The sequence below is a fragment of the Streptomyces hebeiensis genome (assembly GCF_052983195.1).
Map to the genome: position 1 here is coordinate 6,317,025 of NZ_CM129812.1, position 115,343 is coordinate 6,432,367.

Below are 115,343 nucleotides of genomic sequence, written 5' to 3' on the forward strand. Positions count from 1 at the left end.
CATCGCGCCAGTGGCCCCAGCGAGACCACCGCCCTGGCCGGGATGGCTCAGTCCATCGGCTACCTCGTCGCAGCGGCCGGGCCCCTTCTTCTCGGCATCCTCCACGACACCACGAACAGCTGGACTGGTGCTCTCATCCTCCTCATCGCGTTGAGCCTGGTCATGGCCGCGGCCGGTTACGGTGCTGGACGCGACCGCCACGTTCACGTGTCGACGGTCGCCAGGCATCATCGGCGTCAGTAACCACGCTGGTGACCGCGCTCCACACCTCTGCTCAGAAGCCGGGTTTCGGACAGCCCACGCAGCACCGGTGCCATGCACCATCCACTACCTGTTGAGGAACTCGCCAGCTCCTGCCTGATCACGCTGCGGGTGTTCGACCAGCTGCATAGCTGGTCACCGCCGCTGATCCCGACCCGGTGGACTACTCCACCGGGTCGGGATCAGCGGCGCATCCGATCTGGACGTGCTGACACCAGGCATCGCGGCAATGCCGTTCGGCTGACATGCCGGGAGTCCGAGAAGGGCGCGGTCTGGCTGTACATGTCGCGCACGTGAGGTTCCCCGCGAGGGCCGAAACGCGCGAGCGGGCCAGGCAGTTGGCCGACGGGAAAGAGACCCGCCACGGGACTCACCTACTGCGGTCCGTAGATCACCACGGTGTTGCCCCATGGGTCCCGGGCTACGGACCGAATCTCATGCGGACCGTGCTCGAGCAGAGGGTCGCACCACAGCGCTGCGGGTCCACCACGACTGTCGATCCGGGCCTGATGTGGTTCACGCAACGCTCTCCCCGAGGTGGAGGAAGCCGCCTCGATACCACGTCACCGGCCTGCCATCACCTGTCCGGGCGTCGTGTACTCGGCCGATGAGGATTACGTGGTCTCCTCCGGGTACTGCTTCCTCCAGCTCGCAGCGGATGACCGCGGCGGCATCGGGCAGTATCGGATGACCATTTTCGTCGGGTTCGAAGCTCCCGTGTGCGAACTTGTCCTCGCCCTTCGTGGCGAACTTCATCGCCAACTTCGCATGTCCGGGCGTCACGATGTTCACCACGAACTGCTCAGCCGCGACGAAGGCAGGGAAGCAGTCCGCCCCTTGGTCCAGACAAACGAGAATGAGTGGCGGGTCAAGCGACAAGGCCGCGAAGGAACTCGCGGTGAATCCGTGCGGCGTGCCGCCGGCGCCTCGGGTCGTCACGATCGTTACGCCTGAGGGGAACTGAGCCAGTGCCGAGCGGAAGGCGGCCACGTCCAGACCCTGGACTTGATTAGCCATTCGACACCTCCCGGGCAGTGTGCGCGGCGACCGAAGTCGCTCCCAGGGCGACGTGCTGCTCGGAACTGCCGAAGGCATCGAAGCCCACTCGCTCCGCCAGCGGCACCTCCTCGATCAGCTCCCGATAGCGGCGCTCAAGCGTGAGCCCGACCGGGGTGTCCCCCTCAGCCATGAGGATGAAGTCCATGACGACCCTCTCATCGAATGTTAATCCTCGATAACATATAAGGTGGTTCGATCCGGGTCAAGAAGCCGCCGACGAGCCAAATTGTGTTAGGCGTCTGTAACAACGAGCGGGTAGGCCGGGAAGGAGTAATCACACGTGGGCGAGTCGCGGGCGTCCGGGCTCGTCGAGATCGCGGACGCCTCGGGAGCGGCATGCCTATGCGCTCCTGCCGCTATGCGCCACGGAGCGGCACGGTGCTGCCAAGCCGCGGTGACTGGAGTCCTACTAGCTAGTAGTGCTTGGTCATGTGCGGTCTGGGATGGCGTGTCTTTTTGATTGGTCGTGTCGTTGACCGGGTGTGCTGGGTGGGGAGTTGGCTGCGGTCCGGTGTGATCTGGAGGACTTCGCGGCGGAGATGTTCGAGCCGTTCGCGCGGGTGGATCAGCGACGGTGGGGTGTGGTCTATCTGCGGGGTCTGCTGCTGGACGGCGGGCGTAAGTCGGTGGAGCCGATGGCCGCCCGCCTGGGCGAGGACGGGAACCGTCAGGCCCTGGCCCACTTCGTCACTTCCAGTCCGTGGGATGCAGCGCATGTGCGGGCCCGGTTGGCCTGGCGCATGGAGCCGGTCATCAAGCCCACCGCGCTGATCATCGATGACACCGGGTTCCTCAAGGACGGGGACGCGTCCGCGTGCGTGACCCGGCAGTACACCGGCACAGCGGGCAAAGTCACCAACTGCCAGGCCGGCGTCTCTCTGCACCTGGCTTCCCACGGTGCCTCGGCGGCGGTGAACTGGCGTCTGTTCCTGCCCGGGAGCTGGGACCCCGCCTCGCCGAAGGCAGATCCGGCCAAAGTGGCCCGCCGTGCCAGGTGCGCCATCCCCGCCGAGGTGGGCCATGTCGAGAAGTGGCAGCTGGCCCTCGACATGATCGACGAGACGCGGTCCTGGGGCATCGAAGTACCCCAGGTCATCACCGACGGCGGCTACGGGGACACCGCCGCCTTCCGGCTCGGCCTGGAAGAACGCGGTCTCGACTATGTGGTGGGCATCTCGACCACGACCACGGCGCACCCCGGGGATGCACAGCCGTGCACCCCGGCCTACCCCGGCCTGGGCCGACGGCCGGTCCCGGCCTACCCCGAGCGAGCACAGACCGTGAAGAGCCTGGTCATCGCGGCCGGGAAACGCGCCGCGCGGCCGGTGCAGTGGCGGGAGGGATCGAGGCCGGGCAGTGGCCGCAGCGGGCGCAAGCGCATGTACTCGCGCTTCGTGGCCCTGCGGGTCCGGCCTGCCGGACGGGAGATCCGCAAGGCCACGGCTGGCACCGGGCTCCCGGTCCGCTGGCTGCTGGCCGAATGGCCCGCCGACCAGGACGAGCCCGTGCAGTTCTGGCTCTCCAACCTGCCCGAGACCACTCCGCTGCCCGTCCTCGTGCGCACCGCGAAGCTCCGCTGGCGCATCGAGAACGACTACCGCGAGATGAAGCAGACCCTGGGCCTGGCCCACTTCGAAGGCCGGACATGGCCAGGCTGGCACCACCACGTCACCCTCGTCTCGGTCGCCCACGCCTTCTGCACCCTGCAGCGACTGAGCCGATCCCCAAAAGAGACGGCGTCGGCCTGAGCCTCTACCAAGTCGTTCGCGAGCTGCAATTACTCCTCGCGATCTGGACCGGCGCCTGCCCCACCTGTCACCGCGACATGCCACACCCCGCACCAACATGACCAAGCACTACTAGTGTGATGCGGCAGAAATCCTGATGGTTAGTAAGTACCCTGTTGGCATGTCGCATTCGGGGCCTTCTGCTGTGGCGGTCACGTTGTCCGAGGCTGAGCGCGCCGAGTTGGTGCGCCGGACGAAGATGCCGCACCGGCGCTCGGCCGAGAAGGCCCGCATCATCCTGGCGTGTGCTGACGGCATGTCGAACGCGGGTGTCGCGCGGCTCGTCGGTGTCCAGGCCAAGACGGTCGGCAAGTGGCGTCGTGCTTTCGCCGCAGAGCGGATGGCGGGGCTTGAGGACGCCGGCTGGGTCGGCCGGCCGAAGGCCGATCTGATCCTCGACGATGCTGAGCGCAGGCAGCTGCAGCAGTGGGCCCGGCAGGCGAAGACCGCCCAGTTCCTCGCGTTACGGGCCAAGATCGTGCTGCGCTGCGCGGAGGGCGGGACGAACCAGCAGGCCGCGGCCGACCTCGGTATCGACAGGTCAACCGTGGACCGCTGGCGGGCCCGGTTCATCGCGAAACGCCTCGATGGCCTGCAGGACGAGCCGCGCTCGGGCCGGCCGCCTTCGATCCTCCTCGACCAGGTCGAGGAGGTCGTCGTGGCCACCCTGGAGTCGCTCCCGGGCCGGGACACGCACTGGTCACGGGCCTCGATGGCCCAGCGCACCGGCCTGTCGAAGTCGACGATCGGGCGGATCTGGAAGCGGTTCGACCTCAAGCCTCACCTGCAGGACTCCTTCAAGCTGTCCACCGATCCGCAGTTCGTCGCCAAGGTCGTCGACGTTGTCGGCCTGTACCACCACCCGCCCGAGAAGGCGGTCGTGCTCTGCGTGGACGAGAAGAGCCAGATCCAGGCGCTGGACCGCTCCCAGCCAGTGCTGCCGATGATGCCGGGCATGCCCGAACGCCGCACCCACGACTACCTGCGGCACGGCATCACCAGCCTGTTCGCAGCCTTCAACATCGCCGACGGCACCGTCATATCGGCACTTCACCGCCGCCACCGGGCGATCGAGTTCAAGAAGTTCCTGATCCGGATCGACAAGGCGGTGCCCGCCGGGCTCGACGTGCACCTCGTCTGTGACAACTACGCCACCCACAACACTGCCGAGATCAGGACGTGGCTCGGCAAACACCCCCGCTTCCACGTCCATTTCACCCCCACCGGCTCCTCCTGGATGAACCAGGTCGAGCGGTGGTTCGGCCTGCTGACCGACAAGCTCATCCGCCGCGGCGTCCACACCTCCGTGAAGGCACTGGAGAACGACATCACCGCGTGGATCGACACCTGGAACGAGAAACCGCGCCCCTTCACCTGGACCAAGACAGCCGACGAGATCCTCAAATCCCTCGCCGACTACCTCACCAAGGTCGGAACCACCGCCCCGAAAACAGAGCAGAACTAACCATCAGGATTTCTGGCGCATCACACTAGTGCCGCGACCGGCAAGGTTTGCCCCGTCGTGACGTGTCGCCCGTTTGCTGCGCCGGGCGGCATCGGACGGCCAGAATTGATCACGTGGCTGAACGTGTGCAGGTCCGGGAGATCGATTGAGGCGCCCTCCCTCGCGCAGCGTTCCGAGGTCGACGGGGGGCGAAGCCGAACTCGGAGGTCAGGTCTCTCACGGTGTTCTTGGCGTCGGCGTCGTCGCCGGCGAGGAACAGCACCTGCCGCCCCGCCTCGTGGCGGGGATCGGGTGCGATGAACTGCGCGTAGAGGGCGTTGAACGCCTTGACCACGCGTGCGCCGGGAAGCAGGGAGGCCACGTATTCGCTTCCGGTGAGGTCGCCCAGGTCGGCGATCTCCGGGTTCGGGGGAAGGGAGGCGAACTGGTTGGTAGCGTCGATGACGACGGTATTGTCCAGGCGGGGGAGCCCGGCGACGGCGTCAGGGGTCTGCGGCCAGCGGACCGCCAGCACGACGAGGTCCGCGGTGGCGGCCTCCGCAGGGGTCGCGGCTGCCGCGAGCGCGCCGAGGTCTTTGACCAGTGGGGCCAGGGAGGCCGGCCCTCGGCTGTTGCTGAGCACGACCTCGTGGCCGTGACGGATCGCGTGCCGGGCGATGGCCTGAGCGACTGCTCCGGCTCCGAGCATTCCGATCTTCATCAGGCGGCCCCGTGTCCGGAGTCGGCCGTCCGCGGTGTGGTGAGCAAGACGGTTCCGCTCTTGGCCGGGCGGCGGGCGTGCTCGACGGCCGCCTTGAAGTCGGCGAGGTCGTAGCTGGCCGCGACTTCAAGCAGGTCCGGCGTGTTCTGCGCCAGGTCCTGGGCAAAGGCGACGTCCTGGGCCCTCTCCTTGGGGGTGCGGCTCATCCAGCGCAGTATCGACACCCCCCGCACCGTCAGCGCCCGCGCCACGAGGGGAAGCGCCTCCAACGGTGTCGTGCCGGAACCCAGCCGCCCGTAGGAGATCAGGGTGCCGGGACCTGTCCCCGAGTGGTGGACACCTCTGAGCCCGGCCCCGGTAGGGGCCGGGTAGGAGGCATCTTTTATGGTGATGAAGGTCTACTCGCCCGAGTTCAAGGCGGACGCCGTCGCGCTGTACCTGTCGGACCCGGGCCACACCTTCGAGGGCGTCGGCAAGGACCTGGGGATCAGCCGGGAGACGCTGCGCAACTGGGTACGGACCGAACGGGCCCGACACGGCGGGGGCAGCACGACGAGTACGAGCACGGAGAAGAACACGGTGGATTCCCCGCCGACGGCCGAAGAGCTTCAGGCCGAGAACGAGGCCCTGCGCCGTGAGCTGGCGACGGTGCGCAAGGAGAACCAGAAACTGGCCACCGAGCGTGACATCCTACGCAAGGCCACGAAGTTTTTCGCACAAGAGATGACCTGGTGACCAACCGCTTCCAGTTCGTCGAGGACCACCACCGCGCCTGGGGCGTGAAGCGGTTGTGTCACGTGCTGGAGGTCGCCCGCTCCAGCTTCTACAAATGGCGGGCCGGCCGTCAGGCCCGCGCCGCGCGCGAGCGGGGCGGACGCCGCGCTCGCCGAGCGGATCAGGGCCGTGCACGCCGAATGGGACGGCACCTACGGTCGCCCGCGGATCACCGCCGAGCTGCGCGACCAGGGCGAGCACGTGAACCACAAGCGTGTCGGACGGGTCATGCGCAAGTACGGCATCGCCGGGCTGCGGCTGCGCAAGCGCCAGGTCACCACCGTGCCCGAACCGTCCGCGACGCCGGTGCCGGACCTCTTCCGGCGCGACTTCACCGCCACCGCCCCGAACACCAAGTACGTCGGCGACATCACGTACTTGCCGGTGGGCGACGGCCAGTTCCTGTATCTGGCGACGGTGATCGACTGCTTCTCGCGCCGCCTGGTGGGCTGGTCGATCGCCGACCACATGCGCACCTCGCTGGTCGCCGACGCGCTCCAGGCAGCCGCCGCGACCCGCGGCAGCCTGGCCGGAGCCGTCTTCCACAGCGATCACGGAGTGCAATACACCTCCCGCCAATTCGGCGATGTATGCGCTGAGTTGGGGGTGCGACAGTCCATGGGTGCGGTCGGCACGAGCGCGGACAATGCGCTCGCCGAGAGCTTCAACGCGGCCCTCAAACGCGAGACGCTCCGCGGCGCCCGCCGCTTCGACGGGGCCCGCGCCTGCCGCCTGGCCGTCTTCCGCTGGACCACCCGCTACAACACCCGCCGACGACACTCAGCGAACGGACAGCAGGCACCGATCGCCTACGAGCAACGGTCAGCTACCCTGACACTCGCCGCATAACAACACGAACAGGTGTCCACTCCTCCGGGACAAGGCCCGCCGCCGTCGGCGAGCAGTTCGGCGAGGTCCTGGGTCATGGCACCGCCGATGCTGTCGAGGACCACGTGGACGCCCCGCTCGCCGGCATGCCGGCGGACATCAACGCACCCCTTGCCGCTGCCGGCGAACTCCAGCGCGACCTCCAGCGGGAACTGACCTACGACGGACTGCGCGCCGCCGAGGCCAAGGGCGCGACGGGCGGACACCGCCCCGCCGTCCCAGCCGACAAGACGCCGGCGTGCGCGCCACGTACCTGGAGGGCCGCTCCATCGCGAACAGTGGGCGCGGATCGAGCCGTTGCTCCCGTCCCGGACGCCTATGCGGGGCCGCTGGCGGGATCGCCCGTAGGTGATCGACGCGATCGCCTCAAGTTCCCGACCGGAACGCGGCGGGTGCATCTGCCGGAGAAGTGCGGCGACTGGCGAGGCGACCCGCTACGACAAGACAGTCGCCATCTGCCTGGCCGGGCTCCACATCGCAGGCGTCCCCCTCTGGTCCGCCCGATGATCCGAACGAAACCGCCTGGCCGCTCGGCAGGACTCGCTGTCGCCCCGCATGAGAAGACGCACTCGACCGTCGGTGCAGAACGGTTGCGCCAGACGCTTTCGCCGCAGGCCGAGGCTCGGAGCCACCTGAGCCGCCTGCTGATTTCGGGGCACCGACCTCTGAGGCGGTTATTTACCGACGGCGGCAAGGCTGTCGCGTCCAACGGAGTGCTCGGCAACCCGCGCGGCATGTCCTCTGAGCTGGGCTTTGCCTGCCTGAACGGCGTCGCCATCCCGCTCACGACGCACGCAACGATCCGTTATCGGCAACTCACGTAAGCTTCGTACATGACTGGCTCACCTTCTCCTCGTACTGCATCTCCGCGCGCGACACGTCGGCAGGTGCTGATCAAGGTCGCCGGCGAGCTGTTCAACGAGCGTGCCTTCGATGCGGTCACCACGGAGATGATCGGCTCCCGCGCCGGCGTGACCGGCCCCGCCCTCTACCGGCACTTCCCCAGCAAGCAGGCGTTGCTCATCGCCGTGCTTGAGGATCCGTTGAACGAGCTGCTGGAGAACGCGCGCAGGACGGCAGCCGAGATCTCGGATCCACGCCAGGCACTCGAAGCGATGATCGACTACCACGTCAGACGCACTCTCGACAACGTGCCGTCCACGCTGGTGTTCCTGAAGAACGAACACAATGTCCCCGACGACGAACGCCATCGCATGCGACGCATGATGCGCCTGTACGCCGAGGAGTGGAGCGGCCTGCTCACACGGCTGCGGCCCGATCTGTCGGACGCCCAGACCCGCGTCCTGACCCACGCCGTCTTCTCGATGATCAACGCCGTCCCGCAATTCAACAGCGGACTCGACCCCGAGACCGTAGCAACCACCATCCGCACCGCCGCCATCAACGCACTGCTCATCCCAGCGGACACCATCTGACACGAGAGCGCGGGTGTGCGGTCGCTCTCGATGGGTGCCGTGCTCGGTATCAGCGCCGCCATGGCGACCACCTCCCAGGTGTGGTCGTGGCCGCGCAGGCTTGTGACGACCCGCCTTTCGAAGTTCCGCGAGAAGAATGGCGTGTAGGCGGGGCCATAGACCGTCCTCGGTCCAGTCCCGCAGACGCCGTCAGCACGCCACCCCGGCTGCGGCCGATCGTCTCGGTCGGCACGTCCGCCCAGGTCACGCCCATGCGCAGAACATAGACGATCCCGCGCAGAGCCGAACGGTCGTCCGCCGGCAGTCGGCCGGGACACCGACGCCGCGACGGTGGAGGCGACAGCAACGGAGCGGCACCAGCCCACAGATCATCAGGCACAAGATCATCCGACACCTGCGGAACTCTGCCGCCCACCGGCCCGACTGCCAAGTCCCCGACTCGGACTCACGTTTCAGGAGCGGTCGCAGCCCCAGGTGCGCGGTGGAACGTGCCAGGGCGCGCGGCAACGTGTGGTCAACGCCTATGCGGCGCAGCCGTTTCCACTGGCTCAGCTAGCAAGATCGCACCCTCGTCGACGTCGGTACGCCCCGCGTGGTCGGCGGTGCATGCTCAGTCCGTCCCTCTTTGTTACCAGTAACTAACGGTGTATGCCTCCTGTTGGAGCCTTGACCAGGGATGGGCAATCTTCTACGTTATTGATGATTAACATTTCGAGCGGAAGGGTTGTCATGGACTTCATCCTCATGACTGAGGGAGACACCCCGGTCGGGCTCACGCATGAGCACCGCTATCGGGAGCTGATCGAGGAGGTGCTGCTGGCGGAGCGGGTGGGCTTCGATGCCTTCGGCAGTTCCGAGCAGCACGTCGCCCTGGGTACGGCCTCGGTCTCGGCTCCGGAGGTGCTCTACCCCTACCTGATGGCCCTCACGAGCCGAATCCGCTTCATCCACCTCGTGACGCTGCTGCCGACCCGGATGAACCACGCCCTGCGCGTCGCGGAACGCGTCGCCACCGAGGACATCCTCTCCAACGGCCGCGTTGAACTGGGCACCGGCCGCGGTAACACCACACTCGCGCTGCGCGCGTTCGAGGTCGACCCCTCGGAGAACAAGGCCCAATGGCGCGAAGGCATCGAGCTGATCCGTCGCGCCTTCCTGGACGACGTGTTCTCCTACGTGGGCGACCACTACAAGATCCCGCCCCGCAGCCTCGTCCCCAAGCCCCTGCAGGGCCCCTACCCGCCCATCTCGGCCGCCGCCGGCAGCCCGGGCTCCGTCGAGACCGCCGCCTCCATGGGTATCGGCGCCATCATGGGCGGCCTCTACCTCGGCTACGACCTCGTCGAGAACATGGTCAAGCTCTATGACAAGACCCTCGCCGCCACGGACCACCCCTACCCGATCACCCCGCGCAAGATGGTCGCCGTCGCCGGTGGTATGCACTGCGCCGAGACCACCGCACAGGCCCGCACCGAAGCAAAGCCCCTGTTCGAGATGGCCAAGCTCTCCACCGACGCCTACGAACGCCTCTCCAAGCTGTCGAAGGACTACGCCTACATGGGCGCCGTCAAGGACATCGACTTCAACGACGAGGAGTACATGTTCGAACGCTCCCAGGGCTTCATGGTCGGCGACCCCGACCACTGCGCCGAACACGTCCAGCGCTACGCCGACATGGGCGTCGACGCACTCGTCCTGCGAGTCGACAGCCTCCCCCACCACCAGCTCATGCGCTCCATCGAACTCTTCGGCAAGTACGTCATCCCCCGCTTCAAGAACCCCCGCAACGTGGTCCGCTCAGCCGACGACGTCCTCGCCGACATCCGCGCCGCACGCCCCGCCCACGAAGAAGCACTCCGCCAATACCACGCCAACCACACCAAGGGGACTGCGTGATGACCCACGACGTGGACTCCTTGTCCTTCGAGCCGTTGACCCCGACGTCGTATCTGGATCGTGCCGCGGCGGCGCACGGAGACCGGGTCGCGGTGGTGGATGGGCAGTCCCGGTGGACCTATGCGGCGCTGCGTGACCGGTGTCAGCGGTTGGCAGGTGGGTTGGCACCGCTGGCCGAAGGCCGCCCGGTGGCGGTGCTGTCGCCGAACACCCATGTGTCGTTGGAGGTGCATTTCGGGGTGCCGTGGGCGGGGGCGCCGCTGGTCGCGGTGAACACGCGGCTCGCAGTAGACGACGTTGCCTACATCCTGGAGCACTCCAAGGCCGCCGTGCTGATCCATGACCCGTCGTTCGACGGGTTGGTGGACGAGGTCCTCACCCGGCTGGACGCTCCGCCACACCGGATCCGGTCGGGGCGGGAGTACGAGGATCTACTGGCTGATTCGGAGCCGCTGCACCTGACCCCGGCCGATGAGCGGTCTCTGCTGTCGATCAACTACACCTCCGGGACCACAGGTCGCCCCAAGGGCGTGATGTACCACCACCGGGGGGCGTTCCTGCAGGCCGTGGCCATGGTGGGGCACACGGGACTGACGCCGTCGAGCGTGTACCTGTGGACGCTGCCGATGTTCCACTGCAACGGATGGACGTTCCCATGGGCGGTGACCGCAGCGGCCGCGACGCATGTCTGCCTGCCGAAGGCGGACCCGGCGGAGATCTGGCGACTACTCCGGGAAGAGGGTGTCACGCACCTCAATGGGGCGCCGACGGTGCTGTCGATGATCGCCGATGCCAATGAGGCCGCGCCGCTGGACCGCAAGGTGCGCATCGCGACTGGTGGGGCGCCGCCGTCACCGGCAATCCTGCGTCGGACGTCGGAGCTTGGGTTCGAGGTCACACACCTGTACGGGCTGACCGAGACCTACGGCCCGGCGATGCTGTGCGACTGGCGCCCGGAGTGGAACGACCGCGACGCCGACGCGAAAGCGCGGCTCAAGTCGCGCCAGGGCGTCGGGAACATGATCTCGTGCGTGCCGCGGGTGATCGCGAACGATGGCACCGACGTTCCTGCTGACGGTGTCACCACGGGACAGATCGCATTGCGCGGCAACAACCTCATGCTCGGCTACCTCGACGACCTGGAGGCCACCCTGGCAGCGGTGCCGGACGGGTGGTTCCGGACCGGTGACATCGGCGTCGTGCACGCTGACGGGTACGTTGAACTGCGTGACCGCTCGAAGGACGTGATTATCTCCGGGGGAGAGAACATCGCATCAGTCGAGGTGGAGCAGGCGATCGAGGATCATCCAGCGGTGTTGGAGGCTGCGGTGATCGCCGTTCCGGACGAGCGCTGGGGTGAAGTCCCCGCCGCCTATGTGCGCTTGAAGGACGGTGCCACGGCCACTGAGGCGGAGATCATCGAGCATGTGAAGGGCAGATTGGCGCGGTTCAAGGTGCCGAAAACGGTCACGTTTACAGAGCTTCCGAAGACTTCCACGGGGAAGATCCAGAAGTTCGTGTTGCGTGAGCATGCCTGGGCCGGGAGCGAAAAACGCATCCGGTGAAGCGACAGCAGCGACGGCGGTCGACCAGGTCGCTTCATGGGGCGAGGGCGCATCGGGTGAGTCAAGCGCAGTGGATCTGTCCAGCATGACGCAGGCGCCTGTGGCACCGCATGGGTGGATATCTGAACGCTGACAGCGACCCCGGCTGAAGCCGTGAAGCCGCATCTACCGAAGTCCGGTCAGCGCGGGGGCCGTTGGGAGAGTCATCGCAGGGTGGTCAACGGAATTCTTTTCCGGCAGCACACCGGGGTACCGTGGCGGAATCTGCCTGCGCGTTTCGGTCGGTGGAAGACCGCGCGGGAGCGCGTAAGAAACCCCCGCGGCTCCCGGGGAAAAGACACACGCCCCCGCAGCACCGCCCCGATGAGGGCCCGGGACGCTCACGGGGCGGCCTGACCTGCAAGATCCAGCTTGCCGGTGAGGGCGGACGCCGCCCACTTGCCTTGCTGATCACCCCAGGTCAGTGGGGCGACGCTCCGCAGCTCGTCCCCGCACGGGGACCTCGTGCGACGCACACGTGCGGCCGGGAGTGCGCCCCATCGCTTCGCGGGAACCGGATGCGCGCCACCGGCCGTCGTTCAGGCCCGGGTGTAGCCGCCGTCGGCGAAGAGTTCGGCGCCGGTGACGAACGACGAGGCGTCCGAGGCCAGGAAGAGGGCGGCCTCGGCGATTTCCTCGGCGTCGGCCAGCCGCCCCAGTGGCACGGTGGCCTCGGCGAACTGATCGGCGGCCGACCCTGCGGCGCCCAGCAGGCCAGGGGTCCGCGTGGGACCCGGGCTGAGCACGTTGACCCGGAATCGGCGCTCCCGTGACTGCCGTGCCCAGTTGTGCACGAGATTGCTCACCGCCGCCTTCGAGGCGCTGTAGACCTCGAGCTGCTCATTGGGCCGCACGCTGTTTGCTCGAGCCGACGACCACGATGGAGGCGTTCTCCGCCAGCAGCGGGAGCGCCTTCTGAACGGTGAAGAGTGTGCCCTTGACGTTGACGGCGAGCGTCAGGTCGACGTTCACCTCGGTGTGGGCTCCGAGCGCGGCGTCCGCGGCGATTCCCGCGTTGGCCACCAGCACGTCGATGCGTCCGGCCTCCTCGCGGACTCGCGCGTAGAGCGCGTCCAGGTCGGCCAGGTTAGACGTCGGATCGTACGCCGGTGGCCGCGGGGCCCATCTCCTTGACTGCTGCCTCGAGGCGGCCGATGTCCCGGCCGGTCACGAAGACCCGTGCGCCCTCCCGGACGAAGCGGTGGGCGATGGCCAGCCCGATCCCGCTGGTCCCTCCGGTGATCACGGCCACCTTCTCCTGCAGTACGCCTGGCATGTCGAACCCCTTCAGTTCTGGAATAGATCGTCCATAACGTAAGCGGTAATGGACGATCGAGTCAAGAATGGATAGAGTGCGACCATGCCGAGACCACGCGCATTCGACGAACGCCAAGTCCTGGAGCGGGCCCGGGAACAGTTCTGGGCGACCGGCTATGCGGGAACCCGGATGGACGACATCGCCCAGGCGACTGGCCTCGGCAAGGGCAGCCTGTACGGCGCGTTCGGCGACAAGGGCAAGCTGTTCCACCGTGTATTCGGCGACTGGTGCGCCGCAGTCGTTGAGGTGGCCGAAGGGCGGCTGGCAGGTGGCCCGGACGCAGAGGCCTTGGCCCGGCTGTCGGGATACGTGCACCTGATGGCGGAGAACGCCGCCTCAGACACCGAGCGCCGCGGGTGCCTGTTGGCCAAGGGCGCGGCGGAACTGGCCCAGCACGATCCGACGGTCGCCGGACGGTCGGCCGAGACCATGACGGCACTGCTGACCCTGCTGCGGGCGGAGATCAGCGCCGCCCAGCGCCACGGCGACATCGATAGCGCTGCGGATCCGGAGCGGCTGGCGGCACTGCTGCTGACGGTGGTCCGCGGTATCGAGGCGGTAGGCAAGGCCGGCCTGGACCCGGAGACGCTGCGGAACATCGCAGACACCGCACTGGCGGTCCTGCCCATGCCCGAGGGGCAGAAACAGAAACGCTCCGCAACCCGGCGCAGTCCGGCCCGCGAGAACTGACGTGGTGCCGTAGGGCGTGTTTCGAAAGTGCTGGTCACAGCCATCCGTTGATGGCCGCGACCAGCACGGTCGCCTCATAGCGGACGGCGAGCTTGTCATACCTCGTCGCCACCGCGCGGTGGCGCTTGAGGCGATTGATTCCGCACTTCACCGCGTGGCGCTCTTTGTAGTCGGCAGCGTCGAACTGCGGTGGCCGGCCACCGCGGGAATCGCGCTTCTTGCGGTTGGCGGTCTGGTCGCGCTTCTCCGGGATCGTGCAGCGGATGCCGCGCTTGCGCAGGTGGGCGCGGTTCGCGCGGGAGCCGTACGCCTTGTCGGCGCGAACCTTGTCCGGCCGGGTACGCGGACGGCCCGGCCCGAGCCGAGGCACCCGGATACGGCCCAGGACCACCTGGAACTGCGGGGAGTCACCGCGCTGTCCGGCCGTGATCACCAGCGACATCGGCTTCTGGGCCTGCTTGACCGCCAGGTGCAACTTGGTGGTCAGCCCACCCCGGGAGCGTCCGAGACCGTCGTCGTCCGGCTCGGTGAACAGACCACCGGGCGGCTCGATCCGCAGATCCCCTTTTTGCGGGCACCGGCCGCATGCTGGTGGGCGCGGGCGATGGTGGAGTCCACCGAGACGTCCCAGGTGATCAGTCCTTCGGCATCGGCCCGGGCCTGCAGTTGCCCGAAGATGCGGTGCCAGGTGCCGTCCCGCTGCCAACGGCGGAACAGTCCGTACACCGTCCCCCATGGGCCGTACCGCTTGGGCACGTCCCGCCACGGAGCACCGGCGCGGGTGCGCCAGCGTATGCCGTCTGTCAGCTGCCGCTTGGTGTGTACCGGCAGTCGTCCGGACTTCTTTCCAACAGGGAGCAGGGGCTCCAGCTTCGCCCACTGCGCATTCGTCAGATCGTGCCTCTCCATGAGGTGGATCTTGACACATCAAGATCCACTTCTGAAAAACGCCCAAAGTCGCACAACCAGCCGCGTCCGCGGTTTGACAATCGCACAGGGAGGTTCCTGAAACGCGAGATCCACCAGAGCTATAGGACTCCATGTCTTCTGAGGAGTCAGTTGTCCCACCTCGGGGATGAGTCAATGACCGTTGTGGTCTCTCCTCTTCCGACGGGCAGATGGCTGCCTTCGAAGCTGTACTTGGACTCAGTCAGGGGGTCAGCACCTCTACCAAGCGGGGGTTGCCCCCATTACCTGCCGTGCCTCCACCGCGTAGCGTGATCGTCGTTCCCAGTTCTGTTCGAATCGATGGAGGAATAGCGACAATGAGGTACAGGCTTCGTCGGCGGGGTGGTCGGCAAGGGAAGCGCCTCGTGGCCCTGGCGACGGCCACCGCGGCGCTTGTTTCGGGGATGACGGTGTCGGGAAGTGGGCCGGCCGTCGCGCACGCAGTGGTGGAGCCGTCCGTTCGCAGTGCCACCGCGTCACTGCGAAGTGACCTCAAGAAATATCTGGACGCTCAGGGCGCCAAGGACCATTTCTCAGCGGTCTCCCTTCGGGTGACCTATGCCGATCAGCGACCTGATATCTCGGTTGATGCGGGGACGTTCCGCTACGGCGCTGGTCGACCGGTGAACAGCACGGCGCTGTGGCAGATAGGCAGCAACACCAAGGCGTTCACGTCCGTGCTGCTGCTTCAACTGGAGGCCGAAGGAAAACTGTCCATACGGGACAAGCTGGGAAAGTGGCTTCCCCAGTATCCGGCGTGGCGCGATGTCACCATCGAGCAACTGCTGTCGATGACCAGCGGCATCCCCAACTACACCGAGCAGAATGCGTTCCTGAAGGATTTCGACGCCCATCCGTCCACGCGCTTCACGCTGGAGCGCCTGATGTCCTATGTGGAGGGCCAGCCGCTGGGTCCCGCGACGTACGAGTACTCGAATACGAACTACCTCCTCGCGCAGATGATTGTCGAACGAGCGTCGCACGATACGTACGATGAGCAGCTCGCTGAGCGCATCATCGAACCTCTCGGAATGAACGACACCTGCCTCCCCCCGGACTGCCCTCCGGGTACGGCCTCGCGCATGCCGACGCCGTACTCCACCCATTCCGACCTGCCGAAGCATCTCAACAAGTCGGTTCCTCCGCTCGCCCTGTCCTGGGCGCAAGGGGCGGGTGGCCTGGTGAGTTCACTGAGGGACATGACGGCTTGGGACAGGGCGCTGTACAGCGGTCGACTGCTGCCCCCAGCGCAGCAGCGCGAGCTGGAGTCCCTGGTCTCGATGAAGACGAGTAAGCCCATCAAGAACGTCACGGCCGACGATCCCTTCGGTTTCGGGCTCGGTCTCGTGAAGATCGTCCATCCTGTGGCCGGGACGGTCTGGTTCTATGAGGGGGCCACTTATGGAAACCGGGTGCTGCACATGTACTTCCCGAAGACTGGCATGATCATCGCCCTTACTGTCAACAGCGCCGTTGGCGAGGGGGACACGCTGCCCGACCTCGCCGGTACCGTCTACAAGACTCTTTCGGCGCAGAAGGCACAGGCTTTCCCCCGGCATCAGTAGCCCCGGAGCCAGCTGCGTGACTTCCAGGTAGCTGCACTGCGAGGTCTGAGCTCCCTCTTCCTGAGCTTGGCCTTTAACGTCGCAGGTCACTCGGCCTGCTGAGGCCCCGGGAATCGGCAGGCCGTGATGCGGCCGTTCTTCGCGGTGGCGACGAGGTACGACAAGCTCGCCGTCCGCTATGAGGCGACCGTGCTGGTCGCGGCCATCAACGAATGGCTGTGACCAGCACTTTCGCAACACGCCCTAGTTCGGCTTGGAGCGCACGTGGTTCGCGATCGCCGCGTCATCGTTCGCGCCGTACATCTCGTCGATCAGCGTTGCGAACGAGCGCACGACGGCATTGCGCTTCATCTTGCCGTTCGCGGTCCGCTCTCCGTGCTCGACCCGCAGGGGCCGCGGCAGGATGCGAAAGTCCTTCAACTGCTCTACGCGGGCGAGGTCTGCATTGACCCGATCCACCTCCGCTCGCAGGCGTTCGGCCAGCGCTTCTGCCGACTGCGCGTCCACAGTTGTGCTCGGCTCGAACAGAACGGTGAGGTACTTGCGGGCGTCACCGACGACGATGGCTTCGTTGATCAGCGAGCTTTCCCTCAGCCGGGTTTCAATGGGCTGAGGATTGATCGTCTTGCCGCCGCGAGTGATGATCACATCCTTTTTGCGGCCGATGAGCCGGATGTCGCCCTGGGGTGTGCGCTCCATCAGGTCACCGGTGCAGAACCAGTCATCCTGGAAAACAGCCTCGGTCTCCGCAGCGTTGCGCCAGTATCCGTCGAAGAGCAGCGGCGCGCGGAGCAGCATTTCACCATCGTCCGCGACCTTCACCTGGAAGCGCGGGTCCGGAAACTCCTTGCCGATGCAGCCTGGTCGAGGGAACGGCTGACTGAAGTGCGCGATGGGAGTGCCGGCGGTCTCGGTGAGGCCGTAACACTCGCGAAGGTCGAGCCCCCAGATCTGCCAAATCGCGAGGACGCTCTCGGGCATCGCGGCAGATGCGGTGTAGGCGATCCGGACGCGATCCATTCCGACGGTTGCCCGTAACGGCAGAAACACTCCGCGAAAGGCGGCAGCGTACGCGATCCGCAGCAATAGTGAGGGCCGGTGACGAGACCAGCGGAGCTCGGCCACCTTGCGGCCCACCCGCATCGCGGCGTCATAGGCGTAGCGGCGGAGTCGCGGCCAGGATGCCGGCCGTGCGATCAGTTCGCCGGCAATCTTCTCGTAGAAGCGCGGCGGCCAGAGCGCCACGGTCGGCCGTACCGCGCGCAGGACATCCTCGTAGTCAGGGATGCCGCAGTAGGTGACCACCAGCCGTGAGAGCAGCGGCGTGAAAACCGAAACCACCGCCGGCGCCACGTGGGCCAGTGGCAGGAAGCCCACCACATCGTGATCGTGGCTGATCAGCTGTGGGTAGAGTCCGATGACGGTCTGCATTGAGTGCTGGAGAGTGCGGTGCGAGTGGGTGACGCCTTTCGGTGCTCCCGTGGACCCCGACGTGTAGAAGAGCACGGCGGCATCGTCGAGAGAGCCCGCAGAAACCAGTTCGGACAGGCGAGCCGGGCCGTCGGGATACCGTGCTCCTTCTTCCCGCAGCGTCTCCCACCCTGTCCCCTTGATCGTCCGGGGCAGCGCCGGCGGGGCGTCGTCGATTCCGACCACGAGCCGCAGCTTCGGTGTACGCGCGGCGATCCCCGCTAATGTGGTGAGGTCTGTCGTTGTCTCGCCGACGAAGGCGACCGCCTCGCTGTGCACGAGGAGTTGCTCGATCTCGGCGGGCGAGTTGGTCGGATATACGCCGATCACGATCCCGCCGACACTCTGCACGGCCAGAGCGGCGAACACCCACTCCGGGCGGGCGCTGCTCAGCACCGCGACGCGATCACCGTGCTTCACACCTTGTGCGGCGAGACCGAGTGCCAGATCGCGCACCTGGACCGCGTACGACCGCCACGTGACCGCCTGTGCAGCACCATCACGCCAGTAGCGCAGCGCGACGGTGTCAGGTTCTCGGCTCGCGCGATCGAGCAGCAGCCCCGGTAGCGTCCGGGTCGGTTGGAAACTGGTCAGATCCATGAGACGGCCTCTCTTACAGAGCTGACAAGCCCGGGCCCGATGAGATTCATGCCGCACTTTCCCCAAGAGGGAGAAAGCCGCCTCTGTACCAGGTCACCGGCTTGCTGTTGCCTGTCCGGCGTCGTGCGCCCGACCGATGAGGATCACGTGATCTCCGCCGGGCACGGCCTGCTCCAGTTCGCACCGGATGACCGTCGCTGCATCGGACAGCAGCGGATGACCTGCCTCATCGAATTCGAATTTGCCGTAGTCGAATTTATTCTCACCCTTTGTCGCGAGAGACAAGGAAGCGAAGGAACTCGCAGTGAACCCGTGCGGTGTTCCTTCATCGCTTCGTGTCGTTGTAATCGTCATTCCTGAAGGGAACCGGGACAATGTCGAACGAAAGGCAGCCGGGTCCAGTCCTTGAAATTGATCAACGGTTGTACTCCTCGCGGGCAGCTCGGGCGGCAGGGTCAAGGAAGACCGTGCGCGCGTCGGCAACCGTGACGCGGAGCTTTTCCTCGTCTGGCCAACCGGCAGTCTCCGAGCAAAGAGCCCGCTTGAGCGCTGCGAACACGGCCGGCGGCGCCGCTGCTGCCTTGCGCGCATCCGCCAGCGCGGTCGGGAGCAGGTCGTCCTGGTTGACCACCTGGTCGACGATGCCTATCGCGTTCGCATCGAACGCATCGATGGGCTCTCCGCCCAGCAAGAGCCGCCGGGCTGCGCGGTCACCAAGGATTTCACGCACGTGAGCGATTCCCTTTACGGCCGGCAGCATTCCGTGCTTGATCTCGGGGAAGACAAAACGCGCTGTAGTCGACGAGTACACCACGTCAGCGAACAGCGCCATCTCGATACCGCCACCCACGCACCAGCCGTTGACCGCGCACACCAGCGGCCGGGGATAGTTCTCCAGTGCGCAGAGCAGCGCGTGGAACGACTTCATCCGCCCGGCCATCGCATCGGCGTTGAAGTCGACGGCTTCCTTCATGTCGCCACCCGCGCAGAAGAAGCGCTCGCCGGCACCCGTCAGAACCAGCGCGGGGGCATCAGGGCCCTTGGCGAGGGTCTCCAGCTTCGCCGTCAGGTCGCTGATGAGCGAGTCACTGAGCGCGTTTGCGGGCGGGTGGTTCAGAGTGATGACAACCACGCCGTCCGCTTCGTCGGAGGCGTGGACAGCGCTGAGCGCTATGTCGTTCGAACCTGCGGTCATGCTCGTCTCCGGTTAGTTCGCCGGGGCGCCGGCCATGCGGGCGGAGGGGAAGTCCACAGGGCGCTTTTCCCGGAAGGCCTGGCGCGCTTCGGCGTAGTCGGCGCCGGCGAAGTCGATGATCTCGAGCGCCGAGGACAGTTCGTGCTGGGGTACCGCGTGGGTGAGCCAGGCGTTGAGTGCGCGCTTGGTGAAACGGAGAGCCTGCTGGGGACCACGCGCCAGCTGGGATGCGACCTCGAGAGCACGGGGCAGTACCTGCTCACGGGGAACGGACAGACTCACAAGCCCGATCCGCTCGGCTTCGGCACCGGTCAGCTTCTCGGAGGTGAGTACGTAGTACTTGGTCTTGGCCATGCCGACGAGCAGTGGCCAGATGAGTGCGGCGTGGTCGCCGGCCGTCACACCGACCTTGGTGTGGCCCTCGATCAGCACCGCGTCGTCCGCGGCGATGCTGATGTCGGCAAGGAGCGCGGTCGACAGGCCGTAGCCGACCGCGGGACCGTTGATCGCGGAGATGATCGGCTTCTCGATGCGCAGGACGGTGGCAACCCGCTTGCGCTCCGTCTCCAGCATCGCGAGCGTCTGCTCAGGCGTGGGATCGGGTTGCGCCACGTCCATCCCGGTACAGAAGGCCTTGCCGGCTCCGGTGACAACCACGACGCGAGTCTGATCGTCGCGCTCGACGTCGGCCCAGATCTGGTTCATCTCCTCGAACATGGGCATGGTGAGCGAGTTGTACCGCTCGGGCCGATTGATCGTGATGAGGAGGACACCATCGTCGCGGCGTTCGACGAGGACGTCGCCAGTGCCGTGCTTGTAGAGGTCACTCATCGCGCGGTCTCCTTGGTGCGGTTGGCGTGGTGGTGGGGGAGGCTGCCGACTCGCAGGACGAGTGCGTCGACGCCCATGTCGGCGTAGCGCTGGACGTGTTCGGCGCAGTGGTCGGGGTCGGCGACCATGTGGCCCTGGGAGCGTTCGAACAGGAAGGCGCCGCGGAAGCGGTGCTCGTGCGTGAGCCCGACCGGGGTGTCCCCCTCGGTCGTGAGGATGAAGTCCATGACGGCCCTTCCGCCGAAATGTTATTCGTCGATAACGTAAGGCGTAGCTCAACCCTGGTCAAGGTCGCGCTAGAGTCCAAGTAGCGTTATGTGCTGGTAACAATGAGGACTGCTCGGGCCTGCCCTTCAGGAGGAGTGACCACACGTGAGCGAGTTGCGGATTGAGCGTTTGACCTCGCCCGACATCGCGAATGCCATCGCGAGCGGTATGCGTACGGCGGTCCTTCCCATGGGAGCCACAGAGCAGCACGGCGCCCACCTGCCGCTGTCGGTCGACAGCGATCACGCCGACCGCCTGGGCGTCCTTGTCGCCGAGCGGCTTGGTGACGCGCTCGTGCTGCCGACGGTGCGGATCGGCTGCTCCGCGCACCACCTCGGCTTTGCCGGAACGCTCTCACTGCGGCCCGAAACGCTTGAGGCGATCGTCGCCGACTGCTGCACAAGCCTTGCCGCGCACGGCTTCCAACGTGTGCTGATCTTCTCGGCGCACATCGGCAACTATCCGTTGCTCAGTGAGATCGAGGCGAACCTCGCCCCACGGCTCCCTGCCGGCCTGGACATCATCGCGTTCGCCGACTCGGCGGCGGTCCTCCAGGCATGGCGCGACGCGGCTCAACGCGTCGCCGGCCTCGCCGACCATGTCGGAGGTCATGCCGATATCGCCGAAAGCTCGATCATGCTCGCCGTTCAACCGGACGTCGTGAGGAACGATCGCGCTACCGCGGGCTTCACCGGGGCAATGAACGACGAACTGCTCACCCGCGTATTCACCGACGGTGTCAAGGCGGTCGCGTCCAACGGAGTCCTCGGCAATCCGCGCGGCATGTCCTCCGAGCTGGGATTTGCCTGTCTGAACGCCGTCGCCGACCTGCTCGCGACGCACGCGACAACACGTTATCGGCCACTTACCCAAAGGCTGTCCCGTAACTGACATCGGCAGTCCACGCGACGGTCTGCGGCCGGACGCACCGCGCCGGCGCTGTGGGTGAGTGACTGCGTAATCGACGGGATCGAGGGCCTGTCGGTGCGGGAGGTGTCAGGTGGTTACGCAGAGCGGTGGTGCCCGGTGTCTCAGGCGTCGTGGGTCCCCGGCGCGCCGTATCGGGCGAGCATGGTCAGCACCGCTTGGTCGACCGCGTTGGTGATGGCGGAGTCGTCAGGCTCCCAGCGTGCGAGCAGCATTCGCGGCCAGAACACATAGTTGGAGATCATCCCGAGGAATTGGGTCGCCGCCATCTCCGCATCGTCAAGCCGGGCCGTACCAGCGGCGCTCTCCGCTGCCAGATAGCGGCGAACCGATTCGAAGTAGGGCAGTTTGCCGAGCTTGAACTGGGTCTCGCCGAGCTCGGGGAAGCGCGGTACCTCGGCGATGACGATGCGGAAGAGGGCGGCCATGCCGGGCTGGGTGAGAAGGGCAACGTATCGGCGTCCGATGGCCTCAAGCCCCGCGCGGAGGTTCCCCGGCTCGGGGAGCGGTGCCTCCCCGTCGTCGACCTTCCAGTATTCGGTGACGATCGCCTCGAACAGGGCCGCCTTGGTGGTGAACTGCTTGAAAAGAGTCGCCCTCGACACTCCGGCCGCCTCCGCGATGCGGGCCAGTGAGGTGCCGTCGTAGCCGGAGTCGAGGAACAGCTCCGTCGCCGCCTCGATGATGGACGTTCGCTTCTGCGCTGCCACGCGCCGGTGGTATTCCGAAGGCTGTGCCGTCATGACCTCCAGTATGCCCCTCACTGCGAGGTGAGTCGCTTGACTCACCTCTACTCCCACTCCTACTCTGAGTGAGGAGGTGAGTCACTCGGCTCACCACTGTGCAAGCCTGGAAGGAAGCATCATGGGACGCTTTGAGGGCCAGACCGTCATGGTCACCGGTGGCAGCGGGGGCATGGGGAGCAGTCATGTGCACGGCTACCACGCGGAGGGGGCGAACGTCGTCATCGCCGGCCGCGCCGACGACGCCGGCCGCGATCTCGCTGCTCAGCTCGGTCATCGGGCTCTGTCCGTTCACCTGGATGTCGCCAGCGAGGACGACTGGGCGGCGGCGGTGCGAGAAGTCGAGGGCCACTTCGGGCCGATCGCCATCCTGGTGAACAACGCGGGCGTCCAGAACCCGGCGGCCCCTATCGAGCACACCGAACTCCGCGCCTGGGAGCACACCTTCAGCGTCAATGTCACCGGCCAGTTCCTCGGCATCAGGGCCGTGGCGCCGTCGATGCGCAGGGGCGGTGGCGGAACCATCGTCAACATCGCCTCGACCGTGGCCCACGTCGGCACCGCCTTCTACGCCCCCTACACCGCCAGCAAGTGGGCCGTGCGCGGGCTGACCAAGACGGCCGCGCTGGAGCTGGGGCGGGACAACATTCGCGTCAACTCCATCCACCCCGGCGTTGTCTCCACACCGTTGATCAACGAACCCACCGTCGCGGGCCAGCCGGCCATCGCCGACTTGTACTCGCCCGATCCCTTCGCCATCCCCCGCCTCGCCGAACCCTCTGACATCACCCGCCTGTTGCTCTTCATCACCTCCCAGGACGCGTCTTTCGCCACGGGCTCGGAATTCGTCCTGGACGGGGGCCTGCTGCTCGGACCCGCACTCCAACCCGAATCCGGCATCGCGGCTTGAGCCGGTATCGCGGTACGGGGTGTGCGGTCGCTGGCGTTCCATCTGACGATGCGCCGGCTTTTCCCGGCTCTTCGGCATCTCGAAGTCCGCGGCCGACCGCGTCATCGACCACCTCGGCCCCCGGCTCGCGCTCCAAGGCATAGAAGTGGCGGACGGCGTGGAAGCCATGCTCCCGGGACGGCTCCCACACGCGAGCACCGTCGGTGCTGCCCTCGCACGAGGCGGCGCCGCCATCGACGCGATCTTCGTGTAGCCGCATCCGGCCGGCGGGGCCTGTGGAGCGTGGCTCGTGGCCCGCCGCGGCCCCAAAGTCCCGGAGAAGTCCCAGAGATGCCGCCGCACCCTTCCCTGTCCCGCTGAGTAGCAGGTCGGACGGGGTGCGGCGGCTTCCGCCGGTCAGATGTCCCGGAAGATCTCGATCTGCGCGCCCACCGAGTTGAGCCGTTCCGCCAGGTCCTCGTAACCGCGGTTGATCACATAGACGTTGCGCAGCACGGACGTGCCCTCCGCCGCCATCATCGCGAGCAGTACCACCACGGCCGGCCGCAGCGCGGGCGGGCACATCATTTCCGCCGCGCGCCACCGCGTCGGGCCTTCCACCAGGACCCGGTGCGGATCCAGGAGCTGGAGCCGGCCGCCGAGGCGGCCGAGGTCCGTCAGGTAGATGGCCCGGTTGTCGTAGACCCAGTCGTGGATCAGCGTCTGCCCCTGCGCGACCGCGGCGATGGCCGCGAAGAACGGCACGTTGTCGATGTTCAGGCCGGGGAACGGCATCGGGTGGATCTTGTCGATCGGCGCCTCCAGCTTGGACGGCCGTACGGTGAGGTCCACCAGCCGGGTACGGCCGTTGTCCGCCGCGTACTCGGTGCTGCGGTCGTGGTCGAGCCCCATCTCCTCCAGTACCGCCAGCTCGATCTCCAGGAACTCGATCGGCACCCGACGGATGGTCAGCTGGGATTCGGTGACCACGGCGGCGGCGATCAGGCTCATCGCCTCGACCGGGTCCTCGGAGGGGGAGTAGTCCACGTCCACGTCGATGTTCGGCAGGCCGTGGACGGTGAGCGTGGTCGTCCCGATGCCCTCGACCCGTACGCCCAGCGCCTCCAGGAAGAAGCACAGGTCCTGGACCATGTAGTTGGACGAGGCGTTGCGGATGACGGTCGCGCCGTCGTGGCGGGCTGCGGCCAGCAGGGCGTTCTCGGTCACGGTGTCGCCGCGCTCGGTCAGCACGATGGGGCGGCCCGGGGTGACCGAGCGGTCCACCTGGGCGTGGTACAGGCCCTCCGTCGCGGCGATGTCCAGGCCGAACCGGCGCAGCGCGATCATGTGCGGCTCGATCGTGCGCGTACCGAGGTCGCAGCCGCCGGCGTAGGGCAGCCGGAAGGAGTCCATCCGGTGCAGCAGCGGACCGAGGAACATGATGATGGAGCGGGTACGGCGGGCCGCCTCCGCGTCGATCGCCTCCATGTCCAGCTCGGCGGGCGGCACGATCTCCAGGTCCACCCCGTCGTTGATCCAGCGGGTGCGCACGCCGATGGAGTTCAGCACCTCCAGCAGGCGGAAGACCTCCTCGATGCGGGCCACCCGGCGGAGCACCGTACGGCCCTTGTTGAGCAGCGAACCGCACAGCAGCGCCACGCACGCGTTCTTGCTCGTCTTGACGTCGATGGAGCCGGAGAGCCGGCGGCCGCCGACGACCCGCAGATGCATCGGGCCCGCGTAACCGAGGGACACGATCTCGCTGTCGAGCGCCTCACCGATGCGCGCGATCATCTCAAGGCTGATGTTCTGGTTGCCGCGTTCGATGCGGTTCACCGCGCTCTGGCTGGTGGCCAGGGCCTCGGCGAGTTGGCTCTGTGTCCAGCCCCGATGCTGTCGGGCGTCGCGGATGAGCTTGCCGATACGTACGAGGTAGTCGTCTGCCATGGAGGCAGGTTAACTCACATGTGAGATACGTGCCGTGCTGGGGGGCCGTCGGGGTGACGGGCACTCAGGCCCCACGCTGCGCGTCCGGCCGGGAGTTCGGCAACCGTTGCGCGGCCATGCGAGTGAGGGTCGAGGGGGGAGGGGCGGGTGAGGGATGAGGGGCGGGAGGGGCTCCGCCGTCAGGTGGGGCGCCGGTCGGGCTCGCGCGCGCCGATGTGTCAGGGCCCGGGGCGTCAGTGCCCGGGTGTCCGGGTTTCCAGGTGCCCGGTGCCCGGTGCCCGGTGCCCGGTGCCCGGTGTCCGGCGCTCGGCGTCCCGGCGCCTCGGCGTCCGATGGGCGGCTCCGGTGCGGGATCGGCTTGCCCGCACATGACCGCGCGGCGGTCATGTACTAGGGTTATCTCGACATCGAGATATCTGCCGAAGGCGTACCGCGGAGCCGCCAACAGGTAAGGGTTGCCTAACTGAGCCTTACCTTAGCGCATCGGCGTGTCGTCGTGGCGGCAGCATGGCGGTAGTACGCGCACATTGATGAAGGAGACTGTCGTGTCGGCGAACAGCTTCGACGCCCGCAGCACGCTGCGCGTGGGCGACGAGTCGTACGAGATCTTCAGGCTGGACAAGGTCGAGGGCTCCGCGCGCCTCCCGTACAGCCTGAAGGTGCTGCTGGAGAACCTGCTCCGTACCGAGGACGGCGCGAACATCACCGCCGACCACATCCGCGCGCTCGGCGGCTGGGACTCCCAGGCCCAGCCGAGCCAGGAGATCCAGTTCACGCCGGCCCGCGTGATCATGCAGGACTTCACCGGCGTGCCCTGTGTCGTGGACCTCGCGACGATGCGCGAGGCTGTCAAGGAGCTGGGCGGCGACCCGGCGAAGATCAACCCGCTGGCCCCGGCCGAGCTGGTCATCGACCACTCCGTCATCGCCGACAAGTTCGGCACGAAGGACGCCTTCGGGCAGAACGTCGAGCTGGAGTACGGCCGCAACCGCGAGCGCTACCAGTTCCTGCGCTGGGGCCAGACCGCCTTCGACGAGTTCAAGGTCGTTCCGCCCGGCACCGGCATCGTCCACCAGGTGAACATCGAGCACCTGGCCCGTACGGTCATGGTCCGGGGCGGCCAGGCGTACCCGGACACCCTCGTCGGCACCGACTCGCACACCACCATGGTCAACGGCCTCGGCGTGCTCGGCTGGGGCGTCGGCGGCATCGAGGCCGAGGCCGCGATGCTCGGCCAGCCCGTCTCGATGCTCATCCCGCGCGTCGTCGGCTTCAAGCTGACCGGCGAGCTCCCCGCCGGCACCACCGCCACCGACCTGGTCCTCACGATCACCGAGATGCTGCGCAAGCACGGCGTCGTCGGCAAGTTCGTGGAGTTCTACGGCGAGGGCGTCGCCGCCACCTCCCTCGCCAACCGCGCCACCATCGGCAACATGTCGCCGGAGTTCGGCTCCACCGCCGCGATCTTCCCGATCGACGGCGAGACGCTCAAGTACCTGCGCCTGACCGGCCGCAGCGACCAGCAGGTCGCGCTCGTCGAGGCGTACGCCAAGGAGCAGGGCCTCTGGCTCGACCCGGCCGCCGAGCCCGACTTCTCCGAGAAGCTGGAGCTCGACCTCGCCACGGTCGTCCCCTCCATCGCCGGCCCGAAGCGTCCGCAGGACCGGATCGTCCTGGCCGAGGCCAAGGAGCAGTTCGAGCGCGACGTACGCAACTACGTCACCGAGGACGAGGAGGCGGGCAAGGAGTCCTTCCCGGCCTCCGACGCCCCGGCCTTCACCGACGGCGCGCCCACCCGCCCGACCCTCGTCACCGCCCCCGACGGTTCGACGTACGAGATCGACCACGGCGCCGTCACCGTCGCCGCGATCACCTCCTGCACCAACACCTCGAACCCGTACGTGATGGTCGCCGCCGCGCTGGTGGCCAAGAAGGCGGTCGAGAAGGGCCTGACCCGCAAGCCGTGGGTCAAGACCACGCTCGCCCCGGGCTCCAAGGTCGTCACCGACTACTTCGACAAGGCGGGCCTCACGCCGTACCTGGACAAGGTCGGTTTCAACCTCGTCGGCTACGGCTGCACCACCTGCATCGGCAACTCCGGCCCGCTGCCGGAGGAGGTCTCCAAGGCCGTCAACGACAACGACCTGGCCGTCACCTCCGTCCTCTCCGGCAACCGCAACTTCGAGGGCCGGATCAACCCCGACGTCAAGATGAACTACCTGGCGTCCCCGCCGCTGGTCGTCGCGTACGCCATCGCGGGCTCCATGCGGGTGGACATCACGAGGGACGCCCTGGGCGTCGACCAGGACGGCGCGCCGGTCTACCTGAAGGACATCTGGCCCACCGAGGCCGAGGTCAACGACGTCGTGGCCAACGCCATCGGCGAGGACATGTTCAACAAGTCCTACCAGGACGTCTTCGCGGGCGACGCCCAGTGGCAGGCGCTGTCGATCCCGACCGGCAACACCTTCGAGTGGGACGCGCAGTCCACCTACGTCCGAAAGCCCCCCTACTTCGAGGGCATGACGATGGACCCGGCCCCGGTCGAGGACATCGCGGGCGCCCGCGTCCTCGCCAAGCTGGGCGACTCGGTCACCACCGACCACATCTCCCCGGCCGGTGCGATCAAGGCCGACACGCCGGCCGGCAAGTACCTCACCGAGCACGGCGTCGAGCGCCGCGACTTCAACTCGTACGGCTCCCGCCGGGGCAACCACGAGGTGATGATCCGCGGTACGTTCGCCAACATCCGTCTGCGCAACCAGATCGCGCCGGGCACCGAGGGCGGCTACACCCGCGACTTCACCGTCGAGGGCGGCCCGGTCTCCTTCATCTACGACGCCTCCCAGAACTACCAGGCCGCCGGCACCCCGCTGGTCGTCCTGGCGGGCAAGGAGTACGGCTCCGGCTCGTCCCGCGACTGGGCCGCGAAGGGCACCGCGCTGCTCGGCGTCAAGGCCGTCGTCGCCGAGTCCTACGAGCGCATCCACCGCTCGAACCTGATCGGCATGGGCGTCCTGCCCCTCCAGTACCCGGAGGGCGCCTCGGCCCAGGCCCTGGGTCTGACCGGCGAGGAGACCTTCTCCATCACCGGCGTCACGGCCCTGAACGACGGCACCACCCCGCGCACGGTCAAGGTCACCACGGACACGGGCGTCGAGTTCGACGCGGTCGTCCGCATCGACACCCCGGGCGAGGCGGACTACTACCGCAACGGCGGCATCATGCAGTACGTGCTGCGCCAACTTGTCGGTTGATGAGCTGATCGGCTCGGATGTCGGAGGATCTGGTCGCTGACCCGCTGCCAACGGCCGTCGCACCAGAGTCTCGCACAAGCGCCCCGTCAGGCTTCGGCCTGGCGGGGCGCTCGTCGCCCTGATAGCTCCTGTGGCACGGGAAGATCGTCTGGCCATCCTCCGGCGGCTGGGCGATGACGAACAGGACCTCGTGGTCGGAGTCGATGCCGATCCGGCCGAACTCGAAGGCCGGGAACTGGGGCCCGAGGCAGGGGCGGAGCCGGTCCTCGAGCTCGTGTGCCTCGGTTCCGCGCGGTACTCCGGGAGCGCTGTTCTTCTGTGCGCCGATGACCAGGAGCGCGCAGCCGTGGAAGTGTCGGGCCGCTTCGCCCGGACGCCGATTCGCTGCGCCCAGGAGGAACTTCGCGATCTTGGCCGTGGTCGCCTTGCTGTTCATGTCGAGAGGGCCCTTGACCTCGAGGTACGCCACCACTAGTGCCCCTCCCGGCAACGTTTGCCCCGTCGCGACCGCCCGGCACGCGCGCTCGCCGCGTTGGCCAAAAGCCCAGGTAGCTCCGCTACATGGACTTCTGACCGCCTTGCGATCACACGCACCGGACGCCGCTCCTTGACGGGCAAACCTTGCCGGTCGCGGCACTAGCTAACGAGCTCGTGCACGGTAAGCGGTGAGGCGTCGAGGATGGCGGCCGGGCTCGATGTTCAGCTCTGCCGTGTCGCCGTTAGGTCCGCGGTCTGCTGGTGGGACAGCAGGCCGGCGACGGCCTGGATGGTGTCGCTCATGTGCTCGCGGCGGCCGAGGTGGCGGGCCAGGGCCCGCCAGTTCTTCAGATGGGCGATGCCGTGCTCCACACGGATACGACGTGAGGAGTGCGCCTTGCGCTGCCGCTCGTGCATCTCCTCGTACCAGTCCGGGGCGTTCTTCTTGAACTTGCGGTGCGGTGGCGTCACCACCCTGCCGCCGGTCTGGGCTCCCAGGCCCTGGTAGCCGGCATCGGCGAGAATCTCCACCGCCGGCCCGCCGACCAGGAGCCTGACCAGCCCTAACTGGCGGGCGTGGGTGATGTCGGCGCAGCTCGCGGGCCGTGCCGGGCTGCACCACAGCACACGCCCCTCGCCGTCCGTGACCACCATGGACTTGACGGCGTTCTGCTTGTTCTTGCCCGAAATGAACTTGTCGCGGTCCTTGCGTCCGGCGGCTGGCCGACGAACCCGGATCTCGGTGCCGTCAATGATGCCGGTCGCCCCACTCGCGCCGAGGTGGTCAACGGCATCGGCCAGAGACCGCAGCCGCACGTCGGGGCTGACGGTGCAGCCTCGCTCAGCGAGCAGAGGCCGTACCTCACCGATGGCCCTGGTGATGGTGGAGCGGTCCACGCCGAACCAGCAGGCCAGCACGTCGTGGGTGACCCCGTGCCGAAGATGGACGAGCGTGGCCAGGAGCCGGTCGACGAACACCAGCCGGTGCTTCGCGCCTGCGCCCACGGTCCGATTCCGCGGCCGGGAGGTGAGCCGTGCCTGGTGACGCTCATGCCACAACGCGCCTATTTCAGCTACGAGTTCAGAATTCACGTCAGCCGACAGGCCCGTGATCCTGCGGTCGCTGATGATCGCTGCACGAGATGCGTTCCCCACCACATGGCCATGATCGACGATCAGGTGCCCGACGTCTCACCGCTTACCGTGCACGAGCTCGTTAGCCAAAGGAGATGATCTCTAACGTGTCACCAGAGGCAGGCCGGCTGCAGTAGCCGCCACCATGCGCGTGAGTGTCGGGCGGAACGGTGGGAACGCTCCCGCGATGTCCGGCTCGCGCGCGTACAGTTCACGCAGTGCCTCGGGCGGGCGGGTAATGGGAAACAGCTTCGCCACGAAAGCGCTGGCTGTCATCACCAGCGCTGCACCATCGGCAGGAGTCAATTCCGGGCAGGCGGCGGAGATGCGTTGGCCGATCGCCCAGTAGGTGTCGATGGCCCACCTTTTGAAGGTCTTCAGTACCTCCACGGACACGTTGTGCTCAAGCATCGTCTCCGCGTGCGTGGTCAAATCGCAGTAGAGCGGCCGGTCCACGAAGGCATCCGCGAGAACGCCCGCCGTCGCCTCGGTCCCACTCACTTCCTGCAACCGGGCACTTACCGCGCTCGCCCACTCGGAGCCCGCGCTCATCATCAAGTGCAGGTAGATCTCCTCACGCGTGCCGAAGTAGCGCAGCACGTTGGACTTGGCGAGTCCGACCGCGGTGGCGATGTCCTGCAGGCTGACCCTGGCCACGCCGGAACGCTCGGCGAGCTCCCGAGCGGCGGTGAGGATGGCTTCGCGGCGCTGGTCCTTCTGATCAGGGCGTCGAGCCCGCTGGAATGGCGCTGACATGACCGTTCATCCTAGTCCAGATCTAACAGAACACCCATCTCTTGTTAAGAGATGGGTGTTCTGTTAATGTCCCGGCATCCGACGACCCCATCGTGCTCCGGGAGTGAAAGACCATCTCCGCCACCTCGACCAACCTCAGTCAGACCATTGACGACTTCGTTGCCGCCTTCAACGAGCCGAGCCCCGATCTCGACATGGTCATGTCCTTCTTCGCCGACGACGCCGTGTACCTGCCCGGCCACCTCCCGGAGCGACGTGGCATCGCGGCGATCCGCAAAGAGTTCGAGCCGCACTTCGCCGGGCGCTACGGCGCCATGCACTTCGCCGTGTACGACAAGATCATCGACGAGCCGAACCGCCGCGCCACGATCCGCTGGGCCTGCCGGCTCGACATGAGCGGAGAGTCCGGCCGGCATGTGCCGCTTCCACTGCGCCTGTTCGCCCGTGCACGCTACGGCGGCCGCATGCAATGGCACGGCGTGGACGTGTTCCACTTCGACACCGCAGGACGTATCAGCGGCAAGTTCACCTACGCCATGTTCCGGTTGCCGCTGTGGGAACGAGGCTGACAGGGCTCCCCGACGGTCCGAACCACCCGAGACGACCCCACGCGCCCATGCCCGTCGTACCTCGCCTGGGGAAAGCTCGGGCCCGCGCGCACTTATACGGAAACGAAATGACACTTCTCAAGTCATGGCGGCCCCTGCTCGCCTTCGTGGTCACCGGCGGACTCCTGGTGTCGCTCTGCTACTTGGCGCTGCGGCCAGAACATCTCCTGGCCGTACCCGAGGGGACCGCCTCCGGGTCGCTCACCATGCGGCCCTGCGACTACGACACCGAAGCCGGAACCGTCGACGCTGACTGCGGCACACTTGCCGTTCCGGAAAATCGGCGCGACCCCAAGTCGGAGCTGATAGCACTTCCGGTCACCCGCGTCCGGGCTACTTCCGCTGACCCCGCCGAACCGATCTTCCGACTGGGCGGCGGCCCCGGAAGAACGAACATGGACTTCCCGCAGGCAAGCCGGCTCACCGGCAGACACGATGTGGTCCTGGTCGGCTACCGGGGCATCGATGGATCGCGCCGTCTGGACTGCCCCGAGGTCACCTCGGTCATGCAGTCCGCCGACGGAATCGCGGGATCAAAGACACTGCCTGCCACGACCAAAGCGTTCGAACTGTGTGCGGACCGCCTCACCGACGACGGGATCGACCTCACCGGTTACTCCGCCCTCCAGCGGGTGGAGGACCTGGAAGCGGCGCGCACCGCCCTGGGCTACTCACAGATCAACCTCCTCAGCTCCAGCGCCGGAACACGCACTGCCTTGATCTACTCCTGGCGGTACCCGAAGGTGCTGCACCGCTCCACGATGGTCTCGGTCAATCCGCCCGGCCACTTCTTCTGGGACCCGCGCATCACCGATGCGCAGTTCGCCCAGTACACACGGCTGTGCGGCGACAACGAAGCCTGCGCCGCGCGTACACCCGACCTTGCCGAATCGATCCGGAAAACCGCTGACGAGATCCCCGAACGCTGGGGGCCCTTCCGCATCAAGGACACCAACATCCGGGTCCTGACCCAGTACGCCATGCACCACAACGGCCCGGCCTCGGCACCCAACAACGCTCCGACCGTCATCGACGCCTACCTCAGCCGGGACACCGGCGCCTTGTGGGCCATGTCTGTCCTCGGCGACCTCACCCTGCCCAATTCCATCGTCTGGGGCGAGTTCGCTTCCTTCGCCATGATCGATGGACCAGCAGCACAGCGCTACTACGACAACGGTGGCGATCCGGGCTCAACCCTGGGCAACGCCTCGACCGACTTCCTGTGGGCCGGCGAGTCCGGTCTGTCCACGGTGTGGCCGGACAGCCCCGACAACGCCAAGTACCGTGAGATGAGGCCCAGCGACGTCGAAACCCTCCTCGTCAGCGGCGAGGTCGACTTCTCCACCCCGGCGCAACTGGCCACCGACGAACTGCTGCCCGCCCTGTCCCGGGGACAGCAGGTGATCCTTCCCGGGTTGGGGCACACCGCCGACTTCTGGGAGCACCGTCCCGAGGCCGGCAAGCGTCTGCTGACCTCCTTCTTCGACACCGGCAAGGTGGACAGCTCCCAGTTCGACAAGCGGCCCGTCGACTTCGAAGCAGTTCCGTTGAGCATGCCCACGGTGGCCAAGCTGCTGATCGCAGTCACCCTGGCCGGCGCAATCCTTGGCCTCGCTCTGCTCGCTGTGATCGCACGCTGGTCGCGCAGGCGCGGTGGCATCGGCCTCCGCGCGAGCGTGTGGGTACGGACCGTGGCCGTGGTCCCGCTCGGCCTTGGTGGGTGGCTGCTGGGAGTTCTGCTGATCTGGACGGTAGGCCCCGACGACTTCGTGGCCAGCGCGAGCGTGATCGTGCCCGGGACGGGCCTGATGGTAGGCCTCGGCGTCTATCTGGCCTGGACCCGTGAGGAGCGCTCATCCCAGATCCGGCGCGCTGGGCTGGTCGCCGCGATCTGTGGGGCGTTCCTGGGGGCATGGCTCGGCTGTTACGCGCTTGCCGGCCTCTTGGCGCCTGCTGCAGCCATAGTCGGTGCGGGCGCGGCAGCGAATCTTGGACTGCTGTGTGTCGAGCACTTCCGTAGAGGGCCGCACCACGTTCGTCACGCATCGGCGGCCCTCAACAACTCTTGAGTCCCAGGAGCACCCTATGCGGGCGGGCGTCGCGCTGACCTGCGGCGCCCGCCCACCAAGCTGTTTTCTGCGGACCCGCTCTTTGCTCTCACCGCGCCGTCGTCGGCATCGGGATGCCGCGCAACAAACGAGCCGCGCCCCGCGCGTGATCGTCTAGTGCCGCGACCGGCAAGGTTTGCCCGTCAAGGAGCGGCGTCCGGTGCGTGTGATCGCAAGGCGGGCAGAAGTCCATGTAGCGGAGCTACCTGGGCTTGTGGCCAACGCGGCGAGCGCGCGTGCCGGGCGTCGCGACGGGGCAAACGTTGCCGGGAGGGGCACTAGTGTGATGCGCCAGAAATCCTGATGGTTAGTTCTGCTCTGTTTTCGGGGCGGTGGTTCCGACCTTGGTGAGGTAGTCGGCGAGGGATTTGAGGATCTCGTCGGCTGTCTTGGTCCAGGTGAAGGGGCGCGGTTTCTCGTTCCAGGTGTCGATCCACGCGGTGATGTCGTTCTCCAGTGCCTTCACGGAGGTGTGGACGCCGCGGCGGATGAGCTTGTCGGTCAGCAGGCCGAACCACCGCTCGACCTGGTTCATCCAGGAGGAGCCGGTGGGGGTGAAATGGACGTGGAAGCGGGGGTGTTTGCCGAGCCACGTCCTGATCTCGGCAGTGTTGTGGGTGGCGTAGTTGTCACAGACGAGGTGCACGTCGAGCCCGGCGGGCACCGCCTTGTCGATCCGGATCAGGAACTTCTTGAACTCGATCGCCCGGTGGCGGCGGTGAAGTGCCGATATGACGGTGCCGTCGGCGATGTTGAAGGCTGCGAACAGGCTGGTGATGCCGTGCCGCAGGTAGTCGTGGGTGCGGCGTTCGGGCATGCCCGGCATCATCGGCAGCACTGGCTGGGAGCGGTCCAGCGCCTGGATCTGGCTCTTCTCGTCCACGCAGAGCACGACCGCCTTCTCGGGCGGGTGGTGGTACAGGCCGACAACGTCGACGACCTTGGCGACGAACTGCGGATCGGTGGACAGCTTGAAGGAGTCCTGCAGGTGAGGCTTGAGGTCGAACCGCTTCCAGATCCGCCCGATCGTCGACTTCGACAGGCCGGTGCGCTGGGCCATCGAGGCCCGTGACCAGTGCGTGTCCCGGCCCGGGAGCGACTCCAGGGTGGCCACGACGACCTCCTCGACCTGGTCGAGGAGGATCGAAGGCGGCCGGCCCGAGCGCGGCTCGTCCTGCAGGCCATCGAGGCGTTTCGCGATGAACCGGGCCCGCCAGCGGTCCACGGTTGACCTGTCGATACCGAGGTCGGCCGCGGCCTGCTGGTTCGTCCCGCCCTCCGCGCAGCGCAGCACGATCTTGGCCCGTAACGCGAGGAACTGGGCGGTCTTCGCCTGCCGGGCCCACTGCTGCAGCTGCCTGCGCTCAGCATCGTCGAGGATCAGATCGGCCTTCGGCCGGCCGACCCAGCCGGCGTCCTCAAGCCCCGCCATCCGCTCTGCGGCGAAAGCACGACGCCACTTGCCGACCGTCTTGGCCTGGACACCGACGAGCCGCGCGACACCCGCGTTCGACATGCCGTCAGCACACGCCAGGATGATGCGGGCCTTCTCGGCCGAGCGCCGGTGCGGCATCTTCGTCCGGCGCACCAACTCGGCGCGCTCAGCCTCGGACAACGTGACCGCCACAGCAGAAGGCCCCGAATGCGACATGCCAACAGGGTACTTACTAACCATCAGGATTTCTGGCGCATCACACTAGACACTGCGCCTGCTGTGAGGCCGGCCGGAGACACACCGCACCTGCGCGTGCCACTTCACCGCGGTGACGTGGCACGCATCCAGAGCTGTCCCCTGTACAGGCGTCAGACCAGGTGTGCTCCCAGTCCGGTCTGCCTCGGTGCGACGTCTGGGCGCAGCACGAGATTGTGGTCGTGGTCTCGGGCCTTGCCCCCGGATCTTGAGCTGCACTGATCTTCGTCGAGTCCTGGAAGCCTGGGTTACGATCCAGGCGTAAGGAGAACCACCTGCAGTGCCAGCACCACGTGAGTACCCCGATGAACTCCGCGAGCGCGCCGTCCGCGAGGTCCGCTCGACCGGCCGCCCGGTGGCGTATGTCGACCGCGACCTCGGCATCCACAAGGAGGCCCTGCGGTCGTGGGTCCGCCAGGCCGAGGCCGACGCCGGCGAGCGCGACGACCGCCTGACCAGCTCCGAACTGGAGGAACTGAAGCAACTCCGCAAAGAGAATGCCGAGTTGAGGCGGGCCAACGAGATCCTCAAGGCCGCGTCGGTGTTTTTTGCCCAGGAGATCGACCGTCCCCGGACGGGCCGAGCAGGTGATCGACCACCTGCGGGACAAGGGCCTCGGGGTCGATCCCGTCTGCCGGGTGCTGGACCTGTCTCCCTTGACGTACTTCGCGTGCAAGTCCCGACCGAAGTCCGCCCGCCGGTTGCGCGATGAAGAGCTGATTCCACTGGTCACAGCCGCGTGGGAAGACTCCGGCCGCACCTACGGCGCCCGCCGGGTCACCCGCGCGCCGGCACGAGGCGATCAGCTCATCGACCGTGAGAGACCGGTAGTGCTCGTCGACGTGCGGCGGTACCCGCCGCTCCGGTGTCGGCCACGGTCTGCCCGGGTGCCGTGCCAGTTGGTCTGTGGAGAGACAGTCGAACCCGAGCCGGTCCGCGACCGCCCGGGCCACTGTCGACTTGCCGGTGTTCGAGGTCCCACCGATCAGCACCACTTTCGCGCCGTCCATAAGGGGACGCTACGTGACGCTGCCGGCCGACGTGGTGAGGCCGGGCGCAGGCCTGGTCCGCCTCGCCTGCTCCACCCCGCCCCGCGGCGTCCGGACGGCGAAGGGGCACCGGCCTCGTGAGCCGGTGCCCCTCGTCCCGCCCTGCCCTGGCCTGCCCCCTGTCCTGGCCTGCCCGGGCCCGGGCTACCGCAGCAGCTCCACCTCCGCCAGCGTCGACGTCGCCCCGCTCACCAGGCGGTACTTCGCGTACGTGCCCGGCTTCGCCACCGTGAAGACGCGGGTCTGCCGGTCCCAGGTGAAGGACTCCTCCGACCGCGTGTCCACGTCGGTCCACGTCGTGCCGTCGGCCGAGCCCTGGAGGGTCCAGGACGTCGGGGCCTTCGCGGCCGTGGCCGAGGTCAGGGTGTACTGGACCGCCTTCGTCGGCGAGGCGACCGGCAGGTCCACCGACTCGGCCGGCGCCTCCGTGCGGGAGGAGTTGTCGGCGAGCGCGCCCGGGCCCGTCAACGCGTCCGTGCGCGGGGAGGGCACCTTGTCGTCGGTGGTGACCGAGACGGGGGCCGCGTTCTTCCCCGTGCCCCAGGCCGACGGCTTCGGGCCCATCGCGAACTCCAGGGTGCCGCCGCGCGCGATCACCTCGTGCGGGAGGGCCGTGGAGTTCCAGGTCTTGCCGTTGACCTTCACGCCCTGGACGTAGATGTTCTGCTCGCTGTTCTTCGGGGCCTTCACCGTGAGCGTGCGGCCGTTGTCCATGCGCACGGTCGCCTTCGTGAAGAGCGGCGAGCCGATCGCGTACTCCCCGCTGCCCATCACCAGCGGGTAGAAGCCGAGCGCCGAGAACAGGTACCAGGCCGACTGCTCGCCGTTGTCCTCGTCGCCGTGGTAGCCCTGGCCGATCTCACTGCCCACGTAGAGGCGGGAGAGGACCTCGCGGACCTTCTCCTGGGTCTTCCAGGGCTGCGACGCCGCGTTGTACATGTACGTGACGTGGTGGGCGACCTGGTTGGAGTGGCCGTACATGCCCATCCGCACGTCGCGCGCCTCCGTCATCTCATGGATGACCCCGTTGTAGGAGCCCACGAACTCCCGCCCCGCCGTCTCCGGCGTCGCGAAGTACGTGTCGAGCTTGTTCGCCAGGCCCGAGCGCCCGCCGTACAGGTTCGCCAGGCCGCGCGAGTCCTGCGGGGCGGTGAAGGCGTAGCCCCAGCCGTTGGTCTCCGTGTAGTCGTAGCCCCACACCCTCGGGTCGTACGAGGCGGAGGGCACCCGCCAGTCGCCCTTCACGTCGCGGCCCTGGAAGAAGCCGGCCTTGGAGTCGAAGAGCGTGACGTAGTTGCGGGCGCGGTTGCGGAAGTACGCGGCCTCCTCCTGGTAGCGCTTCTTCTTCGTCTTCTGGTAGAGCTTCTCGCCCATCTCGGCGATTCCGTAGTCGTTGAGGTAGCCCTCCAGCGACCAGGACAGGCCCTCGTGCGTCTCGGTGGAGGCGTAGCCGAGGAAGGGGGAGGTCTCCATCCCCTTGCGGCCGACGCCCGCGCTCGGCGGCACCACCGTCGCGTTCTTCAGCGCCGCGTCGTACGCCGCCTCCGCGTCGAAGTCGACGCCCTTGACGTAGGCGTCGGCGAAGGCCACGTCCGAGCTGGTGCCGGTCATCAGGTCGGCGTAGCCGGGGGAGGACCAGCGGGAGATCCAGCCGCCGTCCTTGTACTGCTGGACGAAGCCGTCCACCAGCCGGCCCCCCGTCTTCGGGGTGAGGAAGGAGTACGCGGGCCAGGTCGTCCGGTAGGTGTCCCAGAAGCCGTTGTTGACGTAGGCCTCGCCGTCGACGATCTTCGCGCCCGTCCGGGTGGGCGTGTCGGTGCCCGCCTTCGGCGAGAAGGGGCTGGCGTACTGGTGCTTCGGGCGCGCCTTCGTCCCCGTGTTCTCGAAGCCCGAGTTGGGGTACAGGTACAGCCGGTAGAGGCTGGAGTAGAGCGTGGTCAGCTGGTCGTGGTCCGCGCCCTCCACCGTCACCCGCCGCAGGACGGTGTCCCAGGCGTCCTGCGCCCGGTCCTGGACCCGCTCGAAGCGGGTGCCCGCCGGGATCTCGTCGGCGAGGTTCTTCTTCGCCTGGTCGACGCTGATCAGGGAGGTCGCCAGCCGGACGGTGACCGTGCGGTCGCGGCCCGCGTCGACGCGCAGGTAGCCGGTGACGTCCGCGCCACCGCCCCCGGTCAGCTTGCCGCTCGCGGTGACCGGCGCGTCCAGGACGCCGTACACGAACATGCGGGTGGCACCGGTTGACAGGCCGCTCTTGACGTCCGAGTAGCCGGTGAAGGAACGGGTGGCCGGATCGAGGGTCAGCCCGCCCGCGTTGGAGACGTTGTCCAGGACGAGGCTCGCGTTCTCGCCCGGATAGGTGATCCGCATCATCGCCGCGTGGTCGGTCGGCGTCAGCTCGGTCTTGAGGCCGTTGTCGAACGTCACGCCGTAGTAGTGCGGTTTCGCGGTCTCGTTCTCGTGCCGGAAGGGCAGCGCCCGCGCCGTACGCGACGCGTCGGGCGTGCCCTCGGCGGTCGACGGCATCAGCTGGAAGGTCTGCCGGTCGCCCATCCAGGGGCTCGGCTCGTGGCTGGCGGCGAACGCCTGGAGCGTCGGCCGGTTGCCGGCGTTGTTGCCGCGCGCGTACTCGTACAGCCAGCTGGTCGAACCGGCGTTGGTCACCGGCGTCCAGAAGTTGAAGCCATGCGGCACGGCGGTCGCAGGGAAGGTGTTGCCGCGCGAGAAGGAACCGCTGGAGTTGGTGCCCCGGGTCGTGGACGCGTAGTCCGAGAGCCGGGACAGCCGCTTCTCCGGAGCCTTCGGGGCCAGCGAGACGTCGTCGACCCAGCCCTGGAACGAGGCAGGGCCCTTGGGGGAGTCGTACGCCACGAGGATCCGGTCCACGGTCTTGCCGGCCGCGACCGAGCCGATCCGGGAATCGACCTGATTCCACTGGTTGACGTACAGCCGCTTGGCCGCGCCCTGACCCTCGGGGGTCAGCCGCCCGCCGTGCGCGTCGAGGGCACCCAGGTCACTCAGATAGGTGCCGTCGGTGAACGCGAGATCGACCGAGACATGGGTGGCCGGGTAGTTCAGGTCCGTCTCGCCCATGGCCGGGTAGATCCGGTACGACAGCGCGGTGTCGCGCCGGACGGCCACCTGCACGTCGAAGACCTTGTTGTACGAGTAGGCGCGCCCGTCCGGCCGGTGCGTACCGGCGTACTTCAGCGCCCGTACGCCCGTGAACCCGGCGCCGGCCTTGGCGGTGGGGGAGCCCGTCGGCCCGCGGTCCACCTGGGTGCGCATGTCCTCGGGCCCGGGCACGTCCGTGGAGCCGTCGGAGAACTGGACGTCGGCCAACTGGACCGCGTCCGAGGCGCCGTTGTTGGCGGTGATGTTCAGCCGGTAGTGCTGGTACGCGGTCGTGTTGTCCAGGTCGTACGACGTGGTCTTGAACCGCTCGGGGAAGGACTGGCCCGTACGGGAGTCCAGCTCCCGCCACTCCTTGCCGTCGGCCGACCCCTGGAGCGTGAAGTCCCTCGGGTCGCGCTCGGCGTGGTCGTTCGCCGACGTCAGGGCGTAACGGACGACCTTGACCGGCTCGTCCAGGTCGAACTCGACCCAGGCGGTGGGCGCGAACGCCAGCCATTTCGTGCTCGACTGTACGTCGATCAGGTTTTCCTTGGTCTCACCGCCGCCGGTGTTCTCGCCGCTGGCGCGCAGATCCACCACCCGGTCGGTGACATTGCCCGGAATTCCCTGACTGAAACCGCCCTCGACACCGGATGCCCGCTTTTCTCCGCCGGGTCCCACCTCCACGGTGTTGCGCCAGTCGGGCTGCGGATCACCTTCTTCGAAGGACGAACCGAATTTCGTATTCTTCGACGGCGACGCTGCGGACTGTGCCAGGGCGGCGGACGGTGCGGTCACGACGAGCAGCGAAACGGCCGCCACCAGGGCGGCCGCCTGCCGATGTCTGTGCCGGGGTCCGGTTCTGAACTGCATACCGAGCCTTCCTCCTGCGTACCGAGTCGGACAACGTTGTCAAACGGAGGGCGCAGGGACCAGTAGGGGCCAAGTGGGCAGTGGTGTCAAGGGTGTTGTCCGGAACTTGAGCGGTACCGCCGTGCGGGAGCCGGGGCGCGTACGGGCCGTCGGGTCGGGTGCGTACGGACCGTCGGGCCGGCGCGCGGGGCCGCCGGGCCGGGCGCGCAGGGCCGCCGGGCGCCGAAGACGCGGTCGGGGCGCGATCGAATCCGTGATCGGCGGACCGGCGAACGCCCGAGAGTTCTCACCCTTTGGTCTCAACTAGGGAAAGACTGCCGCCCCGAAGCGCTTTCGATCTTGCCCCACTGGCGGGAAGTGGACTATACCTGTCGGCGTCCGCCCAAGTGATGTGATGGCGCGCGATCCGCACGGTCATCGCTTTTCCGCGCGGCTGTCCTGCACGACCTGGTGCCGTGACCGGCAAGGCTTGTCCGTCAAGGAGCGGCGCTGGCTTCAATTGACCGCGGTGGCAGGGCCCTTCGCCTCAGAAGAGAAGGACGGGCGACCGGTACACCGCCTGAGTCCTGGAGAAGGCGAGGACTTGAGCATGGGATCCACCACCGCTCGAAACGACGAGGGCCGGGGACGTTCCGACCACGGCACGGGCTCCGGAACGATCGGCGGCGCCGGTGGCGCGAACGGGGGCCCCGCGGTCACCGGGGGGCTCGGCCGGCGCGACGTCATCAAGCGGTCCGCGGCGATCGGCCTGGCCGCCGTGCCGACCACGGGCTTCCTGGCGTCCTGCGCCAGCGGCTCAGGCGGTACGGACAAGCAGGTCGACAAGGGGGAGAAGACCGAGAAGAACCCCCTCGGCGTGAACGGCTCCGCGCCGCTGGAATTCGTCCTGTTCGACGGTGGCTTCGGTACGGAGTACGCCCAGGACGCCGTCAAGCTGTACGAGAAGACCTACCCGAAGGCCAAGGTCAAGTTCAGCTCGACCCAGAAGATCCAGTCCACGCTCCAGCCGCGCTTCAACGGCGGCACCCCGCCCGACCTGATCGACAACTCGGGCGCCGAGCAGATGGACATGGGCGTCCTCGTCGGCAAGAAGCAACTCGCGGACCTCACCCCGCTGCTGGACGCCCCCTCGTACGACGACCCGGCCAAGAAGGTGCGCGACACGCTGCGGCCCGGGGTCGTCGAGATGGGCCAGTTCGACGGCGATCCGGTGTGGATCATGTACTACGCCTACATGGTGTACGGCGTCTGGTACTCGCAGACCGCGCTCGACAAGCTGGACGCGGAGTACCCCGAAACCTGGGACGCGATGCTGGCGCTCTGTGCGAAGGCCAAGAAGAAGGGCATCGCGGGCTGGACGTACGCCGGCAAGTACCCGTACTACGTCCCCTTCTCGCTCTACCCGTTCATCGGCAAGATCGGGGGCCGCGAGGTCCTCGACGCGATCGACAACCTGGAGCCCAACGCCTGGAAGCACCCGGCCGTCAAGGCCGGCTTCGAGGCGTACTACGAGCTGTTCAAGAAGGGATACATCCTCCAGGGCACGCCCGGGCTGGACCACATCCAGTCGCAGACGGCCTGGACCGAGGGCAAGGCGCTGTTCATCCCGAACGGCTCCTGGGTGGAGAACGAGGCGGCCTCCACCACGCCCAAGGACTTCGAGATGAAGGTGGCGGCGCCCTCCAGTCTGGACAGCTCGGACAAGCTGCCGTTCGGCACGCTCTGGGCGTCGGGCGGTGAGCCCTTCGTCGTACCGGCCCACTCGAAGAACCCGGACGGCGGCATGGAGCAGCTGCGCATCATGCTCAGCGAGGCGTCGTCGAAGAACTTCACCAGCAAGGTGAAGTCGCTGAGCTCCTTCAACGGCGGCACGGACGGCCTCACCCTCTCCTCGGCGCTCAAGTCCGGCGAGGACGCGCTGGCCAAGGCGGGCGACAACGTGCTCAACCCGCGCCTCCAGGACTGGTACGTGGCCCTGCAGAAGGAGAAGATCGGCGCGGGCGCGATCGGCGAGATGATGGCGGGCCGGATGACACCGGCCGAGGCCGTCAAGAAGTGCCAGGAGTACGCCGACGCCGTGGCCAAGGACAGCTCCGTCAAGCACTACAAGCACCGGTAACGGAGCTTACGAGATCACGGTCCCGGCCGGGACCGGCTCCGCACGGGGCCGGCCCGGCCGGGACCGGCACAGCGGCCGTGGGACCCCACCGGGGGCGCACGGCCCCGGCCCGGCACAACGGGCCGCCGGCGCACCACGGCGCAACCCGCCGGAGATTCGGGGTCGGGAGACATGCAACACGGCAAGTACCGTTTCATCGTGGGGTTCCTGGCAGCCCCTCTCGCGCTCTACGCGCTGTTCGTCATCTGGCCGTTCGTCCAGTCGATCTACTACTCCTTCACCGACTGGACCGGGCTGAGCCCGGACTTCGCGATGGTCGGCTTCGACAACTACACCCGCATGCTCGACGACGGCACGTTCTGGAAGTCGCTCCAGCACAGCCTGCTGTTCGCGCTGCTGCTGCCGGTCGTCGTGCTCGGGCTGGCGCTCTTCTTCGCGTTCATGCTGAACGTCGGCGGGCGCGGCCGTAAGGGAGTCGCCGTCACGGGGGTCCGCGGCTCCTCGTTCTACAAGATCGTCTACTTCTTCCCGCAGGTTCTCTCGATCGCGATCGTCGCCCTGCTGTTCCAGTTCGCGTACAACCCGAACAGCGGCGCGGTGAATTCCGCGCTCGGCGCGCTCGGCGTGGACGCGCGGCCGGAGTGGCTGGGCGATCCGAAGCTCGCCCTGTGGTGTGTGATGGCCGTCCTGGTGTGGAGCACGACGGGGTTCTTCGTCGTCCTGTTCTCCGCGGGCATGGCGTCCATTCCGAAGGACTTCTACGAGGCGGCGCTGCTGGACGGCGCGAACCGCGTCACCACCTTCTTCCGCATCACCCTGCCGCTGCTGTGGGACACGGTGCAGTCCGGGTGGGTCTACATGGGCATCCTCGCCCTGGGCGCGGAGTCCTTCGCGGTCGTCCAGATCATGACCGTGGGGCCCGGCGGCCCCGCGGAGTCCACCAACGTCCTGACGTTGTTCGTCTACCAGAAGGCGTTCCGCGACGGTCAGGCGGCCTATGCGACCACGATCGGTGTCGCCCTGCTCGTGGTCACGCTGGCCTTCGCCGCCCTCGTGATGCGGCTGGGCCGGCGCGAGCGGCTGGAGTACTGATGAAGACCACTGACACCCCTCCGCCGGCCGGTACGGACCCGCCGGCCGGCCCCGGCGCCGGCGTCGGCCCGGCGAAGCAGCGGACCGCCCCGGGCGCGGTGGGAGCGAGCGGCGGACCCGGCGGCGGTGCCCGGGGGAGCGGGACGAGGGGGGAGCGGACCGGCGGGGTCCTCAACGTCTTCTCGCACGGCATCCTCGTCGTCTGGGCCTTCCTGGTCGTGATGCCGCTGCTGTGGGCCGTGCTGTCGTCCTTCAAGGACGACACGTCCATCCTCTCCTCGCCCTGGTCGCTGCCGGACACGCTGCGCTTCGAGAACTGGTCGCGGGCCTGGACCCAGGCGCACATGAGCGACTACTTCCTCAACACGATCGTGGTGGTGGCCGGTTCACTGATCGGGACGCTGCTGCTGGGCTCGATGGCCGCCTATGTGCTGGCGCGCTTCGACTTCCCCGGGAACCGGTTCATCTACTACCTGTTCATCGGCGGGATGAGCTTCCCCGTGATGCTGGCGCTGGTCCCGCTCTTCTACGTCATGAACAACATCGGGCTGCTGAACACGATCCACGGTCTGATCCTCGTCTACATCGCCTACTCGCTGCCGTTCACCGTCTTCTTCCTGACGTCGTTCTTCCGCACGCTGCCCACGTCGGTGGCGGAGGCGGCACTGATCGACGGCGCCTCGCACACCCGGACCTTCTTCCAGGTGATGCTGCCGATGGCCAAGCCCGGCCTGATCAGCGTCGGCATCTTCAACTTCCTCGGGCAGTGGAACCAGTACCTGCTGCCCACAGTGCTCAACACCGACCCCGACAAGAAGGTGCTCTCCCAGGGGCTGGTCCAACTCGCCGTCAGCCAGGGGTACAAGGGCGACTGGTCCGGTCTCTTCGCCGGCCTGGTGATGGCGATGCTGCCCGTGCTCGCCACGTACATCGCCTTCCAGCGGCAGGTGGTGGCCGGCCTGACGGCGGGCGCGCTGAAGTAGCCGTCGTACGAGCACCGATGCCCGCACCGGTCCAAGCACCGATGCGGGCATCGATACGAGGCACCGACAACGAGCCTGATACGAGCACCGAGCACCGAGCACCGAGCGGCCGCCCCGGCCCGTGCGTCGAGGCCCTCCCCGGGCTCTTGGTCCGGACCAATTGCTTTGATCCGTTGTTCCTACTGGTCGGTACTCGCTCAAGCCCTTGACGGGACGCTCCCCCGAACGCTGAGCTTAGAGTTCACAAGTTGGAGATACATCGGGGTCTCATGGGCGCGGCCCCGGTCGGCGGCGGTGGTCGTGCCGTCCGTCAAGGGCAGGAGTGGATCAACCGTGCGGACTCCAGGGTCGCAGTCGTCTCTGCACCGGGCCAACCTCGAGCGGGTCGTGCGCGCGGTGCGCATGGCCGGCTCGCTCACCCAGGCGGAGATCGCCCGGAGCACGGGCCTGTCGGCGGCCACGGTCTCCAACATCGTGCGCGAGCTCAAGGACGGCGGCACGGTCGAGGTCACCCCCACCTCGGCGGGCGGCCGCCGGGCCCGCAGCGTCTCGCTGAGCGGGGACGCGGGCATCGTCATCGGCGTCGACTTCGGCCACACCCACCTGCGCGTGGCCGTCGGCAACCTCGCCCACCAGGTGCTGGCCGAGGAGGCCGAGCCGCTGGACGTGGACGCGTCGTCCGCCGAGGGGTTCGGCCGGGCCGAGGCGCTGGTCGAGCGGCTGATCGTCACCACCGGCATCAGCCGCCAGAAGGTGGTCGGGGTCGGCCTCGGCGTGCCGGCGCCCATAGACGTCGAGTCCGGCACGCTGGGCTCCACCTCGATCCTGCCGGGCTGGACCGGCATCAACCCCAGCGACGAGCTGTCCCGGCGCCTCGGCGTGCCGGTGTACGTCGACAACGACGCCAACCTCGGCGCGCTCGGCGAACTGGTCTGGGGGAGCGGCCGGGGGGTCGGGGACCTGGCGTACATCAAGGTGGCCAGCGGGGTCGGCGCCGGACTGGTGATCGACGGCCGGGTCTACCGGGGCCCCGGCGGCACGGCGGGCGAGATCGGCCACATCACGCTGGACGAGTCGGGCCCCGTGTGCCGGTGCGGGAACCGCGGCTGCCTGGAGACGTTCACGGCGGCCCGCTACGTCCTGCCGCTCCTCCGGCCGGGCCACGGAGCCGACCTGACCATGGAACGGGTCGTACAGCTGGCCCGGGAGGGCGACCCGGGCTGCCGCCGCGTCGTCGCGGACGTCGGCCGCCACGTGGGCAGCGGCGTGGCGAACCTGTGCAACCTGCTGAACCCGAGCCGGGTGGTGCTCGGCGGGGACCTCGCGGAAGCCGGCGAGCTGGTGCTCGCGCCCATCCGGGAGTCGGTCTCCCGCTACGCCATCCCGAGCGCGGCGCGCCAGCTCACCGTGTTGCCCGGAGCCCTGGGCGGCCGGGCCGAGGTGCTCGGCGCGCTCGCCCTCGTGCTGAGCGAGATGGGTGACTCCACCCTGCTGGAGGGTGGACTGACGGCCGAGGCGCCCGCCTTTACTTAGACAAGAAAGTGCCTTCACTTAGATAACGAATGGCACCGTTGTCATCTCGTTAAGGATTTACTCCTTGACGCTGCCACCGGAGCCGAGTTGACTTCCAGCCACCTCGGCCGCAACGACGCGGCCTCGTCAGGGAGGTTAGTGAAGTGAACGCAACGATGCGTCGTGCTGCCGTGGCCACGGTCGCCACCGCGATGGCCGTCTCTCTCGCCGCCTGTGGCAGCGCCAAGGAGTCCGGCGACAAGGCGGAGGAGTCCAAGGCGGACAACAAGGGCCCGATCACGATCGGCCTGCTGCTTCCGGAGAACGAGACCGCCCGGTATGAGAAGTTCGACAAGCCGCTGATCGAGAAGCGGGTCAGCGAGCTCACCGAGGGCAAGGGCAAGGTCGTCTACGCCAACGCCAAGCAGGACGCGACCCTGCAGACCCAGCAGGTCGACACGATGGTGACCAACAAGGTCGACGCGCTGATCGTGGACGCCGTCGACTTCAAGGCCATCGCGGGCTCGGTCAAGAAGGCCAAGGACGCGGGCATACCGGTCGTCGCCTACGACCGGCTCGCGCAGGGACCCATCGACGCGTACACCTCCTTCGACAACGCCGAGGTCGGCCGGGTGCAGGGCAAGGCCCTGCTGGAGGCGCTGGGCGGCAAGGCCAAGTCGGGCCAGGTCGTGATGATGAACGGTGCCATCACCGACCCGAACGCCGCGGACTACAAGCGGGGCGCCCACTCCGTGCTCGACGGCAAGGTGAACGTCGGCAAGGAGTACGACACCAAGGAGTGGAAGCCGCAGAACGCCAACGCCAACATGGAGGCGGCGCTCTCCGCCCTCGGCAAGGACAAGATCGTCGGCGTCTACTCCGCCAACGACGGCATGGCCGGCGGCATCATCACCGCCCTCAAGGGGGCCGGCCTCGGCAAGCTCCCGCCGGTCACCGGCCAGGACGCCGAGCTCTCCGCCGTGCAGCGCATCGTCGCGGGCGAGCAGTACATGAGCGTCTACAAGTCCTACCCCAAGGAGGCCGCCACGGCCGCCGAGATGGCCGTCGCGCTGGCCAAGGGCGAGAAGCTCGACTCCATCGCCAAGGACACGGTCGACAGCGAGACCACCAAGGGCATCCCGGCGGTCCTGGTCCCGGTCGTCTCGCTGACCAAGGACAACATCCAGGAGACCGTGATCAAGGACGGTATCTACACGGCCGGTGAGATCTGCACCGCCTCGTACAAGGCCGCCTGCGACTCGGTCGGTCTGAAGTAACCGGCAGGCGGTGGCGGGCACGCGGCCGGTACGCCGTCCGCGCGCCACCGGCACGTCCGGTCCGTCCCGCCGCCCCGTCCTGTCCCGCCCCGTCCCGGCCGTCACGCCGTGTCCGTCGCACGGGTACGCCGCCCTCGCCCCCGGCCCGCCGCGGGGCGCGCCGGCGGGCCCGACGGACCCGGGCGGGCCCCGGCGGGACCGCTCGACGGGACGGCCGGCGGGCCCCTTCCGGCCGTCTCCGGGGCACCACCGCTCCGGTCCCGCGAAGCCTGTCCGGCGCCCCGCCCGTCCACGCCCCGCGGCTGGAGCGGGGCGCCGGACGGACCCACCCGGCCGCCGCGGCACGCGCCGCGGCGGGGCCGCCCCACCCCGTACCCCCCTCCTCCTCTGTTCCCCCCCCTCAACCACCGCGCCTCCACCCCGGCGCGGCATCCCCGCCGGTCAGGCGGCGAAGGAGATGGTTCACGTGACCGCTACGCCCGTGCTGGCGTTGCGCGGGGTCTCCAAGCGATTCGGTGCCGTCCAGGCGCTCACCGACGTAGAGCTTGAGGTCCACCCCGGTGAAGTGGTCGCCCTGGTCGGCGACAACGGTGCCGGGAAATCCACGCTGGTGAAGACCATCGCCGGCGTACACCCCATCGATGACGGCGTCATCGAGTGGGAAGGCAGGCCCGTGTCGATCGGCAAGCCGCACGACGCCCAGAACCTGGGGGTCGCGACGGTCTACCAGGACCTGGCGCTGTGCGACAACATCGACGTCGTCGGCAATCTCTACCTCGGCCGTGAGCTCCGCAGGTGGGGCGTCCTGGACGAGGTCGAGATGGAGCGCCGCTCGCGCGAGCTGCTGACGACGCTGTCGATCCGGATACCGAGCGTCCGCATCCCGATCGCCTCGCTCTCCGGCGGGCAGCGGCAGACGGTGGCCATCGCCCGGTCCATGCTCGGCGAGCCCAAACTGGTCATCCTCGACGAGCCGACCGCCGCGCTCGGCGTCGAACAGACAGCCCAAGTGCTCGACCTCGTCGAGCGGTTGCGCGAGCGCGGCCTCGCCGTGCTGCTGATCAGCCACAACATGGCGGACGTCAAGGCGGTCGCGGACAAGGTCGCCGTGCTCCGGCTGGGCACCAACAACGGTGTCTTCGACGTCGCGACCACCTCGCAGGAAGAGATCATCGCGGCCATCACCGGCGCCACGGACAACGCCGTGACCCGCCGCGCCTCGCGCACCGTGGAGGTTCAGAAGTGAGTACGGACAAGACCTCCACGTCGCTCGACAAGGACAACGCGAGCGGCAGGGGCGACACGAACAGCGACGCCGCCGGAACCGGAGGAGGCGGCACCGCGAAGGCGTCGGCGCCCGCCGTCGTGGACGCGCCCGCCGCGGCCGACGGCGCCGTCACCGCCGTCGACCCGCGGCTGCTGGTGCGCGAGCAGGGCCTGTCCGGTTACGTCTCCGAGTTCGGCCGCAAGCTGCGCGCCGGCGACCTCGGCTCGCTCCCGGTCGTCGTCGGCCTGATCGTCATCTGCGCCATCTTCCAGAGCCTGAACTCGAACTTCCTGTCCGCGGAGAACCTCAGCAACATCTCCGTGGCCATGGTCGGTACGGGCATGATCGCCGTCGGTATCGTCTTCGTCCTCCTGCTCGGCGAGATCGACCTGTCGGTCGGCTCCGTCAGCGGTGTGTCCGGTGCGATCGTCGCCGTGCTCAGCGTCACGCACGGGATGAACGAGGCGCTGGCCCTCGTGATCGCGATCGCCTCCGGCGCCGTCATCGGCGCGATCCACGGCTTCTTCTTCGCCCGCCTGGGCGCGCCCGCGTTCGCCGTCACGCTGGCCGGCCTGCTCTTCTGGCTCGGCTTCATGCTCCAGGTCCTCGGCGACAACGGCACCATCAACCTGGACTCCGAGGGCCTGGTCGCCCAGCTCACCACGTACTACTTCAGCGACGTCGCGGCCGCCTACGGGCTCGCCGTCTTCGCGGTCGTGGTGTTCTTCCTGACGTCGTTCCTGGAGAACCGGCGCCGCGACGCCGCGGGCATCCCCTCCCGGCCGCTCAACGAGACCCTGCTGCGCACCGGGGTCCTCGCGGTCGTGGCCCTTGCCGCGGCCTTCATGTTCAACCAGTACAAGGGACTGCCCCTGGCCGTGGTGGTGTTCCTGGCGGTCCTGGTCCTCACCGACTTCGTGCTGCGCCGGACCACGTACGGCCGCAAGGTCTTCGCCCTCGGCGGCAGCGTCGAGGCGTCCCGTCGCGCCGGCATCAACGTCACGCTGATCCGGGTCTCGGTCTACTCGATCGCCGGTACGTTCGCGGCCGTCGGCGGCCTCTTCATCGCCTCCAAGATCGCCGCCGCCAACCAGAGCGCCGGCACCGGCGACCTGCTGATGAACGCCATCGCAGCGGCCGTGATCGGCGGCACCAGCCTCTTCGGCGGCCGGGGCCGCACCTGGAACGCGCTGCTCGGTGTCATGGTGATCACGTCGATCCAGTACGGGCTGGCCCTGCAGGGCATCGCGACGCCGACCCAGTACATGATCACCGGCGGTGTGCTCCTGGCCACGGTCGTCATCGACTCGGTCACCAGGAAGACCCAGAAGACGGCGGGCCGCGCCTGACGCCGCGCTCCCGCCCGGTCCTCGGGCTCCGCCCCCGAGGCGTCCCACGGCCCGGCACCCGGCACCTGAACCAGGAGGCCGGCTGCCGGGCCGTGGTCTGCCGGCCGTGGGCCGGCCGGACCGTCGGCGTATGACAGTGGTCACCCGGCCTCGTATGACCGTGGTCACCCAGCTCCGGCCCCGGCCCCGTACGCCGCGCTCCTTCATGCTCCGTCAGGAGCCGTACGCAACCACTGCGGCCGCCACGACGTCCGTCCGTATGACATATATGCGGTATGACCTCCATACAACCGATCAGGTGACGCACTACGCACTGCCCGCTGACACGTCACGCGAACGGAACACTAGACTCGGCGGATCGACAAGCTCGACCAGCTCCCCATGCAAGGAGGCACAGTGAAGCAGGTGCCGCGCGAAGCGCGCCCGGCAAGCGCGGAGGCGGGAGACGGCACTGAGCTGCTGTCCCGCGTCACCGGCCCGCGCGATCTGGATCGGCTGGGCCCCGAGCAGCTGGAGCAGCTGGCCGCTGAGATCAGGACATTCCTCGTGGAGGCGGTGTCGAAGACCGGCGGCCACCTCGGACCCAACCTCGGCGTCGTCGAGCTGACCATCGCACTGCACCGCGTGTTCGATTCACCGAAGGACAAGGTCCTCTTCGACACGGGCCACCAGTCGTACGTGCACAAACTGCTCACCGGCCGCCAGGACTTCTCCCGGCTCAAGAGCAAGGGGGGCCTGTCCGGCTATCCCTCACGGGCCGAGTCCGAGCACGACGTGATCGAGAACTCGCACGCCTCCACGGTCCTGGGCTGGGCCGACGGCCTCGCCAAGGCCAACGAGGTGCTGGCCAAGGACGACCATGTCGTCGCGGTGATCGGGGACGGCGCGCTGACCGGCGGCATGGCCTGGGAGGCGCTCAACAACATCGCCGCCGCCAAGGACCGGCCCCTCGTCATCGTCGTCAACGACAACGAGCGGTCGTACGCCCCGACCATCGGCGGCCTCGCCAACCATTTGGCCACCCTGCGCACCACCGATGGCTACGAGCGCTTCCTCGCCCGTGGCAAGGACCTCCTGGAGCGCACCCCGGTCGTCGGCCGTCCCCTCTACGGCACCCTGCACGGCGCCAAGAAGGGCCTCAAGGACTTCATCGCCCCCCAGGGCATGTTCGAGGACCTCGGACTGAAGTACGTCGGGCCGATCGACGGCCACGACATCGAGGCCCTGGAGTCCGCGCTGCTGCGCGCCAAGCGCTTCGGCGGGCCGGTCATCGTGCACTGCCTGACCGAGAAGGGCCGCGGCTACCAGCCCGCCCTCCAGGACGAGGCGGATCGTTTCCACGCCGTCGGCAAGATCCATCCCGACACCGGTCTGCCGATCGCCTCCTCCGGGCTGGACTGGACCTCGGTCTTCGGCGAGGAGATGGTCAGGCTCGGCACCGAGCGCGACGACATCGTCGCCATCACGGCCGCCATGCTCCAGCCGGTCGGCCTCGACAAGTTCGCCAAGACGTTCCCGGACCGGGTCTACGACGTGGGGATCGCCGAACAGCACGGCGCGGTCTCCGCCGCGGGCCTGGCCACCGGCGGGCTCCACCCGGTCTTCGCGGTCTACGCGACCTTCCTCAACCGCGCCTTCGACCAGGTGCTGATGGATGTCGCCCTGCACCGCTGCGGGGTCACCTTCGTACTGGACCGGGCGGGTGTCACCGGCACGGACGGTGCCTCGCACAACGGCATGTGGGACATGTCGATCCTCCAGTGCGTGCCCGGGCTGCGGATCGCCGCGCCGCGCGACGCCGACCAGGTGCGCGCCCAACTGCGCGAGGCGGTGGCGGTCGAGGACGCGCCGACCGTGGTCCGCTTCTCCAAGGGCGCGGTCGGCCCGGCGGTCCCCGCCGTCGGCCGGATCGGCGGCATGGACGTCCTGCGCAAGCCCGCGGACGGCACGGCCGACGTCCTGCTCGTCTCCGTCGGCGCGCTCGCGCCGATGTGCCTGGAGATCGCGGACCTCCTCGCCAAGCAGGGCATCTCCACCACCGTCGTGGACCCGCGCTGGGTCAAACCGGTGGACGAGGCGCTCGCCCCGCTGGCCGAGCAGCACCGCGTGGTCGTCACCGTCGAGGACAACAGCCGTGCGGGCGGCGTGGGTTCGGCCGTCTCCCAGGCGCTGCGCGACGCCGGGGTCGACGTTCCGCTGCGTGACTTCGGTATCCCGCCACGCTTCCTCGACCACGCCTCCCGCAAGGAGGTCATGGCCGAGATCGGGCTGACCGCGCCGGACATCGCACGCCAGGTCACCGGCCTGGTCGCCCGCCTGGACGGCCGGCTGATCGACGCGGCGGAGGCCGCCCGGGACTGAGCCCCCACGTGTGCGCATGGGCCGGTCGGTCCGCCCTCTCCCGGCGGAGTGACCGGCCCATATGTGTGAAAAAAAGCTGAGCAGGGTAGTCGGGCTCCGCACCATCTCGCTTCATCGCGGGGACCATCCGACGGCCCGGCGGCCACCGCCGGAACGACGCGCACACGGAGGTACGCCGGTGAGTACGGAGCAGGAACCGGGCCCTGCCGGGAGAAGCATGTTCCGGACGAAGAACGTCGAGCAGTCCATCCGGGACACCGAGGAACCCGAGTACGCGCTCAAGAAGACCCTCTCCGCGCTGGATCTCACGGTCTTCGGCGTCGGAGTCATCATCGGCACCGGCATCTTCGTCCTGACCGGCGTCGTCGCCAAGCAGAACGCGGGCCCCGCCACCGCCCTCTCGTTCGTCGTCGCCGGAATCGTCTGCGCGCTGGCCGCTCTGTGCTACGCCGAGTTCGCCTCCACGGTGCCGGTCGCGGGGTCCGCGTACACCTTCTCCTACGCGTCGCTCGGCGAACTGCCCGCCTGGATCATCGGCTGGGACCTCGTCCTGGAACTGGCGCTGGGCTGTGCCGTCGTCGCGGTCGGCTGGTCCGGCTATGTGCGCGCCCTGCTGGACAATGCCGGGGCGAGCATGCCGGAGGTCCTGTCCGGCACCCACGACGGGAAGTTCGACTTCGACCTGCTCGCCTTCCTCCTCGTCATCGTGCTCACCGGCGTCCTCGTCGCCGGGATGAAGCTGTCCTCCCGGGTCACCAGCGTGATCGTCGGGATCAAGGTCACCGTCGTCCTGCTCGTGATCATCGTGGGCGCGTTCCTCGTCAACGGCGCCAACTACCGGCCCTTCATCCCGCCCTCCGAGCCCAGCTCCGGCGGCAGCGGCCTCACCGCGCCGATCATCCAGCTCATGATCGGCTTCACGCCCAGCAACTTCGGAGTGATGGGCATCTTCACCGCCGCCGCCGTCGTCTTCTTCGCCTTCATCGGCTTCGACATCGTCGCGACCGCCGCCGAGGAGACCCGGCTGCCGCAGCGCGACGTCCCGCGCGGCATCCTCGGGTCCCTCTTCATCTGCACCGTCCTGTACGTGGCGGTCTCCCTCGTCGTCACCGGGATGCAGCACTACACCGACCTGTCGGTGGACGCCCCGCTCGCCGACGCCTTCAAGGCCGTCGGCCATCCCTTCTGGGCCGGTGTCATCAGCTTCGGCGCGGCCGTCGGCCTCACCTCGGTCTGCATGATCCTGCTCCTCGGGCAGACCCGGGTGTTCTTCGCGATGAGCCGGGACGGACTGCTGCCCCGGACGTTCTCGCACGTCCACCCGCGCTTCGGCACGCCGTACCGCTCCACGCTGCTGCTCGGGCTGCTCGTCGCGGTCGTCGCCGGCTTCACCTCCATCGAGGAACTGGCCGAACTCGTCAACATCGGCACGCTCTTCGCGTTCGTCGTGGTCGCGCTCGGCGTGATCATCCTGCGCCGGACCCGGCCCGACCTGCACCGCTCGTTCCGTACCCCGCTGGTGCCCTACCTGCCGATCGTGTCCGTCCTCGCTTCCTTCTGGCTGATGCTCAACCTGCCCGCGGAGACCTGGCTCCGGTTCGGCATCTGGATGGCCATCGGCGTCATCGTCTACTTCGCCTACGGACGCGGCCACAGCCGCCTGGACCGGAGGCCGTCGGAAGTCCCCGGTCGGGCGAAGAACGGATAGGTGACCGACAGGCGAAACGACCCGTACGGCCTCCACGCGACGACTCCGGCACTCCACCGAACCGTGGGCCGACGCGGCGCAGGTGACCGACGACGTCCGGCGCCACGCCCCCGCCTCGGTGTGCCGGGAGGAATCCACCGTGACCTTCCCGGTCGCCGGCGCGCGGGGCGCGCCGCCCGTGATGCGCCCTCCCGGCGGACGAGTGAGTCTGGTGGCGATGCCCACGGCCCCGCGCGTCGACACGTCCGCGCAGGCGGCTCGTCACCTGTGGAGGTTCACCATGAAGGAACTGCCCCCGCCGCCCGCTCCCACGCTGGAGTCCGCGGCGAAGGAACTGGCCGACGCCACCGCGGCCCACCCCCGCATCTACGAGGTTCCCCCGGCGCAGGGGCGTGACATCCTCGCCGGCCTGCAGACCGGCGAGGGCGTGGACAAGCCGGACATCGACGAGGAATGGATCACCGTCGACGCCGGCGAATGGGGCACGGTGAGAACTCGCGTCGTCAAGCCGGAGAACGCCGCCGGCCCCTTGCCCGTGATCTTCTACATCCATGGTGCCGGCTGGGTCTTCGGCGACGAGAACACCCACGACCGCCTCGTCCGCGAGCTGGCGGTCGGCGCGGGCGCGGCAGTCGTGTTCCCCGTCTACGACCGGGCCCCCGAGGCCCGCTACCCGACCCAGATCGAGCAGAACCACGCCGTCGCGCGGTGGGTCGTCGCCCAGGGCGCCGAGCACGGACTCGACGCCTCGCGCATGGTGGTCTGCGGCGACTCCGTGGGCGGCAACATGGCCGCGGTCCTCGCCCAGATGGCCAAGGACCGCGGCGACATCCGTCTGGCGGCGCAGGTGCTGCTCTACCCGGTCACGGACGCGAATTTCGACACCGCCTCCTATCTGCAGTTCGCCGAGGGGTACTACCTCACCCGGGACGGCATGCTCTGGTTCTGGGACCAGTACACGACCGACGAGGCCCAGCGCGAGGAACGCTACGCGTCCCCGTTGCGCGCCTCTCTCGAAGACCTGAAGGGCCTGCCCCCGGCCGTCGTGATCACCGATGAGGCCGACGTACTGCGTGACGAGGGCGAGGCGTACGCGGCCCGACTGCGGGAGGCCGGGGTGCCGGTCACCGCCGTGCGCGTGCTGGGCATGGTGCACGACTTCCTGATGCTCGACAGTCTCCGCGGCTGCCACGCCACGAACGTGGCCCGCCGGATCGCCGTCGCCGCCGTCAAGGACGCACTCCACGGCGACTGAGAGAGACGGCGCACCGCCACCACCGTCAGCCCGGACAGGGCGATGCCCGCGCCGACCTCGCCGAAGGCCCGGCCGGTCATGCGCTCGGCGTGCGGTCGCGCCGCTCACTCGACCGGCCGCGTATGTCCTGCCCGGACACGGACACGAGGCCGGTTACCGTGCCGCATGCCCGCCCAGCCGCCGCCGTCCACCCTGCGGCCGCACGCTCCCCGTCCCACGCGGCCCCGCGACGCACGCCCCGCGCGTGAGCCGGCCGTGCGCACACCCGGCACCCGTCCCGTACGGACACACCGCCCCCGTCCCGTACGGACGCCGGACCGTCGGACCGGTCGTGGCCCCCGGTACTGGCGCGGGCTGCTGCCCGTCCTCGCGCTGCTCGTCCTCGTCACCCGGCTGCCGTCCCTCCGGCACCCGCTGTGGAATCCCGACGAGGGCTATCTCGCGGTCCAGGCCCGGATACTGGCCGACGGCGGCGCGCTGTACGAGACGGTCGTCGACCGCAAACCGCCCCTGCTGCCGTGGCTGTACCAGGCCGCCCTGCTGCTGTTCGGCGGCGGATTCCCGTACGCGGTCAAGGCCCTCGCGGCCCTCGCCGTGCTGGCCACCGCCGCCCTGCTGGCGGCCGTCGCCCGGGACCGCTGGGGCGACCGGGCGGGCCGCGTCGCCGGCGTGCTGTACCCGCCCGTGTCCATCGGCCTCAACCCCGAGGACACCCAGGCCGCCACGTTCGAGGTCTTCATACTGCCGTTCACGGTCGCCGCGGTGTGGTGCGCGGGGCGGGGCCGCTGGGGTGCCGCGGGCCTCGCCGCCGCGGGCGCGGTGCTGACGAAGCAGACGGGCGGCGCGGCCCTCGTCCCGGTCCTGTGGCTGCTGTTGCGCCCCGCACCGTCGCGTACGGCGCCGCGCGGGCACCCCGTGCCCGCCCCCGGGCACGGGGTCGGCCGCCTGCCGACCGGGCCCGAACCGCGGGCCGGCGGGCGGCCGGCCGCCCGCTTCGCGTCCCGGGGCCGTGACACGGCCCTGCTGCTGGCCGGGCTCGTCCTGCCCGTCCTCGCCGCCGCCCTGCTCACCAGCCCCTCGGGCTTCCTGTTCTGGACGGTCACCGGCTCCGGCGCGTACGCCGCCTTCACCGGCTCCGAACTGCACGTCCTGGCCCGCGGCCTGGCCAACACCGCCCTGCTCTGCCTCGCCTGCGCGGGCCTGCTGCCCCACGTCCTGCGCGCCTGCTCCCGTCCGCCCCGCGCGCCCGGCCCGGGAACGGACGGCACCGGCGGCCCCTGGGACCCGGAAGCGAACCCGCGCCGCGCGGCGGCACTGGCCGACCCGGGCGTCGCCGACCTCCGGCTCTGGCTCGGCGCCTCCGCCACCGCCGTGCTGGCGGGCTTCCACTTCTTCGGCCACTACTTCCTGCAACTCCTGCCCCCGCTGGTGCTGCTGGCGACCGCCGCCCTCCACCGGCTGCCCGCCGACCGGATCGCGTCCGCGGTGCTCACCACCGCCTGCGCCGGCGGGGTCTTCCTCGCCTGGGGCCTGCTCGCGCCCCGCCCCGAACTCGGGCACGCCCAGCGCCTCGCCGACGCCGTACGGGCCCGTACGGCCGCCACCGACCGGATCCTCGTCTGGGGCATGCACCCCGAGACGTACTGGCTGGCCGACCGCGCCCCCGCCAGCCGCTATCTGACGGCCGGACTGCTCACCAACTACAGCGGCGGCCGCGACGGCCCCCAGGTCGGTGAGGAGTACGCCGTGCCCGGCACCTGGCCCGTCCTCGCCGCCGAGCTGCGCGACCGGCCCCCCGCTCTGATCGTCGACGACTCCCGGGGCAAGCCCTTCGCCCCGGACCGGCTGCCCACCCTGCGCGCGCTGCTGGCCCTGCACTACGAACCCCTGCCGGGCACGGTCGACGGGGCGGTGCTCTACGCGCGCTCGTCCGAGGGGCCACCGGCGCCTGGAGTCCCGGGATCCCCCGGTGCCCGGGGAGCCTCGGGAGTCTCGGGCCCACCGGCCGTCCCGGCGCCGTCGGCGGGCCCCGCGGCCTCGGCGGCCCCGGCATCGGCATCGGCCTCGACCGGCCCCGGCCGCTGACGTACGGTCCGGGGGCCGGCGCACCGCGCTCCGTGCGCGGCCACTCGTCGGCGCAGCTCCCGGTCCGCCGTCACCACCAGGCACCCGGCCCCCTCCGCCGCCGCCCGCGCCGCCAGCTCCACGATCAGGTCGTCCCCGCTGCCCTCCGCCGCCTCGACCCGCACCCCGGGCACGGACCCGACGCCCCGCGCCGCGCCCTCCACGACCAGCACGACGTCCAGGGGCCCGGGCTGCCCCGCCACCCCCTGCCCGGCGTACGGCACGAGCGCGTCCCGCAGCCGTTCGGCCGCCCCGTACCGGTCGCGCCACCACCCGTCCGGGACGGAACCGACCACATTCGCCGCATCGACGATCATCCGAGTTCGCACCCTCAGCACCTTAGGGGGCCGTCGCGGGCCCGGCCCCGCGGGAGGCGCCCGGCCCCGCGGGAGGCGCCCGGACCTGGTCCGCGCGCCGACGCGTACTATCGTGCTCCGGGTTTTCCTGCGCTCGGGAAGGCGGCGGTGGGCCATGGCACCGAGGTCCCAAGGGACGTCGAAGCGGTCGGACAGCGCGGGTGACGCGCCGGACACGGTCCGGAAGGCGGGTGCCCGCGACGCCGCGCCGCCCGCGAACGGCCACCTCCCCGCGACCACCGGCTGGCTGCTGCGGGGCAAGGACGGCCGGCTCACCGCCTACGCCCCCGTCGCCGACGGGGTGCTCCGCTGGACCGAGCGACGGCCCGGCGGCCCCGACTGGACCGGGCCGGAAACGTTGGCGGCGCCCGGACTGCTGCCGTACCTGTCCGTGGCGCGCAGCACGGAGGGGTACGTCCACCTCGTGGGCGTACGGAAACGGCCCCGCGCGGACGGGCCCGCCGAGACGGACCTGGTGCACGCCGTCCAGTTCCAGACCGGCCGCCCGCTGCGGGACTGGGCCTCGCTCGGCAACCCGCACGGCAAGGACCGAGAGAAGGGCAAGCGGATCGGGATGCCGTCCGCCGTGCTGGACCGCACCGGCTCCGTCCATCTCTTCGTGCGCAACGCGAACGGCGGCCTCTCGGCGAAGAACCAGTCCACGACCGGCCGCTGGCAGCCCTGGGGCGGTGCGACCCCGGAGGAGACCCTGACCGGCGAGGCGGCCGCCGCGACCACCGACGGGGGAGTGGTCGACCTGCTCGTCCCGGCCGACGGGGCCGTGGTGCGCTGGCTGCGCGAGAAGCCGGACGCGCGGCTGGAACGCGCGGACGAGGAGCCCGGGGCGGTGGACATCGCCCCCGGCACGCTCACCGCCGAACGCACCGGGCCCGGCCGGCTCACCCGGTTCTGGCGCGCCGAGACCGACGGCAAGGTCCGCGCCTGGCGCCCGGGCACCCCGCCGACCGGCCTCGGCGGCCCCGGCTCCGGCCCCGTCGCCCTGCTGCGCACCCCGGTCGACGGCCACGACTGCACGATCCTGGCCCACCGGGGCCCGGACGGCCGCCCGTACATCGCCGCGTACCCGACGGAGGACGAGGCGGCGGGCCTCCACTGGACCCCGAGCGGCACCCCGTGCACCGGCGCCCCGGCCCTGGCGCTGGACGGCGCGGGCCGGGTGGTCCTGGCGGCATTCGACGAGGACGGCGCACTGCGCGTGGCGCGGCAGAAGGAGGAACCGGGCCTGGCACTGGCGGCCTGGCGGACGGTCTGACGTACGGGGGCGGACCCGCGCGGCGACTGTACGGACGGACCGGGCCCGCGCACACGAACGGCCGGGCCGGTACGGAGGCTTCCGCTTCCGTACCGGCCCGGACGCCCACAGCCGTCGGCGCGACGGGGCAAACGTTGCCGGGAGGGGCACTAGGCCGGCACGCTCGCCACTCCCGGCGCCAGGAACGGCTTGCCGTTCACCCGCTCCGCGATGCCCTCGCGGTCCAGGTACGGCGTGATGCCGCCCAGGTGGAACGGCCAGCCGGCGCCCGTGATCAGACAGAGGTCGATGTCCTGCGCCTCCGCGACGACACCCTCGGCCAGCATCAGAGAGATCTCCCGCGCCACCGCGTCCAGCACGCGCTCCCGCGTCTGCTCCTCGGTGAGCACCACATCGCCCTGCTTCAGGAGCGCGGCCACCTCCGGGTCCAGCTCGGGCCGCCCGGAGTCGTACACGTAGAACCCGCGCTTGCCGGCCCTGACGACCGCCGCGAGGTTCTCGGAGACCGTGAAACGGTCCGGGAAGGCGTCGTGCAGCGTCTGAGAGACGTGCAGGCCGATCGCCGGGCCGACCAGCTCCAACAGCACCAGCGGTGACATCGGCAGCCCGAGCGGCTCGACGGCCTTCTCGGCCACCGCGACCGGCGTGCCCTCGTCGATCACGTTCTGGATCTCACCCATGAAGCGGGTGAGGATGCGGTTGACGACGAACGCGGGCGCGTCCTTGACGAGCACCGCCGTCTTCTTCAGCTTCTTCGCCACCCCGAACGCCGTGGCCAGCGCCGCGTCGTCGGTCCGCTCGCCCCGCACGATCTCCAGCAGCGGCAGGATCGCGACCGGGTTGAAGAAGTGGAAGCCGACGACCCGCTCCGGGTTCTTCAGCTTCGAGGCCATCTCCGTGACCGACAGGGAGGAGGTGTTGGTCGCGAGGATCGCGTGCGCCGGGGCGACCGCCTCCACCTCCGCGAACACCTTCTGTTTGACGCTCATCTCCTCGAACACGGCCTCGATGACGAAGTCCGCGTCGGCGAAGCCCTCGGCCTTGTCCAGCACGCCCGAGACCAGACCCTTGAGCCGGTTCGCCCTGTCCTGGTTGATCCGGCCCTTGAGCAGCAGCTTGTCGACCTCGCCATGGACGTACGAGACGCCCTTGTCGACGCGCTCCTGGTCGATGTCCGTCAGGACGACCGGCACCTCCAGGCGGCGCAGGAACAGCAGCGCCAACTGCGAGGCCATCAGGCCCGCGCCGACGACCCCGACCTTGGTGACCGGCCGGGCCAGCGACTTGTCCGGCGCGCCGGCCGGCCGCTTGGCGCGCTTCTGCACCAGGTTGAAGGCGTAGATCCCGGACCGCAGTTCGCCGCCCATGATCAGGTCCGCCAGCGCCCGGTCCTCGGCGTCGAAGCCCGCCTGGAGGTCCCCGTCCTTGGCGGCGGCGATGATGTCGAGCGCGCGGTAGGCGGCCGGGGCCGCGCCGTGCACCTTCGCGTCGGCCACGGCCCGGCCGCGGGCCACCGCCGCGTCCCAGCTCTCGCCCCGGTCGATCTCGGGCCGCACGACCGCCAGTTCGCCCTTGAGCACGGCCGCGGTCCAGGCCAGCGACTGCTCCAGGAAGTCCGCGCCCTCGAAGATCGCGTCCGCGATGCCCAGCTCATGCACCTGGGCGCCCTTGAGCTGCTTGTTCTGGTTCAGCGAGTTCTCGATGATCACCGAGACCGCGCGCTCCGCGCCGATCAGGTTCGGCAGCAGCACGCAGCCGCCCCAGCCCGGTACCAGGCCGAGGAAGACCTCGGGCAGGGAGAAGGCGGGCAGCGCCGCCGACACCGTGCGGTACTGACAGTGCAGACCGATCTCGACGCCGCCGCCCATGGCCGCGCCGTTGTAGTACGCGAACGTCGGCACCGCCAGCGCGCCGAGCCGCTTGAAGACCTCGTGGCCGCCCCGCCCGATGGCCAGCGCGTCCTCGTGGCGCTTCAGCAGCTCCACGCCCTTGAGATCGGCGCCGACCGCGAAGATGAACGGCTTGCCCGTGACGCCGACGCCGACGATCGAGCCGTCCGACGCCTCCTTCTCGACCTGGTCCAGAGCCGCGCTCAGGTTCGCCAGCGACTGCGGGCCGAAGGTCGTCGGCTTGGTGTGGTCCAGGCCGTTGTCCAGCGTGATGAGCGCGAAGCGGCCCGCGCCGGCCGGCAGGTCGAGATGGCGGACGTGCGCCTGCGTCACGACCTCGCCGGGGAAGAGCTCGGCTGCGCCCTTCAGCAGTTCAGCGGTCGCGCTCACTTGTTTCCTCCGTCGAAGTGCGGGTTCTCCCAGATGACCGTCGCGCCCATGCCGAAGCCGACGCACATCGTCGTCAGGCCGTAGCGGACCTGCGGCTGGGCCTCGAACTGCCGGGCCAGCTGCGTCATCAGCCGGACGCCGGAGGAGGCCAGCGGGTGGCCGAAGGCGATGGCGCCGCCGTACTGGTTGACGCGCTCGTCGTCGTCCGCGATGCCGTAGTGGTCGAGGAACGCCAGCACCTGCACGGCGAACGCCTCGTTGATCTCGAACAGCCCGATGTCGGAAATCGACAGCCCGGCCTTGGCGAGCGCCTTCTCCGTCGCCGGGATCGGGCCGTACCCCATGACCTCGGGCTCGACGCCCGCGAAGGCGTACGAGACGAGCCGCATCTTCACCGGCAGGCCCTGCTCGCGCGCGAAGTCCTCGGCGGCGATCAGCGAGGCGGTGGCGCCGTCGTTGAGCCCGGCGGCGTTTCCGGCGGTGACCCGGCCGTGCGGGCGGAACGGCGTCTTCAGCCCCGCCAGCGACTCCAGGGTGGTGCCGGGGCGCATCGGCTCGTCGGCGGTGGCCAGCCCCCAGCCGGTCTCCCCGCCCTCGGGACTGGTCCGGCGGACGGAGATCGGCACCAGGTCCCGCTGGATCAGGCCGTTGGCGTACGCCTTGGCGGCCTTCTCCTGCGAGCGGACCGCGTACTCGTCGGCGCGCAGCCTCGTCAGGTGCGGGAAGCGGTCGTGCAGGTTCTCCGCGGTCATGCCCATGAAGAGCGCGGAGTCGTCCACGAGCTTCTCGGAGACGAACCGCGGGTTCGGGTCGACGCCCTCGCCCATGGGGTGACGCCCCATGTGCTCCACGCCGCCGGCCACGACGACGTCGTACGCCCCGAAGGCGATGGAGCCCGCCGTGGTGGTCACGGCGGTCAGCGCGCCCGCGCACATCCGGTCGATCGAGTACCCGGGCACGGACTGGGGCAGCCCGGCGAGGATCCCGGCCGTACGGCCGAGGGTGAGCCCCTGGTCACCGATCTGCGTCGTCGCGGCGACGGCGACCTCGTCGACCCGGGCGGGGTCGAGGTCCGGGTTGCGGCGCAGCAGCTCCCGGATGGCCTTCACAACGAGGTCGTCGGCGCGGGTCTCGTGGTAGATGCCCTTGGGGCCCGCCTTGCCGAACGGGGTGCGGACGCCGTCGACGAAGACGACGTCCCTGACGTTACGAGGCACGATGGCTCTCCTCCAGGGTGCGGGATGGCACTGCTGCGGGGTGCGCGCTGACGCGCGTCTCCTCCATCATGCTACTTGCGGGTAACCGACTGTGCCCAGACCCCCTCTTTTTTGGGGCTCGGTTCGCCTCCGGAGGCGAACCGAGCCCCGGAAACGGGTGTCAGCCGAACGGAGTGACCAGCAGGGGGACGCGGCGCAGGTCGTCGAGCGTGCACGTCAGCCCCGCCAGCGCGCAGATCACGCGGAAGCCGATGGAGTAGTCCGGCGCGCCGGGCTCGAGGTGGTCGAGGTCGGCCGTGCCGGCCGCCACGAACGCGGCACGCAGTTCGGCGGGCATGTTCGGGAGGTCCGTCGCGAGATCGAGGTCGTCGACGTTGATCCACGCGAGTGTCTCCCCGTCGACGGCGTAGGCGAGGCTCGCGTCCGCGTTGATGGAGAACATGGTCGTGGCCGCCGTCCGGCCCTCGGCGGACAGCGACGGCGTGCTCTCCTCCGTGGTGGAACCGGAGTCGTCATAGACGAAGGTCCACGCGCCGACCCGCCCGGCCAGCAGCGAGCCGGAGTCTCCCGGCTGAACGCCGAGCGCCGCGGCGGGGAGCGAGGTCCACTCGTCGGGCTTGCCGGCAGGCAGTTCGCAGGGCCTGAACAGGTGGGGTACGGCGCCCAGCGTCTCCAGCGCTCGCGCCGGTTCCAGGCCGCGCACGACATGCAGGCTGTGGTTCGGATCGTCGGCGGCCAGCTCATTGATCCAGAGCGGGGTCCCCTCCTCGTCGAGCGTGTGCGGCGGGAATGCGCGTATGGGCATGTGTGATCTCGTCTCCTGGCGTGCCGGTACGTACGTCGCCTCCGGCGGGACGCGGCGCGAGTCACCGTAGCCCGACCCGAGCCGGGGTTCGGCCGCCGGCGGCCACCGACCCGGCGGTTCCCGGAGCACGCTCCCGCCCACCCCCGGTCCGGTCCGCCGGAACCGCGCCCGCCGCTACGCTTCCCCGCCGCCCGGAGCCGAAGGCGTGAGCGCCGCCGTCAGCAGGGGGGTCACCTGTTCCACCTGCCACGGCCGGGCGCCGTGCGACGTCAGGGCGTGCGCCACCGCTTCCGGCGTCACCTCCCGCGGCGGCTCCCAGCACACGCGGCGGACCGTGTCCGGCGTGATCAGGTTCTCCTGGGGCATGCCGAGCCGCTCGGCCAGTTCCGTGACGGCCGCGCGCGCCGCGGAGAGGCGGGCCGCCGCCGCCGGGTCCTTGTCCGCCCAGGAGCGGGGCGGGGGCGGACCCGGGGTCTGCTGGCCCGGCTGGGGGAGGTCCGAGTCCGTGAGGCCGCGCGCCCGGTCGACCGCCGCCTGCCACTGCTCCAGCTGACGGCGGCCCATGCGGTGGCCGAAGCCGGGCAGCGCCATCAGGGCCTGTACGTGGGTGGGCACCGCGAGCGCCGCCTCCACGATGGCCGCGTCGCTCAGCACCTTGCCCGGCGAGACGTCACGCCGCTGCGCGACCTGGTCGCGGGCCGTCCACAGCTCCCGTACGACCGCCATCTGGCGGCGCCGCCGGACCTTGTGCATGCCCGAGGTGCGCCGCCACGGGTCCTTGCGCGGCGGTGCCGGCGGGGCCGATGCGATCGCGTCGAACTCCTGCCGGGCCCACTCCAGCTTGCCCTGCCGGTCCAACTCCTTCTCCAGCGCGTCGCGCAGATCCACCAGCAGTTCCACGTCGAGCGCGGCGTAGCGCAGCCAGGGCTCGGGAAGCGGCCGGGTCGACCAGTCGACGGCGGAGTGGCCCTTCTCCAGCGCGTAACCGAGGACGTTCTCGACCATGGCGCCGAGGCCGACCCGGGGGAAGCCCGCCAGCCGGCCCGCCAGCTCCGTGTCGAACAGCCGGTTGGGCGTCATGCCTATTTCCCGCAGGCACGGAAGGTCCTGCGTCGCCGCGTGCAGGATCCACTCCGCGTCCGCGAGGACCGCGCCGAGGCCGGACAGGTCCGGGCAGCCGACCGGGTCGATCAGCGCCGTGCCCGCGCCCTCGCGACGCAACTGGACGAGATAGGCGCGCTGCCCGTACCGGTAGCCGGACGCGCGCTCGGCGTCGACGGCCACGGGCCCGGTGCCGGCGGCGAACGCGGCGATCACATCGGCGAGCGCCGCCTCGGTGGCGATCACCGGCGGCACGCCCTCCCGGGGCTCCAACAAGGGAATCGGCGCCGATTCGACGTCGTCCGGGGGCTGCGACATGAGCGGCTGCCGCCGCGGGCCCCCGGTGGTGCGCAGTGCCGGCTCTGCTGCGGTCTCTTGGGCGTCGGTGGCGTCGGTCACCTGTCAAGGGTATCGGTGAACGGAAGGCACCCGCCGACGGAACGTTCCGTCGGCGGGCGGTGGCGGGTCGGAAGCGGTCAGTGAATGATGCCGGTGCGCAGGGCCACGGCGACCATTCCGGCCCGGTCGCCCGTGCCGAGCTTGCGCGCGATCCGGGCGAGGTGGCTCTTCACGGTCAGCGCGGACAGTCCCATCGAGACGCCGATGGCCTTGTTGGACTGACCCTCGGCGACCAGTCTGAGCACCTCGACCTCACGGCCCGACAGCTCGCGGTAGCCGCCCGGGTGACTCGGGGCGCCCGGTGGGCGGCGGTGCAGCCGGGGCCCGGCGCCGATGGCGGCGGCGCCCGGCCGGGTCGGGTGGCCGATGTTCGTACGCGTACCGGTGACGACATAGCCCTTGACTCCGCCCGCGAGGGCGTTGCGTACGGCGCCGATGTCGTCGGCGGCGGACAGGGCCAGGCCGTTGGGCCAGCCCGCCGCGCGGGTCTCGGACAGCAGGGTCAGCCCGGAACCGTCGGGCAGGTGGACGTCGGCTACGCAGATGTCGCGCGGGTTGCCGACGCGGGGGCGGGCCTCCGCGATGGACGACGCCTCGATGACGTCACGTACTCCGAGGGCCCACAGATGGCGGGTGACGGTGGAGCGGACGCGTGGGTCGGCCACGACGACCATGGCCGTCGGCTTGTTCGGGCGGTAGGCGACCAGGCTTGCGGGCTGCTCGAGGAGTACGGACACCAGGCCTCCTGGGGGGAAGGTGCGGGACGGGGCCGGCTCAGGGGATGAAGCCGGGGCGGTCCGTGCGTTGAAGGGTCATTGACCTCTTCGGCAGCAATCCCGCCCGCCTTTAGAGAATGATCACGATTTGGTGAGTAACAATTCGGGCAATTCGGATGGGTGATCGATCGTCCGGTGGGCGGTCGTGGCCGGATTCCGGGTTCGCCCCTCGCTCGTCCGGCGTTCATGTCGCCCCGGGGCGGCGAGTGGTGTGGGTGCTGACTGTTCGCCCGGCTTTGTCCGGGTTCGCTTCCTGGTGGTCCGTGCGCATGCGTACGGCGTCCGTATCGCGTCCGCTCGTACCGCGTCAGCGCGCCTGGGGGCCGCGGCGTTGCGGCAGGGAAACGACACCTGCTGCCGGTCCCGCGTCCCCGGCGCCCGTCAAGGGGCCGGGGGTCGTCGGCGGCATGCCCGCCACCTGGCAGAGCAGGTCGCACCACGCCGCCAGGTGCCCGGCCGTGTCCGGGGCCCCGGACCGGTCCTCGCGCGGGGTCCAGGACGCCCGGATCTCGATCTGGGTCACCGGGGGGCGCTCGGCGAGCCCGCCGAAGTAGTGCGACCCCGCGCGCGTGACCGTTCCGCTGTCCGCTCCGTGCGTCAGGTCCCGCGCGTCGAGCGCGCCCGTCAGCCACGACCAGCACACCTCCGGCAGCAGCGGATCGGCGGCCATCTCCGGCTCCAGTTCCGCCCGGACGAGGGTCACCAGCCGGAACGTCCCCTGCCATGCCTCGTGTCCGGCCGGGTCGTGCAGCAGGATCAGCCGGCCGTCCGCCAGGTCCTCGCCGTCCACCACGGCCGCCGCCTCCAGGGCGTACGCGTACGGCGCCAGCCGCTTCGGCGGCGGCGTCGGCTCCAGCTCCACGCCGGGCCGGGGCCGCGCCGACCGCAACGCCTCGACAGCCGCACGGAACGCGGACGGGGTGGGGTCGCCCTCCGTGCCGCCTCGTTCCTCGGTGCCGTCGGAATGATCGGAGTGTTCGGAGAACTTTCCCTGCGCCGCAGCCATGCGGGGAAGAGTAGGCGGAACCCGCCTCTCGTGCGGGGAGGGACACCCGCGCCGGGGCGGGCGCTTCCGCGGCCGTGCGAAGATTCTGGACGTGAGCGCGATCGACCGCCCCTCGGGCCAGCAGACGAAAACGTATGAATCGCCCTTTATGAAGGCATGCCGCCGAGAACCGGTGCCGCACACGCCGGTCTGGTTCATGCGGCAGGCGGGGCGCTCGCTGCCGGAGTACCTGAAGGTGCGCGAGGGGATTCCGATGCTGGAGTCCTGCATGCGGCCGGAGCTGGTCACGGAGATCACGCTCCAGCCGGTGCGGCGGCACAAGGTCGACGCCGCGATCTACTTCAGCGACATCGTCGTCCCCCTCAAGGCCATCGGCCTCGACCTCGACATCAAGCCGGGCATCGGCCCCGTCGTCGCCGAGCCCATCCGCTCGCGCGCCGACCTCGCCCGGCTGCGCGCGCTGACGCCGGACGACATCTCGTACGTCACCGAGGCGATCGGGCTGCTCACCGCCGAACTGGGCAGCACCCCGCTCATCGGGTTCGCCGGGGCGCCCTTCACCCTGGCGAGCTACCTCGTGGAGGGCGGCCCGTCCCGCAACCACGAGCACACGAAGGCGATGATGTACGGCGATCCGGAGCTGTGGGCCGAACTGCTCGACCGGCTCGCGGACATCACCGCCACCTTCCTCACCGTGCAGATCGAGGCGGGCGCGAGCGCCGTGCAGCTCTTCGACTCCTGGGTCGGCGCGCTGGCCCCCGCCGACTACCGCCGCTCCGTCCTGCCCGCCTCCGCCAAGGTCTTCGACGCCGTCGCGCCGTACGGGGTGCCGCGCATCCACTTCGGTGTCGGCACGGGCGAGTTGCTCGGCCTGATGGGTGAGGCGGGCGCGGACGTCGTGGGCGTCGACTGGCGCGTTCCCCTGGACGAGGCCGCCCGCCGGGTCGGCCCCGGCAAGGCGCTCCAGGGCAACCTCGACCCGGCCGTCCTGTTCGCCCCGACCGAGGCCGTGGAGGCCAAGACCCGCGAGGTGCTGGACGCGGCGGCCGGGCTGGAGGGCCACGTCTTCAACCTGGGCCACGGCGTGCTGCCGACCATGGACCCCGACGCCCTGACCCGGCTCGTGGAGTACGTGCACACGCGGACGGCCCGGTAGGGGGCCCGGCACCACCCCCCGCTACGCGCCCGCCTTCCGTACCACCGCCGTCGCCCTGCGCGCCGCGACCAGGACCGGGTCCCACACCGGGGAGAACGGCGGGGCGTAGCCGAGGTCGAGCATCGTCATGGCCTCCACCGACATCCCCGCGGTCAGCGCGACCGCCGCGACGTCCACGCGCTTGGCCGCGCCCTCGCGGCCGACGATCTGCGCGCCCAGCAGCCGGCCCGTGCGGCGCTCCGCGAGCATCTTCACCGTCATCGGGGCCGCGCCCGGGTAGTAACCGGCGCTGTTGGTGGACTCGATCGTCGCGGTGACGAACTGCAGGCCCGCCCGGTGGGCGTCCTTCTCGCGCAGCCCCGTCCGCGCGATCTCCAGCTCGCAGACCTTGCTGACGGCCGTGCCGACGACCCCGGGGAAGGTGGCGTAGCCGCCCGCCACGTTCGTGCCGATGATCTGGCCGTGCTTGTTCGCGTGCGTGCCCAGGGCGATGTGGCGCTCGGCGCCGGAGATCAGGTCCAGCACCTCCACGCAGTCGCCGCCGGCCCAGATGTTCTCGTATCCGCGCACCCGCATCGACCGGTCGGTGAGCAGTCCGCCGTGCGCCCCGACGGGCAGCCCCGCGGCGCGGGCCGGGCCGGTCTCCGGTTCCACGCCGATACCGAGGACGACCACGTCCGCCGGGTACTCGGCGTCGTCGGTGGCCACGGCGCGTGCGCGGCCGTCCCCGCCCGTGCGGATCGCGGAGACCGCCGCGCCGCCGACGACCGTGATGCCCATCCCCGTCATCGCCTCCCGCACGAGCCGGCCCATGTCCGGGTCGAGGGTGGCCATGGGCTCCTCGTCGCGGTGCACGACGGTCACCTCGTAGCCGCGCTTCAGCAGCGCCTCGGCCATCTCCACACCGATGTAACCCGCGCCGACGACCACGGCGTGCCCGCCGCCGCCGGTCAGGGTGTCGAGCAGCGCCTGGCCGTCGTCGAGGGTCTGGACACCGTGCACGCCGGGGGCGTCGATGCCGGGCAGCGGGGGCCGTACGGGCCGGGCGCCGGTCGCCACGACCAGCTTGTCGAAGCCCGTCCAGCGCTCGGCACCCCCGGAGCCGGAGCCGGAGTTGTGTCCCGGCGCAGAGCGGGTGTCGCGGCCCGAGCCGTCCGGGAGTTCACGGGTGCGCACCCGCTGCCCCTCGATGTCGATCTCCGTGACCTCGGTGCGCATCCGCAGGTCGATCGAGCGCGCGCGGTGCTCCTCCGGGGTGCGGGCGATCAGGGCGTCGCGCCCCGCGACGTCGCCGCTCACCCAGTACGGGATGCCGCAGGCGGAGAAGGAGGAGAAGTGCCCGCGTTCGAAGGCGATGATCTCCAGCTCCTCCGGGCCCTTCATCCGGCGGGCCTGCGACGCGGCGGACATGCCCGCCGCGTCGCCGCCGATGATCACCAAGCGCTCAGCCGCCATCGTGTGTCCTCCGGTCCGTGTCCCCGCCTCTACGCGGACGTCATCCGTATCGCTGTCAGCGGGGGCACGCTACGCGGGTTCCCGCGCTCACTCCTCTCCCGGGGCCCCCTCGGTCGCCGGGACGGCCGCCGGCCGCCTCCGCGCGGGCGGCCGGGGCAGCCGGCCGCGCACCAGCCGCCACAGCGCGTACAGCGCCGCGAACGCCACCGCGAACGGCGTCACCGCGCCGACGCCCACCGCGATCCACCGCAGCGTCGCCGTGAACGCGTCCCAGCCGCCGGCCAGCGCGTCGAGGAACCCCGGATCGTCCTCCTTCCCGTTCTCCGCCGCGGGAGTCTCCGTCAGTTCGAGCGTGATGGTGGCCAGCGTCGTACGGTCCTTGAGGGCCGCCTGCTGGGCGAGCAGCGATTCGAGCGCCGCCTGGCGGGTGCTCAGCTCGCCCTCCAGCTCCACCACGTCCGAGAGCCTGTCGGCCCGGTCCATCAACTCCCGTACCCGGGCGACGCTCGCCCGCTGCGACGCGACCCTGCTGTTCACGTCGACCACCTGGTCGGTGACGTCCTTGGCCTCGCTGCCGCGCGCGATCAGCGTGCCGGTGCCCGCCAGTTCGGCCAGGACGGAGTCGTACTCCCGTTGCGGCACACGCAGCACGACGGTCGACATCACATGGCCGTCGTCGGTCCGTTCGGTGGACTCGTTCTCGACCAGACCGCCGGACCGCTCGGCCGCCGAGCGAGCCGTGACGAGCGCCTTGGCGGTGTCCTTGACGCCCACGGTCAGGCGTGCCGTGCGGATGATGTGGCTGCCGGGCAGTGGTGCCTTCGCCTGCTGCCCCTTGGCGCCGGACCCGGCGGAGGGGCCGGCGGCACCCGACCGGCCGGACTCGCCCGCCACACCGGACGCCTGCGACCCGTCCGCCTGCGACCCGGACGCCTGCGACCCGTCCGCCGCGTCGGCCGCCGAGCTTCGGAGCGCCTTCTCGTCCTCGCCGCCGAAGCCGCATCCGGTGAGAGTGAGTGAGACGGTGAGCAGTGCCGCCGCGAACGCGGGCATCGCACGCATAAGACCCCCCTGGGTGCTTCCACGAATGGTGACGGTTCGACGTGGGGGACGGCCGAGCGGGTTTCCGGTTCCCGATACCGAAGTGGTCACGGTCGGGACTCGGTACGAGGGGTCGGTACGACGGTTCGGCACGGCGGCGGTTCGGTACGGCGGCTACGGGCGAGGCGCCCCGCGGCGCCGGGGGAGGGCCTGTCTGAGACAGTGGGCACATGGAGTCGAGCGCTCAGAACGTGGACACGAAACCGGGCCATGTCGTCGTCATCGGAGGCGGGATCGCCGGCCTCGCCGCAGCTCACCGGCTGCTGGACGCCGGTGTCGGCGTCACACTCCTGGAGGCCACCGACCGGCTCGGCGGCAAGCTGCGCGCCGGGGAGATCGCGGGCGCGCCCGTGGACCTCGGCGCCGAGTCGATGCTCGCGCGCCGGCCCGAGGCCGTCGACCTGGCCACCGCCGTCGGACTCGGCGAGCGGCTGCGGCCGCCCACCGCGGGCACCGCGGCCGTCTGGACGCGCGGGGCGCTGCGTCCGATGCCCAAGGGCCATGTCATGGGCGTTCCCGGCGACGCCGCCGCCCTCGCGGGCCTCCTCTCCGACGAGGGGATCGCCCGGATCGCGCGGGAGGCGGAACTGCCGCCGGGCGAGGTCGGCGACGATGTCGCGGTCGGCGCGTACGTCGCCGAGCGGCTCGGCCGCGAGGTCGTCGACCGGCTGGTGGAGCCGCTGCTCGGCGGGGTGTACGCGGGCGACGCGTACCGCCTCTCCATGAAATCCGCCGTGCCCCAGTTGTTCGAGGCGGTCAGGACCCATGGCTCCCTGCTGGACGCCGTCCGCGCGATCCAGGGGAGGACCGCCGCGACTCCTCGGCCGACGGGCCCCGCGGACGCCGTCTTCGCGGGCATCGAGGGCGGTGTGGGGCTGCTGCCGGGCGCCGTCGCGGACGCCGTACGGGCGGCGGGCGGCGAGATCCGCACCGAGACGCCCGTACTCGGCCTGTCCCGTACCGAGCACGGCTGGCGGGTGCGTACCGACCGGCAGACCCTGGCCGCCGACGGTGTCGTCCTGGCCACGCCCGCCTGGTCGGCCTCCGCGCTGCTCGCCGACGAGTCCCCGGCCGCGTCCGCCGGGCTGGCCGAGGTCGAGTACGCCTCCGTGGCGCTGGTGACCCTGGCCTTCCGCCGCGCCGACCTCGCCGGACTGCCCGACCTCAGCGGTTTCCTGGTGCCGCCGGTCGACGGCCGCACGATCAAGGCGTCGACGTTCTCCACCCGCAAGTGGGGCTGGGTCGCGGACGGCGCGCCCGACCTGTTCGTCCTGCGTACCTCGATCGGGCGGTACGGCGAGGAGGAGCAGACGCACCGCGACGACGCCGATCTGGTCGACGTCTCGCTGCGCGACCTCGGCGAGGCGGCCGGGCTGGCCGCCCGGCCCGTCGCCACCGAGGTCACCCGCTGGATCGGCGGCCTGCCGCAGTACCCGGTCGGCCACCAGGCCAGGGTCGCCCGGATCCGCGAGGCGGTCGCCAAACTGCCCGCCCTGCGGGTGTGCGGCGCGGCGTACGACGGGGTCGGCATCCCGGCCTGCGTCGCGAGCGCCCGGCGCGCCGCCGACGAGATCATCGCCACGTCCACCCCGGCGCGAGGCGCGGGCCGGGGCGCGGGAGAATAGCCGTATGACTGCTGCACCGGAGAAGACCCCCAACGCGGGCAAGAAGGCCAAGGACCTGAACGAGGTCATCCGCTACACCCTCTGGTCCGTCTTCAAGCTGCGTGACGTGCTGCCCGAGGACCGCACCGGGTACGCGGAAGAGGTCGAGAAGCTGTTCGAACAGCTCGCCGCGGAGGACGTCACCGTGCGCGGCACGTACGACGTGTCGGGGCTGCGCGCCGACGCCGACGTCATGATCTGGTGGCACGCGGAGACCGCGGACCGGCTCCAGGACGCGTACAACCTCTTCCGCCGCACCCTGTTCGGGCGGGCGCTCGCACCCGTCTGGTCGAACATGGCCCTGCACCGGCCCGCCGAGTTCAACAAGTCGCACATCCCGGCCTTCCTGGCCGACGAGACGCCCCGCGCGTACGTGAGCGTCTACCCCTTCGTGCGGTCGTACGAGTGGTACCTGCTGCCCGACGAGGAGCGCCGCAAGATGCTCGCGGACCACGGGAAGATGGCCCGCGGCTACCCGGACGTGCGCGCCAACACGGTCGCGTCGTTCTCGCTCGGCGACTACGAGTGGGTGCTGGCCTTCGAGGCCGACGAGCTGCACCGCATCGTCGATCTGATGCGTCATCTGCGCGGTTCCGAGGCCCGGATGCACGTCCGGGAGGAGGTCCCGTTCTACACCGGCCGCCGCAAGTCCGTGGCGGAGTTGGTGGCGGGCCTGGCGTGAGCCCGTCCGGACCGGGCAGCCGGGACCAGGGTGCTCCGGCCGGCCGGAGCACCGGGCGCCCGGGAGGTCCGGGTCCCGGGTCCCGACGCCCGGGAGGTCCGGGAGGACGCCCTCCGGGGAGGCGAGGCGCGGGCTCGGCCAAGTCTGTGCGAGCCTAGGAGAGATGTGGGTTTGGTGACCGGGACGGCTCGTCGTGAGCGCCCGGCCGCCCCGCCCGGAAGATCAGACGACCGGCGGCAGTTTCCGGCTGCTCGTCGGCTCGTCCAGCGACACCGGGTTCGGCTCCGGGTTCCCATCGGCCGCTGACCTGCGGAAACGTGCCGGACTGCGGGGAGAACCAGGTTCTTCCCCGCTCCGGCGCGCTCCGCACGCGAGGCGGCCGATGGAACCCGGGTCGGTGCTCCCGCGGGAGCGCGCCTCGATCTGCCGCACGGGCACGGCCCCGGTGGTGCCCGATGCCGCCGGGGTATTCGACGCCGGACGGGTCGTCATCGACCGCGTACGCCACCAGGCGGGCCTGCGGTTCGCCGGCCGGGACCGAGCCACCCTGACGAGGGCGGCAACCGGGCCCCTTCCGCGCCTCCCTGCGCCTACGGTGGAGATCCCCGGGCACGAGGACGGTGAGACGCGGTGGAGCGAAGGAAACTGCTCGCGAACCTGGCGATCACAGCAGCGGCAGCCGTCGGCGCCCCCGTCATCGGCGCCGGCCACCCCCGAGTTCCCGAGGCCAGCCCCGGGGAACTCCTCGTCGCCGGACTGCGGGACGCCATGCTCGGCCTCGGCGCCGGCCCGCCCGTTCTCCCACCGGATCACCTGGCCGACGAACTCGGACGGGCTGTCGTTGCTGCCCACCGTCGAGCGACGCGCCCGGTACTACACCGACAAGGCCACCGCCTACGCCCAGTGGGGCCGCCGGGAGGAGTGCATCGGCGCTCTCCTGGAAGCCGAACGCTGCGCTGCCGAGGAGACCCACGCCCGCCCTGCGGTCAAGGCCGTGTGCTCAATGAAGGTCGTCCAGCCGGACCTCGTGGTCTCTGCCGCCCGGGCTGCCGGTAAATTCCTGCGCGGCACGGGGCACCGCGTCCCGGACGTGGACACCTCTGATCGAGGAGACGAGCATGGACGGCGCGACGTGGGACGGCGTGCACAAGTTGCGGGACTGGCTCGACAGGGAGGGGCAGGCCGCGGCCGGCGATGTGAGGTTGCTGCGGGTCCTCAAAATCGGGGAGGAGTTCGGGGAGGCGGCGGAGGCCATCACCGGGGTACTCGGTGCCAACCCTCGGAAGGGCAATTCCCACGACTGGCAGGACGTGGAGAAAGAGCTGAGCGACGTCATCGTGACCGCCATGGTCGCCTTGGCCACGATCACCACGGACGCGGCCAAGGTGCTGGACGAGCGGGTGGAGCACTTGATCGTCCGAACACGTGGTGACGAGTTGCCAGAGACCGGGACGCGTGACGGTGTTCGTTCGTCCGAGTGAAGATCCTTCGCTGTTCCTTGCTCCGCAAGCTGATGCGGCGCAAGGAGAGGCCCGGCCGATGGCCGGGCCTCTCCGCTTGTCCGCCGCTCTGGGAGGCGCTCAGTCACTCAGCTCAGGAACGTGACGCCGGGGCGAGCCTTTCCCGGAGGTCGGCCAGTCTGTTGGACGGTGCCTGCGACACCGGGTCCGGGGGCGCGTGCGGGGCGCACTCCGCGCCTCGTGTCGGCGTCCTTCCCCGCAGCAGGTAGTCCTCGACATACGCGGTGACGCAGGCGTTGCCGCCGCCGGCGACCCCGTGCGTGCCGGCGTTCCGCTCCGTCACCAGCGCCGAACCCGCGAGCCGCCGCCGTAGCTCCACCGCGCCTTCGTACGGGGTCGCCGCGTCGAGTTCGGCCGCCAGGATCAGGGTCGGAGGCAGCTCGCCCGGACGGGTGCGGACGTCGAGCGGCTGCTGCCGGGGCGCCGGCCAGTAGGCGCAGGGCAGGTTCATCCAGGCGTTGTCCCAGGTCTCGAACGGCGCGCGGCGCGCCAGTTCGCTGTTGTCCCGGTCCCAGACGGCGAAGTCCGTCGGCCATGGCGCGTCGTTGCACTCGACGGCGGTGTAGACGGCGTTGCCGTTCTCGGCCCCGGCGGCCGCGGACGGCTTGGGCGCGGCCGCCGCGATCAGCGGTTTCGGATCGCCCTTCAGGTACGCGGCGAGCACCGACGCGCGCTTCGGCCAGTAGTCGTCGTAGTAGGCGGCCCCGAGCATCAGCGTCTGGAGCTGGCCGGGCCCGACCTTCCCGTCCGCCGGCTCGTGCGCGAGGCCCGCGCGCACCCTCTCGTAACTGGTCCGCACCTCCTCGGTGTCGCTGCCCAGGTGGTATGTGGCGTCGTGCTTGGCCACCCAGGTGAGGAAGTCCGACCAGCGCCGTTCGAACGCGAGGGACTGGTCCAGGTTGTTGCGGTACCAGACCTTCTTCGGATCCGGGTTCACCGCCGAGTCGAAGACCATCCGGCGCACGTGGGACGGGAAGAGTGCCGCGTACAGGGCACCGAAGTACGTACCGTACGAAGCGCCCATGAAGGTCAGCTTCGGCTCGCCGAGCGCGGCGCGCAGCACGTCGAGGTCGCGGGCGTTGTTCAGCGAGTTGTAGTGGGGGAGGGCGGCGCCGGCGGCCCTGGCACAGCCCAGCGCGTACGCCTTCGCCTCGGCGATCCGCTGCCGTTTGTACGACTCGGAGGGGTGGGTCGGGGCCTGGGTGGGGGCCTTGGCGAAGTCGGCCGGTTCCTGGCAGGACAGCGATCCGGAGCGGCCGACACCGCGTGGGGCGTAGCCCACGAAGTCGTACGCCTCGGCGAGCCGTTTCCACTCGGGCAGGCCGGCCGCCAGCGGGAAGGACACGCCGGAGGCGCCGGGACCGCCGGGGTTGAAGACCAGGGCCCCCTGCCGGTGCTCTGCCTTCCCCGTAGCGGTCGCGCGGCTGACGGTGAGGGTGATCCGCTCCCCGTCGGGCTTCGCGTAGTCGAGCGGGACCTCGACCCTGCCACAGGTGAGGGGCGCGGGAAGCGACTCGGCTTTGGGGCAGGGACCGAACGCGATACCCGCCTCGGCGGCGCGCCGGGCGGCCAGGGCGACGCCGCGCGCCTCACGGGAGGCCGCCGACGTGGTCCGCGGGGCGGTGGTTCGCCCGGTGGCCCGGGCGGTGGCCTGCGCGGCGGTCACCGTGGTGGCCGGGCCGGCCATGGCACTCGCGGCCGACGTCGCCGTGGTTCCGGTGCCGGGGGGCGGTGCCCCGGCGGGTGCCGCGCCGTCCGCGGGGGCGACGACGAGGGCCGAGAGGACCAGGGAGCCGAGGGCGGCCAGGGCCCCGTGTTTCGCTAATGCTCGCATCGCGTTCCCTTCGTGCGGGCGGTCGGCGGTCAACCGCAGGCCGAAGGGTCAGCACAGGGACGAAGCCGTGCAAGGACCGCCGGACGGTGTTGGGGCTATTGACCCCGTTGCGCCGCACGACCACCCCGGAGGGCCTGCCGGGATGCGGAAACGGCCGTCATGTGAGTGGCCGTCGAGTAGTCGTGACGGGCCGTCAGGCGGGGCCCGACCCGGCGACGGGCAGCCGCGCCACCGCGGTCCGGACCGGGATCCCGCGTGATCCGCGCCCTGCGCGGCGCGCTCCGGGCGGTGCCGCCGGGGCGGTGCCGCCGGGGCGGTGCCGCCGGGGCGGCGGCGACGGGCGGCGACAAGCCGGTCTCAGCCTCCGCCGCCACCTCCGCCTCCGCCACAGCCCCCGCCCCCGCTGCCTCCGCAGGAGCTGCCGCCACTGCTGCCACCGCCGCACGAACTGCCGCTCCCGCTACCGCCTCCGCAGGAGCCGCCACCGCCGTTTCCGCCGCAGGAGCCACCTCCGTCGCTTCCGTAGCCGCCGCTCGTATCGACTCCGGGCAGCGCACCCGAGCACCATATGACCATCGCGGCGGCCGTCCCCTGCGCTGTCGCTACGGTCCGTCCCGGCCGCCGTCGGGCCGCCGTTCGCAACCGCTGAGCCAGCACCGGATCCGGCAGGGCCGCCAGACCGTATGCCGCGACCAGCCGGGCGGCCGGCGGCGGAGCGGCCCCCGGAACCCGCGGGTTCCTCGCCCGGAAGTCCCGCAGCGCCCCACGCCCGGCCCCGGTGATCCACGTCCTGGTGTACGGCGTGCAGACCAGGCCGACGATCCCGCCGGCGAACAGGCTCAGCAGGACGGACACGGCGAGCGAGCCGGTGCCGCTGTCCCGGTCCTTCATGAACAGGACGCCCGCCAGGACGATCACCACCGGCAGCGCCAGGAAGCAGACCGCCGTCTGGACCGCGGCCCACTTCCGTGCCGTACGGGCCTCGGCGGGCGCCACCAGGAGCCCCCGGGCCGCGAGCGCGTCGCCCACGCCCTGCACGGCCGGACCGCGCATCACCGCGAACCGCAACTTGTGCAGGGCCCCGCTGGGCGCCACCGCCAGTTCCTGGAGAACGGACTCCTCCACCGGGTCGTGCGCGACTCCGTGCCCGACGGCGACGATGCCCGGACCCCCGACGGTCAGCCGGCCGTCGGCACACATCCCCGCGATCGCGGCGTCCACCACCTGCCCCGGCCCGCCCGCCAGGAACGCGGCCTCCGCCGTGTCCCCGACGTGGCCGGCCACGCCCCTGCGTCGCACCTTGACGATCCGGGCGATCAGCAGGACGCAGGAGACGGCGACGCCGAGGTGGGCCAGCAGAAGGACGACGACCAGCATCCCCTCACCTCCCGGTCAGCGCGGCGCGGGCGGCGTGCACGAGACGGGCCGCGCGCCCCGGCGGCCGGGCGCCCGAGCGCTCCCGCCACCAGAGCGTCAGCCGCCGCCGGGCCACCGGGTCCCCGGGCTCGTCCGCGATCAGCAGGTGCTCGGCGAAGTCGAGCGCGTCCCTGCGGTACCCGGCACGTATCGGCCGGTTCGTGGCGTACGAGACGAACGCGGGGCGGAAGCCGTCCCCGAGGATCTCCGGCAGCTCCGGGGCCACCTTGGCGATCACGCCGGCCCGCTTGGAGACCAGGGCCCGGCTCTGCACGCCGAGGCGCTCGGAATCGAAACCGGCCGGCATCGGTGCGCCGGCGACCAGTGCCGAGAGCAGGGCGGTCTGGCCGAGCGCGAGCCGGTCCCGAACGGCTTCGCCGTCGCCGTCGCTTTCGCCAGCGCCGTCGCCGAACGCGTCGCCGCTGTTGACGTCCCTGTCGATCTCGACGTCGCCGCCGTTGTCGTCACCGTGGCCCGTGCCTCCGCCGCCCGCCGACGGACGCGCCGGGTTTGCCGGGGCCGCGCTGAGCGGTACCGCGGTCCCTACGGACCCGGTCGGTCCGGTCGGTCCGGCCGGCCCGGCGAGCGTGTCCCGGATCATGGTCAGTTCGCCCGCCAGCTCCGCCGCGGGCGGGAAGTCGTCGTCGCGCTCCAGCAGGACTCCCGGCGGATCGATCCGCGCGCGCAGCTCGGCCAGCACGTCGAGCACCGGCCGGGTGACCGGGTGCGCGTGGGTGTCGTGCCAGACGCCGTCGCGCTCGACGCCGCCCGCGACGTGCACGTACGCGATGGCCTCGACCGGCAGTTCGTCCAGTGCCCGCGCCGGGTCCTCACCGCGGTTGACGTGGTTGGTGTGCAGGTTGGCGACATCGATCAGCAGCCGTACGCCGGTGCGTTCGACCAGTTCGGCGAGGAACTGCCCCTCGCTCAGCTCCTCGTCCGGCCAGGAGATCAGCGCGGCGATGTTCTCCACGGCGAGGGGTACGGGCAGCGCGTCCTGGGCGATCCGTACGTTCTCGCACAGCACGCGCAGCGCGTCCCGGGTGCGGGGGACCGGCAGCAGGTGTCCGGCCTCCAGTACGGGCGACGCGGTGCGCCCGCCACCGGCCCGTACGAAGGCGATGTGCTCGGTGACCAGCGGGGATCCCAGCGCCTCGGCACGCTCCGCGAGGTCGGCGAGCTTGCGTGGGTCCGGCCGGTCGGCGCCGCCGAGGCCGAGCGAGACGCCGTGCGGGACGACGGTGACCCCGCGCTCGCGCAACCGCAGGAGCGATTCGGGCAGGTGTCCGGGGCAGACGTTCTCCGCGACGGCCTCGACCCAGTCGACTCCCGCCAACCCCTCCACCGTGTCCGCGATTTCCGGACGCCATCCGATGCCGATGCCCAGCCGCGGTGTGTCGCGCACGGCTCCTCCTCTCCGACCGATGCGCGCCGTCCGCGCCGTTCGGGCCGCGCGGCCCTCCGGCTCCCGGCTCACCGGTTCCCCCTTGGTTCCTCCGGTAGATGACCCCGGCGGAAGCCGGCGAATCCACAGGAGAGGACGTTCAGAGGTTCATTTGAGGTTGCGGAGCCGCCGGCCGGTCAGGACGCGGGCGGCGAACGGCCCCGGCACCGTGGTAGCGGTGTGCCGGGGCCGTGGGGCTCGGGGCCGTGCGGTCGTTCGGACGCGAGGGCGACCCGTCAGTCGTGATCAGACGTGCGGTCCGCCTGACCGGCTCGGCGCACCGACCGGGTCACTGCGTCGCGCCGGGCGCCGGTTCGCCCTCGCCCACCGCCGGCCGGTCGGTGTTCGGCGGGGCGCCCGGGGCCGCGGGCGACGGCGCCGAGGTCAGGTTCTGGTCGCCGGACGGCTCGACGGGCGGCGCCGCGGGCGGCAGGTTGCCGTCGGGCGGCGGCGGACCGGTCGGGCTGGACGACGCGGCGTTCGCGGCCTCGTTGGCCATGGCGTCGAAGTCGACCCGGCCGGTGGCCTCCAGCATCGTGATGTGGTCGAGCACTGTCTGGTTGGCGTCCGAGGCGAGCTGCCGCACGAGGGCGTTCCTGGTGGTGTGCCGCACCAGCGCGATCTGCGAGAACACCTTGCCGTGGGCGTTGCGCAGCAGGTTGGCGAACTTGCGCTCGTACTCCTCGCCGCTCGCCGCCGACAACTCCTGGAGCCAGCCCTGCTGCTGCTCGTTGGGCTGGTTGGGCAGCTGGACGCCGAGCTTGGCCGCCACGTCGCGCACGCGCACGTCGAGGTCGGTGTGGCCCACGACCAGATGGTCGCCGCAGTCCTTGATGGCCTGTGTGGGGGCCCGTTCCAGGGCCTGCTGGCCGGCCGGCAGTTCCCACAGGCCCGCGAGTCTCACCTTGACCAGCAGGTCACGGTCGGTCGCCGAGAGAGGACCCCACTGGGTCGAGACCGTCGACGCGCTGAGGTTGGCCTGGCCGGTGCCGGAACGGTCGGCGTACGACCAGACGGGATAGGCCAACGAGGCGACCGTCACTACCATCGCGCCGACTATGAGCGCCGTGCCGTTCATACGTCCCAACAATGTGCTGCCTCCCGAACCGGTAAAAGACCCCGCTGAACCAACCGCTGACGGACGGGCCGTGCGATGTGCTGTGCGGCATCGGGAGATACGTACGGCGGCGCCCGGGCGTTCAACTTCGCAGCGAGGGATGATCGGCGACCACGGTGCAGGAGCCGGGGGCGATCTCCGTGAAGCCGGCGTCGCGCACCAACGGGAGTCCGCCGCCGGTGAGTTCGCCCCAGCGAGCGGGTTCGGCGGTGCGGACGGCGAGCGGGAAGCCCGCCTCGCGCCAGGATGCGCGGTCCGCCTCCCCGAGTGCCCACCAGGCGAGTTGGGCACCGTGGCCGGCCTGGGCCATCGTCTTGCCCGCCGACATCTCCACCCCCGGATTCAGCCAGAGGACGGGATGGCCCGGGTCCGGCGCGGGCGGCGGCGCCGGATCGTCCAGTTCGGTGCCGGAGACCTGGAGCCGGGCCAGCTCCTTGGGCCAGCCGTCGAGCGGTACGGGCGGGAAGACCCGTACCTCGGCCGGGGACGACGTGTCCGTCGCCGGCCCGCCGCCGGTGACCGTCAGGCCGGGGAGTGCGCCGGCGCGCCGCCACTCCGCGCCGCGCGCCCGCCGTACCACCTTGCGGATCCGGGCGTCCTGCCAGTCCCGTACGGCGCCGGCCCATTCGCCCTCGCCCTGGGACCGGTCGTCGGAGAGCAGGGCGAGCACCGCGCGCGCCGCCGTCTCCAGGGCGTCGGTACGGGCCGGGGGCGCGGCCTTCTCCAGCCGGACCACCAGCGGCAGCACGAACTGGGGGGCCTCGTCGCGGGAGCCGCGTATCCGCCGGTAGGGATCGGCCCGGCCGTCGCCGTCATCGATGTCGCTGGTCACGGAGCCAGTCTGCCAGGTGCGCGAGGTGCGCGAGGCGGGTGAGGCGCGCGAGACGCGTCAGGTGCGCCGGGGGGCTGATCGTGGGCGGATCCGCCGGGGCCTCCGCGGGCCCGCCGGCGCCTTCACGCGGCATTCTTGGCGAAACCTCTCTTGGCGGAGGGGGCCGCTCCGGGTCACGATGCACGGCATGAAGAGCGACCTTTTCTCAACGGAACATCTGGCACAGCCCGCGACCGCCCCCGGGATGACCCTCCAGAACACGAAGTCGATCAAGTACGCCGTGAACGGGGAGATGTTCGCGCGGCAGGGATCCATGGTCGCCTTCCGGGGCCGGCTCCAGTTCGAGCGGAAGGGCCAGGGCATCGGCGGCATGCTCAAGCGGGCCGTCACCGGGGAGGGACTGCCGCTGATGGCCGTGAAGGGGCAGGGCGAGGCGTGGTTCGCGCACGAGGCCGCCAACTGCTTCATCGTGGACGTCGAGCAGGGTGACGCCCTCACGATCAACGGCCGCAACGTGCTCTGCTTCGACGCCACGCTCTCGTACGAGATCAAGACGGTGAAGGGCGCGGGCATGACCGGTGGCGGCCTCTTCAACAGCGTCTTCACCGGCTACGGAAAACTCGGTGTGATCTGCGAGGGCACGCCCATCGTCATTCCCGTCAGCGCGCAGTCGCCGGTCTACGTGGACACGGACGCCGTCGTCGGCTGGAGCGCGCAGCTGAACACGTCGCTGCACCGCTCCCAGTCCGTCGGCTCGATGATCAGGGGCGGCTCCGGGGAAGCGGTCCAGCTGATGCTCCAGGGCGAGGGCTTCGTGATCGTCAGGCCGAGCGAGGTCACGCCCCAGAAGCAGAGCGCGCACTGAGTCTCCCCGTTCCGGTCCGGGGAGGGACGAGGAGCGGTCACGCTGAACGCCCGCGCCTTCCGGGCCGTACTGACATCATGTGGCGATGAAACTCCGGAACGTCGGCCGCCGTTACGGCCGTGGCGGCCCTTGGGTGCTGCGCGGTGTCGATCTCGAACTGCCCGCCGGCGGACTGGTCCGGATCGACGGTGCCAACGGCACCGGCAAGTCCACGCTGCTGCGTGTCCTCGCGGGCATCGACCGGCCCACGGAGGGGCAGGTCGATGCCCGGCCCCGCACGGCGTTCGTCCCGGAGCGCTTCCCGGCGGCCCTGCCCTTCACGGCCTCCGACTACCTGGTGCGGCTGGGCCGGATCCACGGGCTGCGGGGCACCGTCGCGCGGGAGCGCGCGGCCGGCTGGCTGGAGCGGTTCGGGGCCGAGGCGCACGACCGTACGCCGATGGACGAGATGTCCAAGGGAACCAGCCAGAAGGTCGCTGTCGCCCAGGCGCTGCTCGCCGAGCCGGAGTTGCTGGTGCTCGACGAGGCGTGGACCGGACTGGACGTGCCCGCCCGTACGGAACTGGACCTCGCGGTCGCCGAACGGATCGAGGCCGGGGGCGCGGTCGTCTTCGTCGACCACGATCCACGGCGGCTGGCGGGGGCGGTGGACGAGCTGTACACGGTGGTGGACGGCGGTCTCGTCCGCCGTACGGGCGCGCTGCCCGACGGTGCTGAGGCGGGGCGCGAGACGCGGATCGTGGCGGTGGGCCCGCCGGGGGCCGAGCCGCCCGACGGGCTGCCGGGCGCGCCGGCGTACGAGACGGGCCCCGACGGCCGTCTGACGCTCACGGCACCGGCGGAGCGGTCGGACGCGCTGTTGCGGGCGCTGCTGACGGCTCGTCCGCCGTGGCACATCGAGGAGGTACGCGCGGCTCTTCCGGTGGTTCCGGCTGCTCGGGCCGCTCTTCCCGAGCCGGCTCAGGGATCTGCCGGGCCGAGGGCCGACGGTCGGACCCCGGACGATCGGTCTGATCGGTCCGACCGATCCGCTTCCCCCACCACGACAACGAGGCACCTCACTTCATGACGGCCCTGCTCGGCTACCAGTTCTCCATGCTGCTGCGGTCCCAGCGCTGGCTGCCCCCGGTCCTCATGTACGGGATCTTCCTCGTCGTCGGCGTCCAGGCCGGACAGCCCGTCCTGGACGCCCTCGGTTACGCGGCGGCGGCGCTGCTTCCCGCCACCGCCTGGCTGGTCCGGATCTGCGTGACCCAGGAACCGGCCGCCGCGCGTGCCGTCGTGGCCGCCGCGAGCGGGTCGTACCGGGCCCATCTGGCGGCTCTGCTGACCGCCACCCTCTTCGCCTGCGGGCTGGGTGTGCTGGGCACGGTGGTCGTGTCCATGGTCAGCCGACCCGTGAACGCGGACTACACGGTGCGGGTTCCCCCGCTGTCCGCCGGGACCGCGGGGCTGGTCGCCGCCGTGGTCTGCCTGCTGCTCGGCGCGGCCGCCGGGGCGCTGTGCAGCAGACCGGTGGTGAACGCCCGGGGCCGGGGCATCGCGGCGAACGCGGTGGTGGCGCTGCTGGCACTGGTGGCCGTCGGCTCGCCGGCGCGGTCGGCGGTCAGCGGGCTGGTGAGGGGATCGCTGACGGGCACGGTCGGGATACCGGGGACGCAGCTCGTCCTGTCCGCGCTGGTGGCGGCCGGGGCGGGCGCGCTGGCCTGCGCGGTGGCGGCACGCCGGGGCTGAACACGCCGGGGCCGACCGTGCCGAGGCCCACCACGCGGCGGGCGGGCGAACGGCCCCACACCTGTCCCGACCTGGTGCCGGCGGACACGGCGTACTCGTCGCGGACGGTTCGTCCCGGGCGCCGACCCGGAACAGGGCCGGGGCCGGCCCGCAGGGCCACGGCTGCGTCCGGCCGTGGCGGATGGCGCGGCCTGTGCGGTCAGGTGATCGTGTAGGGCCTGGGGTGGCCCATCCGCTCGAACTCCACGGTCTCCGCGTCGAGCTTCTCCAGGGCGGTGACGCGGCCGAGTGCGCCGAGCAGCATGACCACGGTGCAGATCGCGACGGCGTGGATCTGTTCCAGCAGTGCCAAGCCCTTCACCGCGTGGAGGAGCTCCGTCTCCTTCGCGGCGACCCGGCGCAGGGCCGTCGTCGTCGCGAACTCGATCTCCGGCGGTGCCAGAGCCGCCACCGTGTCGATCTCCCCTACCGCCATGGACGGTTCCCCCAGCATGTCGAAGAGCCCGTCGCGGTCGAGGAGCAGCCAGGCCAGCACGTGCTCCAGTCGGTCGGTGTCCAGGTCCGTGAGGCAGGCCGCGACCTGGACGCGGTCCTGGGCGAGGTAGGCCCGCGTCAGGTCCGTCGCCCGCCACATCGCTTCGACCACCCGCGGGTCACCTATCGCTGTCATGCCCCTCCTTCTGGCGGACTTGTGGCCACGGCACGGGCGATTCCCGCCCTGTTCACCACTGTGGGGGGAGCCGCCGTCGAATCAAGCCTCTCGGGGACCAGTAGATCAGCGGCCAGGCAGACCGGGCAGCGGTTCGCACGAACCGGTCCCGAAGACGGGAAGTATGTTCCGCCGATACATCGTCTGGCGGAACGAGAACGCCGCCGACAAGCGCTTCACTGCCCTCGTTCACAGGGCGAACGCCGCCTGCCCCGCGCCGCCGGCGTCTGTCCCGGGTCGTCAGGTCCGGGCCGGTGGTGCGCTCATCGCTGCCGTCAGGAACGTGATGGCCCATCGCCGGGCCGCCTCGCCCGCTACCGGGGACGCGCAGCCGGGAGAGGGCTGCTGGTGGACCTCGAGGCGGTCGACGGCCGTCACGGCAAGAATCCCCCGCATCCGGAACCCCAGCTCCTCCGGGGAAAGGCCGGGCAGTACGCGCGCGAAGGCTGCGAGGTAGCGCTCGCGGACCGAGTCCTCGGCCGGGCCGGTCCAGCTGCGTGCCTCCTCGGCCGGGTCGCTGAGGATCGTCACGATCAGCCGGGAGGTCCGGGCGCCGCCCTCGTCCCCCGCCGGCATCTCGTCGAACAGCGGCCCCGCGAACGCCTCCACCAGTTCGCCGACCGGTGGATCGGGGGTCCGGGCGAGCAGTTTGTCGAGCCCGGCGCATTGGGCAGCGTTGATGGGCTCGATCACGCGGCGGGCGACTGCGGCCATCAGCTCCGCCTTCGAGCCGAAGTGGTAGCCGACGGCGGCCAGGTTCGCTCCGGCGAGTTTGGTGATCGCGCGGACCGAGGTGCCGCGGTATCCGTGCTCCGCGAAGAGGTGCTCGGCCGCGTCGAGGATCTGGGTGCGGGTGTCTGGGGTCGCCACACGAGGGACTCTACATATGTTTGAATGAAACGAACGTATGAGTAAAACGAACGTGTGAAAGAGGACTGTCGTGAAGCTGCTCGTGTACGGCGCCGGGGTTTGCGGCAGCCTGTTCGCCGCCCGCATGCACGAGGCCGGCCACGACGTCTCGCTCCTCGGCCGGGGCGAGCGCCTGACCGCCCTGCGCCGGCACGGAGTGCGGCTCGCCGAGGAAGACGGCCCAGCTGTCAAGCGGGTGCCGGTACCGGTGGTCGAGCACCCGGACGGCGGGTACGACCTGATCACCGTCTTCGTCCGCACCCACCAGGTGGACGCGGTGCTGGAATCACTCGCCGGTGTCCAAGGTGACGTGCTGTTCCTGCTCAACTGGGCAGCCGGCCCGGAGACGCTGGGTGCGGTGATCGGCCACGAGCGGGTGCTGCTCGGCTTCCCCGCGACCGGCGGCACGATGGACGGCGACGTGGTCCGCTACCGCAAGAGCAATTTCATCACCCGCCGGGTCGCGACGCCGGTCGGCGAGCCCGATGGTCGTACCACCCCGCGCCTGGTACGGATCGTGGAGACGTTCCGTACCGCCGGGATCAACGCCAAGGCCGAACCGCGGATGGATGCCTGGCTCAGGACACACGCCGCGTTCGAGGTCCCGCTCGGTCAGGCGGTACACGCGGCGGGCGGCCCGCTGGTGCTGGCCGACGACCCGGACGCGGTCCGCGGCATGCTCCACCTCGTGCGGCAGAACCTCGCCGCGATGGAGACCCCGCCGGTACCTCGCGCGTTCGCCGCGTTGCGGGCTCTGCCGCAAGGGCTCCTCGTGACCGCGCTCCGGCGCTTCCTGAAGAGCCCGACGGCCGTACACAGCGGACTCAACGACCTCTCGCCTGCCACGGCGGCCGAACTCGAGCGGCTGGCCGAACAGCTCCGTGCCCCTGTGGGAGCCCGCTGAGCGACCCGGTCGGCACCCTCGCGGTCCCGGCGCGGGCGGCTGAACGATCCGGCGCCGTACGTGGACCGGTCCGGCGCCGTCCGTGGACCGGCCTCGCGGTGAACCCGCATCGACCGGGCCCGTGCCCGGACCGCCTCAGTGCCTCATCAGCTCCGAGACCTTGACGAAGCGATAGCCGCGCTCCCGCAGCTCCGGCACGATCCGCTCGACCGCCTCGGCCGTCACCGGAGCCGCACTGCGCGTGCAGTGCATCACCACCAGCGAGCCGGGCTTCACCCCGTCCAGGACCTGCTGGGCGACGGCGTCCGGGTCCGTCGCGAAGGCGTCCCCGCTGACGACGTCCCACTGGACCGCCGTGACCTTCTCCGGGGCGAGGGCCCGCAGCGCGGCCTTGTCGTAACACCCGCCGGGGAAACGGAAGTACGGCACCACATTGGTCGCGCCCGCCTTCCGGAACGCGGCGAACGCCCGCCGGACGTCGGAGGCCATCCGCTCCGCGCCGATCCGAGGCAGCCCGTAGCAGTCGTCGGTGAACGCGTAGTGGCTGTAGGAGTGGTTGGCGATCTCGAACAGCGGGTCGTTGCCGATCGCGTGTGCCTGGGTCGGGTACTCCTCGGCCCAGCGTCCCGTCATGAACACGGTCGAGGGGACTTCGAGCCGCCGGAGCAGGGTGATCAGCGAGGGATTGTCGAACCGCTCCCCGCCCGCCGCCCGCTTCCCCTGGCCGGCTGTCATGTCGGCGTCGAACGTGAGGGCCACGGTCCTGCCCGCGGCCGGGTCGCCACGTTTGAAGACGGGGGTGAGACCGCCGCGCGTGGGCGGCAGGGTCGGCGGCCGCCGCGCGGCTCCGGAGCCATGGGCGCCGGCGGAGTGGTGGACGGCGGGGGAGCCGGAGACGGCGTGCGGTCCGGGCTTGCCGGTGCCGCCGCATCCCGCGAGGGCGGTGGTGCCGAGGACGACGACGGTGAGGGCGAGCGTGCGCGCGAAGGTAATCACGCACGGAAAATATAGGATGATCTATCCGGAATTGTCGTACGGCGCTCGCCTGCGGTGAAGTCACCCCGCTCGCGTGGTCCCGAGCCGGGCGGGAGTCCCGGATGGGAGGCCGGTCCCGCCCGGCTCGACGACGGACCGCGGTCAGTCCGCCAGGCGGGTGCCGCGGCGCCAGACGGCCCGAGTGTTGAGAGTGTCGCTGATGTCGCCGGTCGGGTCGCCGTCGACCAGCAGGAGGTCGGCGCGGAGCCCCTCGGCGATACGGCCTCGGTCACTGAGGCGGAAGCGGCGGGCCGTGGTCGCCGTGGCCGCGCGCAAGGCCCGTGAGGGGGTGAGACCGGCTGCCACGAGGTACTGCAGCTCGTGGTGCAGGCTCGCCCCGTGTGCCAGGCCCCCGAAGAACGTCTCGGGCATGGAAACGTCGGTGCCGGCCAGCACGTCGACGCCGGCGGCGTCCAGAGCGCGCACCGTGTCGTACACGTCGTCGAGCTTGCCCTGCGGGTAGCGGTTGTAGCTGGACCGCAGGGTCCGGTCCCACTCGCTGTCGAGGCGTGCGGCCACCCGGGGGTCGTCGGCGAGTTCGGCGCCGGTGATCCCCATCATCGAGGCATTGAGGCTGATGCAGGGAACGACGAACATGCCGGCGTCCTTGACGAGGCTGATGATCTCGGTGGTGTGCGGCTGGTCCATGAACACGTGGGTGACGCCGTCGACGCCGGCTTCGACGGCCATCCTGGTGGCCTCCACGGTCAGCGCGTGGGCCACGGTGAGGGCCCCGTACTTCTTGGCTTCCGCCACACCGGCGTTCACGGTGGCCTGGTCGAGCGACGGCAGCCCGGGGTGCCCCTCCACGCTGCCGTCGTCGATCATGAACTTGATGAAATCGGACCCCCGCGCGAGGAGTTGGGGTACGAATGCGGCCGCTTCCTCCGGCGTGGTGGAGAACGGCATCAGGGGCATCACCGGGGGGAGGTCCCACTTCGGCCGGAATCCCTCGGGCATCAGCTCGCTCGGGTGACCGCCGGGCGGTGTGATGCCGAAGCCGGCGGAGCGCACGTCGGCCACGCTGTCGTCGTCGGTGATGAGTGCCCGGTTCTCCCGGGTGTTCATCCCCTGCATCTCCAGCTCCGTCGTCACCCCGAACCGCAGGGCGAGCGCCAGGGAACCCGGGGCGGAGTGGACATGGGCGTCGATGAGTCCCGGCAGCAGTGTGGCGCCGGTGCCGTCGACGATCTCGCTGCCCCGGGGAGCGTCACCGCCGACACGAGCGATCCTTCCGCCGTCGATGACCACGGTCTGCACGCCGACGGTCTTCTCCCCGTCGAAAACCCGGGCGTTGGTGATCGCGGTGAGTGCCATGGCAGTCCGCCTCGTTTCCTTGCTCGTTCGCATTTACATATCGGATGCTATGTATTTGTGGGCGGGTATGCAAATGTCGGATGCGGGCCTAGACTTAAGGCCCATGAGCAGTGCGTCTTCCTCCGAGCGGTCCCCCGACGACCTGGCGCTGGACCAGATCGGCCCGGCGCTGTCACGTCTGCGACGACGCGCACCCGCCTCGAGCAAGGACCTCTCCCGCAACCTCGTGCTCAATGTGATCGCCGATGCGCCGGGCGAGACGACCGTCGGTGGCCTCGCCGCCGAGATGGGCGTCGCCCAGCCGGTGGCCAGCCGGACCGTCGCCGCCTGCATAGACGACGGGCTGCTGCGCCGGGCGGCGTCCCAGTCCGACGGACGCCGCACCGTGCTCGAACTCACCGAGCGCGGCGAGGCCGAACGCAACCGCTTCGCCGCTGAACAGCGAAAGGCGTTCGAGGAGATCACCGCTGCCTGGTCACCGGAGGAGCGGGTTCAGTTCGCACGCCTCCTGGCCCGATACGGGGCCGACGCCACCGCATGGTCCAGGAAACAGGCCGCGAGCCGCGACTGAGCGAGTCGGCGGCGGCGCGTCCGGCATGGGGCTCAGGGGCCGGTCCGGACGTGACGCGGGTGATTCCGTCCATCATGTGGCCCGGTTCCACGCGGCTGACCAAGAACGAGCCCCGCCCTACCTCCCGACTCGGGGGCGTGGCGGGGCGTTTGCCGTCGTCGTGGTGTGCCTCGGGACCGCTGCGCGCCGGACCGGACGGTCAGACGGTGTCGAACTCTCCGGCCTTGACGCCCGCGACGAAGGACGCGAACGCATCGGCGGGGATCGTCAGCACCGGGCCGAGCGGGTCCTTCGAGTCGCGGACGGGAACTATGCCGGTGGCGGACGCGTGGGCCGGGGCCCACTCGACGCAGGAACCGCCACTGCCGCTGTAGGAGGACTTGAACCAGAGGGTGGAGGGAGCGTCGGTCATCACGGGGTGCCCTTTCGTACCTCGTTGATCAGGGCCATGGATGGCGCCTGGGAGAGCGCTTCGGCCTGTAGCTGATGGTAGGACCTCACCAGTGGCAGTACGGAAGTGATCTCCCTGTCCAGATGCCCTTGGGTCTCGGACTCAACGTAGGACATCACGGAGCGGTCGGGCAGGGTCAGCAGGTTCACCAGCCGGTTGAACGGGCGGTATTCGCCCATGGTGTAGGGCGCCAACTGGAGTACGGTGTTGGGCTGTTCGGCGAACTCGATCAGATGGGCCAACTGGCGGGCGGCCGGATCTACGGGTGCCCGGCCCGCCAGGGGCCCGTCACCGCGAAGGTGGTGCCCGGGTTGTAGCAGTTCACGTACATGGTCCGGCCGTCCGGCGAGAAGGTGACCCCGGCGAACTCGCCCCATTCGGGGTCGTCCGGCGTGCCCACGTTCTGGGCGCCGCGCGCCACGGGGTACACCTCGCCCTTGCGCGTCACCCCGAACACGTGCTGGGCGCCGCCGCCGTCCTCACAGACCATCAGGCCGCCGCCGGGCGCCAGGCAGATGTTGTCGGGGGACTCCCCGGGCAGCTGGACGTCCGTGTCCGGCCCGAAGACGATCACCAGCGTGAGCCGGCGCCGGTGCGGGTCGTACCGCCACACCTGTCCGAAGTGGTCCGCCGCCGAGCCGGCCGAGCGGTGCGCGAAGCTGGAGACGAAGTAGACGCAGCGGCCGCCCCAGTAGCAGCCCTCCAGCTTCTGTGCGTGGGTGATGCCCCCGGCGCCGAAGTCCTGGAAACGGATCGGCGTCTCCTTGGCCAGCGGGTCCGGCACCGGGACCCATTCGATCCGGTCGAAGGTCGCCCCCGTCTCCTGGACGGTCGACAGGTCGGGCACGCCCGGCACCCGCATCGCCTCCAGCGTGCCGCCCGCGCGCAGCGAGCCGATCCCGCCGCGCGGCTTGTTCGGCAGGAAGCGGTAGAAGAGCCCGAACGGCTTGTCGAACGCGTCCTCCGTCTCGTACACCGTGCCGTTGCCGGGGTCGATCGCGACCGCCTCGTGCTGGAAGCGGCCCATGGCGGTCAGCGGTACGGCTCCGGTACGGCGCGGATCGGAGCCGTCGACCTCGAAGACGAAACCGTGGTCCTTGGTGTAGCCGTTGGTGCCGGCTCTGTCCTCGGTCTCCTCGCAGGTGAGCCAGGTGCCCCAGGGGGTGGGGCCGCCGGCGCAGTTGACGGCGGTGCCGGCGATGGCCACGCGCTCGTCGAGGACCCGGTCGCGGCCGTCCAGTTCGAGCGCGGTACAGCCGCCCTTGCCCATCGGATCGTAGGTGAGGCCGGGGACGACCGGGACGGGGCGGGGCGCGGTGGCGCGGTTCTCGTGGTTGCGCACGAGGTGCACCCGGCCGCGGCGGCCGGCGAAGGCGGCCATGCCGTCGTGGTTGCCCGGGACCGGCCCCTCCCCGGAACGGAGCGGTTCACCCTCGCGGGAGAGGACCCGGTAGCCGAACCCCTCGGGAAGGTCGAGCAGGCCGTCCGGGTCGGGGACGAGCGGACCGTAGCCGCCGCCGTGGCCGAGCTGTGCGGCGTCGGCGGTGCCCGTGAAGAGCTCCGAGACGGCCCCGCTGAAGGCGATACCCGCGGCGGTCGCGCCGGTGCGGGCGAGGATCTGACGTCGTGTTGCGGACATGAGGCAACTCCCTGCTGGCGGACAGGAGACGTGACCGCATGTGTGTACCACGTGATCCGTGACACGTGAACCACGCGGGCCGCCGCCCGCCTCTGGTGTCGCCGCGCCCGCCCCGGGTGTTCGCGTGGGGCCGTGCCCGTACGCCCGGCTTCGTACGGCTGGGGCCCGTACCGCACGGAACTGTGCGGTACGGGCCGTGGGGCCGTGGCTCGGAGCCCGGAGCACCGGAGCCCGGACTCAGGCGAGCGACGCGTCCAGCGTGATCGTCGTTCCCGTGAGCGCCTGGCTGACCGGGCAGTTCGCCTTCGCGTCCTCGGCCGCCTTGGCGAAGCCCGCCGCGTCCAGGCCGGGCACCTCGCCGCGCACGGTGAGGTGGATGCCGGTGATGCCCGTGCCGGGCTGGAAGGTGACCTCGGCCTGGGTGTTCAGCCGGGTCGGCGGGGTGCCGCCCTTGGCGAGCCCGTTGGACAGCGCCATCGAGAAGCAGCTGGAGTGGGCGGCCGCGATCAGCTCCTCGGGGCTGGTCTTCCCGTTCGCCGTCTCCGCCCGGGACGGCCACGAGACCGCCTGGTCGGGAATGCCGGAGGAGTCGAAGGAGACGGTGCCCGTGCCCTGGAGGAGATTGCCCTCCCAGACCGTGTGCGCCTGACGCTTGGTGGCCATGGTGGAACCCTTCTGATCGGTGTGCCCGCCGACTGCCGGCCGGCGGGCGCTTGCTGGTCGGTCCGTTCGCGTATGCCCTCTGGGGCCGTGTGCCCGCAGGACGTGTGCCCTCCGGGCCGTGCGCCCCGCGGCCCGTTGGCCCGTGGCCCGTGAGCCGCGCGGGCCGTGGCCGGTGTGCCCCGGACCGCGTGCCGCCCGAGCCGTACGCGAGCCGCATGTGAGTCGTACACGATCAACGAACCTACTGCGCCACGAGACCCTTCGCGTCACGTGCCAGTGCCGTGAGCCGCGAGATGGCCCGGAAGTATTTCTTCCGGTAGCCGCCGTTCAGCATCTCCTCGCTGAACAGCCGGTCGAACGGCAGCCCGGAGGCGAGCACCGGCACCTCCCGGTCGTACAGGCGGTCGGCCAGGACGACCAGCCGGAGCGCGGTGGACTGGTCCGGCACCGCCGAGACGTCCGTCAGGCAGACGGCCCGCAGCCCGTCCGTCAGCGCTCCGTACCGGCTCGGATGGACCCTGGCCAGATGCTCCAGCAGCCCGGGGAAGTCGTCCAGGCTGGCGCCCTCGGTGGCGTAGGCGGCCCGGGTCACCTGCTCGTCGGAGTACGGGGCCGGGGCCTCGGGCAGCCCTCGGTGGCGGTAGTCCTCGCCGTCGATCCGCAGCGGCCGGAAGTGGGCGGCGAGACCCTGGATCTCCCGGAGGAAGTCGGCCGCGGCGAACCGGCCCTCCCCGAGCTTGCCGGGCAGGGTGTTGGAGGTGGCGGCCAGGGCCACGCCCGCCTCGACCAGCCGGCTGAGCAGGCTGGAGACGAGGACGGTGTCGCCCGGGTCGTCCAGTTCGAACTCGTCGATGCACAGCAGCCGGTGGCCGCTGAGGGTCCGTACGGTCTCCTGGAAGCCGAGCGCGCCCACCAGGTTCGTCAGCTCCACGAACGTGCCGAACGCCTTCAGCTCGGGAGCGGCGGGCGTGGCGTGCCACAGGGACGCCAGCAGGTGCGTCTTGCCGACGCCGTACCCGCCGTCCAGGTAGACACCACGCGGGCCGGCGGGCGCCGCGGGCTTCTTGCCGAACCAGCGCCGCATGAGAGGGGCGCGCCCCGCACCGCCGCCGTCACCCCCGGCGTGCGCCCCGCCGAGCCCGGCCGCGAAGGCGCGCAGGGCCGTGACCGCCTCGGACTGACTCGGCTGGTTCGGGTCGGGGACGTACGTGTCGAAACGTACGGAGTCGAAACGCGGCGGCGGCACCATCTCCGCGACCAGCCGGTCGGCGGGGACGCGCGGCTCACGGGCGCGGAGGGAGGCGGGGGCCGTGGCGGAGACCTGCGGCTGACCGGAGGCGGCGGTGGAGTAGGACACAACTCTTCACTTTAAAGGCCGTGCCAGACTGCTCGGCATGCGACGCCTGTTCCCTGTGACCGACCAGACAGCCTCCGGTGCGGACCGTGAGTGGACGCTCGACGAACTGGCCGAGGCGTACGCCTATCCGGCCTCGGCGAGACGGGACGACGCGGGGGGCAGCGGCGACGTGGCGGGGACGGGCGCCGGCGGGGCAGCGGGAAGTGGCGGGGCGGAGAGCGGTGACGTGGCGGCCGGCCGGGGCGCCGCGGCCCCGGCGGGCGGCTGCCGGGCGGCCTGGCTGCGGGCCAACATGGTCGCCAGCCTCGACGGGGCCGCCCACCACGAGGGCCGGTCCGAGCCCCTCTCCTCCGCCGCCGACATGCGGATCTTCGGGGTGCTGCGGGGGCTGGCGGACGCCATCGTGGTGGGCGCGGAGACGGTACGGCGGGAGGGCTACCGGCCGGCCCGCGCCCGGGAGGCGCTGGCCGCGCGGCGGAAGGCGGCGGGCCAGGAGCCCGCGCCGGTGATCGCCGTGGTCACCGCGAGTCTGGACCTGGACTTCTCCCTGCCGCTGTTCACCGCCCCCCTCGTCCCGACGATCGTCCTGACCGGTGCCGCGGCGCTCCCGGAACGGGTGCGGGCCGCCGAGAAGGCCGGCGCGGAGGTGATCGTCGCGGGGGACGGGCCGGGCGTCGAGCCCGGCCGTGCCGTGCGCGCGCTGGCCGACCGGGGGCTCGTCCGGCTGCTCACCGAGGGCGGACCGAGGCTGCTCGGCCAGTTCGTGGCGGCCGGGGTGCTGGACGAACTGTGCCTGACCATGTCTCCGACGCTCACTTCCGGGTACGCGCAGCGCATCGCGGGCGGGCCGGCTCTCGCCGTACCCGAACGCTTTGCCCTGGCGGCGCTGCTGGAGGAGGACGGATTCCTGTTCACCCGGTACCGGCGGGTGTGACGCCCGGTGCCGGCGGGCGTGCGGCGCGCGTGCGTGAGGTACGTGGACGGAGCGCGGGTCTGGAGCACGCGCGCGAGACGCGTCCGGCGCGCACCGGACGCGCGTCTGACAATCGGTGGAATTCCTCGTTCCGGTTAGCTTCCGCTGGGCAGACTTAACTTCGCAGACCCCGTGCGAGCACGGGGAAGGATGGTTTCCGCACCGGGCTGGACACCGGCCGGCCCGGGTAGCCGAAGGGCGCCTGTCGTGTTCACCAGCGTATTGATGATCGAGAAGCCCCTGACGTCGGAGGACGTGGAGTTCGTCACCACTCTCCACGGCGACGAGACGGTCTCCTTCGTCGTGCTCATGCAGCCCCGCGGCGACCAGGCCGACGTGCTGCTGCGCGCCATCGACGATGTCGCGATCGGGGAGCTGAAGGAGGCCGTAAGGGAGGCGGACGAGCCGGAGGGGGCCGAGGCGAGACAGCCGGCCCGGCTCGCCCTCGAACACTCCCTGACCGCACTGCGCGCGCACGGCTCCGAGGCCACCGGACAGGTGGTGGAGGAGCATCCGCTGGACCGGCTCAAGGAGGTCGTGGACGAGAGCGGGGCGGACGAGGTGATCGTGCTGACCGAACCGCATTACGTGGAGGAGTTCTTCCACCGGGACTGGGCCTCCCGGGCGCGCCACAAGGTGGGCGTACCGGTGCTGAAGCTCTTCGCGCACAACGCATAGGGTGGGTGAGCGTCAGGACCGTGGACCTTTCGGGGCTCCCGGGGGCGGCCCGCCCCCGGGAGCCCCCGACCCTCGCGCCGCAACGCGCGCTCGCACCGTGGGAGAAGAAACGCATGGCACCGGAACCCGGTATCCCCGCCGCCCTGGAACGGCCGCACTTCATCGGTATCGGCGGCGCCGGAATGTCGGGTATCGCCAAGATCCTCGCCCAGCGCGGCGCCAAGGTCGCGGGAAGCGACGCGAAGGAGTCGGCGACGGCCGAGTCCCTGCGCGCGCTCGGCGTCACCGTGCACATCGGTCACGCGGCGGGGCACCTCGCGGACGACGCCTCGTGCGTGGTCGTCTCCAGCGCCATCCGTCCCGACAACCCCGAGCTGGTCCGGGCGGGCGAGCTGTCCGTGCCGGTCGTCCACCGCTCGGACGCGCTGGCCTCGCTGATGGGAGGCGCGCGGCCGATCGCGGTCGCCGGCACCCACGGCAAGACCACCACGACCTCCATGCTCGCCGTGGCCCTCACCGAGCTGGGCCTGGACCCGTCGTACGCGATCGGCGGCGACCTGGCGGGGCCGGGCACGAACGCCCGGCACGGCGGGGGCGAGATCTTCGTCGCCGAGGCCGACGAGAGCGACCGCAGCTTCCAGAAGTACGACCCCGAGGTCGCGATCGTCCTCAACGTCGAGCTGGACCACCACGCCAACTACGCGTCGATGGAAGAGATCTACGAGTCCTTCGAGGCCTTTGTCGCGAAGATCGTTCCCGGTGGCACGCTGGTGATCTCCGCCGACCAGCCCGGCGCGGTGGAGCTGGCGGAGCGGGTCCGTGACCGCACCACGGCGAAGGTCGTCACGTACGGGTCGGCCGACGGCGCGGACGTACGCGTCCACAAGGTCACCGCGCGCGGCCTGACCAGCGAGGTCACCATCCTGCTCGACGGACGGCTGCTCACCTTCACCGTCTCCGTGCCCGGCCGGCACTACGCGCTCAACGCGGTCGCGGCCCTGGCCGCCGGGGTCGCGCTCGGCGTCCCGGCGCACAACCTGGCCTCCGCCCTCGGCGCGTACACCGGCGTCAAGCGCCGCCTCCAGCTCAAGGGCGAGGCGGCCGGCGTCCAGGTCATCGACTCCTACGCGCACCACCCGACCGAGATGACCGCCGACCTGGAGGCGATGCGCGCGGCCGCCGCCGACGCCCGGCTGCTGGTGGTCTTCCAGCCGCACCTCTACTCCCGTACGCGGGAGCTGGCCACGGAGATGGGCCAGGCCCTCGCGCTCGCGGACGCCTCGCTGGTGCTGGACATCTACCCGGCCCGCGAGGACCCGATCCCCGGCGTCACCAGCGCCCTGATCACGGACGCCGCCGAGGCCGCGGGAGCCACGGTCACGGCGGTCCACGACAAGGACGCGGTCGCCGACGCGGTGGCGGGAATGGCGCGCCCCGGCGATCTCGTTCTCACCATGGGCGCGGGCGACGTGACGGACCTCGGACCGAGGATCCTGGCCCGCCTCGGCGAAGCGAGTGAGTGACCGAACGAGCGACCGGCCGGGCGAGCGGGTCGTCGGCCCGGCGAGTGGCCGGGCGGCGGCTCGGTGGCGGCTGTAGCGAGCGAGTGTAGGGAGAGCGCATGTCGTACGACATCGAGAAGCCGGACGAGCAGTGGCGCGCGGAGCTGTCCCCCGCGGAGTACCGGGTGCTGCGCGAGGCGGGCACGGAGCCGGCGTTCACCGGTGAGTACACGGACACCAAGACCGAGGGCGTCTACTCCTGCCGCGCCTGTGGCGCCGAACTCTTCCGCTCCGGCACGAAGTTCGAGTCGCACTGCGGCTGGCCGTCCTTCTACGACCCGAAGGACTCGGACGCGGTCGAACTGCTGGAGGACCGCTCGCACGGCATGGTGCGGGTGGAGGTCCGCTGCGCGCGCTGCGGCTCGCACCTCGGGCACGTCTTCGAGGGCGAGGGCTACCCGACGCCGACGGACCAGCGGTACTGCATCAACTCGATCTCCCTGCGGCTGACCCCGGACACGCCCTGAGGTGAGGGGTCGGCGGGGCCGACGGCAGGAGCCCGGCTCACGGCGTACGGAGTTCGTCGTGCAGGGCCCGCGCCACGCGGGCCATGAGCGCCTCGGCGGCAGGCTGGACCACCGCCGGGACCCGGGACTCGGTCAGCGCGACGACGGCGAAGGCGGAGCCGTCGTCGTGCTCCACCACGCCCGCCTCGTGGCGGAGATTGAGCAGGGTGCCGGTCTTCGACGACCAGGTCGAGGCGTCCGAGGCGAAGTCCGGTGCCAGCCGCTGCCGGAGCAGGTTCGCGCCCATGAGCGAGCGCACCCGCGCGGCGACGGGGCCGGGGACGCGGGTGGGGACCCACACGGCCTCCAGCAGGTCGGCGAAGGCGCGCGCGGAGCCGGTGCTCGCGCGGCTCACGTCGAGCTGGGGGACCGGGTGGCCCCGCCCGGCCGTCCGCGACCCGATCGCGAGCGAGTGGGCGAGGTGCACGTCACCCGGGGCGAACCGTTCCGCCGGGGTCTCGCCGAGACTGCTCATGCGGTGGCGGACCGTGATGCCGGTGACGCCCGCTTCCCGTACGGTCCGGTTGACCTCCGCGGGCGGGACGAGGTCGAACAGCGCGTCGGTGGCCGTGGTGTCGCTGATCGCGAGGGAGAGGTAGAGCAGGTCCTCGACCGCGACGCGCGCGGGATGGCGGAACCTGCTGATACCGGTCGGCCCCGCCGTGGTGACCCGGCCGGGCTCGACATCGATCATCGTGGCCCCGTCGAGGCGTCCGGCGTGGACCTGTGCCAGGACCGTGACGGCGAGCGCCACCTTCACCAGCGACGCGACGGGGAACTCGACATCCGGATCGATACCGATCTCCTCGCCCGTCGACAGGTCCCGGACCAGGAAGGAGCCGGACAGGCCCGCGTCGCCGAGGGCGCCTCTGAGGTCCCGCACCACTCGTTCCGTGCTCACCCGTGCCCCGTCCCTTCCCCGTCCACGTTGTTCTTCCCGTTCTTCCTGTTCCTGCCGTTCCGGCCGTTCTCCTCGCGCGCCCCGCCCGCCGTGGCTTCCGTGACGGCCGGACCGCTCGTACCACCCGTAACGGCGGCTTCCAACGGCGCTCCCAGCGCGCGGGCCAGCTGGTCCCCGAGGCCGCCGCGCAGCCGCCGCGCCTCGTCGCGGCCGAGCGCGGACACGTCGTACCCGCGCGCGACGGAGGCGCCCGCCCCCGCGAGCCCGCGCCAGCGCAGCCCCAGCTCCTCCGCCTGCGCGGCCGAGCACAGCAGCAGGCCGTCGGCGCGCGTCGCCTCGGACACGGCGGCGACCAGCGACGGGGCGACGGTGAGCTGCGCGGGTACGAGCGCGGCTCGGTGGCCGAGCCGCTCCAGCCGGTCCCGGACGTGCGGCACGTCGTCCTCGGGCTGGATCCACACGCGCCGGAAGGAGCGTTCCGTCCGGCCGGGGCGCAGGGTTTCGAGGTGCAGCGGTCTCAGCGGTACGGCGCCGCCGTCCGCCCGGGACGCGACACCCAGCGGTACGACCCAGTCGGCGTCGCCCGGCGGGACGGCGACGAGCGCGGCCCGGACCTCGTGGGACCTGAGCAGTTCCACGCGCCCGGCCGGTCCGGCGGGGCGGAGGTCGAGCACCGTCCCGCGGTCGCGGGCCGCCGCGTCCAGCACCGCCAGTCGCCGGACCGAACACGTCTCGGGGACGGCGAACGCGAGCGGCCGCAGCTTGGCCCGCTCCGCGTCGTACTCCATCGCCTCCGCCAGCTGTACGAGCCGCTTCGCGGACGGCAGCATGTCCCGGCCGAACGCCGTGAGCGCGGCCCGCCGCGTCGAGCGGTCGAACAGCCGCTCGCCGAAGTGGTCCTCCAGCGCGGCGATCCGCCGGCTCGCCACGGACTGCGGCACCCGGGCGGCGGCGGCGCCGAGCGTGAAGCTTCCGCGTTCACCCACGTGGACGAACACGCGGCACGCGGCGAGAAGATCCATGGCTCCGCAGTCTATGCCGGAACAGCATGGAACTGAGCTTTTCTGTCTTTGACCGCATGAGTGGGCGACGGCAGGCTGCGGGGCATGACCTTCTTCCGACGCGGGGCGGGCGCAGCCGCCCGTACCGCCGCCCTCACCACCCCTGTCCTGCTGATCACGGCCCTGCTGAGCGGGTGCTCCGGGAACAGCGCCGAAACGTCCGCCGCGCCCGCCGCCGCCATCGTCTCGACCACGTCGACCGACCCGGCCTCGGCGCCCTCGTCCCACGGGCGGGGAACCAAGGCCCTCGCCGACGTCGAGCGCCGGTTCGACGCCCGGCTCGGGGTGTACGTGCTCGACACCGGAACGGGCCGGACGGTGACCTACCGGGCGGACGAACGGTTCGCCCACGCCTCGACGTTCAAGGCGCTGCTCGCCGGAGTCGTGCTGAAGCGCACCTCGGACGCCCGGCTCGACCACACGGTCCGCTACGACGCCGAGGACGTGGAGCGCTCCGGCTACGCGCCGATCACCTCGCGCCACGTGGACGAGGGAATGACCGTCCGCGCCCTGACCGACGCCACCCTGCGCTACAGCGACAACACGGCCGCGAACCTCCTCCTGGAGGAACTCGGCGGTCCCGCCGAACTCCAGGCCGCCCTCCGCGCACTGGGCAACAGGACGACGAACGTCGACCGATGGGAGCCCGAACTGAACGAGGCGACCCCCGGCGACGTCCGGGACACCAGCACCCCGCGCGCGCTGGGCACCGACCTGCGGCGCTTCGTCCTCGGGGACGCGCTGCCCGAGGACCGGCGTCAGCTCCTCACGGACTGGCTCGTGCGCAACACGACCGGTGACCCCTTCATCCGGGCGGGGGTGCCCGACGGCTGGAAGGTCGGCGACAAGACGGGCAGGGGCGAGTACGGCACGCGCAACGACATCGCGATCGCCTGGCCGCCCGGCCGGGACCCGGTCGTCATCGCCGTCCAGTCCGACCGGGGTGTCGCGGACGCCGACTCCGACGACGCCCTGATCGCGGAGGCGACCGAGGCGGCGCTCGCCGCACTGCGCTGAGCGGCCCGCGCCCGTCCTGACACACGCCCGTCCGGTACACACGGCGAGGGCACGGCCGGCGAGGAGCCGGTCGTGCCCTCGCGTCGCGAAGCCGGGGCGAGGCTCACGCGGCGCCGAGGCTCACCCGGCGGTGTCGAAGCGGGGCCGTTCCCCGAGCAGGGCGCTCAGATCGTGCCCCGGCCGGATCTCCGCCGGCTCGGCGCCCCCGCGGAAGACGACGGCGCCCGCCTCGATGCCGCCCAGCGTCAGCCGGTCCGCCTCGCGCCGCAGCCAGGTGCCCTCCCGCAGGCCCACCACCGGCACGTCGTTCTCCTCCAGGAACTGTTCCAGCCGCTGCGCCCGGGTCTCGCCCATGTGCGCCGTGTCCGGCCCGGCGTCCAGGTAGTGCGGGTTGATCTGGAACGGCACCAGCCCCAGCGCCTCGAACGACGGCGGCTGGACGATGGGCATGTCGTTCGTGGTCCGCAGGGTGGGGCAGGCCATGTTCGTGCCCGCGCTCGACCCCATGTAGAGGGCGCCCGCGCCGGCCCGCTCGCGGATGGCGGCCACCACGTCGTGCGCGTACAGCGCCTTCAGCAGCCGGAAGCTGTTGCCGCCCCCGACGAAGACCGCCTCGGCGTCCCGTATCAGCGCGGCCGGGTCCCCGGCCGTGTGCGCGCCGGTCACCTCGACCCCGAGCGGGGCCAGCGCCTTCGCGACCTGGGCGGTGTAGCCGTCGTGGTCGGCCAGCGCGTACGGCGCGAAGACCAGCCGGCGGACACCGCCGAGCGCGTCGTCGATCTCCGCGAGGGCGTGTTCGAGGTAGCCGCGGCCGGGCGCGGTGGAGTTCGAGAGCAGCAGCAGACGCATGGTGGCCTTTCGTCGACATGGCGGGAGCGGGAAACGGCGCGGTGCGCGGCGCGCGGTACGCCGTGCGGGGACGTACGGCGCGTCAGCGTCTGCCCGGGGCGCCGGATCCGCGCGGACGCAGCGGGGTCAGCAGCTTGCCCAGGTCCGCCGCCGCCTGGAGCAGCGGGGCGACCAGGTCCGCCTTACGGGGCCTGAGCGCGTCGAGGGGACCCGCCACGGACAGCGTGCCGACCGCGCGCCTGCCCACCAGCACGGGTGCGGCGAGCGCCGCGGTCTCGGGATCGTACTCACCCTCGGAGTACGCGTAGCCGTTGCGCCGCACCTCGGCGAAGCGTTCCTCCAGCAGGGCGGGATCCGTCAGCGTGCGGTCGCTGAACCGCGCCATGGGCCGACCGTACAGCAGTGCCGCCCGGTCACCCGGCGGGAGCATACCGAAGTAGGCCCGGGAGGTCGCCCCGGCGTGGGCCGGGTACAGCTCGCCTGCCAGGCCGTAGATCCGCAGCGGTCCACTCGCCCCGTCCACCGCTGTCACACAGCGCATGTGCACCCCGTCCGGCACGGCGAACAGCGCGCCCACCCCCACCGCCTCCGCCATGGCCCGCAGCGTGGGCCGCACCAGGCTGGCCATGCCGCCGTCCCGCTCCCAGACCCGGGACAGGTGCCAGACGGCGGGACCGAGCCGGTAGCGCCGGGTGCGCGGGTCGGACACCAGGAACCCCCGGTAGGCGAGGGCGGCCAGCAGCCGCTGCGCCACGGACTTGTCCAGGCCGAACTCCGCCGCGACGTCGGAGACTCCCCACTCGGGGTGCTCCCGGTCGAAGGAGAGCAGCAGGCTCAGGACGCGGTCAGCGGTCTGGAGCGGGGGAGGAGCGCCCTGCGCGGGCGTTACGGAAGCACTGTCGGACATACCGGAAGCGTAAACAATCTCGAATATAGAGAAAACATTGCGCTCAGTGCGGCGTGAGGCGGATTCTGGGCCACGTTGGCGTGAAACCACCGCGAACGGGACCCTCTCCGGGCGAGCAGGTGCCTGCACGGCCTCCGCGCTCCTCCGGCGTTCCCGTACCGGTCCGCCCGGCCCGGCCCGGCTCCGTCCGTCCGATCCGCCTGGCCGGCCGGTGGCGGGTCGGCCCGGTTCGTCGGTCGCCGTACAGGACACCCCCGTACGGGACCGGGACCGGTCCACCGCCGGGCGCGACCGTGGTCACGCCGGCCGACCGTCGCGCGGAACGCCCGGCGGGGCGACGACGCCCCCGGGACGAAATCCGCGCGGCCGTACCCACTGCCCGTCCGGTCGGGCCGCCGCACCGGCCCGACCCCACCGTGAGAGGCACTCTCTTGCTCAAGTACGTCCTCGATGTCATCGAACTCCTCGACCGTCCCCGGACGAGCGGCGAGCTGCTGGCCGAGCACCTGCGCTCCGTACAGGCCGCGGCGGGTGCCGACCCGGCGACGGCGCCGCGCGTCGAGGTCCGTACGGTCACCGGCGACAAGGGCAGCACGGACTTCGTCTCCGTGACCGTGCCCGGCAGGCGGGGACGCGCCAACGGCGGTGACGCGCCGACCCTCGGCATCCTCGGCCGGCTCGGCGGGGTGGGCGCCCGCCCCGAGCGCATCGGACTGGTCTCGGACGCCGACGGCGCGGTGGCCGCGCTCTCCGCCGCCGCGAAGCTGCTCGACATGCACGCCCGCGGCGATGTGCTGGACGGCGATGTGACGCTCTCCACCCACGTCTGCGGCTGGGCGCCGACGCAGCCGCACGATCCCGTACCCTTCATGGATTCCCCCGTGGACACGCTGGTGTGCAACCGCGAGGAGGTCTCCGCCGAGATGGACGCGGTGGTCTCCATCGACACCACCAAGGGCAACCGGCTGCTCAGCCATCGGGGGATCGCCCTGTCACCGACCATCTGCCAGGGCTGGATCCTGCGGGTCAGCGAGGACCTGCTGTCCGTGCTGGAGACGGTGACGGGCGAGCCCGCGCGTGTCCTGCCCGTCACGACGCAGGACATCACGCCGTACGGCAACGGCGTGCACCACATCAACTCCATCCTGCAGCCGGCCGTCGCCACCACCGCCCCGGTCGTCGGCCTCGCGATCACGGCCGCCACGCCGGTGGCCGGCTGCGCCACCGGTGCCAGCCACGAGACCGACATCGCGGCGGCGGCGCGGTTCGCGATCGAGACGGCGAAGGAGTTCGGGCGCGGCGGGGCCCGGTTCCTGGACCCGGGGGAGTTCGACCGCCTGGTGGAGCTGTACGGGCCGATGACCCGACTCCAGGCCCTCGAAGCCTGAACGTGCCGGACCGCCGGGCCCGGCGGTCCGCCGGACCGGCCCGCCACCACCCCGACCGCCGCCTCCTGGCCGTCCCTGACCCCCGTGGCCCCGCCCTGATCGCACCGTTCCGCTCCGCGATCGCGTCGTGACCGCACCGTAAGCCCGTGGCCGCCCCGGCCACGTTCGTCACCCCGTGGCCGCCGCACCGCGCCGTCCCCCTGGCCCACTGGAGTCCCCTTGAACCCGAGAGCCTCGACCAGCCCGTCGAGCACACCGGCCTCGTCCTCCGCGCCGGAGGCGACACCGGCCAGGCATCCCCGGGCCCTCGAACCCATCACGCTGATCATCACGCTCGTGATGTCGGTCCTCGGCGCGCTGATCGGCATCGTGCTGATCACCACGCTCGGCGTGTCCCCCAACACGGCGGTGATCGGCGCGCTGATCGCGATGCTGATCGGCCGGATACCGATCGGCATGCTGACGCGGATGCGCTCCCAGCACCGGCAGAACCTGGTGCAGTCCGCGATCTCGGGCTCCACCTTCGCGGCGGCCAACTCGCTGCTGACGCCGATCGCGGTGCCGTTCGCCCTGGGGCGCACGGACCTGGTCTGGCCCATGCTGGCCGGTGCCGCCATCGGGCTGGCCGTGGACAGCTGGGTGCTGTTCCGGGTGTTCGACTCCAGCCTGCTGCCCGCCACCAACTCCTGGCCCGCGGGCGTCGCGGCGGCCGAGACCATCAAGGCGGGCGACACCGGCGGGAAGAAGGCGGCGGTGCTCGGCGTCGGCGCGCTCGTCGGTCTGGTCGGGGCGCTGTTCAAGCTCCCCACCAGTGCGGCGGGCGTCGGGTTCCTGGGGAACATCTGGGCGCTGCTGATGTTCGGCATCGGTCTGACGGTGGCCGAGTACGCGCCCGACGTACTGCACACCGACCTCTCCGCCGCCCACGTGCCGCACGGCCTGATGATCGGCGCGGGCCTCGTGGCCCTGGTGCAGGCGCTGCTGCTGATGCGGAACCGCAAGGGCGGCGGCAAGGGCGCCGGGCGCGAGGCCGCGGAGGCGCCGGGGGACGTCACCGGCGCCGTCCCCGGGAACGCGCCCGGCGAGGTCCGGGCCGACGAGCCCGGTCGTACCGTCGGCTCCGAGCGACTGCGCCGCGGCCTGCTGGAGGGCATGGGGCTGTTCCTGGGCGGCGCGGTCGTGGTCGCCGTGGCGGGCGGCGTGGCCGGCGGGCTGTCCGTGCCCGCTCTGATCGGCTGGGTGTTGCTGGCCGCCGTCGCCGCGATCGTGCACCAGCTGATCGTGGGGCTGGCGGCGATGCACTCCGGGTGGTTCCCGGCCTTCGCCGTCACCCTGATCGTGCTGATCGTCGGCCTCGTGCTGCACATCCCGACGGTGCCGCTCGCCCTGCTGGTCGGCTACACCGCCTCCACCGGCCCCGCCTTCGCCGACCTCGGCTACGACTTCAAGGCGGGCTGGCTGCTGCGCCGCGACGCCACGCCGTGGCACGTCTTCGAACTGGACGGGCGGCGCCAGCAGTACCTGGCGCAGCTGGTCGGTTTCGGCGTGGCGCTGGTCGTGGTCGCCCTGGCCTGGAAGTCGTTCTTCTCCGACGGACGCGTGCCGCCGGTCTCCGAGGTGTACGTCACGACGATCAAGACGGGCCTGGACCCCGGCACCATGCGGACGATGCTGCTGTGGGCGATCCCGGGAGCGCTGATCCAGTTCCTGGGCGGCTCCTCCCGCCAGATGGGCGTGCTGCTGGCCACCGGCCTGCTCGTCGCCACTCCGCACGCCGGCTGGATGGTGCTCGGCGCGCTGGTGATCCGGCAGGGCTACACGATGTGGCGCCGGCGCGGGCTGACCGACCCGGTGGCCCGCAAGAAGTCCGACGAGCAGTCCGAGAACGACCTGTCGCTCGTCGGCGCGGGACTGGTCGCGGGCAGCTCGCTGAACGACGTGGGACAGCTGACGAAGGCGCTGTGACCCGAGGGGCCGGGTCGGAGCCGGGCGGCGGGCGAGGCGACGCGGACCCCGCCCCTCCGGTCCGGCTCCGGCCCGCCTCCGGCCGGGCCCGGTCTCCCTGTCCGTCCATCTCCATGACGCCGCGCATGTGCGGCGTACGCGCGACGATTCGAAGGAGAACGCTGTGCACGCCCCTGACACCCCCGCTCTCGGTCTGGTCACCATCGGCCAGGCGCCCCGTTCCGACCTGAGGCCCGACGCCGAGCCGCTGCTGCCGGGCATACGGCTGGTCGAGCACGGGGCGCTGGACGACGAGCGGTTCGACGGCGAGGCCGGAATCGTGACCCGCCGGCGGCTGGCGCCGGAACCGGGGGAGGCCCCGCTCGTCTCCCGGCTGCGCGACGGCGGTTCCGTGGTGCTCGGGCACGCGGCGGTCGTCCCCCGGATGGCCCGGGCCGTCGCCCGCGCCGAGCGTGACGGCGCCGCCGCGACCCTGCTCCTGTGCACCGGCCGCTTCCCCGCCGTCGAGGCCACCCGGCCGCTGCTGTTCGCCGAACCGCTGGTGCAGCGGGCCGTCGCGGCCGTCGTCGGCGACGATCCGGTGGGCGTCGTCTGCCCCCATCCCGACCAGGCCGAGGACGTGGCCGGCCGCTGGTCGGACGTCCTGCCCGGCACGGTCCGCGCGGCCGGCGCCGACCCGTACGCGCCCCGGGAGCGCGCCTTGGCGGAGGTGGCCGAGGCGGCCCGCGCGCTGACCGGCGCGGGCAGCTCCTGGCTGGTGCTCGACTGCATCGGCTACACGGAGGAGATGCGGCGCGCGGCCGCCCGGGCGGCGGACCGGCCCGTCCTGCTGGCGCGCGCCCTGGCGGTGCGGATGGCGGCCGAGGTGGTGGCGGCCTTCGGCTGACGTGCCGTCAGAGCGGACACCTTGCTCCTCGCCTGCACCGGGCTGACGTCCATCGGCGTTCGTCCGCGGCTGGAGGAGCTACCGGGGGTGCCGTGGTGGACCCGGTGCCGGCCGCGGGGCCGATGGCCTCGTACACCCGTCACCCCTGAGAGCCGCGCCCCCGAAACGTGTTGGTCCCGGCCCGGGCGCCCCGCCTACGATTCCGGTTCGTCGGAGGAGACAAGGGGGAGGCGAGGGGCCCGTGAGCCGGACCGGCCGGACCCGCCGGGCGGACCAGACCGAGGAGGTCGTCCGCCTGGTCCATGACGTCCTCGGCGCGGACGTCGTGGGGGTCTACGCGCACGGCTCCGCCGTGCAGGGCGGCCTGCGCCCGCACAGCGACATCGATGTGCTCGCCGTCGTACGGAGCCGTACGACGGCGGCACTGCGCCGGGCCCTGGTCGACGGCCTGCTGACGCTCTCCGGCAGCTGCGCCGCCGCCGACACCGTCGGCGGGGCGGGCGGTGCGCGGCCCGTCGAACTCACCGTCGTCGTCGCCTCCGACGTACGGCCCTGGCGGTACCCGCCGCTGTGCGAGTTCCAGTACGGGGAGTGGCTGCGCGAGGCGTACGAGCGCGGCGAGACGCCCGCACCGGGGCCCGACCCCGACCTCGCCGTGCTGATCACGGCCGCGCTGCGGGGCGACGCGCCGCTGGCCGGCCCGCCGCCGGCCGAGGTGCTGGACCCCGTACCGCACGACGACCTGCGCCGCGCGGTGGCCGACGGTGTCCCGGAGCTGCTCGCCGAACTCGCCTCCGACACACGGAACGTCCTCCTGGCGCTCGCCCGGATCTGGCTGACCCTCACGACCGGCGAGATCCGGCCCAAGGACGCCGCCGCGGACTGGGCGCTCACCCGGCTGCCCGCCGAACACCGGCCGGTGCTGGCCCATGCGCGGGCCGTCTACCTCGGTGCGGAGACGGAGCGCTGGGACGGCCTCCTGCCGCGGGTGCGCGCGCACGCCGCGCACGTCGTCACGGAGATCGAACGGCGGAGACCGCGACCGCGGTGAGCCATGTGTTCCCCGGCCGGGCGCGTTGGCGAACCGCCCTCATTCGTCAGGGTGGTGTGATCCTCCGGAAACGCGGCACGCCCACGCCGCCCCGGCATGGTGGGCCAGCATGCGAGGCGTGACGAACCGGAGGGCGGGAAGCCCGGCACAGCGCCCGTACCGGTCAACACGCCGCCCGCCGGGCCGGTTTGACCTGCCAGAGGTCCAGACCGGGCGGCGCTTTCTTTCTTTGCCGAGTGATTCTTGGCATGCCCCTGTCGGGCCGTCAGCATAGGAGCGCGCTACGCGCGTCATCCTCGCCACGGCCACGGATTTCGGGAGACCCCCATGGAACTCCAGCGCCCCACCCCGTCCCGCCGCACACTCCTCCGCTCCGGCGCGTACCTCGGTGCCGCCGCCCTCGGACTCGCCGCCGCGGCCACCGCCGGGCCCGCCCACGCCTCGGACCGCCGCGCCGCCGGCACCGCCCGCCGCGCCGCCGTCGCCTACCCGCCCACCCACTGGATCCCGGCCAGCACCTCCAACTACACGGTCGCCACCCGGCCCACGCAGTACCCGGTCGAATTCGTCGTCGTCCATGTCACCCAGGAGACGTTCCAGGACGCGATGAAGATCTTCCAGAACCCCGCCAAGAAGGTCTCGTCGCACTACATGGTCGCCTCGGCCGACGGTTACGTCGGCCAGTTCGTCCGCGAGAAGGACGTCGCCTGGCACGCGGGCAACTGGGACTACAACACCCGGAGCATCGGGATCGAGCACGAGGGGTGGGTCGACCGGCCCGAGTACTTCACGGACGCGATGTACGCCTCGTCCGCGCGGCTCACGGCCGCCGTGTGCGACAGATACGGCATCCCCAAGGACCGGAAGCACATCATCGCGCACAGCGAGGTGCCGAAGGCCACGCACACCGACCCCGGTCCGCTGTGGGACTGGGACCGTTACGTCGCCCTGGTGAACACGGCGACGGTGGGACCGGCGGGACCGGTGCGACCGTACGCGTGATCGTGCGCGGGGCGGTGTGCCGGGCGGTGCGGGGCCCCGGCCGCTCGTCCGCGTCCCCGCCACCGCCCCACGCCGCCACCGCGCCGCCACCGCGCCGCCCCCACGCCGCCACCGCGCCGCGCTCGTACCGCGTACCGCGCCAGGTCCGATGTCACACCCGGCGACTAACATCGAAGACTCCACGGGTGGGAGCCGCCAGGCAGCCGGGGGACAGCGGGGCGGGCGCGCCGGACGTGCGCCGCGTGCGCCGCGCGGACGGACGTAAGACGTAGACGGGTGGAGGCGACGGAGTGAGGTTGTTCCGGAGAGGGCCGAAGCGTGACGGGCGCGACACGCCTCGGGACCCCGCGTTCTCCTTCTTCTCGGTCCACGAGGCGGCCCTGTTCCGCCGCCAGGTGCGGGAGGCGTTCGCCGAACACGGCCTGGAGGTCACGGTCTACGCGGACATGGTGACCGACAGCGCAGGCCGGCAGTTCGGTCTCGGCAATCTCGCCGCCGTCTGTCACAACGACGACCGGGGTCCGCGCGTCTGGGGCGACCTGGCGCGCCGGCACGCCGGCATGGTGCTGCGCACCATGGACGGGCCGTCCGCGCTGGACACGCTGCCGCCCGAGCAGATCCGTGCCCAGCTCTACCCGCGTGTGATCAGCGAGGACGGCCTCGACCCGCAGACCTTCGGCTACGCGCGCAGCGTCGCTCCCGGGCTGTACGAGGTGCTGGCCCTCGACCTGCCGGAGAGCGTCATGATGCTCACCGACGAGGCCCTGGAGCCGCTCGGCGACATCCAGCAGCTGCGCGACCGGGCGCTGGGCAATCTGCGCGACCTGCCGGTGGAAGGGCGCGAGACCGTCAAGGACTCCGGCGGGTCACGGTTCGAGGTCGTCCTCGGCGACTCGTTCTACACGGCGAGCCGGGTCCTGGCGCTGGACACCGTCGTACGCCAGGTCACCGGGCAGCGGATCCCGCCCGAAGGGGCGCTCGTCGCGATGCCCTTCCGGCACCAGCTCGCCTTCCACGTCATCCGTGACACGACCATGATCCCCTCGCTGAACGCGATGGCGTCCTTCGCCGCGTCCGGCTACGAGGACACCCCGGGCGCCATCAGCCCGTACGTGTACTGGTGGCGCGGCGGGACGCTCACGCAGCTCAGTGACGAGGACGAGGACGGACTGCGGATCGTGGTCGGCGAGGAGTTCCAGGAGCTGCTGGAGCGGCTGGTCGAGGAAGGCCGCTCCGGCTCCTGACCGCGGACGACCCGTCACGAGGCCGAGAAGCCGAGAAGGAGACCACCGTGCCCACACCGTCCACGCCCGGCGCCCCCGGGCCCGCCGCACCGGCATCCTCCGACGTGCCGCCGGTCGACGACGCGCCCTTCACCGTGGACGACTACCGCGCCCGGCTGGACCGCGCCGCCCAGCAGGCCGCCGGGGCCGGACTGGCGGGTCTGCTGATCGCCCCCGGACCCGACCTCGCCCACCTCACCGGCTACCGCCCGACCGCGGACACCGAGCGGCTCACCCTGCTGGTCGTCACCCCCGGCCGGGACCCGGTGCTGGTGGTGCCCGCCCTGGAGGCACCGGACGCGGCCCGGGCCGTCGGCGCCGGCGCGCTCACCCTGCGCGACTGGACCGACGCCGAGGACCCGTACGCCGCGACGGCCCCGCTGCTCCGGACCGGCGAGCGAGCCACCGGACCTGCGGCCGGGCCGTCCGGCGAACGCTCCACCGCGCGCTTCGGCGTCAGTGACAACGCGTGGGCGATGCACCTGCTCGCGCTGCAACGGGCGCTGCCGGACACGTCGTACGTGGCGCTGACCGAGGCGCTGCCGATGCTGCGCGCCGTCAAGGACGCCCGCGAACTGGCCAGGCTGGAGGCGGCGGGCGCGGCGGCCGACGCCGCGTACGGAGAAATCCTCGGCGTCCCCTTCGCCGGCCGCCGGGAGAGCGACGTCGCGGCCGATCTCGCCGCCCTGCTCCTGCGGTTCGGCCACTCACAGGTGGACTTCACCGTCGTCGGCTCGGGCCCCAACGGGGCGAACCCGCACCACGAGGCCGGGGAACGCGTCATCGAGCGGGGTGACATGGTGGTCCTGGACTTCGGCGGCCTCAAGGACGGTTACGGCTCGGACACCACCCGCACGGTCCACGTCGGCGAACCCACGGCCGAGGAGCGACGCGTCCACGAGGTCGTACGGGCGGCGCAGCAGGCCGGTTTCGAGGCGGTGCGTCCCGGTGCCGCCTGCCAGGACGTCGACCGCGCGGCGCGCGGGGTCATCGAGGACGCCGGATACGGCGCGTACTTCATCCACCGCACCGGCCACGGCATCGGCGTCACCACCCATGAGCCGCCGTACATGATCGAGGGCGAGGCACGGCCGTTGGTGCCGGGCATGTGCTTCTCCGTCGAGCCCGGGATCTATCTGCCGGGGCGCTTCGGCGTACGGATCGAGGACATCGTGACGGTCACCGAGGACGGCGGCAGGCGCCTCAACAACACCTCCCGTGAGCTGGCGATCGTGGACTGAGCCGAGGCCGGACCGCACCCCGGCGGTGTCACGTCCGCCGGGGCCGTGGCGTACGGCGCGGCCGAGCCGTACACGGACCAGATCCCGGACCGGTCCCGGACCGGTCCCGGACCGGTCCCGGACCGGCCGACCGCGACCCGGCCGGGCTCAGGGCGACGGGGGACCGGCGGTCTCGGGCGCCGGCCCCAGGACCGCGCAGGACTCCGGCGGCAGCCACAGCGTCCCGTCGGCCCCGGGCGGGCCGGTGGGCTCCCAGGCGGCCAGCACCCGCTCCCGGCCACCGGCCTCCAGCGGGATCCCCACGGACTCGCCGGAGAGGTTCACCGCGACCACGAGATCGCCCCTGCGGTACGCCAGCCAGCGTGCCGCCTCGTCGTACGCCACCTTCGTCGCCGCCAGGTCGGGGTCGGTCAGATCCGGCTGCGCGCGGCGCAGGGCGATCAGCTCGCCGTACCACGCCAGCAGGCGCGCGTGCGGCCGGCGCGCGATCTCGGACCGGTCCAGGCACGAGCGGGCCCGGGTCGCGGGGTCCTGCGGGTCGGGGATGTCCTCCGCCGCCCATCCGTGCGCGGCGAACTCCCGTCGCCTGCCGCTCCGTACGGCCTCGGCCAGCACCGGATCGCGGTGGTCGGTGAAGAACTGCCAGGGCGTGGTGGCACCCCACTCCTCCCCCATGAACAGCATGGGGGTGTAGGGACCGGTCAGGACGAGCGCGGCGGCACAGGCGAGCAGGCCGGGGGAGAGGGAGGCGGAGAGCCGGTCGCCGAGCGCGCGGTTGCCGATCTGGTCGTGGGTCTGCGCATAGCCGAGGAAGCGGTGTGCGGGGGCGCTCGTACGGTCGACGGGCCGTCCGTGTGTCCGGCCCCGGAAGGCCGAGTACGTACCGTCGTGGAAGAAGACCCGGGTCAGGGTCTTGGCGAGGGCGGCGAACGGCTCGCGGGCGAAGTCGGCGTAGTAGCCCTGGGATTCACCGGTCAGGGCGGTGTGCAGGGCGTGGTGGAAGTCGTCGTTCCACTGTGCGTGCAGCCCGAGGCCGCCCTGCCCGCGCGGGGTCGTGGTGCGCGGGTCGCAACTGTCCGATTCCGCGATCAGGAAGAGCGGGCGGTCCAGGCCGGCGGAGAGCGCGTCCACGGCGGTGGAGAGCTCTTCGAGAAAGGTCAGCGCGCGGTTGTCGGCGAGGGCGTGCACGGCGTCGAGCCGCAGCCCGTCCAGCCGGTAGTCCCGCAGCCAGGCGAGCGCGCTGTCCAGCAGGTAGGCGCGCACCTCGTCGGAGCCGGGGGCGTCGAGGTTCACGGCGGCGCCCCAGGGCGTGTGGTGCGTGTCGGTGAAGTACGGCCCGAAGCGGGGGAGATGGTTGCCGGCCGGACCGAGGTGGTTGTGCACCACGTCCAGGACGACGCCGAGGCCCAGTTCGTGCGCCGTGTCGACGAACCTCTTGAGTGCTTCCGGGCCGCCGTAGGGTTCGTGGACCGCCCAGAGCGAGACCCCCTCGTACCCCCACCCGTGTATTCCCGGGAAGGGGCACAACGGCATCAACTCGACATGGGTGACGCCCAGCTCGGCCAGCGGCTCCAGCCGGGCGGCCGCCGAGTCGAGGGTGCCCTCGTGGGTGAACGTGCCGACGTGCAGCTCGTACAGGACCGCACCGGGCAGGTCCCGTCCCTCCCACGGCACGCGCCAGGCGTACGCGGACTGGTCGACGACGGCGCTGGGCCCGTCCGGCCCGTCGGGCTGGCGCCGAGAGCGCGGGTCGGGGAGCACGGGCCCGCCGTCGAGCGCGAAACCGTATCGGGTCCCGTGCCCGGCGGACGTGTCGACGGTCCACCAGCCCGCCCGGCCGGGATCGGCGCGCATGGGGTGGGTGGTGGCCGCGCCGGGGCCCGGGGCCGAGGCCGTGGCCGGGTCGAGATGGAGTACGACGTCGCGTGCCTTCGGTGCCCAGACCTCGAACTGCACGAGCGGTTCCCCCTTGTCGTCGGCACTGTTCCCCTCATGGTGACAAGAGAGACGGCCGGGGGCCCGGTGATCACGGCGAATGGGGTGGAACGGGTGCCGTGGCGGTAGGGACCCGGCCCGCCGTTCCCGGTGGGGGCGGGAGCGGAGGGCCGGGCGGCGCGGGGAGCCGGGACGGTCAGGTGACGGTGCAGACCGGCGTCGAGGCGGTGTCCGGCGGGCCGCCCGACGCCACGTAGCCGAAGGTGGCCGAGGCGCCGGGCGCCAGCGAGCCGTTCGAGTCGGCGTTGTGGACCATCACCTGCTGGCCGCCGTAGGTGGCGTTGCCGTTCCAGAGGCTGTCGACCTTCTGCCCGTTCGGCAGGGCGAACTCGACCATCCAGCCGAGGATCGGGTGGGTGCTGGTGTTCTTCACCGTGATCTGGGTCTGGTAGCCGCCCGTCCAGGAACTGACGGTCGTGCGGGTGGCGGTGCAGGTGCCCGTGGGGTCGGTGGGCGGGTCGGTCGGCGTCGTACCGGGCTCACCGACACCCGTCACCTCGCCCTTGCCACCGTCGAAGACCACGTCGGAGCAGCTGTAGAACGTCTCGTTGCTGTCCGAACGCTGCCACACCATGTAGATGATGTGACGGCCGCTCTTGTTGCCGGGCAGCTTGCCGGTCCACTTGTAGGCGCCTTCCACGGAGCCCACCGGACCGGTGACGGACGGGTGGTCGACGGTCAGGAACGGCTGCGACTCCAGGTCGTCCCACTTGAAGGTGGCGCTGGGGTTGAAGCCGTCCTTGGTGACGTACACGTAGAACCAACCGGGGTGCGCGGCCCAGGCGTTGTACGAGAAGTCGAGGGACGCGCCGGACGTGAGGTGGGTGAGGGGCCAGTCGTTCCGGTTCTTGTTGAACCCGGAGAAGGTCGGGTTCCCGCCGCTGCACAGCTGACCGTCGGGGATGAACCCCTTGGTGCGGCCCGCCCCGTCGGAGCGCAGCACGGAGAACCAGTTGTAGAGCGGGGTGGTACCGCTCTCGGCGACGGCGGCCTTGCAGGCGGGGTTGACCGGCTTGATCTCACCGGTGCTGGTGAGGCCGTCGCGCCAGCACATGAACGTACGGCTGGCGGGCTGCATGGGGGTGCCGTGCGCGGAGGACGGTTCGCTGCCGGTGACGACGAGCAGCAGGGCGGGGAAGAGGGCGAGGAGGGAGAGGAGTGCGACTCTGTGCGGGCGTAACCACCGCAGCGGGGTCCGTGGGGGGCGTGTCATCGCGCGATCCCTTCGAGCGGTAATGACAGCTGGCGGAATGGGAGCGCTCCCATTGCGGAACGTAGCGCTGCGGACGGATGCTGTAAACGCCTGCGGAAGGATTTGTTGAGGGAAGGTTCTGGGAGGCTTGCCCTGGTCGTCTGGACACCCCGGGCCCGTGCGACGGACAATCAGTTGTGTGACCTCCTCCTTCGAGTCCCCGGCCTCTCCCGCGCGGCTTTCGGACGTCGAGCGCGACCGAGCCCTGGCGGTGCTCAGGGAAGGCGCGGCGCAGGGAAAGCTGTCGCACGACACCTTCCTGCGCCGGATGGACCTGGTGCTGGCGGCGCGCAGGGCCGACGAGCTGAAGCTGCTCACCGCCGACCTGGAGACGGAGAACCCGTGGACCCGCCGGGTGTTCGGCACGGTGCGGCGGATGTCGTCGTTCTCGCAGCGGATGCGCAGGGTGTGGCAGGCCGAGCGGCTGCCGAAGCTGCTGCTGCCCGAGATAGGCGCGTATCCGCTGCGGATCGGCCGTGACCCGGTGAACGGTCTGCGGCTCAGCCATGACACGGTCTCGCGGCTGCACGCCGAACTGGCCCTGCAGGGCGGTCAGTGGGTCCTGCGCGACCTGGGCTCGACGAACGGTACGACGGTCAACGGCCGGCGGGTGATCACAACGGCGGTGGTCCGGGACGGGGACACGGTGAGCTTCGGCCAGATGAGCTTCCGGCTCGCCACCCACCCTTCGGAGGCGGCGCGCCGGCACCTGGGCACCTGAACTCCGCCCGGATTCCCGGAGCTTTGGCATTCCGCCGCTGGTGACGGCACCGTTGTCGTGCCCGCGCGCGCAGCCACCGCGACCGTCCGCCGCGCCGGCCGCTCCCCGTCACTCCGCGCGGCTCAGCAGTGCCACCGGCCGGTCCGTGAACAGCTTCGCCACCGCCACCGGTCCGCCCCCCTCGTACGTCCGCCCCGGCGACGCCAGCGCGTCCTCCCACCGGCCCGGCGGCAGCGCCAGCTCCGTCGCTCCCCAGCCGCCCGCCTCCGCGAGCCGCAGCGGCAGCCGCGTCACCGCCGTGATCACCTCGCCCCTCCGGCAGAACGCCAGGCAGTGTTCCGCCGCCGGTCCCGTCGCGTGCAGTGGGGAGTATGTGCCCGACTCGCCGAAGGCCCGGGGCCGCCGCGCGCGCAGCGCCAGCGCCGCCGTCGTCACCACCGTCTTCTCGTCGGGCGGCCCGAGCCGGAACGGCTGCCGGTTGTCCGGGTCCACCAGCGCGAAGTACTCCCGCTCCGTGCCCTGGTAGAGGTCCGGCACACCCGGCATCGTCAGGTGCGTCAACGCGGCCCCCAGCGCGCTCGCGCGGGCGTACGGACCGAGCGCGCGGCTGAGCTCCGCGACCGTCCGCCGTCCCGCGCCCGCCGGCCCCGCCGCCACGAAGTCGGTCACCGCCCGCTCGTACAGCGGATCCGGCTCCGTCCAGCTCGTGTGCAGCCCCGCCTCCCGTACGGCCTTCAGCAGCGCGGGCACCATACGGGCGCCGTCCGGCGTGGCGACCTCCCCGCTCGGCGTGAACCCGACGGCCGTCTGCCAGGCCTGCCACGCCAGGTGCGGGTCAGGCGCCACCGTCCCCGCCACCCGCTCCAGGAACCGGTCCCAGCGGTCCGGGCACTGCGACAGCACGGCGATCGCGGCCCGGACATCCGCGCTGCGCTTGGTGTCGTGCGTGGTCAGTACCGTGCCCGTGGCGGGCCAGTCGCGCGCCAGCCGGGCACAGTACGCGTGGAACCGCTCCGGGCTCACCGCCGGCTGCCCCGGGTCCCCACCGACCTCGTTCGCGCTGATCAGCGGCGTGTAGCGGTAGAACGCCGTGTCCTCCACGGACTTGGCGCGCAGGGCCGAGGCGGTCTGGGCGAAGCGCGCGCAGA

Annotated in this window: 95 protein-coding genes and 7 pseudogenes (2 of these 102 cut by a window edge); 52 read left to right on the forward strand and 50 right to left on the reverse strand. The window is 70.8% G+C overall.

Going from position 1 to position 115,343, the window contains the following annotated elements:
- Positions 1-243, forward strand: partial view of a CynX/NimT family MFS transporter gene (locus ACU6P3_RS27095; RefSeq protein ID WP_447194505.1) — the final stretch only. The gene continues 1,038 nt to the left of window position 1, outside the view; the window shows 243 of its 1,281 coding nt (coding positions 1,039-1,281); its start codon lies off the left edge, out of view; it ends in the stop codon at positions 241-243.
- A 534-nt stretch (positions 244-777) separates the two neighbouring features.
- On the opposite strand, the gene ACU6P3_RS27100 is transcribed toward ACU6P3_RS27095, so the two are convergent.
- Both ACU6P3_RS27100 and ACU6P3_RS27105 read right to left on the reverse strand, forming a co-directional pair.
- On the reverse strand, positions 778-1,278 hold the full coding sequence (locus ACU6P3_RS27100; RefSeq protein WP_447194506.1) for a flavin reductase family protein: 501 nt from the start codon (positions 1,276-1,278) through the stop codon (positions 778-780).
- Complete coding sequence (locus ACU6P3_RS27105) at positions 1,271-1,465, reverse strand: hypothetical protein (protein ID WP_447194507.1); 195 nt, start codon at positions 1,463-1,465, stop codon at positions 1,271-1,273. The genes ACU6P3_RS27100 and ACU6P3_RS27105 overlap by 8 nt, the downstream gene beginning before the upstream one ends.
- Before the next feature lie 337 nt (positions 1,466-1,802).
- Between ACU6P3_RS27105 and ACU6P3_RS27110 the strand changes: the two genes are divergently transcribed.
- Both ACU6P3_RS27110 and ACU6P3_RS27115 read left to right on the forward strand, forming a co-directional pair.
- Positions 1,803-3,068: an IS701 family transposase gene (locus ACU6P3_RS27110; RefSeq protein ID WP_447194508.1), complete on the forward strand. Its 1,266-nt coding sequence runs from the start codon at positions 1,803-1,805 to the stop codon at positions 3,066-3,068.
- 184 nt (positions 3,069-3,252) lie between these two features.
- Positions 3,253-4,572: an IS630 family transposase gene (locus ACU6P3_RS27115; protein ID WP_447198078.1), complete on the forward strand. Its 1,320-nt coding sequence runs from the start codon at positions 3,253-3,255 to the stop codon at positions 4,570-4,572.
- A gap of 109 nt (positions 4,573-4,681) precedes the next feature.
- On the opposite strand, the gene ACU6P3_RS27120 is transcribed toward ACU6P3_RS27115, so the two are convergent.
- Complete coding sequence (locus tag ACU6P3_RS27120) at positions 4,682-5,272, reverse strand: NADPH-dependent F420 reductase (RefSeq protein ID WP_447194509.1); 591 nt, start codon at positions 5,270-5,272, stop codon at positions 4,682-4,684.
- Complete coding sequence (locus ACU6P3_RS27125; protein WP_447194510.1) at positions 5,272-5,478, reverse strand: hypothetical protein; 207 nt, start codon at positions 5,476-5,478, stop codon at positions 5,272-5,274. Before ACU6P3_RS27125 ends, ACU6P3_RS27120 begins: the two co-directional genes overlap by 1 nt.
- Positions 5,479-5,656: 178 nt before the next feature.
- Here ACU6P3_RS27125 and ACU6P3_RS27130 point away from each other — a divergent pair.
- The 3 genes and pseudogenes from ACU6P3_RS27130 to ACU6P3_RS27140 all read left to right on the forward strand — a co-directional run bounded on the left by ACU6P3_RS27130 (position 5,657) and on the right by ACU6P3_RS27140 (position 8,370).
- Positions 5,657-6,895 (forward strand): annotated as a pseudogene (locus ACU6P3_RS27130) (IS3 family transposase).
- 104 nt (positions 6,896-6,999) lie between these two features.
- On the forward strand, positions 7,000-7,758 hold the full coding sequence (locus ACU6P3_RS27135) for a hypothetical protein (protein WP_447194511.1): 759 nt from the start codon (positions 7,000-7,002) through the stop codon (positions 7,756-7,758).
- Positions 7,759-7,821: 63 nt separating this feature from the next.
- Positions 7,822-8,370 (forward strand): TetR/AcrR family transcriptional regulator, encoded by a 549-nt coding sequence (locus tag ACU6P3_RS27140; RefSeq protein WP_447194512.1) that lies wholly within the window; start codon positions 7,822-7,824, stop codon positions 8,368-8,370.
- 49 nt (positions 8,371-8,419) lie between these two features.
- Here ACU6P3_RS27140 and ACU6P3_RS27145 read toward each other — a convergent pair whose 3' ends face one another.
- A complete protein-coding gene (locus ACU6P3_RS27145; RefSeq protein WP_447194513.1) occupies positions 8,420-8,785 on the reverse strand; it encodes a transposase in 366 nt (121 codons plus the stop codon).
- A gap of 314 nt (positions 8,786-9,099) precedes the next feature.
- Between ACU6P3_RS27145 and ACU6P3_RS27150 the strand changes: the two genes are divergently transcribed.
- The 3 genes and pseudogenes from ACU6P3_RS27150 to ACU6P3_RS27160 form a co-directional block, all read left to right on the forward strand.
- Positions 9,100-10,266 carry an LLM class flavin-dependent oxidoreductase gene (locus tag ACU6P3_RS27150; protein ID WP_447194514.1) on the forward strand — a complete coding sequence of 389 codons (1,167 nt, stop codon included), beginning with the start codon at positions 9,100-9,102 and terminating at the stop codon, positions 10,264-10,266.
- The gene (locus ACU6P3_RS27155) at positions 10,266-11,831 is read left to right on the forward strand and encodes an AMP-binding protein (protein WP_447194515.1); all 1,566 of its coding nucleotides are present in this window, start codon (positions 10,266-10,268) and stop codon (positions 11,829-11,831) included. The genes ACU6P3_RS27150 and ACU6P3_RS27155 overlap by 1 nt, the downstream gene beginning before the upstream one ends.
- Before the next feature lie 129 nt (positions 11,832-11,960).
- Positions 11,961-12,319 (forward strand): annotated as a pseudogene (locus ACU6P3_RS27160) (transposase); the annotation flags it as partial.
- A gap of 90 nt (positions 12,320-12,409) precedes the next feature.
- Here ACU6P3_RS27160 and ACU6P3_RS27165 read toward each other — a convergent pair.
- Positions 12,410-13,146, reverse strand: a pseudogene (locus ACU6P3_RS27165) (SDR family NAD(P)-dependent oxidoreductase).
- Between the two features lie 84 nt (positions 13,147-13,230).
- Here ACU6P3_RS27165 and ACU6P3_RS27170 point away from each other — a divergent pair.
- Positions 13,231-13,878 (forward strand): TetR/AcrR family transcriptional regulator, encoded by a 648-nt coding sequence (locus ACU6P3_RS27170; RefSeq protein ID WP_447194516.1) that lies wholly within the window; start codon positions 13,231-13,233, stop codon positions 13,876-13,878.
- 34 nt (positions 13,879-13,912) lie between these two features.
- Here the strand turns inward: ACU6P3_RS27170 and ACU6P3_RS27175 are convergent.
- Positions 13,913-14,787 (reverse strand): IS5 family transposase gene (locus ACU6P3_RS27175; RefSeq protein WP_447194517.1). Its coding sequence is split into 2 segments (ribosomal slippage): positions 13,913-14,397 and positions 14,397-14,787, totalling 876 coding nucleotides; the frame shifts between segments, so codons are not numbered across the junction.
- Positions 14,788-15,191: 404 nt separating this feature from the next.
- Here ACU6P3_RS27175 and ACU6P3_RS27180 point away from each other — a divergent pair.
- Positions 15,192-16,391 (forward strand): serine hydrolase domain-containing protein, encoded by a 1,200-nt coding sequence (locus tag ACU6P3_RS27180; protein WP_447194518.1) that lies wholly within the window; start codon positions 15,192-15,194, stop codon positions 16,389-16,391.
- A 243-nt stretch (positions 16,392-16,634) separates the two neighbouring features.
- Here the strand turns inward: ACU6P3_RS27180 and ACU6P3_RS27185 are convergent, their stop codons facing one another.
- From ACU6P3_RS27185 to ACU6P3_RS27205, 5 genes are all read right to left on the reverse strand, one after another.
- On the reverse strand, positions 16,635-18,461 hold the full coding sequence (locus tag ACU6P3_RS27185; protein ID WP_447194519.1) for an AMP-dependent synthetase/ligase: 1,827 nt from the start codon (positions 18,459-18,461) through the stop codon (positions 16,635-16,637).
- 93 nt (positions 18,462-18,554) lie between these two features.
- On the reverse strand, positions 18,555-18,815 hold the full coding sequence (locus ACU6P3_RS27190) for a flavin reductase family protein (protein WP_447194520.1): 261 nt from the start codon (positions 18,813-18,815) through the stop codon (positions 18,555-18,557).
- Positions 18,816-18,876: 61 nt separating this feature from the next.
- Positions 18,877-19,656 (reverse strand): enoyl-CoA hydratase/isomerase family protein, encoded by a 780-nt coding sequence (locus ACU6P3_RS27195; protein ID WP_447194521.1) that lies wholly within the window; start codon positions 19,654-19,656, stop codon positions 18,877-18,879.
- Positions 19,657-19,668: 12 nt separating this feature from the next.
- Positions 19,669-20,487 (reverse strand): enoyl-CoA hydratase/isomerase family protein, encoded by an 819-nt coding sequence (locus ACU6P3_RS27200; RefSeq protein WP_447194522.1) that lies wholly within the window; start codon positions 20,485-20,487, stop codon positions 19,669-19,671.
- The gene (locus ACU6P3_RS27205; RefSeq protein WP_447194523.1) at positions 20,484-20,714 is read right to left on the reverse strand and encodes a hypothetical protein; all 231 of its coding nucleotides are present in this window, start codon (positions 20,712-20,714) and stop codon (positions 20,484-20,486) included. The genes ACU6P3_RS27200 and ACU6P3_RS27205 overlap by 4 nt, the downstream gene beginning before the upstream one ends.
- Positions 20,715-20,859: 145 nt before the next feature.
- On the opposite strand from ACU6P3_RS27205, the gene ACU6P3_RS27210 reads away from it, so the two are divergent.
- Entirely contained in the window at positions 20,860-21,645 is a 786-nt protein-coding gene (locus ACU6P3_RS27210) for a creatininase family protein (protein ID WP_447194524.1), read from the forward strand.
- Positions 21,646-21,785: 140 nt separating this feature from the next.
- On the opposite strand, the gene ACU6P3_RS27215 is transcribed toward ACU6P3_RS27210, so the two are convergent.
- Positions 21,786-22,424: a TetR/AcrR family transcriptional regulator gene (locus ACU6P3_RS27215; RefSeq protein ID WP_447194525.1), complete on the reverse strand. Its 639-nt coding sequence runs from the start codon at positions 22,422-22,424 to the stop codon at positions 21,786-21,788.
- Positions 22,425-22,545: 121 nt separating this feature from the next.
- Here ACU6P3_RS27215 and ACU6P3_RS27220 point away from each other — a divergent pair, with 121 nt between their 5' ends.
- Both ACU6P3_RS27220 and ACU6P3_RS27225 read left to right on the forward strand, forming a co-directional pair.
- The gene (locus tag ACU6P3_RS27220; protein WP_447194526.1) at positions 22,546-23,334 is read left to right on the forward strand and encodes an SDR family oxidoreductase; all 789 of its coding nucleotides are present in this window, start codon (positions 22,546-22,548) and stop codon (positions 23,332-23,334) included.
- A gap of 39 nt (positions 23,335-23,373) precedes the next feature.
- Positions 23,374-23,470 (forward strand): annotated as a pseudogene (locus tag ACU6P3_RS27225) (IS5/IS1182 family transposase); the annotation flags it as partial.
- A gap of 260 nt (positions 23,471-23,730) precedes the next feature.
- Here the strand turns inward: ACU6P3_RS27225 and relB are convergent.
- Positions 23,731-25,260 (reverse strand): type II toxin-antitoxin system RelB family anti-toxin, encoded by a 1,530-nt coding sequence (gene relB, locus ACU6P3_RS27230; protein WP_030744716.1) that lies wholly within the window; start codon positions 25,258-25,260, stop codon positions 23,731-23,733.
- A 545-nt stretch (positions 25,261-25,805) separates the two neighbouring features.
- On the opposite strand from relB, the gene acnA reads away from it, so the two are divergent.
- Positions 25,806-28,517 (forward strand): aconitate hydratase AcnA, encoded by a 2,712-nt coding sequence (gene acnA, locus ACU6P3_RS27235; RefSeq protein ID WP_447194527.1) that lies wholly within the window; start codon positions 25,806-25,808, stop codon positions 28,515-28,517.
- On the opposite strand, the gene ACU6P3_RS27240 is transcribed toward acnA, so the two are convergent.
- The 3 genes from ACU6P3_RS27240 to ACU6P3_RS27250 form a co-directional block, all read right to left on the reverse strand.
- Positions 28,483-28,986 carry a hypothetical protein gene (locus ACU6P3_RS27240; RefSeq protein WP_447194528.1) on the reverse strand — a complete coding sequence of 168 codons (504 nt, stop codon included), beginning with the start codon at positions 28,984-28,986 and terminating at the stop codon, positions 28,483-28,485. The genes acnA and ACU6P3_RS27240 overlap by 35 nt on opposite strands.
- A gap of 230 nt (positions 28,987-29,216) precedes the next feature.
- Positions 29,217-29,999: a transposase family protein gene (locus ACU6P3_RS27245; RefSeq protein WP_447194529.1), complete on the reverse strand. Its 783-nt coding sequence runs from the start codon at positions 29,997-29,999 to the stop codon at positions 29,217-29,219.
- Positions 30,000-30,230: 231 nt separating this feature from the next.
- Positions 30,231-30,884: a TetR/AcrR family transcriptional regulator gene (locus tag ACU6P3_RS27250; protein WP_447194530.1), complete on the reverse strand. Its 654-nt coding sequence runs from the start codon at positions 30,882-30,884 to the stop codon at positions 30,231-30,233.
- A gap of 146 nt (positions 30,885-31,030) precedes the next feature.
- On the opposite strand from ACU6P3_RS27250, the gene ACU6P3_RS27255 reads away from it, so the two are divergent.
- Together ACU6P3_RS27255 and ACU6P3_RS27260 are read left to right on the forward strand one after the other, a co-directional pair.
- On the forward strand, positions 31,031-31,453 hold the full coding sequence (locus ACU6P3_RS27255) for a YybH family protein (protein WP_447198084.1): 423 nt from the start codon (positions 31,031-31,033) through the stop codon (positions 31,451-31,453).
- Positions 31,454-31,560: 107 nt separating this feature from the next.
- Positions 31,561-33,561, forward strand: a complete 2,001-nt coding sequence (locus ACU6P3_RS27260; protein ID WP_447194531.1) for an alpha/beta hydrolase — start codon at positions 31,561-31,563, stop codon at positions 33,559-33,561.
- A 346-nt stretch (positions 33,562-33,907) separates the two neighbouring features.
- Here the strand turns inward: ACU6P3_RS27260 and ACU6P3_RS27265 are convergent, their stop codons facing one another.
- The gene (locus ACU6P3_RS27265; RefSeq protein ID WP_447198078.1) at positions 33,908-35,227 is read right to left on the reverse strand and encodes an IS630 family transposase; all 1,320 of its coding nucleotides are present in this window, start codon (positions 35,225-35,227) and stop codon (positions 33,908-33,910) included.
- Positions 35,228-35,570: 343 nt separating this feature from the next.
- On the opposite strand from ACU6P3_RS27265, the gene ACU6P3_RS27270 reads away from it, so the two are divergent.
- Positions 35,571-36,002: a transposase gene (locus ACU6P3_RS27270; RefSeq protein WP_447194532.1), complete on the forward strand. Its 432-nt coding sequence runs from the start codon at positions 35,571-35,573 to the stop codon at positions 36,000-36,002.
- 82 nt (positions 36,003-36,084) lie between these two features.
- Here the strand turns inward: ACU6P3_RS27270 and ACU6P3_RS27275 are convergent.
- Together ACU6P3_RS27275 and ACU6P3_RS27280 are read right to left on the reverse strand one after the other, a co-directional pair.
- Positions 36,085-36,300, reverse strand: a pseudogene (locus ACU6P3_RS27275) (hypothetical protein); the annotation flags it as partial.
- A gap of 183 nt (positions 36,301-36,483) precedes the next feature.
- Positions 36,484-40,323: a GH92 family glycosyl hydrolase gene (locus ACU6P3_RS27280; RefSeq protein WP_447194533.1), complete on the reverse strand. Its 3,840-nt coding sequence runs from the start codon at positions 40,321-40,323 to the stop codon at positions 36,484-36,486.
- 589 nt (positions 40,324-40,912) lie between these two features.
- Between ACU6P3_RS27280 and ngcE the strand changes: the two genes are divergently transcribed.
- From ngcE to ACU6P3_RS27335, 11 genes are all read left to right on the forward strand, one after another.
- Complete coding sequence (gene ngcE, locus ACU6P3_RS27285) at positions 40,913-42,442, forward strand: N-acetylglucosamine/diacetylchitobiose ABC transporter substrate-binding protein (protein ID WP_344276252.1); 1,530 nt, start codon at positions 40,913-40,915, stop codon at positions 42,440-42,442.
- Between the two features lie 171 nt (positions 42,443-42,613).
- Complete coding sequence (locus tag ACU6P3_RS27290) at positions 42,614-43,534, forward strand: carbohydrate ABC transporter permease (RefSeq protein WP_344276255.1); 921 nt, start codon at positions 42,614-42,616, stop codon at positions 43,532-43,534.
- Positions 43,534-44,517 (forward strand): carbohydrate ABC transporter permease, encoded by a 984-nt coding sequence (locus ACU6P3_RS27295; protein ID WP_447194534.1) that lies wholly within the window; start codon positions 43,534-43,536, stop codon positions 44,515-44,517. The genes ACU6P3_RS27290 and ACU6P3_RS27295 overlap by 1 nt, the downstream gene beginning before the upstream one ends.
- Positions 44,518-44,850: 333 nt before the next feature.
- Positions 44,851-46,050 (forward strand): ROK family transcriptional regulator, encoded by a 1,200-nt coding sequence (rok7B7, locus tag ACU6P3_RS27300; protein WP_447194535.1) that lies wholly within the window; start codon positions 44,851-44,853, stop codon positions 46,048-46,050.
- 155 nt (positions 46,051-46,205) lie between these two features.
- Positions 46,206-47,306: a substrate-binding domain-containing protein gene (locus ACU6P3_RS27305; protein WP_447198085.1), complete on the forward strand. Its 1,101-nt coding sequence runs from the start codon at positions 46,206-46,208 to the stop codon at positions 47,304-47,306.
- A gap of 457 nt (positions 47,307-47,763) precedes the next feature.
- Positions 47,764-48,552 carry an ATP-binding cassette domain-containing protein gene (locus tag ACU6P3_RS27310; protein WP_030744694.1) on the forward strand — a complete coding sequence of 263 codons (789 nt, stop codon included), beginning with the start codon at positions 47,764-47,766 and terminating at the stop codon, positions 48,550-48,552.
- Complete coding sequence (locus tag ACU6P3_RS27315) at positions 48,549-49,922, forward strand: sugar ABC transporter permease (RefSeq protein ID WP_447194536.1); 1,374 nt, start codon at positions 48,549-48,551, stop codon at positions 49,920-49,922. Before ACU6P3_RS27310 ends, ACU6P3_RS27315 begins: the two co-directional genes overlap by 4 nt.
- Before the next feature lie 381 nt (positions 49,923-50,303).
- Positions 50,304-52,283, forward strand: coding sequence for a 1-deoxy-D-xylulose-5-phosphate synthase (dxs, locus tag ACU6P3_RS27320; RefSeq protein ID WP_447194537.1), 1,980 nt, complete (start codon positions 50,304-50,306; stop codon positions 52,281-52,283).
- Positions 52,284-52,500: 217 nt separating this feature from the next.
- Complete coding sequence (locus ACU6P3_RS27325) at positions 52,501-53,991, forward strand: amino acid permease (protein WP_447194538.1); 1,491 nt, start codon at positions 52,501-52,503, stop codon at positions 53,989-53,991.
- A gap of 280 nt (positions 53,992-54,271) precedes the next feature.
- Complete coding sequence (locus ACU6P3_RS27330) at positions 54,272-55,246, forward strand: alpha/beta hydrolase (protein WP_447198086.1); 975 nt, start codon at positions 54,272-54,274, stop codon at positions 55,244-55,246.
- A gap of 165 nt (positions 55,247-55,411) precedes the next feature.
- Entirely contained in the window at positions 55,412-57,331 is a 1,920-nt protein-coding gene (locus ACU6P3_RS27335; RefSeq protein ID WP_447194539.1) for a glycosyltransferase family 39 protein, read from the forward strand.
- Here the strand turns inward: ACU6P3_RS27335 and ACU6P3_RS27340 are convergent.
- Positions 57,331-57,687 (reverse strand): annotated as a pseudogene (locus ACU6P3_RS27340) (NYN domain-containing protein); the annotation flags it as partial. The gene ACU6P3_RS27335 and the pseudogene ACU6P3_RS27340 overlap by 1 nt on opposite strands.
- A gap of 154 nt (positions 57,688-57,841) precedes the next feature.
- Here ACU6P3_RS27340 and ACU6P3_RS27345 point away from each other — a divergent pair.
- Positions 57,842-58,999 carry a PLL family lectin gene (locus tag ACU6P3_RS27345; protein WP_447194540.1) on the forward strand — a complete coding sequence of 386 codons (1,158 nt, stop codon included), beginning with the start codon at positions 57,842-57,844 and terminating at the stop codon, positions 58,997-58,999.
- A 149-nt stretch (positions 59,000-59,148) separates the two neighbouring features.
- Here the strand turns inward: ACU6P3_RS27345 and ACU6P3_RS27350 are convergent, their stop codons facing one another.
- The 6 genes from ACU6P3_RS27350 to ACU6P3_RS27375 all read right to left on the reverse strand — a co-directional run bounded on the left by ACU6P3_RS27350 (position 59,149) and on the right by ACU6P3_RS27375 (position 66,582).
- On the reverse strand, positions 59,149-61,278 hold the full coding sequence (locus ACU6P3_RS27350; RefSeq protein WP_447194541.1) for a 3-hydroxyacyl-CoA dehydrogenase NAD-binding domain-containing protein: 2,130 nt from the start codon (positions 61,276-61,278) through the stop codon (positions 59,149-59,151).
- Positions 61,275-62,495, reverse strand: coding sequence for a thiolase family protein (locus ACU6P3_RS27355; protein WP_447194542.1), 1,221 nt, complete (start codon positions 62,493-62,495; stop codon positions 61,275-61,277). The genes ACU6P3_RS27350 and ACU6P3_RS27355 overlap by 4 nt, the downstream gene beginning before the upstream one ends.
- Positions 62,496-62,655: 160 nt before the next feature.
- Positions 62,656-63,300 carry a DUF6461 domain-containing protein gene (locus ACU6P3_RS27360; RefSeq protein ID WP_447194543.1) on the reverse strand — a complete coding sequence of 215 codons (645 nt, stop codon included), beginning with the start codon at positions 63,298-63,300 and terminating at the stop codon, positions 62,656-62,658.
- A gap of 174 nt (positions 63,301-63,474) precedes the next feature.
- Positions 63,475-64,800 carry an HRDC domain-containing protein gene (locus tag ACU6P3_RS27365; protein ID WP_447194544.1) on the reverse strand — a complete coding sequence of 442 codons (1,326 nt, stop codon included), beginning with the start codon at positions 64,798-64,800 and terminating at the stop codon, positions 63,475-63,477.
- Positions 64,801-64,877: 77 nt separating this feature from the next.
- Positions 64,878-65,537: a response regulator transcription factor gene (locus ACU6P3_RS27370; protein ID WP_030752569.1), complete on the reverse strand. Its 660-nt coding sequence runs from the start codon at positions 65,535-65,537 to the stop codon at positions 64,878-64,880.
- A 346-nt stretch (positions 65,538-65,883) separates the two neighbouring features.
- Positions 65,884-66,582: a DUF3000 domain-containing protein gene (locus ACU6P3_RS27375; RefSeq protein WP_447194545.1), complete on the reverse strand. Its 699-nt coding sequence runs from the start codon at positions 66,580-66,582 to the stop codon at positions 65,884-65,886.
- 91 nt (positions 66,583-66,673) lie between these two features.
- Between ACU6P3_RS27375 and hemE the strand changes: the two genes are divergently transcribed.
- Complete coding sequence (gene hemE / locus ACU6P3_RS27380) at positions 66,674-67,738, forward strand: uroporphyrinogen decarboxylase (RefSeq protein WP_447194546.1); 1,065 nt, start codon at positions 66,674-66,676, stop codon at positions 67,736-67,738.
- A gap of 21 nt (positions 67,739-67,759) precedes the next feature.
- Here hemE and ACU6P3_RS27385 read toward each other — a convergent pair whose 3' ends face one another.
- Together ACU6P3_RS27385 and ACU6P3_RS27390 are read right to left on the reverse strand one after the other, a co-directional pair.
- The gene (locus ACU6P3_RS27385; protein WP_447194547.1) at positions 67,760-69,193 is read right to left on the reverse strand and encodes an FAD-dependent oxidoreductase; all 1,434 of its coding nucleotides are present in this window, start codon (positions 69,191-69,193) and stop codon (positions 67,760-67,762) included.
- Between the two features lie 87 nt (positions 69,194-69,280).
- Positions 69,281-70,255, reverse strand: coding sequence for a DUF4349 domain-containing protein (locus ACU6P3_RS27390; RefSeq protein ID WP_447194548.1), 975 nt, complete (start codon positions 70,253-70,255; stop codon positions 69,281-69,283).
- A 209-nt stretch (positions 70,256-70,464) separates the two neighbouring features.
- On the opposite strand from ACU6P3_RS27390, the gene hemG reads away from it, so the two are divergent.
- The 3 genes from hemG (at position 70,465) to ACU6P3_RS27405 (ending at position 74,121) form a co-directional block, all read left to right on the forward strand.
- On the forward strand, positions 70,465-71,919 hold the full coding sequence (hemG, locus tag ACU6P3_RS27395) for a protoporphyrinogen oxidase (protein ID WP_447194549.1): 1,455 nt from the start codon (positions 70,465-70,467) through the stop codon (positions 71,917-71,919).
- A gap of 4 nt (positions 71,920-71,923) precedes the next feature.
- A complete protein-coding gene (hemQ, locus tag ACU6P3_RS27400) occupies positions 71,924-72,640 on the forward strand; it encodes a hydrogen peroxide-dependent heme synthase (RefSeq protein WP_447194550.1) in 717 nt (238 codons plus the stop codon).
- Between the two features lie 1,118 nt (positions 72,641-73,758).
- Positions 73,759-74,121 (forward strand): MazG-like family protein, encoded by a 363-nt coding sequence (locus tag ACU6P3_RS27405; protein ID WP_447194551.1) that lies wholly within the window; start codon positions 73,759-73,761, stop codon positions 74,119-74,121.
- 112 nt (positions 74,122-74,233) lie between these two features.
- On the opposite strand, the gene ACU6P3_RS27410 is transcribed toward ACU6P3_RS27405, so the two are convergent.
- The 5 genes from ACU6P3_RS27410 to ACU6P3_RS27430 all read right to left on the reverse strand — a co-directional run bounded on the left by ACU6P3_RS27410 (position 74,234) and on the right by ACU6P3_RS27430 (position 80,791).
- A complete protein-coding gene (locus ACU6P3_RS27410) occupies positions 74,234-75,994 on the reverse strand; it encodes an alpha/beta hydrolase (protein WP_447194552.1) in 1,761 nt (586 codons plus the stop codon).
- Positions 75,995-76,351: 357 nt separating this feature from the next.
- Entirely contained in the window at positions 76,352-77,371 is a 1,020-nt protein-coding gene (locus ACU6P3_RS27415; protein ID WP_447194553.1) for a TIGR04222 domain-containing membrane protein, read from the reverse strand.
- Between the two features lie 4 nt (positions 77,372-77,375).
- Positions 77,376-78,815, reverse strand: a complete 1,440-nt coding sequence (locus ACU6P3_RS27420; protein WP_447194554.1) for an MbnB/TglH/ChrH family RiPP precursor modification enzyme — start codon at positions 78,813-78,815, stop codon at positions 77,376-77,378.
- 328 nt (positions 78,816-79,143) lie between these two features.
- Positions 79,144-79,902: a DUF4142 domain-containing protein gene (locus ACU6P3_RS27425; RefSeq protein ID WP_447194555.1), complete on the reverse strand. Its 759-nt coding sequence runs from the start codon at positions 79,900-79,902 to the stop codon at positions 79,144-79,146.
- A 151-nt stretch (positions 79,903-80,053) separates the two neighbouring features.
- Complete coding sequence (locus ACU6P3_RS27430; protein ID WP_447198087.1) at positions 80,054-80,791, reverse strand: peptidyl-tRNA hydrolase; 738 nt, start codon at positions 80,789-80,791, stop codon at positions 80,054-80,056.
- Positions 80,792-80,990: 199 nt separating this feature from the next.
- On the opposite strand from ACU6P3_RS27430, the gene ACU6P3_RS27435 reads away from it, so the two are divergent.
- The 3 genes from ACU6P3_RS27435 to ACU6P3_RS27445 all read left to right on the forward strand — a co-directional run bounded on the left by ACU6P3_RS27435 (position 80,991) and on the right by ACU6P3_RS27445 (position 83,402).
- Positions 80,991-81,668 (forward strand): AIM24 family protein, encoded by a 678-nt coding sequence (locus ACU6P3_RS27435; protein WP_447194556.1) that lies wholly within the window; start codon positions 80,991-80,993, stop codon positions 81,666-81,668.
- A gap of 85 nt (positions 81,669-81,753) precedes the next feature.
- Entirely contained in the window at positions 81,754-82,737 is a 984-nt protein-coding gene (locus tag ACU6P3_RS27440; protein ID WP_447194557.1) for an ATP-binding cassette domain-containing protein, read from the forward strand.
- Positions 82,734-83,402 (forward strand): ABC transporter, encoded by a 669-nt coding sequence (locus ACU6P3_RS27445; RefSeq protein WP_447194558.1) that lies wholly within the window; start codon positions 82,734-82,736, stop codon positions 83,400-83,402. The genes ACU6P3_RS27440 and ACU6P3_RS27445 overlap by 4 nt, the downstream gene beginning before the upstream one ends.
- 199 nt (positions 83,403-83,601) lie before the next feature.
- Here ACU6P3_RS27445 and ACU6P3_RS27450 read toward each other — a convergent pair whose 3' ends face one another.
- Both ACU6P3_RS27450 and ACU6P3_RS27455 read right to left on the reverse strand, forming a co-directional pair.
- On the reverse strand, positions 83,602-84,072 hold the full coding sequence (locus ACU6P3_RS27450) for a hypothetical protein (protein WP_447194559.1): 471 nt from the start codon (positions 84,070-84,072) through the stop codon (positions 83,602-83,604).
- Between the two features lie 279 nt (positions 84,073-84,351).
- The gene (locus tag ACU6P3_RS27455; protein ID WP_447194560.1) at positions 84,352-84,981 is read right to left on the reverse strand and encodes a TetR/AcrR family transcriptional regulator; all 630 of its coding nucleotides are present in this window, start codon (positions 84,979-84,981) and stop codon (positions 84,352-84,354) included.
- Positions 84,982-85,051: 70 nt separating this feature from the next.
- On the opposite strand from ACU6P3_RS27455, the gene ACU6P3_RS27460 reads away from it, so the two are divergent.
- The gene (locus ACU6P3_RS27460) at positions 85,052-85,924 is read left to right on the forward strand and encodes a ketopantoate reductase family protein (RefSeq protein ID WP_447194561.1); all 873 of its coding nucleotides are present in this window, start codon (positions 85,052-85,054) and stop codon (positions 85,922-85,924) included.
- Between the two features lie 135 nt (positions 85,925-86,059).
- Here ACU6P3_RS27460 and ACU6P3_RS27465 read toward each other — a convergent pair whose 3' ends face one another.
- Together ACU6P3_RS27465 and ACU6P3_RS27470 are read right to left on the reverse strand one after the other, a co-directional pair.
- Positions 86,060-86,920: a polysaccharide deacetylase family protein gene (locus tag ACU6P3_RS27465; protein WP_447194562.1), complete on the reverse strand. Its 861-nt coding sequence runs from the start codon at positions 86,918-86,920 to the stop codon at positions 86,060-86,062.
- Between the two features lie 141 nt (positions 86,921-87,061).
- The gene (locus tag ACU6P3_RS27470) at positions 87,062-88,276 is read right to left on the reverse strand and encodes an amidohydrolase family protein (protein WP_447194563.1); all 1,215 of its coding nucleotides are present in this window, start codon (positions 88,274-88,276) and stop codon (positions 87,062-87,064) included.
- A 103-nt stretch (positions 88,277-88,379) separates the two neighbouring features.
- Here ACU6P3_RS27470 and ACU6P3_RS27475 point away from each other — a divergent pair, with 103 nt between their 5' ends.
- A complete protein-coding gene (locus ACU6P3_RS27475) occupies positions 88,380-88,847 on the forward strand; it encodes a MarR family winged helix-turn-helix transcriptional regulator (protein WP_447194564.1) in 468 nt (155 codons plus the stop codon).
- 199 nt (positions 88,848-89,046) lie between these two features.
- Here ACU6P3_RS27475 and ACU6P3_RS27480 read toward each other — a convergent pair whose 3' ends face one another.
- From ACU6P3_RS27480 to zapE, 5 genes and pseudogenes are all read right to left on the reverse strand, one after another.
- Positions 89,047-89,259, reverse strand: coding sequence for a DUF397 domain-containing protein (locus ACU6P3_RS27480; protein ID WP_447194565.1), 213 nt, complete (start codon positions 89,257-89,259; stop codon positions 89,047-89,049).
- Positions 89,259-89,546: pseudogene (locus ACU6P3_RS27485) on the reverse strand (Scr1 family TA system antitoxin-like transcriptional regulator); the annotation flags it as partial. The gene ACU6P3_RS27480 and the pseudogene ACU6P3_RS27485, both read right to left, overlap by 1 nt.
- A gap of 11 nt (positions 89,547-89,557) precedes the next feature.
- Complete coding sequence (locus ACU6P3_RS27490; RefSeq protein WP_447194566.1) at positions 89,558-90,937, reverse strand: alkaline phosphatase PhoX; 1,380 nt, start codon at positions 90,935-90,937, stop codon at positions 89,558-89,560.
- A 237-nt stretch (positions 90,938-91,174) separates the two neighbouring features.
- Positions 91,175-91,600 (reverse strand): OsmC family protein, encoded by a 426-nt coding sequence (locus ACU6P3_RS27495; protein WP_447194567.1) that lies wholly within the window; start codon positions 91,598-91,600, stop codon positions 91,175-91,177.
- Positions 91,601-91,841: 241 nt separating this feature from the next.
- Positions 91,842-92,957, reverse strand: coding sequence for a cell division protein ZapE (gene zapE, locus ACU6P3_RS27500; protein WP_447194568.1), 1,116 nt, complete (start codon positions 92,955-92,957; stop codon positions 91,842-91,844).
- A gap of 37 nt (positions 92,958-92,994) precedes the next feature.
- Here zapE and ACU6P3_RS27505 point away from each other — a divergent pair, with 37 nt between their 5' ends.
- The 4 genes from ACU6P3_RS27505 to msrB all read left to right on the forward strand — a co-directional run bounded on the left by ACU6P3_RS27505 (position 92,995) and on the right by msrB (position 96,637).
- The gene (locus ACU6P3_RS27505) at positions 92,995-93,891 is read left to right on the forward strand and encodes a pyrimidine reductase family protein (RefSeq protein WP_447194569.1); all 897 of its coding nucleotides are present in this window, start codon (positions 92,995-92,997) and stop codon (positions 93,889-93,891) included.
- Between the two features lie 246 nt (positions 93,892-94,137).
- The gene (locus tag ACU6P3_RS27510; RefSeq protein WP_447194570.1) at positions 94,138-94,608 is read left to right on the forward strand and encodes an indole-3-glycerol phosphate synthase; all 471 of its coding nucleotides are present in this window, start codon (positions 94,138-94,140) and stop codon (positions 94,606-94,608) included.
- A gap of 113 nt (positions 94,609-94,721) precedes the next feature.
- On the forward strand, positions 94,722-96,131 hold the full coding sequence (gene murC, locus ACU6P3_RS27515; protein WP_447194571.1) for a UDP-N-acetylmuramate--L-alanine ligase: 1,410 nt from the start codon (positions 94,722-94,724) through the stop codon (positions 96,129-96,131).
- A gap of 98 nt (positions 96,132-96,229) precedes the next feature.
- Positions 96,230-96,637, forward strand: a complete 408-nt coding sequence (msrB, locus tag ACU6P3_RS27520) for a peptide-methionine (R)-S-oxide reductase MsrB (protein ID WP_030752470.1) — start codon at positions 96,230-96,232, stop codon at positions 96,635-96,637.
- Positions 96,638-96,674: 37 nt separating this feature from the next.
- Here msrB and ACU6P3_RS27525 read toward each other — a convergent pair whose 3' ends face one another.
- Positions 96,675-97,577: a serine hydrolase gene (locus ACU6P3_RS27525; protein ID WP_447194572.1), complete on the reverse strand. Its 903-nt coding sequence runs from the start codon at positions 97,575-97,577 to the stop codon at positions 96,675-96,677.
- Positions 97,574-98,599 (reverse strand): LysR family transcriptional regulator, encoded by a 1,026-nt coding sequence (locus ACU6P3_RS27530; protein ID WP_447194573.1) that lies wholly within the window; start codon positions 98,597-98,599, stop codon positions 97,574-97,576. The genes ACU6P3_RS27525 and ACU6P3_RS27530 overlap by 4 nt, the downstream gene beginning before the upstream one ends.
- Before the next feature lie 84 nt (positions 98,600-98,683).
- On the opposite strand from ACU6P3_RS27530, the gene bla reads away from it, so the two are divergent.
- Positions 98,684-99,655, forward strand: coding sequence for a class A beta-lactamase (gene bla, locus ACU6P3_RS27535; protein ID WP_447194574.1), 972 nt, complete (start codon positions 98,684-98,686; stop codon positions 99,653-99,655).
- 120 nt (positions 99,656-99,775) lie between these two features.
- On the opposite strand, the gene pepE is transcribed toward bla, so the two are convergent.
- Positions 99,776-100,504, reverse strand: coding sequence for a dipeptidase PepE (gene pepE / locus ACU6P3_RS27540; RefSeq protein WP_447194575.1), 729 nt, complete (start codon positions 100,502-100,504; stop codon positions 99,776-99,778).
- Between the two features lie 82 nt (positions 100,505-100,586).
- Entirely contained in the window at positions 100,587-101,411 is an 825-nt protein-coding gene (locus tag ACU6P3_RS27545; RefSeq protein WP_030752461.1) for an IclR family transcriptional regulator, read from the reverse strand.
- A gap of 431 nt (positions 101,412-101,842) precedes the next feature.
- Between ACU6P3_RS27545 and ACU6P3_RS27550 the strand changes: the two genes are divergently transcribed.
- The 7 genes from ACU6P3_RS27550 (at position 101,843) to ACU6P3_RS27580 (ending at position 110,227) form a co-directional block, all read left to right on the forward strand.
- Entirely contained in the window at positions 101,843-102,799 is a 957-nt protein-coding gene (locus ACU6P3_RS27550) for a DUF1177 domain-containing protein (protein WP_447198088.1), read from the forward strand.
- 339 nt (positions 102,800-103,138) lie between these two features.
- The gene (locus tag ACU6P3_RS27555) at positions 103,139-104,764 is read left to right on the forward strand and encodes an OPT family oligopeptide transporter (protein ID WP_447198089.1); all 1,626 of its coding nucleotides are present in this window, start codon (positions 103,139-103,141) and stop codon (positions 104,762-104,764) included.
- Between the two features lie 163 nt (positions 104,765-104,927).
- Entirely contained in the window at positions 104,928-105,650 is a 723-nt protein-coding gene (locus ACU6P3_RS27560; RefSeq protein ID WP_447194576.1) for an AroM family protein, read from the forward strand.
- A gap of 241 nt (positions 105,651-105,891) precedes the next feature.
- Entirely contained in the window at positions 105,892-106,701 is an 810-nt protein-coding gene (locus ACU6P3_RS27565; protein ID WP_447194577.1) for an aminoglycoside adenylyltransferase family protein, read from the forward strand.
- Positions 106,702-107,028: 327 nt separating this feature from the next.
- Positions 107,029-107,703 carry an N-acetylmuramoyl-L-alanine amidase gene (locus ACU6P3_RS27570; protein ID WP_447194578.1) on the forward strand — a complete coding sequence of 225 codons (675 nt, stop codon included), beginning with the start codon at positions 107,029-107,031 and terminating at the stop codon, positions 107,701-107,703.
- A 290-nt stretch (positions 107,704-107,993) separates the two neighbouring features.
- Positions 107,994-108,947 (forward strand): DUF1444 domain-containing protein, encoded by a 954-nt coding sequence (locus tag ACU6P3_RS27575; protein ID WP_447194579.1) that lies wholly within the window; start codon positions 107,994-107,996, stop codon positions 108,945-108,947.
- Positions 108,948-109,051: 104 nt separating this feature from the next.
- Positions 109,052-110,227, forward strand: a complete 1,176-nt coding sequence (locus ACU6P3_RS27580; RefSeq protein ID WP_447198090.1) for a M24 family metallopeptidase — start codon at positions 109,052-109,054, stop codon at positions 110,225-110,227.
- A 147-nt stretch (positions 110,228-110,374) separates the two neighbouring features.
- Here ACU6P3_RS27580 and treZ read toward each other — a convergent pair whose 3' ends face one another.
- Positions 110,375-112,183, reverse strand: coding sequence for a malto-oligosyltrehalose trehalohydrolase (gene treZ, locus ACU6P3_RS27585; protein ID WP_447194580.1), 1,809 nt, complete (start codon positions 112,181-112,183; stop codon positions 110,375-110,377).
- A 175-nt stretch (positions 112,184-112,358) separates the two neighbouring features.
- Complete coding sequence (locus tag ACU6P3_RS27590; protein ID WP_447194581.1) at positions 112,359-113,435, reverse strand: lytic polysaccharide monooxygenase auxiliary activity family 9 protein; 1,077 nt, start codon at positions 113,433-113,435, stop codon at positions 112,359-112,361.
- Between the two features lie 178 nt (positions 113,436-113,613).
- On the opposite strand from ACU6P3_RS27590, the gene ACU6P3_RS27595 reads away from it, so the two are divergent.
- Positions 113,614-114,195, forward strand: a complete 582-nt coding sequence (locus ACU6P3_RS27595; RefSeq protein WP_447194582.1) for an FHA domain-containing protein — start codon at positions 113,614-113,616, stop codon at positions 114,193-114,195.
- Positions 114,196-114,303: 108 nt separating this feature from the next.
- On the opposite strand, the gene treY is transcribed toward ACU6P3_RS27595, so the two are convergent.
- On the reverse strand, positions 114,304-115,343 hold the end of the coding sequence (treY, locus tag ACU6P3_RS27600; RefSeq protein ID WP_447194583.1) for a malto-oligosyltrehalose synthase. Its footprint extends 1,381 nt past the window's final position; only the last 1,040 of its 2,421 coding nucleotides appear in the window; its start codon lies off the right edge, out of view; the stop codon is at positions 114,304-114,306.

Coding starts and splice junctions, on each gene's coding strand:
- ACU6P3_RS27100 (WP_447194506.1), bottom strand. CDS start 1,278: ATGGCTAATCAAGTCCAGGGTCTGGACGTGGCCGCCTTCCGCTCGGCA.
- ACU6P3_RS27105 (WP_447194507.1), bottom strand. CDS start 1,465: ATGGACTTCATCCTCATGGCTGAGGGGGACACCCCGGTCGGGCTCACG.
- ACU6P3_RS27120 (WP_447194509.1), bottom strand. CDS start 5,272: ATGAAGATCGGAATGCTCGGAGCCGGAGCAGTCGCTCAGGCCATCGCC.
- ACU6P3_RS27125 (WP_447194510.1), bottom strand. CDS start 5,478: ATGAGCCGCACCCCCAAGGAGAGGGCCCAGGACGTCGCCTTTGCCCAG.
- ACU6P3_RS27150 (WP_447194514.1), top strand. CDS start 9,100: ATGGACTTCATCCTCATGACTGAGGGAGACACCCCGGTCGGGCTCACG.
- ACU6P3_RS27155 (WP_447194515.1), top strand. CDS start 10,266: ATGACCCACGACGTGGACTCCTTGTCCTTCGAGCCGTTGACCCCGACG.
- ACU6P3_RS27170 (WP_447194516.1), top strand. CDS start 13,231: ATGCCGAGACCACGCGCATTCGACGAACGCCAAGTCCTGGAGCGGGCC.
- ACU6P3_RS27185 (WP_447194519.1), bottom strand. CDS start 18,461: ATGGATCTGACCAGTTTCCAACCGACCCGGACGCTACCGGGGCTGCTG.
- ACU6P3_RS27190 (WP_447194520.1), bottom strand. CDS start 18,815: ATGACGATTACAACGACACGAAGCGATGAAGGAACACCGCACGGGTTC.
- ACU6P3_RS27195 (WP_447194521.1), bottom strand. CDS start 19,656: ATGACCGCAGGTTCGAACGACATAGCGCTCAGCGCTGTCCACGCCTCC.
- ACU6P3_RS27200 (WP_447194522.1), bottom strand. CDS start 20,487: ATGAGTGACCTCTACAAGCACGGCACTGGCGACGTCCTCGTCGAACGC.
- ACU6P3_RS27205 (WP_447194523.1), bottom strand. CDS start 20,714: ATGGACTTCATCCTCACGACCGAGGGGGACACCCCGGTCGGGCTCACG.
- ACU6P3_RS27215 (WP_447194525.1), bottom strand. CDS start 22,424: ATGACGGCACAGCCTTCGGAATACCACCGGCGCGTGGCAGCGCAGAAG.
- ACU6P3_RS27220 (WP_447194526.1), top strand. CDS start 22,546: ATGGGACGCTTTGAGGGCCAGACCGTCATGGTCACCGGTGGCAGCGGG.
- relB (WP_030744716.1), bottom strand. CDS start 25,260: ATGGCAGACGACTACCTCGTACGTATCGGCAAGCTCATCCGCGACGCC.
- ACU6P3_RS27250 (WP_447194530.1), bottom strand. CDS start 30,884: ATGTCAGCGCCATTCCAGCGGGCTCGACGCCCTGATCAGAAGGACCAG.
- ACU6P3_RS27260 (WP_447194531.1), top strand. CDS start 31,561: ATGACACTTCTCAAGTCATGGCGGCCCCTGCTCGCCTTCGTGGTCACC.
- ACU6P3_RS27280 (WP_447194533.1), bottom strand. CDS start 40,323: ATGCAGTTCAGAACCGGACCCCGGCACAGACATCGGCAGGCGGCCGCC.
- ngcE (WP_344276252.1), top strand. CDS start 40,913: ATGGGATCCACCACCGCTCGAAACGACGAGGGCCGGGGACGTTCCGAC.
- ACU6P3_RS27290 (WP_344276255.1), top strand. CDS start 42,614: ATGCAACACGGCAAGTACCGTTTCATCGTGGGGTTCCTGGCAGCCCCT.
- ACU6P3_RS27295 (WP_447194534.1), top strand. CDS start 43,534: ATGAAGACCACTGACACCCCTCCGCCGGCCGGTACGGACCCGCCGGCC.
- ACU6P3_RS27305 (WP_447198085.1), top strand. CDS start 46,206: ATGCGTCGTGCTGCCGTGGCCACGGTCGCCACCGCGATGGCCGTCTCT.
- ACU6P3_RS27310 (WP_030744694.1), top strand. CDS start 47,764: ATGGTTCACGTGACCGCTACGCCCGTGCTGGCGTTGCGCGGGGTCTCC.
- dxs (WP_447194537.1), top strand. CDS start 50,304: ATGCAAGGAGGCACAGTGAAGCAGGTGCCGCGCGAAGCGCGCCCGGCA.
- ACU6P3_RS27325 (WP_447194538.1), top strand. CDS start 52,501: ATGTTCCGGACGAAGAACGTCGAGCAGTCCATCCGGGACACCGAGGAA.
- ACU6P3_RS27330 (WP_447198086.1), top strand. CDS start 54,272: ATGAAGGAACTGCCCCCGCCGCCCGCTCCCACGCTGGAGTCCGCGGCG.
- ACU6P3_RS27335 (WP_447194539.1), top strand. CDS start 55,412: ATGCCCGCCCAGCCGCCGCCGTCCACCCTGCGGCCGCACGCTCCCCGT.
- ACU6P3_RS27345 (WP_447194540.1), top strand. CDS start 57,842: ATGGCACCGAGGTCCCAAGGGACGTCGAAGCGGTCGGACAGCGCGGGT.
- ACU6P3_RS27360 (WP_447194543.1), bottom strand. CDS start 63,300: ATGCCCATACGCGCATTCCCGCCGCACACGCTCGACGAGGAGGGGACC.
- ACU6P3_RS27375 (WP_447194545.1), bottom strand. CDS start 66,582: ATGGCTGCGGCGCAGGGAAAGTTCTCCGAACACTCCGATCATTCCGAC.
- ACU6P3_RS27385 (WP_447194547.1), bottom strand. CDS start 69,193: ATGGCGGCTGAGCGCTTGGTGATCATCGGCGGCGACGCGGCGGGCATG.
- ACU6P3_RS27390 (WP_447194548.1), bottom strand. CDS start 70,255: ATGCGTGCGATGCCCGCGTTCGCGGCGGCACTGCTCACCGTCTCACTC.
- hemG (WP_447194549.1), top strand. CDS start 70,465: ATGGAGTCGAGCGCTCAGAACGTGGACACGAAACCGGGCCATGTCGTC.
- hemQ (WP_447194550.1), top strand. CDS start 71,924: ATGACTGCTGCACCGGAGAAGACCCCCAACGCGGGCAAGAAGGCCAAG.
- ACU6P3_RS27405 (WP_447194551.1), top strand. CDS start 73,759: ATGGACGGCGCGACGTGGGACGGCGTGCACAAGTTGCGGGACTGGCTC.
- ACU6P3_RS27410 (WP_447194552.1), bottom strand. CDS start 75,994: ATGCGAGCATTAGCGAAACACGGGGCCCTGGCCGCCCTCGGCTCCCTG.
- ACU6P3_RS27415 (WP_447194553.1), bottom strand. CDS start 77,371: ATGCTGGTCGTCGTCCTTCTGCTGGCCCACCTCGGCGTCGCCGTCTCC.
- ACU6P3_RS27425 (WP_447194555.1), bottom strand. CDS start 79,902: ATGGTAGTGACGGTCGCCTCGTTGGCCTATCCCGTCTGGTCGTACGCC.
- ACU6P3_RS27435 (WP_447194556.1), top strand. CDS start 80,991: ATGAAGAGCGACCTTTTCTCAACGGAACATCTGGCACAGCCCGCGACC.
- ACU6P3_RS27440 (WP_447194557.1), top strand. CDS start 81,754: ATGAAACTCCGGAACGTCGGCCGCCGTTACGGCCGTGGCGGCCCTTGG.
- ACU6P3_RS27445 (WP_447194558.1), top strand. CDS start 82,734: ATGACGGCCCTGCTCGGCTACCAGTTCTCCATGCTGCTGCGGTCCCAG.
- ACU6P3_RS27450 (WP_447194559.1), bottom strand. CDS start 84,072: ATGACAGCGATAGGTGACCCGCGGGTGGTCGAAGCGATGTGGCGGGCG.
- ACU6P3_RS27470 (WP_447194563.1), bottom strand. CDS start 88,276: ATGGCACTCACCGCGATCACCAACGCCCGGGTTTTCGACGGGGAGAAG.
- ACU6P3_RS27475 (WP_447194564.1), top strand. CDS start 88,380: ATGAGCAGTGCGTCTTCCTCCGAGCGGTCCCCCGACGACCTGGCGCTG.
- ACU6P3_RS27480 (WP_447194565.1), bottom strand. CDS start 89,259: ATGACCGACGCTCCCTCCACCCTCTGGTTCAAGTCCTCCTACAGCGGC.
- ACU6P3_RS27490 (WP_447194566.1), bottom strand. CDS start 90,937: ATGTCCGCAACACGACGTCAGATCCTCGCCCGCACCGGCGCGACCGCC.
- ACU6P3_RS27495 (WP_447194567.1), bottom strand. CDS start 91,600: ATGGCCACCAAGCGTCAGGCGCACACGGTCTGGGAGGGCAATCTCCTC.
- ACU6P3_RS27505 (WP_447194569.1), top strand. CDS start 92,995: ATGCGACGCCTGTTCCCTGTGACCGACCAGACAGCCTCCGGTGCGGAC.
- murC (WP_447194571.1), top strand. CDS start 94,722: ATGGCACCGGAACCCGGTATCCCCGCCGCCCTGGAACGGCCGCACTTC.
- msrB (WP_030752470.1), top strand. CDS start 96,230: ATGTCGTACGACATCGAGAAGCCGGACGAGCAGTGGCGCGCGGAGCTG.
- ACU6P3_RS27530 (WP_447194573.1), bottom strand. CDS start 98,599: ATGGATCTTCTCGCCGCGTGCCGCGTGTTCGTCCACGTGGGTGAACGC.
- bla (WP_447194574.1), top strand. CDS start 98,684: ATGACCTTCTTCCGACGCGGGGCGGGCGCAGCCGCCCGTACCGCCGCC.
- pepE (WP_447194575.1), bottom strand. CDS start 100,504: ATGCGTCTGCTGCTGCTCTCGAACTCCACCGCGCCCGGCCGCGGCTAC.
- ACU6P3_RS27545 (WP_030752461.1), bottom strand. CDS start 101,411: ATGTCCGACAGTGCTTCCGTAACGCCCGCGCAGGGCGCTCCTCCCCCG.
- ACU6P3_RS27555 (WP_447198089.1), top strand. CDS start 103,139: ATGTCGGTCCTCGGCGCGCTGATCGGCATCGTGCTGATCACCACGCTC.
- ACU6P3_RS27570 (WP_447194578.1), top strand. CDS start 107,029: ATGGAACTCCAGCGCCCCACCCCGTCCCGCCGCACACTCCTCCGCTCC.
- ACU6P3_RS27590 (WP_447194581.1), bottom strand. CDS start 113,435: ATGACACGCCCCCCACGGACCCCGCTGCGGTGGTTACGCCCGCACAGA.